Annotated in this window: 105 protein-coding genes, 5 pseudogenes and 1 riboswitch (2 of these 111 only partly in view); of the genes and pseudogenes, 31 read left to right on the top strand and 79 right to left on the bottom strand. The window is 44.7% G+C overall.

What is annotated here, in order from left to right:
* Nucleotides 1-600: the 5' portion of a dihydroorotate oxidase gene (locus SSV_RS01435; RefSeq protein WP_072073381.1), read on the bottom strand. The gene continues 339 nt to the left of window position 1, outside the view; 600 of the gene's 939 nt are visible here — the first part of the coding sequence; its start codon is at nt 598-600; the stop codon falls past the left edge of the window.
* 353 nt (nt 601-953) lie between these two features.
* Between SSV_RS01435 and gdhA the strand changes: the two genes are divergently transcribed.
* The 3 genes and pseudogenes from gdhA to SSV_RS01420 form a co-directional block, all read left to right on the top strand.
* Nucleotides 954-2300 (top strand): NADP-specific glutamate dehydrogenase, encoded by a 1347-nt coding sequence (gene gdhA / locus SSV_RS01430; protein ID WP_072073380.1) that lies wholly within the window; start codon nt 954-956, stop codon nt 2298-2300.
* Between the two features lie 31 nt (nt 2301-2331).
* Nucleotides 2332-2817 carry a GNAT family N-acetyltransferase gene (locus SSV_RS01425; protein ID WP_072073379.1) on the top strand — a complete coding sequence of 162 codons (486 nt, stop codon included), beginning with the start codon at nt 2332-2334 and terminating at the stop codon, nt 2815-2817.
* 18 nt (nt 2818-2835) lie between these two features.
* Nucleotides 2836-2982 (top strand): annotated as a pseudogene (locus SSV_RS01420) (NADP-specific glutamate dehydrogenase); the annotation flags it as partial.
* Nucleotides 2983-3032: 50 nt separating this feature from the next.
* Here the strand turns inward: SSV_RS01420 and SSV_RS01415 are convergent.
* From SSV_RS01415 to SSV_RS01400, 4 genes are all read right to left on the bottom strand, one after another.
* On the bottom strand, nt 3033-3401 hold the full coding sequence (locus SSV_RS01415) for an EXLDI protein (RefSeq protein ID WP_072073378.1): 369 nt from the start codon (nt 3399-3401) through the stop codon (nt 3033-3035).
* A gap of 62 nt (nt 3402-3463) precedes the next feature.
* Nucleotides 3464-4366, bottom strand: a complete 903-nt coding sequence (locus tag SSV_RS01410) for a DUF2268 domain-containing putative Zn-dependent protease (RefSeq protein WP_072073377.1) — start codon at nt 4364-4366, stop codon at nt 3464-3466.
* A gap of 173 nt (nt 4367-4539) precedes the next feature.
* Nucleotides 4540-5169, bottom strand: coding sequence for a DUF4352 domain-containing protein (locus SSV_RS01405; RefSeq protein WP_072073376.1), 630 nt, complete (start codon nt 5167-5169; stop codon nt 4540-4542).
* Nucleotides 5170-5190: 21 nt separating this feature from the next.
* A complete protein-coding gene (locus tag SSV_RS01400; RefSeq protein ID WP_072073375.1) occupies nt 5191-6054 on the bottom strand; it encodes a mechanosensitive ion channel family protein in 864 nt (287 codons plus the stop codon).
* Between the two features lie 143 nt (nt 6055-6197).
* Here SSV_RS01400 and sstT point away from each other — a divergent pair, with 143 nt between their 5' ends.
* A complete protein-coding gene (gene sstT / locus SSV_RS01395) occupies nt 6198-7415 on the top strand; it encodes a serine/threonine transporter SstT (RefSeq protein ID WP_072073374.1) in 1218 nt (405 codons plus the stop codon).
* Between the two features lie 65 nt (nt 7416-7480).
* Here the strand turns inward: sstT and SSV_RS01390 are convergent, their stop codons facing one another.
* The 7 genes from SSV_RS01390 to SSV_RS01360 all read right to left on the bottom strand — a co-directional run bounded on the left by SSV_RS01390 (nt 7481) and on the right by SSV_RS01360 (nt 14977).
* Nucleotides 7481-8818, bottom strand: coding sequence for an alanine/glycine:cation symporter family protein (locus SSV_RS01390; RefSeq protein WP_072073373.1), 1338 nt, complete (start codon nt 8816-8818; stop codon nt 7481-7483).
* 85 nt (nt 8819-8903) lie between these two features.
* Nucleotides 8904-8996: riboswitch (glycine riboswitch) on the bottom strand.
* A 166-nt stretch (nt 8997-9162) separates the two neighbouring features.
* The gene (gene trxA, locus SSV_RS01385) at nt 9163-9477 is read right to left on the bottom strand and encodes a thioredoxin (RefSeq protein WP_002898369.1); all 315 of its coding nucleotides are present in this window, start codon (nt 9475-9477) and stop codon (nt 9163-9165) included.
* Nucleotides 9478-9562: 85 nt separating this feature from the next.
* Nucleotides 9563-10981, bottom strand: coding sequence for a C69 family dipeptidase (locus tag SSV_RS01380; protein ID WP_072073372.1), 1419 nt, complete (start codon nt 10979-10981; stop codon nt 9563-9565).
* Nucleotides 10982-11081: 100 nt separating this feature from the next.
* Nucleotides 11082-11726 (bottom strand): GNAT family N-acetyltransferase, encoded by a 645-nt coding sequence (locus SSV_RS01375; RefSeq protein WP_072073371.1) that lies wholly within the window; start codon nt 11724-11726, stop codon nt 11082-11084.
* Between the two features lie 10 nt (nt 11727-11736).
* Complete coding sequence (locus tag SSV_RS01370) at nt 11737-14070, bottom strand: endonuclease MutS2 (RefSeq protein WP_072073370.1); 2334 nt, start codon at nt 14068-14070, stop codon at nt 11737-11739.
* Between the two features lie 54 nt (nt 14071-14124).
* Nucleotides 14125-14676: a CvpA family protein gene (locus SSV_RS01365; RefSeq protein WP_002903748.1), complete on the bottom strand. Its 552-nt coding sequence runs from the start codon at nt 14674-14676 to the stop codon at nt 14125-14127.
* A gap of 10 nt (nt 14677-14686) precedes the next feature.
* Nucleotides 14687-14977 carry a hypothetical protein gene (locus SSV_RS01360; protein ID WP_002896593.1) on the bottom strand — a complete coding sequence of 97 codons (291 nt, stop codon included), beginning with the start codon at nt 14975-14977 and terminating at the stop codon, nt 14687-14689.
* A gap of 188 nt (nt 14978-15165) precedes the next feature.
* Here SSV_RS01360 and rnhC point away from each other — a divergent pair, with 188 nt between their 5' ends.
* The 3 genes from rnhC to recD2 are packed head-to-tail and all read left to right on the top strand — an operon-like array spanning nt 15166 to nt 19115.
* Entirely contained in the window at nt 15166-16056 is an 891-nt protein-coding gene (gene rnhC, locus SSV_RS01355) for a ribonuclease HIII (RefSeq protein WP_072073369.1), read from the top strand.
* Between the two features lie 3 nt (nt 16057-16059).
* On the top strand, nt 16060-16689 hold the full coding sequence (gene lepB, locus SSV_RS01350) for a signal peptidase I (protein ID WP_072073368.1): 630 nt from the start codon (nt 16060-16062) through the stop codon (nt 16687-16689).
* 59 nt (nt 16690-16748) lie between these two features.
* Nucleotides 16749-19115, top strand: a complete 2367-nt coding sequence (gene recD2, locus SSV_RS01345) for an SF1B family DNA helicase RecD2 (RefSeq protein WP_072073367.1) — start codon at nt 16749-16751, stop codon at nt 19113-19115.
* A gap of 53 nt (nt 19116-19168) precedes the next feature.
* On the opposite strand, the gene SSV_RS01340 is transcribed toward recD2, so the two are convergent.
* The 5 genes from SSV_RS01340 to dinB all read right to left on the bottom strand — a co-directional run bounded on the left by SSV_RS01340 (nt 19169) and on the right by dinB (nt 24346).
* Complete coding sequence (locus SSV_RS01340; RefSeq protein WP_072073366.1) at nt 19169-19807, bottom strand: TetR/AcrR family transcriptional regulator; 639 nt, start codon at nt 19805-19807, stop codon at nt 19169-19171.
* Between the two features lie 75 nt (nt 19808-19882).
* Complete coding sequence (locus tag SSV_RS01335; protein WP_072073365.1) at nt 19883-20629, bottom strand: CPBP family intramembrane glutamic endopeptidase; 747 nt, start codon at nt 20627-20629, stop codon at nt 19883-19885.
* Nucleotides 20630-20674: 45 nt separating this feature from the next.
* Nucleotides 20675-21469, bottom strand: coding sequence for a CPBP family intramembrane glutamic endopeptidase (locus SSV_RS01330; protein WP_072073364.1), 795 nt, complete (start codon nt 21467-21469; stop codon nt 20675-20677).
* Between the two features lie 617 nt (nt 21470-22086).
* Complete coding sequence (locus SSV_RS01320) at nt 22087-23019, bottom strand: IS30 family transposase (protein WP_072073363.1); 933 nt, start codon at nt 23017-23019, stop codon at nt 22087-22089.
* A gap of 262 nt (nt 23020-23281) precedes the next feature.
* Nucleotides 23282-24346, bottom strand: coding sequence for a DNA polymerase IV (gene dinB / locus SSV_RS01315; RefSeq protein ID WP_072073362.1), 1065 nt, complete (start codon nt 24344-24346; stop codon nt 23282-23284).
* A gap of 369 nt (nt 24347-24715) precedes the next feature.
* Between dinB and pflB the strand changes: the two genes are divergently transcribed.
* The 5 genes from pflB (at nt 24716) to SSV_RS01290 (ending at nt 31034) form a co-directional block, all read left to right on the top strand.
* The gene (gene pflB, locus SSV_RS01310; protein ID WP_072073361.1) at nt 24716-27031 is read left to right on the top strand and encodes a formate C-acetyltransferase; all 2316 of its coding nucleotides are present in this window, start codon (nt 24716-24718) and stop codon (nt 27029-27031) included.
* Between the two features lie 160 nt (nt 27032-27191).
* Entirely contained in the window at nt 27192-27968 is a 777-nt protein-coding gene (locus tag SSV_RS01305; protein WP_002901514.1) for a threonine/serine exporter family protein, read from the top strand.
* 4 nt (nt 27969-27972) lie between these two features.
* Nucleotides 27973-28440, top strand: coding sequence for a threonine/serine exporter family protein (locus tag SSV_RS01300; protein ID WP_072073360.1), 468 nt, complete (start codon nt 27973-27975; stop codon nt 28438-28440).
* 144 nt (nt 28441-28584) lie between these two features.
* Entirely contained in the window at nt 28585-29763 is a 1179-nt protein-coding gene (locus SSV_RS01295) for a hydroxymethylglutaryl-CoA synthase (protein WP_072073359.1), read from the top strand.
* Entirely contained in the window at nt 29760-31034 is a 1275-nt protein-coding gene (locus tag SSV_RS01290) for a hydroxymethylglutaryl-CoA reductase, degradative (protein ID WP_072073358.1), read from the top strand. Before SSV_RS01295 ends, SSV_RS01290 begins: the two co-directional genes overlap by 4 nt.
* 40 nt (nt 31035-31074) lie before the next feature.
* On the opposite strand, the gene fni is transcribed toward SSV_RS01290, so the two are convergent.
* The 7 genes from fni to gla all read right to left on the bottom strand — a co-directional run bounded on the left by fni (nt 31075) and on the right by gla (nt 37834).
* Nucleotides 31075-32082 carry a type 2 isopentenyl-diphosphate Delta-isomerase gene (fni, locus tag SSV_RS01285; protein WP_072073357.1) on the bottom strand — a complete coding sequence of 336 codons (1008 nt, stop codon included), beginning with the start codon at nt 32080-32082 and terminating at the stop codon, nt 31075-31077.
* Nucleotides 32063-33082, bottom strand: a complete 1020-nt coding sequence (locus tag SSV_RS01280) for a phosphomevalonate kinase (protein ID WP_072073356.1) — start codon at nt 33080-33082, stop codon at nt 32063-32065. Before SSV_RS01280 ends, fni begins: the two co-directional genes overlap by 20 nt.
* On the bottom strand, nt 33072-34019 hold the full coding sequence (gene mvaD, locus SSV_RS01275; protein ID WP_072073355.1) for a diphosphomevalonate decarboxylase: 948 nt from the start codon (nt 34017-34019) through the stop codon (nt 33072-33074). Before mvaD ends, SSV_RS01280 begins: the two co-directional genes overlap by 11 nt.
* The gene (gene mvk, locus SSV_RS01270) at nt 34001-34879 is read right to left on the bottom strand and encodes a mevalonate kinase (protein ID WP_072073354.1); all 879 of its coding nucleotides are present in this window, start codon (nt 34877-34879) and stop codon (nt 34001-34003) included. The genes mvaD and mvk overlap by 19 nt, the downstream gene beginning before the upstream one ends.
* 150 nt (nt 34880-35029) lie before the next feature.
* Nucleotides 35030-35965 carry a serine hydrolase domain-containing protein gene (locus SSV_RS01265; RefSeq protein WP_072073353.1) on the bottom strand — a complete coding sequence of 312 codons (936 nt, stop codon included), beginning with the start codon at nt 35963-35965 and terminating at the stop codon, nt 35030-35032.
* Complete coding sequence (locus SSV_RS01260) at nt 35962-36696, bottom strand: CppA N-terminal domain-containing protein (protein ID WP_072073352.1); 735 nt, start codon at nt 36694-36696, stop codon at nt 35962-35964. Before SSV_RS01260 ends, SSV_RS01265 begins: the two co-directional genes overlap by 4 nt.
* Before the next feature lie 232 nt (nt 36697-36928).
* On the bottom strand, nt 36929-37834 hold the full coding sequence (gla, locus tag SSV_RS01255; protein WP_002910706.1) for an aquaglyceroporin Gla: 906 nt from the start codon (nt 37832-37834) through the stop codon (nt 36929-36931).
* Between the two features lie 104 nt (nt 37835-37938).
* Here gla and SSV_RS01250 point away from each other — a divergent pair, with 104 nt between their 5' ends.
* Entirely contained in the window at nt 37939-40221 is a 2283-nt protein-coding gene (locus SSV_RS01250) for a Xaa-Pro dipeptidyl-peptidase (RefSeq protein WP_072073351.1), read from the top strand.
* Between the two features lie 45 nt (nt 40222-40266).
* On the opposite strand, the gene SSV_RS01245 is transcribed toward SSV_RS01250, so the two are convergent.
* Nucleotides 40267-40680 (bottom strand): hypothetical protein, encoded by a 414-nt coding sequence (locus SSV_RS01245; protein ID WP_002919722.1) that lies wholly within the window; start codon nt 40678-40680, stop codon nt 40267-40269.
* 169 nt (nt 40681-40849) lie between these two features.
* Here SSV_RS01245 and SSV_RS01240 point away from each other — a divergent pair, with 169 nt between their 5' ends.
* A complete protein-coding gene (locus tag SSV_RS01240) occupies nt 40850-41149 on the top strand; it encodes a YbaB/EbfC family nucleoid-associated protein (RefSeq protein WP_032906355.1) in 300 nt (99 codons plus the stop codon).
* Nucleotides 41150-41266: 117 nt separating this feature from the next.
* Here SSV_RS01240 and SSV_RS01235 read toward each other — a convergent pair whose 3' ends face one another.
* Nucleotides 41267-43021 carry a glycerophosphoryl diester phosphodiesterase membrane domain-containing protein gene (locus SSV_RS01235; RefSeq protein ID WP_072073350.1) on the bottom strand — a complete coding sequence of 585 codons (1755 nt, stop codon included), beginning with the start codon at nt 43019-43021 and terminating at the stop codon, nt 41267-41269.
* 90 nt (nt 43022-43111) lie between these two features.
* Complete coding sequence (locus SSV_RS01230; protein WP_002896624.1) at nt 43112-43606, bottom strand: DUF536 domain-containing protein; 495 nt, start codon at nt 43604-43606, stop codon at nt 43112-43114.
* A gap of 301 nt (nt 43607-43907) precedes the next feature.
* Between SSV_RS01230 and SSV_RS01225 the strand changes: the two genes are divergently transcribed.
* Nucleotides 43908-45083 carry an aminoacetone oxidase gene (locus SSV_RS01225; protein ID WP_072073349.1) on the top strand — a complete coding sequence of 392 codons (1176 nt, stop codon included), beginning with the start codon at nt 43908-43910 and terminating at the stop codon, nt 45081-45083.
* A 108-nt stretch (nt 45084-45191) separates the two neighbouring features.
* On the opposite strand, the gene SSV_RS01220 is transcribed toward SSV_RS01225, so the two are convergent.
* The 7 genes from SSV_RS01220 to tsaB all read right to left on the bottom strand — a co-directional run bounded on the left by SSV_RS01220 (nt 45192) and on the right by tsaB (nt 50075).
* Nucleotides 45192-45932 (bottom strand): MerR family transcriptional regulator, encoded by a 741-nt coding sequence (locus tag SSV_RS01220; RefSeq protein WP_072073348.1) that lies wholly within the window; start codon nt 45930-45932, stop codon nt 45192-45194.
* A gap of 105 nt (nt 45933-46037) precedes the next feature.
* A complete protein-coding gene (locus SSV_RS01215; protein WP_072073347.1) occupies nt 46038-46784 on the bottom strand; it encodes a class I SAM-dependent methyltransferase in 747 nt (248 codons plus the stop codon).
* A gap of 122 nt (nt 46785-46906) precedes the next feature.
* Entirely contained in the window at nt 46907-47245 is a 339-nt protein-coding gene (locus SSV_RS01210) for an AzlD domain-containing protein (RefSeq protein ID WP_072073346.1), read from the bottom strand.
* The gene (locus tag SSV_RS01205) at nt 47235-47930 is read right to left on the bottom strand and encodes an AzlC family ABC transporter permease (RefSeq protein ID WP_072073345.1); all 696 of its coding nucleotides are present in this window, start codon (nt 47928-47930) and stop codon (nt 47235-47237) included. Before SSV_RS01205 ends, SSV_RS01210 begins: the two co-directional genes overlap by 11 nt.
* A gap of 9 nt (nt 47931-47939) precedes the next feature.
* The gene (tsaD, locus tag SSV_RS01200; protein WP_072073344.1) at nt 47940-48950 is read right to left on the bottom strand and encodes a tRNA (adenosine(37)-N6)-threonylcarbamoyltransferase complex transferase subunit TsaD; all 1011 of its coding nucleotides are present in this window, start codon (nt 48948-48950) and stop codon (nt 47940-47942) included.
* Nucleotides 48940-49392 (bottom strand): ribosomal protein S18-alanine N-acetyltransferase, encoded by a 453-nt coding sequence (gene rimI, locus SSV_RS01195; RefSeq protein ID WP_072073343.1) that lies wholly within the window; start codon nt 49390-49392, stop codon nt 48940-48942. Before rimI ends, tsaD begins: the two co-directional genes overlap by 11 nt.
* On the bottom strand, nt 49389-50075 hold the full coding sequence (gene tsaB, locus SSV_RS01190) for a tRNA (adenosine(37)-N6)-threonylcarbamoyltransferase complex dimerization subunit type 1 TsaB (protein WP_072073342.1): 687 nt from the start codon (nt 50073-50075) through the stop codon (nt 49389-49391). Before tsaB ends, rimI begins: the two co-directional genes overlap by 4 nt.
* A gap of 279 nt (nt 50076-50354) precedes the next feature.
* Here tsaB and SSV_RS01185 point away from each other — a divergent pair, with 279 nt between their 5' ends.
* Nucleotides 50355-50585, top strand: a complete 231-nt coding sequence (locus tag SSV_RS01185; protein WP_072073341.1) for a DNA-dependent RNA polymerase subunit epsilon — start codon at nt 50355-50357, stop codon at nt 50583-50585.
* A gap of 3 nt (nt 50586-50588) precedes the next feature.
* Nucleotides 50589-52271 carry a ribonuclease J1 gene (gene rnjA / locus SSV_RS01180; protein WP_002929089.1) on the top strand — a complete coding sequence of 561 codons (1683 nt, stop codon included), beginning with the start codon at nt 50589-50591 and terminating at the stop codon, nt 52269-52271.
* Between the two features lie 27 nt (nt 52272-52298).
* Here the strand turns inward: rnjA and SSV_RS01175 are convergent, their stop codons facing one another.
* From SSV_RS01175 to SSV_RS01075, 21 genes are all read right to left on the bottom strand, one after another.
* Nucleotides 52299-53045, bottom strand: a complete 747-nt coding sequence (locus SSV_RS01175) for a DNA alkylation repair protein (protein WP_072073340.1) — start codon at nt 53043-53045, stop codon at nt 52299-52301.
* 107 nt (nt 53046-53152) lie between these two features.
* On the bottom strand, nt 53153-53566 hold the full coding sequence (locus tag SSV_RS01170) for a hypothetical protein (protein ID WP_072073339.1): 414 nt from the start codon (nt 53564-53566) through the stop codon (nt 53153-53155).
* 104 nt (nt 53567-53670) lie between these two features.
* On the bottom strand, nt 53671-54090 hold the full coding sequence (locus SSV_RS01165) for a hypothetical protein (RefSeq protein ID WP_080983531.1): 420 nt from the start codon (nt 54088-54090) through the stop codon (nt 53671-53673).
* Nucleotides 54091-54171: 81 nt separating this feature from the next.
* Nucleotides 54172-54576 (bottom strand): GNAT family N-acetyltransferase, encoded by a 405-nt coding sequence (locus tag SSV_RS01160; RefSeq protein WP_072073338.1) that lies wholly within the window; start codon nt 54574-54576, stop codon nt 54172-54174.
* Between the two features lie 54 nt (nt 54577-54630).
* On the bottom strand, nt 54631-55977 hold the full coding sequence (gene glnA / locus SSV_RS01155) for a type I glutamate--ammonia ligase (protein WP_002896640.1): 1347 nt from the start codon (nt 55975-55977) through the stop codon (nt 54631-54633).
* A 31-nt stretch (nt 55978-56008) separates the two neighbouring features.
* Complete coding sequence (locus SSV_RS01150) at nt 56009-56374, bottom strand: MerR family transcriptional regulator (RefSeq protein ID WP_072073337.1); 366 nt, start codon at nt 56372-56374, stop codon at nt 56009-56011.
* An 80-nt stretch (nt 56375-56454) separates the two neighbouring features.
* On the bottom strand, nt 56455-56979 hold the full coding sequence (locus SSV_RS01145; protein ID WP_002898470.1) for an FUSC family protein: 525 nt from the start codon (nt 56977-56979) through the stop codon (nt 56455-56457).
* A 177-nt stretch (nt 56980-57156) separates the two neighbouring features.
* Entirely contained in the window at nt 57157-57822 is a 666-nt protein-coding gene (locus SSV_RS01140) for a COG3942 and LysM peptidoglycan-binding domain-containing protein (protein ID WP_072073336.1), read from the bottom strand.
* Between the two features lie 172 nt (nt 57823-57994).
* The gene (locus tag SSV_RS01135; protein WP_176693524.1) at nt 57995-62560 is read right to left on the bottom strand and encodes an antigen I/II family LPXTG-anchored adhesin; all 4566 of its coding nucleotides are present in this window, start codon (nt 62558-62560) and stop codon (nt 57995-57997) included.
* Nucleotides 62561-62853: 293 nt separating this feature from the next.
* Complete coding sequence (locus tag SSV_RS01130) at nt 62854-64050, bottom strand: phosphoglycerate kinase (RefSeq protein WP_002911168.1); 1197 nt, start codon at nt 64048-64050, stop codon at nt 62854-62856.
* Between the two features lie 244 nt (nt 64051-64294).
* Nucleotides 64295-64984, bottom strand: coding sequence for a VIT1/CCC1 transporter family protein (locus SSV_RS01125; protein ID WP_072073334.1), 690 nt, complete (start codon nt 64982-64984; stop codon nt 64295-64297).
* A 176-nt stretch (nt 64985-65160) separates the two neighbouring features.
* Nucleotides 65161-67662 (bottom strand): leucine--tRNA ligase, encoded by a 2502-nt coding sequence (leuS, locus tag SSV_RS01120; RefSeq protein ID WP_141640121.1) that lies wholly within the window; start codon nt 67660-67662, stop codon nt 65161-65163.
* A 159-nt stretch (nt 67663-67821) separates the two neighbouring features.
* The gene (locus SSV_RS01115; RefSeq protein ID WP_072073333.1) at nt 67822-68922 is read right to left on the bottom strand and encodes a glycerol dehydrogenase; all 1101 of its coding nucleotides are present in this window, start codon (nt 68920-68922) and stop codon (nt 67822-67824) included.
* Nucleotides 68923-68967: 45 nt separating this feature from the next.
* Entirely contained in the window at nt 68968-69636 is a 669-nt protein-coding gene (locus SSV_RS01110) for a fructose-6-phosphate aldolase (RefSeq protein ID WP_072073332.1), read from the bottom strand.
* A gap of 14 nt (nt 69637-69650) precedes the next feature.
* Nucleotides 69651-72092, bottom strand: a complete 2442-nt coding sequence (locus SSV_RS01105) for a glycyl radical protein (RefSeq protein WP_002896656.1) — start codon at nt 72090-72092, stop codon at nt 69651-69653.
* A gap of 168 nt (nt 72093-72260) precedes the next feature.
* Nucleotides 72261-73562 carry a PTS sugar transporter subunit IIC gene (locus SSV_RS01100; protein WP_072073331.1) on the bottom strand — a complete coding sequence of 434 codons (1302 nt, stop codon included), beginning with the start codon at nt 73560-73562 and terminating at the stop codon, nt 72261-72263.
* 17 nt (nt 73563-73579) lie between these two features.
* On the bottom strand, nt 73580-73891 hold the full coding sequence (locus SSV_RS01095) for a PTS sugar transporter subunit IIB (protein WP_072074895.1): 312 nt from the start codon (nt 73889-73891) through the stop codon (nt 73580-73582).
* Between the two features lie 20 nt (nt 73892-73911).
* Nucleotides 73912-74235 carry a PTS lactose/cellobiose transporter subunit IIA gene (locus tag SSV_RS01090; RefSeq protein ID WP_002907360.1) on the bottom strand — a complete coding sequence of 108 codons (324 nt, stop codon included), beginning with the start codon at nt 74233-74235 and terminating at the stop codon, nt 73912-73914.
* 329 nt (nt 74236-74564) lie between these two features.
* Entirely contained in the window at nt 74565-75056 is a 492-nt protein-coding gene (locus SSV_RS01085; protein ID WP_176693523.1) for a hypothetical protein, read from the bottom strand.
* Nucleotides 75057-75156: 100 nt separating this feature from the next.
* A complete protein-coding gene (locus tag SSV_RS01080; protein WP_072073329.1) occupies nt 75157-76128 on the bottom strand; it encodes a sugar-binding transcriptional regulator in 972 nt (323 codons plus the stop codon).
* Nucleotides 76129-76146: 18 nt separating this feature from the next.
* Nucleotides 76147-76890, bottom strand: coding sequence for a DeoR/GlpR family DNA-binding transcription regulator (locus SSV_RS01075; RefSeq protein WP_002907363.1), 744 nt, complete (start codon nt 76888-76890; stop codon nt 76147-76149).
* Between the two features lie 124 nt (nt 76891-77014).
* Here SSV_RS01075 and SSV_RS01070 point away from each other — a divergent pair, with 124 nt between their 5' ends.
* Nucleotides 77015-77791, top strand: a complete 777-nt coding sequence (locus SSV_RS01070) for a glycyl-radical enzyme activating protein (RefSeq protein WP_168955884.1) — start codon at nt 77015-77017, stop codon at nt 77789-77791.
* Nucleotides 77792-77862: 71 nt separating this feature from the next.
* Here the strand turns inward: SSV_RS01070 and SSV_RS11830 are convergent.
* A pseudogene (locus SSV_RS11830) lies at nt 77863-77958 on the bottom strand (glycosyltransferase family 2 protein); the annotation flags it as partial.
* 274 nt (nt 77959-78232) lie between these two features.
* Between SSV_RS11830 and SSV_RS01060 the strand changes: the two are divergent.
* Nucleotides 78233-79204 (top strand): nuclease-related domain-containing protein, encoded by a 972-nt coding sequence (locus tag SSV_RS01060; protein ID WP_072073326.1) that lies wholly within the window; start codon nt 78233-78235, stop codon nt 79202-79204.
* A 49-nt stretch (nt 79205-79253) separates the two neighbouring features.
* Here SSV_RS01060 and SSV_RS01055 read toward each other — a convergent pair whose 3' ends face one another.
* The 6 genes from SSV_RS01055 to SSV_RS01030 form a co-directional block, all read right to left on the bottom strand.
* Nucleotides 79254-80663 (bottom strand): LPXTG cell wall anchor domain-containing protein, encoded by a 1410-nt coding sequence (locus tag SSV_RS01055; RefSeq protein WP_072073325.1) that lies wholly within the window; start codon nt 80661-80663, stop codon nt 79254-79256.
* A gap of 118 nt (nt 80664-80781) precedes the next feature.
* Nucleotides 80782-81711 (bottom strand): aldo/keto reductase, encoded by a 930-nt coding sequence (locus tag SSV_RS01050; RefSeq protein ID WP_072073324.1) that lies wholly within the window; start codon nt 81709-81711, stop codon nt 80782-80784.
* A gap of 9 nt (nt 81712-81720) precedes the next feature.
* Nucleotides 81721-83499, bottom strand: coding sequence for a glycoside hydrolase family 35 protein (locus SSV_RS01045; protein ID WP_072073323.1), 1779 nt, complete (start codon nt 83497-83499; stop codon nt 81721-81723).
* Entirely contained in the window at nt 83500-84861 is a 1362-nt protein-coding gene (locus SSV_RS01040; RefSeq protein ID WP_072073322.1) for a PTS sugar transporter subunit IIC, read from the bottom strand.
* Between the two features lie 5 nt (nt 84862-84866).
* Entirely contained in the window at nt 84867-85184 is a 318-nt protein-coding gene (locus SSV_RS01035; RefSeq protein WP_004188920.1) for a PTS sugar transporter subunit IIA, read from the bottom strand.
* Nucleotides 85185-85192: 8 nt separating this feature from the next.
* Entirely contained in the window at nt 85193-85510 is a 318-nt protein-coding gene (locus SSV_RS01030; protein WP_004188921.1) for a PTS sugar transporter subunit IIB, read from the bottom strand.
* Nucleotides 85511-85714: 204 nt separating this feature from the next.
* Here SSV_RS01030 and SSV_RS01025 point away from each other — a divergent pair, with 204 nt between their 5' ends.
* Nucleotides 85715-86911 carry an ROK family protein gene (locus SSV_RS01025; RefSeq protein ID WP_072073321.1) on the top strand — a complete coding sequence of 399 codons (1197 nt, stop codon included), beginning with the start codon at nt 85715-85717 and terminating at the stop codon, nt 86909-86911.
* Between the two features lie 91 nt (nt 86912-87002).
* On the opposite strand, the gene SSV_RS01020 is transcribed toward SSV_RS01025, so the two are convergent.
* Together SSV_RS01020 and SSV_RS01015 are read right to left on the bottom strand one after the other, a co-directional pair.
* Nucleotides 87003-87899, bottom strand: coding sequence for a DUF7916 family protein (locus SSV_RS01020; RefSeq protein ID WP_072073320.1), 897 nt, complete (start codon nt 87897-87899; stop codon nt 87003-87005).
* A gap of 224 nt (nt 87900-88123) precedes the next feature.
* Nucleotides 88124-90016 (bottom strand): M13-type metalloendopeptidase, encoded by a 1893-nt coding sequence (locus SSV_RS01015; RefSeq protein ID WP_072073319.1) that lies wholly within the window; start codon nt 90014-90016, stop codon nt 88124-88126.
* Between the two features lie 149 nt (nt 90017-90165).
* On the opposite strand from SSV_RS01015, the gene SSV_RS01010 reads away from it, so the two are divergent.
* The 4 genes from SSV_RS01010 (at nt 90166) to tpx (ending at nt 93327) form a co-directional block, all read left to right on the top strand.
* Nucleotides 90166-90885 carry a metal ABC transporter ATP-binding protein gene (locus SSV_RS01010; RefSeq protein ID WP_304362487.1) on the top strand — a complete coding sequence of 240 codons (720 nt, stop codon included), beginning with the start codon at nt 90166-90168 and terminating at the stop codon, nt 90883-90885.
* A 1-nt stretch (nt 90886) separates the two neighbouring features.
* A complete protein-coding gene (locus SSV_RS01005) occupies nt 90887-91735 on the top strand; it encodes a metal ABC transporter permease (RefSeq protein WP_304362486.1) in 849 nt (282 codons plus the stop codon).
* A gap of 19 nt (nt 91736-91754) precedes the next feature.
* Nucleotides 91755-92684 (top strand): metal ABC transporter substrate-binding lipoprotein/adhesin SsaB, encoded by a 930-nt coding sequence (gene ssaB, locus SSV_RS01000; protein WP_072073316.1) that lies wholly within the window; start codon nt 91755-91757, stop codon nt 92682-92684.
* A 151-nt stretch (nt 92685-92835) separates the two neighbouring features.
* Nucleotides 92836-93327: a thiol peroxidase gene (tpx, locus tag SSV_RS00995; protein ID WP_002896683.1), complete on the top strand. Its 492-nt coding sequence runs from the start codon at nt 92836-92838 to the stop codon at nt 93325-93327.
* Nucleotides 93328-93347: 20 nt separating this feature from the next.
* On the opposite strand, the gene SSV_RS00990 is transcribed toward tpx, so the two are convergent.
* The 3 genes from SSV_RS00990 to SSV_RS00980 form a co-directional block, all read right to left on the bottom strand.
* A complete protein-coding gene (locus tag SSV_RS00990; RefSeq protein ID WP_072073314.1) occupies nt 93348-94445 on the bottom strand; it encodes a DUF3114 domain-containing protein in 1098 nt (365 codons plus the stop codon).
* Nucleotides 94446-94732: 287 nt separating this feature from the next.
* A complete protein-coding gene (locus tag SSV_RS00985) occupies nt 94733-96970 on the bottom strand; it encodes an SEC10/PgrA surface exclusion domain-containing protein (protein WP_072073313.1) in 2238 nt (745 codons plus the stop codon).
* A gap of 280 nt (nt 96971-97250) precedes the next feature.
* The gene (locus SSV_RS00980; protein WP_080983530.1) at nt 97251-100442 is read right to left on the bottom strand and encodes a GBS Bsp-like repeat-containing protein; all 3192 of its coding nucleotides are present in this window, start codon (nt 100440-100442) and stop codon (nt 97251-97253) included.
* A gap of 227 nt (nt 100443-100669) precedes the next feature.
* Between SSV_RS00980 and SSV_RS00965 the strand changes: the two genes are divergently transcribed.
* The 3 genes and pseudogenes from SSV_RS00965 to SSV_RS00955 all read left to right on the top strand — a co-directional run bounded on the left by SSV_RS00965 (nt 100670) and on the right by SSV_RS00955 (nt 102301).
* Nucleotides 100670-101317, top strand: coding sequence for a metal-dependent transcriptional regulator (locus SSV_RS00965; protein ID WP_072073312.1), 648 nt, complete (start codon nt 100670-100672; stop codon nt 101315-101317).
* A gap of 104 nt (nt 101318-101421) precedes the next feature.
* Nucleotides 101422-101883, top strand: a complete 462-nt coding sequence (locus tag SSV_RS00960; protein ID WP_072073311.1) for a MarR family winged helix-turn-helix transcriptional regulator — start codon at nt 101422-101424, stop codon at nt 101881-101883.
* Nucleotides 101876-102301, top strand: a pseudogene (locus SSV_RS00955) (EVE domain-containing protein). Before SSV_RS00960 ends, SSV_RS00955 begins: the two are co-directional and overlap by 8 nt.
* A gap of 112 nt (nt 102302-102413) precedes the next feature.
* On the opposite strand, the gene SSV_RS00950 reads toward SSV_RS00955, so the two are convergent.
* Nucleotides 102414-103028, bottom strand: coding sequence for a CPBP family intramembrane glutamic endopeptidase (locus SSV_RS00950; protein ID WP_072073310.1), 615 nt, complete (start codon nt 103026-103028; stop codon nt 102414-102416).
* 499 nt (nt 103029-103527) lie between these two features.
* On the opposite strand from SSV_RS00950, the pseudogene SSV_RS12385 reads away from it, so the two are divergent.
* Nucleotides 103528-103623, top strand: a pseudogene (locus tag SSV_RS12385) (DUF4037 domain-containing protein); the annotation flags it as partial.
* Nucleotides 103606-103740, top strand: a pseudogene (locus SSV_RS12050) (DUF4037 domain-containing protein); the annotation flags it as partial. The pseudogenes SSV_RS12385 and SSV_RS12050, both read left to right, overlap by 18 nt.
* 93 nt (nt 103741-103833) lie before the next feature.
* On the opposite strand, the gene dtd reads toward SSV_RS12050, so the two are convergent.
* The 6 genes from dtd to SSV_RS00915 all read right to left on the bottom strand — a co-directional run bounded on the left by dtd (nt 103834) and on the right by SSV_RS00915 (nt 109167).
* The gene (dtd, locus tag SSV_RS00935) at nt 103834-104277 is read right to left on the bottom strand and encodes a D-aminoacyl-tRNA deacylase (RefSeq protein WP_072073308.1); all 444 of its coding nucleotides are present in this window, start codon (nt 104275-104277) and stop codon (nt 103834-103836) included.
* A 68-nt stretch (nt 104278-104345) separates the two neighbouring features.
* The gene (locus tag SSV_RS00930) at nt 104346-106565 is read right to left on the bottom strand and encodes a RelA/SpoT family protein (RefSeq protein WP_049543311.1); all 2220 of its coding nucleotides are present in this window, start codon (nt 106563-106565) and stop codon (nt 104346-104348) included.
* A gap of 640 nt (nt 106566-107205) precedes the next feature.
* Entirely contained in the window at nt 107206-107607 is a 402-nt protein-coding gene (locus SSV_RS00925) for a DUF1310 family protein (RefSeq protein WP_072073307.1), read from the bottom strand.
* Between the two features lie 45 nt (nt 107608-107652).
* Nucleotides 107653-108045 (bottom strand): DUF1310 family protein, encoded by a 393-nt coding sequence (locus SSV_RS00920; protein ID WP_072073306.1) that lies wholly within the window; start codon nt 108043-108045, stop codon nt 107653-107655.
* Nucleotides 108046-108111: 66 nt separating this feature from the next.
* A complete protein-coding gene (locus SSV_RS12150; protein ID WP_255297029.1) occupies nt 108112-108240 on the bottom strand; it encodes a hypothetical protein in 129 nt (42 codons plus the stop codon).
* 267 nt (nt 108241-108507) lie between these two features.
* Entirely contained in the window at nt 108508-109167 is a 660-nt protein-coding gene (locus SSV_RS00915; protein WP_072073305.1) for a hypothetical protein, read from the bottom strand.
* 251 nt (nt 109168-109418) lie between these two features.
* Here SSV_RS00915 and SSV_RS00910 point away from each other — a divergent pair, with 251 nt between their 5' ends.
* On the top strand, nt 109419-111830 hold the full coding sequence (locus tag SSV_RS00910) for a bifunctional 2',3'-cyclic-nucleotide 2'-phosphodiesterase/3'-nucleotidase (RefSeq protein ID WP_072073304.1): 2412 nt from the start codon (nt 109419-109421) through the stop codon (nt 111828-111830).
* Nucleotides 111831-111873: 43 nt separating this feature from the next.
* On the opposite strand, the gene SSV_RS00905 is transcribed toward SSV_RS00910, so the two are convergent.
* The 5 genes from SSV_RS00905 to SSV_RS00885 form a co-directional block, all read right to left on the bottom strand.
* A complete protein-coding gene (locus SSV_RS00905) occupies nt 111874-112626 on the bottom strand; it encodes a 16S rRNA (uracil(1498)-N(3))-methyltransferase (protein ID WP_072073303.1) in 753 nt (250 codons plus the stop codon).
* Nucleotides 112627-113580, bottom strand: a complete 954-nt coding sequence (gene prmA, locus SSV_RS00900; protein WP_304362500.1) for a 50S ribosomal protein L11 methyltransferase — start codon at nt 113578-113580, stop codon at nt 112627-112629.
* Between the two features lie 143 nt (nt 113581-113723).
* A complete protein-coding gene (locus SSV_RS00895; RefSeq protein WP_072073301.1) occupies nt 113724-114194 on the bottom strand; it encodes a GNAT family N-acetyltransferase in 471 nt (156 codons plus the stop codon).
* Complete coding sequence (locus tag SSV_RS00890; RefSeq protein WP_072073300.1) at nt 114191-114643, bottom strand: NUDIX hydrolase; 453 nt, start codon at nt 114641-114643, stop codon at nt 114191-114193. The genes SSV_RS00895 and SSV_RS00890 overlap by 4 nt, the downstream gene beginning before the upstream one ends.
* A gap of 9 nt (nt 114644-114652) precedes the next feature.
* A complete protein-coding gene (locus tag SSV_RS00885) occupies nt 114653-115123 on the bottom strand; it encodes a DUF3013 family protein (protein WP_002907412.1) in 471 nt (156 codons plus the stop codon).
* A gap of 87 nt (nt 115124-115210) precedes the next feature.
* On the opposite strand from SSV_RS00885, the gene SSV_RS00880 reads away from it, so the two are divergent.
* Nucleotides 115211-115343 carry the 5' end (the start) of a replication-associated recombination protein A gene (locus SSV_RS00880; protein WP_072073299.1) on the top strand. The gene runs 1136 nt beyond the window's last position, so the window shows 133 of its 1269 coding nt (coding positions 1-133); the start codon lies at nt 115211-115213; its stop codon lies off the right edge, out of view.

Genomic DNA, 115343 nt, shown 5'->3' with positions numbered 1-115343 from the left:
AAGACCGTTTCCGATTGAGTTTACACAATTGACAAACTTGAGCGAATATTTGTTAAAAATCGCAGCGGCTTGATCAAAATGCACGATGTCAAAATAAGGAGGCAGCTTGATACCCAGCGGCTTGGTGAAATAAGCAAAAACTTCTGACAAGATCTTTTCCGTCGTTTCAAAGTCATAAGCAATCTGTGGCTTGCCAGGGACATTGGGGCAGGAGAGATTGAGCTCAGTAATGCCTCTAAAACCACTTGCCTGCACTTTTTGGAGAATGGCGTGGGTTTCTTCTGGCGACATACCGACCAAAGAGAGGAAGAAAGTGCGATTTGGTTCACTTTCCTGGAGTTCCAGCAGATAGTCAAGATAGTAGTCTAAGCCATTGTTTGGCAGACCCATGGAGTTGATAGACCCCAGCGGAACATCCTGATAGCGCGGTTCTGGGTTCCCCTGACGAAAGTCGAGCGTCGCCGTCTTTGTCACAAAGGTTCCTGCAGCAGAATCTTTGACTTCCGTCAGTTCCTCTTTTGTCATACAGGCAACCCCAGCTGCATTCATCAGGCAGTTGTCAAATGCAAAACCAGCAATCTGTGTAGATATCGAAACCATAGTAAAACGCTCCTTTTTCTTCTGAAGGCGAGTGCCTTTAGCTCATTTCCTCTATTATATCACCAAACTCCACTTTTTCGTTTTTTAAACCGGCAATTCCTGACTAATGTTCGGAAAACATCCAGTTCGATCAGTCGGCTTTCTGAAATATTTCAGAAAACAAATTGTGGAAATTTTTAGAAAATTCAACTTTTTTCTTTACAAGGTAAAAAAAGTCTGCTATAATGTTCCATGTAATAAAATATGACATTTAAAAGATGCCTGTTTTAAAGATTTAAATACATCCTCGTCACACAAGTTGCAAGCAGCTTCCGACAGGATGCTTTACTATTTTATTTAAAGGAGAATGACAGATGACAACTGCTAAAGAATATATCCAAAGCACTTTCGAGACCGTACAAGCCCGCAACGGACACGAGGCAGAATTCCTCCAAGCTGTTGAAGAGTTTCTCAATACTCTGGAGCCTGTTTTTGAAAAACACCCAGAATACATCGAAGAAAACATCCTAGCGCGTATTACTGAGCCTGAGCGCGTTATCAGCTTCCGTGTTCCTTGGGTAGACCGCGAAGGTAACGTACAAGTCAACCGCGGTTACCGCGTACAATTCAACTCAGCAGTTGGCCCTTATAAAGGCGGACTTCGTTTCCACCCAACTGTAAACCAAGGTATCTTGAAATTTCTCGGATTTGAGCAAATCTTTAAAAACGTCTTGACCGGCCTGCCAATCGGCGGTGGTAAAGGCGGATCTGACTTTGATCCAAAAGGGAAAACAGATGCTGAAGTGATGCGCTTCTGCCAAAGCTTTATGACAGAATTGCAAAAACACATCGGTCCATCTCTTGACGTTCCAGCTGGTGATATCGGTGTCGGCGGACGTGAAATCGGCTACCTCTATGGCCAATACAAACGCCTTAACCAATTCGATGCTGGTGTCTTGACTGGTAAACCTCTTGGATTTGGCGGCAGCTTGATCCGTCCAGAAGCAACAGGCTATGGCTTGGTTTACTACACAGAAGAAATGCTCAAGGCTAACGGCCAAAGCTTTGCTGGCAAGAAGGTGGTTATTTCTGGTTCTGGTAACGTAGCCCAATACGCTCTTCAAAAAGCAACTGAGCTTGGTGCAACTGTTATCTCTGTTTCTGACTCAAACGGTTATGTTATTGATGAAAACGGTATCGACTTTGACCTCTTGGCAGATGTTAAAAACAAGCGCCGTGCCCGCTTGACAGAATACGCCGCAGAAAAAGCAACTGCTACTTACCATGAAGGTTCTGTCTGGACTTACGCTGGTAACTATGATATTGCTCTGCCATGTGCGACTCAAAACGAAATCAATGGTGACGCAGCTAAACGCTTGGTAGCTCAAGGAGTTATCTGTGTATCTGAAGGTGCCAATATGCCGAGCGACCTGGATGCTATCGCTGTTTACAAAGAAAATGGTATCTTCTACGGACCTGCCAAAGCTGCCAATGCTGGAGGTGTTGCTGTATCCGCTCTGGAAATGAGTCAAAACAGCCTTCGCCTCTCATGGACTCGTGAAGAAGTTGATGGACGTTTGAAAGACATCATGACCAACATCTTCAACACAGCTAAGACTACCGCTGAAAAATATGGTCTTGGCAAAGACTACCTGGCTGGTGCTAACATCGCTGCCTTCGAAAACGTAGCAAATGCTATGATTGCGCAAGGTATTGTTTAACTAGTCGATACATCCTATCGGAGGACAAATCATGAACTTACGGCCAATGGAAGTGAGAGACAATCCAGCTGTTGCGCAGCTCATTCGAGTCAGCCTAGAAGAATTCGGGCTTGACAAACCAGGAACTGTCTACTTTGATTCTCATCTAGATCATTTGGCCGACTATTATCAACATCAAGAAAGGGCAGCTTACTTTGTTCTGGAAGATGAAGGACAGCTCGTTGGCTGTGGTGGCTTTGCACCTGTGTCTGATAAGATTGCCGAATTACAAAAACTGTATGTCACTAAAAACAGTCGTGGCAAAGGTTATTCCAGTCGGCTGATAAAGCAGATATTCCAAGAAGCCCGCCTAGCAGGTTATGAACAGCTTTATCTAGAAACCACTACTAAACTAGCTACGGCCGTAGCTGTCTATCAACACTATGGTTTTACATCATTGAAACAACCGCTTTCTAACGCTGCTGGCCACCCAGCTATGAATATCTGGATGATAAAATCTCTCTTACCAGATGAATAGATGCCAGTATACTCTGTCCGTCTCAAGGACATCCTGACCAACATCCTCAACACAGCTAAAACTACCGCTGAAACTTACGGACTTGGCAAAGACTACCTGGCTGGTGCTAATATCGCTGCCTTCGAAAACGTAGCAAATGCTATGATTGCGCAAGGTATTGTCTAAGCACTATCAAACTAGAATAAATCCGACTGCTTATAAAAGCAGCCGGATTTTTATATATCTAATTTTTCAAAAAATTTGCCTGATGCCTGCTTTTCTTTTAGCTTCTCTAACAGCTCATTCTCCAGGAAAGGACTTAGTTCGTCAAAATCTTGACAAACCTTAAAGACAGTTTCTCTGTCCAACTGGCCATAAGTTAGTTCATAATAGTCCTTATTATGATGCCAGTTCTGGTCATAGTTGACATCTGTCCGTTGATAGTAAACAATGTTTTGCTTCGGTGTCAGGTAAATCTTCTGCGTCAGAATGCTTTTCTGATCTTTGGAGAGCTTGCTGCGGCTGAAAATTTTAACACCTTGAAAAATCTTGCGCTCATGGATACCTTGATTTGTGACTTTTAATTCAATTCTTTTATAATGCATACTGATACCTCCAGAAATCACCTACATTATATCAGGTTCTGGTAGATTTTCAAGCAAAAGTGTCATTTCCAAAAGTCTTTAGTCGCCTCTAAAATCTCTGCCGTTGGTGTCACCGTAGCCTCAATAATGCTCCTGCCAGTCTTTTTTAGATAAGCTTGTATCAGATGATAGCCATAAGCATAGCCTGCAGCATAGGGCATTCCAACCGGTATTTGACCTTGAATCTCAGCGATTTCATCACCGTAGAGATAAGGAGCCATTTCCGCCATCCCCGTTAGCTGAAGCTGACTTGAGATGATGGTCTTAATCTCTTCTAACTGCTCGGAACTAGTTGAAGTGACCCAAGGTCCAATGAGCTCTTTGCCATAGAGTTCAGCAGCAAAAGACTCTGCCAATCCTTCACTGACTAACCAGTCTGCTAATGTCGTCTGCTGGTTCCATTTGATAAATTGGAAGCGGACATTATGATTGCACTCGTGGGCCAGCGCCGCCTGCACTCGTGGTAAAGTATAGTCATTTGGTAGCAGACTAAGCATGAGGTAGCCGGGAATTCCTCCATCTCCACTGTAACCCTTATTAAGCTGTAGCATAGATTTTTCTGGGTTGCCCAACAAAATAGTAAAATAGTAATCCTCAACCTCTAAGTCATAGCCAGCCTGCTCGAAAAAACCGATACTCCTCTTGATGGTATCTTGACAATTTTGCCAGAGTTGATCAGAGCTAAGAGCATCAATAGCCGGTCTATCCTTTTCTGACAGAGTGCTGGGTAGCTGATTCATAAAGCCAAGTAGGAACAAAGCATCAAATCCTCCGGGATACTTCGCTTTCAGAGGAATGTGTTGTGTTTGATATTTTGTTGCAAAAGGTGCTAAAATCTTAGCCCGAAAACAACCTTCTCTCTTTTCTAAAGACAGCTCGAGCATCTCTTGATAAACTTTATCAGAACGAATGATATTGACTTGCATGGTAATCTCCTTTTCTAATTTTCACCAGTATACACCCTCCTCTAAGGTCAGAATCAAGAAAAAGATTTGAAACTTTCGCCTCAAATCCTCTTTTATCTATACAGTTTGCTGCCTCCACTTTCAAATCTAGTGAGGAAAGTAGCAAAGGTGTTAATGTGATGGGATAATATTCCCTATTGCTCCTTCTTTTTCTCTTGCTTTGGCTTGTTTTTCTCCTTTTGCCACTTAGCATTTTCGTAGGTCACGGTATAAGTATCCTCATCGCCGCCTTCCCCGTCAAATACCAAGTCAAAGCGGATGGACTTGCCTGGCGCCAGATTGGTGCCGATTTGTGTATTGTCAAAGGTTGAGCCATCCAAAATATAGACATTTTCCTTCTTGTCATATAGTCCAAAGTCATAAGGACTGACCAGAATAGGCTTTTTAGAAGTATTTTCAACCGTGATAGTCGCAACGACAGCTACTCCTGTTGACTCATCGCTCATGACTCTCTTGCTGTCTTCCACTGCCGAATGAACTGTCACCTTAAGTCCACTGGAAAATTCAACTGTTTTTTCAAAAGCATGGCTGTTATAGGACTCTAAAGGCGAGTTATGGTAGCCTGTGAGGGACTTGAGATGGTCATTTTCCTCCATGAGGCCAATCGTAGTGATGACGAGGAGAATGCTGAGCAAGGCCAGAAGAAAGATGATAATACCAGACACCAGAGCTGCCCAAAAGAGCCCCTGCTTGTGGAGAGGACGTTTTAAACGGTAAACAAGATTGTCCTCACTGACAATCTCATGCTGAATTCGCTGATTCATATGGACCTTTCTAATCAATAATTACTCGCCTTTTGTAAGAGGCCCAAGCGTTGGGAGTTCAATCCCCTCTCGCAAAAGCGCTTCATGGTAAAGACGGTAGAAGATATGGTAAATAGCAATCTGCATACCTCCCTGCACTATCATGCTGATACGGAAGTTAAACTGACCATTTGAAGCCATCTGCGGACCCAAGATATTCGGTTCCTTGAGAATCTCTGGATGTTCTGGCACGGCTTCTTCATTGACCTTGGCAATGATGCGGTAAATCTCGTCCAAATCCGTCTGGGCATAAATAGGAATGTCAATCAAGACCCGCATATCTCCTCGAGACAGATTGCTGACAACCATGATATTGCGGTTTGGAACAAAATGAAGCGTTCCATCCGCGTCCCGTACCTGCGTCGTCCGAATCCCAACACTGATTACTGTTCCAGCGATGTTGATAGGACCGTTAGTCAGGCGAACATTGTCACCGACATCTAACTGTCGCTCGAGAAGGATAAAGAAGCCATTGACCAGATCCGACAGGAAGCCCTGGGCTCCCATCCCGATGGCCACCCCGGCAATCCCTGCACCAGCCAAAAGGCTGGAAACCGGCAGCCCCAAGATGGATAAAACCCAGTAAATCAAGAGGAAATACAAGACATAATTAAGCAGATTCTCAATCAGACGGGTAATGGTTTTCTGTCTGGCTACATCCTGCTTGGATAGCTTAAGAGAGGGGGCAATGATTTTGGTCACTGACAAATGCAGGATTTTCTTAATGATGTAAAATAAGATAAAAAGCAGAAGTAAAGAGACCAGCTTGGAAAAAAGGTTATCTGCAATCTTGCTCCAGTCAAACTGCTGGATATAGCGGGAAAAGACATTTCCGGTCTTAGACATAGGCTACCTCCAAAAAGATTACTACCATTATACCACAAAGACCAATCAGCGCAGACATAGAATGGTTAGTCCGACCTAGCGTTGCTTTCACCCCCTTTCTATCGTATAATGAAATAAGTATCTAAGACAAGAAAGGAACTTACATGCTCCATCGCTTCATCACCATTTGGAATAAAACCAATCTAATCAAGCGGATTTCCATCGGGATTGGCATTGGTGTCCTGCTGGCTATCATCTTCCCCCAAGCACAAGCCATAGGACTTCTGGGTCAAATCTTCGTTGGCAGCCTCAAGGCCATCGCTCCACTCCTAGTCTTTGCTCTGGTGGCAAACGCCCTGTCTCAGCAGCAGAAAGGGCAAAAGAGCAATATGAAGACAGTCATCTTACTCTACCTCCTAGGAACCTTTGCGGCGGCCTTGGTAGCGGTCCTAGTCAACTTCTTCTTTCCCATTAGTATAGAGTTGGCTTCGTCCTCCCAAAAGGTTTCTCCGCCAGATGGAATCGGACAAGTCCTCAGCAATCTTCTGCTTCAGCTGGTGGACAATCCCGTCAACGCCCTCATCACCGCTAACTACATTGGTATCCTGTCCTGGGCTGTCATCTTTGGAATTGCCATGCGGGAAGCCAGCCACCACAGCAAGGAACTGCTGCAAACCTTGGCAGATATTACTTCTAAGATTGTCGAGTGGATTATCAACCTAGCCCCTCTTGGGATTCTTGGTCTGGTCTACACGACCATTTCCGGCAAGGGCTTTCAGGCTCTAAAAAGCTATGGTATCCTGTTGCTGGCCTTGATAACCAGCATGCTGATTGTCGCTCTGATTATCAATCCTTTGATTACCTTTATCATGCTGCGGAAAAATCCCTATCCCTTGGTCTGGCGCTGTCTACGAGTCAGTGGCGTAACTGCCTTTTTCACGCGCAGCTCTTCGGCAAACATCCCCGTCAATATGAAACTCTGTCGGGATCTGGGGCTCAATCCAGAGACCTACTCGGTCTCTATTCCTCTGGGAGCCACTATCAACATGGCAGGAGCTGCCATCACTATCAACACCCTGACCTTGGCTGCTGTCAACACGCTGGGTATCCGGGTTGACTTTGGCACAGCTCTAGTTCTCAGTATTGTAGCGGCAATTTCTGCCTGCGGGGCTTCCGGCGTAGCTGGCGGTTCTCTCCTGCTCATTCCGGTCGCCTGCAGCCTCTTTGGGATTTCCAATGATTTGGCTATGCAGGTAGTCAGCGTCGGCTTCGTTATCGGTGTCATTCAGGACTCCTGCGAGACAGCCCTCAACTCTTCTACAGATGTTCTCTTTACAGCTGTGGCCGAGATGAGCAGCTGGCCAAAAGAAAAACGCTATTAATTTCGACAAAAAACCTCTAGACTTCCATCATTACGGAAAGCTAGAGGCTTTTTTATGTGCGAAGATTAGTTCTTTCGATGCTTGTCAAAGTATTTCTTTGTTTCACTGATAACAATAGGAGAGAGCGCCAGAAGAGCAATTAAGTTCGGCAAGGCCATGAGGGCATTGACAATATCTGCAATAATCCAGACAGCTTCCAATCCTACAAAACCACCGAGGACAATCATCAGGATAAAGAGCAGGCGATAAACGCGGATATAGCGAACCCCAAAGAGAAACTCAAAGCAGCGCTCACCATAGTAGTTCCAGCCCAAGATAGTCGTAAAGGCAAACAGGACCAGAAAGACTGAAAGCAGGACCGGACCAAAATTAGCAAAAACAGTCGCAAAGGCGGCCTGAGTCAGGGACACACCGTTGAGATTGCCATCCCAGACTCCTGTGATTAGAATCGTCAATCCTGTCAGACTACAGATAATCAGGGTGTCGATGAAGGTTCCGGTCATAGAAATCAAGCCCTGTTCTACCGGTTCCTTGGTCCGAGCTGCTGCCGCTGCAATGGGCGCTGATCCCAAACCAGATTCATTGGAGAAAACTCCACGCGCAACCCCATTTTGAATGGCCAGCTGAATGGTCGCACCGGCAAAGCCACCAACAGCAGCCGTCTGACTAAAAGCTGAGCTAAAGACCAGCTGGAGAGTTGGCAGCAATCGATCTAGATTGACCGCTAAGACAGTCACAGTCCCCAAGATATAAATCGCTGCCATAAAGGGCACAACCTTGGTCGACACTCGAGCAATAGACTGGATGCCACTGAAAATAACCAGAGCCACCAAAATAGCCAAGATAGAAGCTGTCACAGCTGGAGGCAGCTGAATGGTATTCTGCATGGCCTCTGTGATGGAATTGACCTGCGTAAAGGTCCCAATCCCCAAGAGAGCCACCAAGATACCAGCTATTGCAAAAAAGATAGCCAGCGGGCGCCATTTATCTCCCATCCCTAGTAAGATATAGTGCATGGGACCGCCCGCCATAGCACCATGAGCATCCTTGCGGCGGTACTTGATAGCTAAGAGGCCCTCGGCATACTTCGTCGCCATTCCAAAGAAAGCAGCCACCCACATCCAGAAGAGTGCCCCCGGTCCACCGGTTTTAATGGCCGTTGCCACTCCGATGATATTTCCCGTTCCCACAGTCGCAGCCAGAGCCGTACAGAGAGCCGCAAAGCTAGAGACATCGCCCTGATGCTCCTCGTCTGATACAAAGATTAGCCGAAAGGCACGCGGAAGTCGAAAAATCTGCAGCAAGCCCAGACGCAAACTAAGATAGATACCGGTACCAACTAGCAAAATGAGCAGGGGCGGACCCCAAACAAAAGAATCCAGACGATTCAATATTTCCAACATGATATAAGCTCCTTTTCACACCGAGAAAAAGAAAGAGCACATGCAAAACATGTACTCTGGATGTGCTGGAGTAGGGAAATCCCTACCTCTTCGCTCTGTCCTTTTACCTGAGAGTTTGAGCGGTTCTAAACCGCCTTGCCCCTTCGGTGCCATTCATGGTCTCTCCAGAGTTCCGTCCATTTCACAGTCAGAGGCGCCTACCTCTTTCTGAAAAACTTCGTTCGGTGTTGATTATTAATTTTCTATTATTCTAAAAGAACATTCGCCTTTTGTCAATATTTTATAAAAAAATTTAAGCATGTAAACGTTTTTTGATACAAAAAAGAAGCCCAGAGGCTTCTTGCTTAGCTTAATTCGGCGATAATAGCCTTGAGCTGGTCTTTGGTATGAACACCTGCGACTTGCTTCACGACTTGACCATCTTTCTTGAACAGAAGGGTCGGAATGGACATAATGCCAAATTCACGGGCAGTATTCGGATTTTCATCCACATCCATTTTAAGGATTTTCAATTCGTCCTCATGGACTTCCCCTGCCAACTGCTCCAAGATAGGTGCCTGCATACGGCATGGACCGCACCAAGTTGCCCAAAAGTCAATCAGAACCAATCCGTCTTTTGTTTCTTCTGCAAATGTTGCATCTGTAACTGCTGCTACCATAAATCTTCTCCTTTAAATAGCTTACTTTTGTTAACATTTTACACCAAAAACAAGAGAAAGAAAAATATTTGCTACGGATAGGACCTTAGTCACTCAGTGAGAAATGGTTGGTCATGAGATTGCTGGCATCCAAGAGTACTTTCTCCAAGAGCTGGTCTGTCGCTTCTTGCACCTTGTCGCTCATGACTTGATTTTCAGCTTCAAAGTCCACATCCTCGCCCTTGGCCAGAGCTCGGTCTACCCGACCAATCATTTCATGACCCCAAGCCATGGTCTTTTCCTGATAATCATCCAAGTCTCCGACATGACTGCTAAAATGAGCATCAGCTAGCCCAGCAATCAGTCGATTGGCCCAGTAGAAAGAATCTGTCGAAACCTTGTCCGTCGTGTTGGCAAAGTAGTCTGGTGTTGTCGAGACTTGAGTAAAGAAAGGAACGGCTGTATTGTAAGGCATAGAGCCGTAGGATAGCCATTGGATCCCAGTCGTTTCCTGCGGTTGATTAGGGCGCAGCTGCAAGATAGCTGTCTGACTGGTCCGATTGATCCCAATAGTCCGGAAGGCTCGTCTGCTGTGGTAATCTCCCTCTGCTCCATAAGGATCATAAGGCGAATCCTGATAGTGACTGCTCAGGACATACTTGACATCTTCGATCGTAATCTTGCGGTATGGCTTGCGGCACCATGGAATGAAGAAACTCCTTGGATCTTGCTCCACTTCTGGATTGAGAAAACGCTGGATATCCCAAGCTCGCGGCGTATTGTAATGGCGATCCTTATCCTTCTGGCTGCCAAAAGCATAGCGTGGATTGAAGCCCTCATCTGAGTAATTCAGATTGAGATGGTTTTCCTCGATAAAGTTTTTGAGATTTGGATGACAGAGGAAGTGCTCTGGATTGTCAAATTCAAAATAATCGCTGCCCAGCTGATTTGGATTGGTCACATAGACATCATCAGGCACGCGCCGCGCCATCCAATGGTGGCCGCCAATGGTCTCCAGCCACCAGATCTCATCAACATCAGAAATAGCAATTCCATTGGACTCATAAGTGCCGTATTCTTCTAGAATTTTCCCTAAGCGAAGAACTCCTTCTCGTGCCGTCTTGATATAGGGGAGAACCAGCGTAAGGATATCTTCCTCGCTGATACCTGACTCTACCAAAGGGTCAGCTCCCAGTACGCGGCTATTAGTCGTAATCGTTTCCGTTGCGCTGACAGCAACATTGTAGCTGTTAATTCCAGCTGCTCCCCAAATTCCATCCTTGGGAACTGCATCTGGCACTGCCGTATAGCGGACTGGATTGTCCGGCAGATCCATCTCGAAAGACGTCAAAACAGACTGATAATGGCGGGGCTGGTCTTGTGGCTCCACTACGACAAATTTCTTGGGCGTAAAGACCCCATTTTGTGAATCCTCTGTACGAGCCACAATGGTTGAACCGTCGTAACTGGCATTCTTGCCCACCAAAATAGTCGTGCAGGAATCTGATGCATGCTTTATTCTCATTATTTTCCCTCCGAAACACTTTATGCTGCTTACATTATAGCAAAAAGCAGGCCCTCATAAAAGAACCTGCTGTTATCTCTTCGCTGAAACTCCCAATGCCTTATTTGATTTTCAAGACATAGGTATGTTCTTTGTAAAGTTCATCAATCTCAAAATGCTCGAAATCTTCTTTCCTTGAGACAATATAATGCCCTTCTCTTTGATAATAGCCTAAGGAATTTCCCGACTTATCTGTCAGACAGATTGTCTGCTGTTTCCTATCAACACTGAAAGAAAACGATGTTTGACCTTTGGGGCGTCCGACAACTAAATAATCTTGACAAATCAGCTTGCCGCCCCACTTCTGATAGAGGTGATTTGCTTGTTCTCCGTCTCTGGTAAAGATGATCAAGGCCTCAACATTCTTTTCTTGCAGTTTCTCCCAAGCACTTTGAAAGAGTTGATTAGCTATCCCTTGATTCTGAAAATCAGGATGGACAGCCAGATTAGCAAAGTAGGCTATCTTTTCTCCCGGATAATACGGATAAGAATGACTTGCTTCTTCGGTGTAAATCCCAATATCTAGAAGCCCTACAACCTGATCATCTTCCACTGCTATGAGCTCAATCGAATCTTGGTAAGGCTCTTCAGTAAACTCATCCTTGCTGCGGCTCATATCATCAAAGAAAGGCGAAAAGAGATAACTCAAAGCCTTTGTATAAACCCAACTTTTCTCATAAGTCGAGTCATAGGTTTGTATTTTCATTTCTGGCCTCTTACTTAAAGATCACAATCGTCGCACCGCTCCCACCGGCATTTTGCGGGGCATAGCCGAAGGACTTGACGTGCTTGTTGCGGCGGAGGTATTTTGTCACCCCTTCGCGGATGACGCCGGTCCCAATACCGTGGATAATGTCCACCTGAGCCATGTTATTGAGGAGGGCCTGATCGATAAAGGCATCAAGCTCTTCCATGGCCTCTTCATAGCGTTTGCCCCGCAGATCCAGTCTGGCTTTTGGTCCAGCAGTATTGGCCCGCTTGACCACATTGACCTGCTTGCGCTTAGGCTGCTGCTCCTTTTCAGCTTTTAGTAAGTTGAATTCCTGCTCTTCTAGAGTCATCTTGATAAGACCGACCTGAGCTTCCCAACGGCCGTCCTTGAGCTGCTTGACCAAGGTTCCCCGCTGACCATAGCTGGTGACTAGGATATCATCTCCCACCTTGGGCGCCCGATTTTTCTTGGCTTGCTTGAGCACCTTATTCTTTGATAAATCAACCGTTTCTGGTGCTAACTTTTTAAGCTGAGTCTTGGCTTCAATAATCTCATGCGGTTTGAGACTGGACTTATCATGGAGATTTTTGAGAATGCTCTCACTCTCTGACAAAGCCAAATCAACGATTTCCTGGGCTTCCAACCGTGCCTTATTGAGCTCGGTTTCCTTTTCTCGGTTAAACTCATTATATAGCTTTTTGAGGGCTCGGTTAAATTTGAGATTTTCCTGCTCCACCTCGCGGATATTATCCAAGCGCTTGCGGCTTTCCAGTGTCTGCTCCTCTAAGCGATCAATGATCCGATTGACATCACTGTCTGTGTTGGTCTGCTCTTGGGCATGGCCAACGATAACTTCCGACAAGCCCAAACGCCGAGCGATTTCAAAGGCATTGGAGCGGCCAGGCACTCCCTGCATAAAACGATAGGTCGGCCTTAAACTATCTGTATCAAATTCCATGCTGGCATTTTCCACCCGGTCCGTCTCAATCCCATAGGCTTTGAGCTCAGGATAGTGGGTCGTCGCCATAGTTTTAATCTGCCTTAGCCGCAAATCTTCCAAGATAGCAATAGCCAGAGCTGCACCCTCCTGTGGGTCCGTCCCAGCTCCCAGCTCATCCAGCAGGACCAAACTCTCACTATCAACCTGCTCTAAAATAGAGACGATATTGGTCATGTGACTGGAGAAAGTTGACAGACTCTGCTCAATGGACTGCTCATCACCAATGTCTGCAGAAATCTGACTGAAAATTCCGACGCGGCTGCCCTTATCCGCCAGAATCGGCAGACCTGACTGGGCCATAATCTGTGCCAACCCCAAGGTCTTCAGCATGATGGTCTTACCACCCGTATTAGGCCCTGTAATGACAATCTCTGTCAAATCAGGCCCGAAATACAAGTCATTAGCCACTGCATTTTCAATCAGGGGATGACGGACACTAAGCAGTTGGATATCCTGCTCCTCCGACAGGTCTGGCACCACCGCTCCTGTCTCCTGCATGAAGCGGGCCTTGGAACGCACCAGGTCCAGATGTCCGATAATCCAAGCATTGTTGGCAATTTCAGCTGCATGGGGACGGAATAGGTCCGATAATTCCTGCAAAATCCGCTGAATTTCATAACGTTCGTCCGCCCGACTACTAGCAATTTCTTCGTTGAGATTGACAACTGCTCTAGGCTCGATATAGACGGTATTGCCGCTGGCAGAAATATCGTGAACCACACCAGCAATACGGTTGCGATAGGTATTTTTTACAGGCAGCACATTACGGCCATTCCGGCTAGCCACTACCTGATCCGCCAGCATCTCTCCCTTGTTTTTGAGAATCTCCTGCAAAATTTCCCGCACCTGGTTTTCATTTTCTTGAATTTTTCGGCGGATGCGGCTCAAACTTTCGCTGGCAAAGCTTTCAATAAAGCCGCCATCATTAACAGCCTGCAGACTTCCTTGCAGTTTAGGGAAAACAGCCAGGTTCTCAAACAGACGGTCCAGCTTTTCCAAGTGCACATTTTCCAAGTCCTCATAAAAGGACTTGAGCTCCTGAGTCACAGCCAAGACGCGCTTGAGGGCTAAAAACTCCTCGATATTCAAGTCGCTCTCCAGCTCCAACCGCTTAGTCAAGGCAGTAATATCCTGAGTCGCTGCCAGACTAAAGTGCGGATGCTGCACAAAAATCTGCTGCATATCTGTCATTTCCAGAAAAGCTGAAGCTACCGTCTCCTTCTTACTGGTCGGCAAAAGCAGGCCCAGCTCCAGCTGCCCCTGCTCAGTCAAAAGATAGGGAGCAAACAGTTCTTTAATCTTGCTAAATTCTAAGGTTTCTAAAATTTTTGTGTTCATAATTTTCTTTTCTAGTAAAAAAGAACCCAGCTAGCAGGCCAACTGAGTCGTCTTTTATCCGATAACTTGATTCACCCAGAGATCTTTGAGGATATTGGATGTGATAGGGGTATACTTGACAATAAAGCGAATCATGAAGCTGCTGTTAAGCCGCTCCTGAACCATCTCCATCGGCACCGTCGCTAAAATAGTCAGGCACATTCCCAAAACAAAAATAGAGATGCAAACAGCGATGGCTCCGCTGGTCACATTGTACCATTTGGTGTCCAGCTTATTGGGATAGGGAATCAGATTCGCAAAAATCCCAAAAAAGCGCCCAAGGATGTAGACAGCTGTAAAAATAATAAGATAGGCCAAACCAGCATAAAAAACCTGGTCCAACTGGAAGAGCTGGGAGCTAGGGAAAAAATAGGTCGAAGAGCCCTGAGTCGCACTGGCATAAGGCACCCAAAGACTGATAAACTTGGCCAAGCTCTTATAAAAAGCTCCAGCCACCAGCATGGAAACCATGGTCGCAGCGGCATAATAGCCCTGCAGAACAATGCCACGCGAGTAGCCAATATAAAAGCTCCAGGCCAATATTAGTAAAATAATAATAGAAAACATTATTGCTCCTCTATTTACCCGATTTTTCTCTCAAATCACTGAGCATTTTGTGACGAAAATCTTCCAGTTCTTTTTCCTTGTCGTCAAACTCAATCTCGCGGCTCAGCTGAGTAGATAGACTATTGACAGCCAGCAAAATCGCCAGGACTTCATCATCTGCCGCAGGCATCTGCTCTTTGATAGCCTTGTATTTTTCCTTTGCTACCCGTTCTACTTCTTCCATAAAGAGATTATCGTGTTCTGTTGTTAGAGTTAAGGTCTTGTTTCCAAATGTAAATTTATATCGATTCAAATTTGCCATAAAATCACCTCATTGTATTATATCAAAAAAGAAGCCCTTTGTCAGTTATTAAAACACTTGGAACAAGACTGGGACTTTCTTTTTCATCTTTTTTGACATAGCAAGCAGCGGTGCTCTCCTACAAAATTTTTGTAAGATTTTTAATCTTATGACTTTCGACTTTTCCTTTTTATGGTACAATAGGGGGTATGGAAAGTATCACCCTCAGTCCCAAACAGCAAGAAATTCAGGCTTTTGTTGAGAAATATCAGAGCCAGCTGGCTCCCAGCAAGAACCCGCATATTCAATATTTCTTTCGGCTGGATCAGGCGACGGTCAGTGTCTTTAGCTCCGGAAAAGTTCTTTTTCAAGGGGCAAAAGCTGCTCACTTCGCTGGCTTTTTTGGCCATCAACCAGAAAAAGCCAGTTCTAGTGCTGCTTCTCAGAATTTTGCCCTCATTGGGACAGATGAGGTTGGCAACGGCTCCTACTTTGGAGGTCTAGCCGTCGTAGCTTCTTTCGTCACTCCATACCAGCACGACTTTCTGAGAAAACTGGGTGTTGGTGATTCTAAAACCTTAAACGATAGCAAGATTCGCCAACTGGCACCTGTCTTGAAAGAAAAGATTGCCCACCAAGCTCTGCTCCTATCGCCAGAGAAGTACAACGAAGTCATCGCTTCTGGCTACAACGCCGTCTCTGTCAAGGTAGCCTTACATAATCAAGCTATTTACCTACTGCTGCAAAAAGGTCTAAATCCTGAAAAAATCGTCATCGATGCCTTTACCAGCCAGCAAAACTATAATAAATACCTAAAGCAGGAAAAAAACCATTTTCCAAATCCGGTAAGTCTGATTGAAAAGGCTGAAGGAAAGTTCCTAGCTGTTGCAGTCAGCTCTATTATCGCTCGTGACCTCTTTCTGGAAAATCTAGAAAATCTCAGTCAAGAGTTAGGCTATACCCTGCCTAGCGGGGCCGGAAGCAAGAGCGATCATGTTGCCAGCCAGATTCTTCAAGCCTATGGAATGGCCGGTCTGCAGCATTCTGCTAAACTCCACTTTAAAAATACTGAAAAAGCACAAAAACTTCTAGAAAGGTAACCTATGAAAAAATCAAATCCTGTCCTCTCATTTCTCAAAGAATGGGGCCTCTTTCTCTTCTTCATCTCTGTCATTATCCTGTCACGGCTCTTTCTCTGGTCCCCTGTAAAGGTAGATGGCCACTCTATGGACCCTACGCTAGCTAATGGGGAATACCTGCTTGTCCTCAAACATCAGTCTATTGACCGATTTGATATCGTTGTTGCCACTGAGACAGATGATAACGGTACAACCAAGGAGATTGTCAAGCGGGTCATCGGTATGCCGGGCGACACTATTCAGTATGAAAATGATACTCTTTACATCAACGGCAAAAAAACAGACGAACCTTACCTGACGGATTACATCAAGAAATTCAAAGAAGACAAGCTCCAATCCACTTATACTGGGGACGATTATGATGATAATGGTGAGTTTTTCAGAAAACTCGCTGCTCAGGCTCAAGCCTTCACTGTTGACAAAGATGGCAGTCCTGTCTTCACCATCAAACTTCTGGATGATGAATATCTGCTTCTGGGTGACGACCGGATTGTTTCAAAGGACAGCCGACAGGTTGGTGCTTTCAAAGCAAAACAAATCCAAGGCGAAGCCAAGTTCCGCTTCTGGCCTCTGCTGCCCTTTAAGACCTATTAAGCATACCGAACTCAGCTGAACTTCAGCTGAGTTCGTTTTAAAAGAAGAACCTATAAACTATGGAATTTTACTTTTCAGGAACGATTGAACGGATTATTTTTGAAAATCCCAGCAACTTTTTCCGTATCCTGCTCTTAGATATTGAGGATACAGATGCTGAAGATTTTGAAGATTTCGAAATCATTGTCACCGGCTCCATGGCAGATGTCATGGAAGGCGAAGACTACACCTTTTGGGGCAGTCTTGTCCAGCATCCCAAATATGGCCAGCAGCTGAAAATTTCCCGCTATGAGCGTGCCAAACCCAGCAGCAAAGGCCTAGTAAAATACTTCTCCAGCGACCATTTTAAGGGCATCGGGGTCAAGACTGCTCAAAAAATCGTCCAACTATACGGAGAAGATAGCGAGGACACCATTGACAAGATTTTAGCAGAGCCGGAAAAGCTGACCCAGATAAACGGCTTAGCAGCTAAGAACCGCGAGGCCTTTGTCGCCAAGCTAAGACTCAACTACGGAACTGAGATGGTACTAGTCAAGCTGGCAGCCTACGGCATTCCCAATAAGCTAGCTTTTCAAATCCAGGATACCTACAAGGAAGAAACGCTGGATATTGTCGAAAAATATCCCTATCAGCTGGTAGAGGATATTCAGGGGATTGGCTTTAAAATCGCTGACCATCTGGCAGAAGAACTGGGTATCCAAAGTGATGCCCCTGAGCGTTTTCGGGCTGGCCTTATCCACACCCTGCTGACCCAGTCCATGGAGCGGGGAGATACCTATGTCGAAGCTCGTGATTTACTAGAGCATACCATCGAGCTCTTAGAAAGCTCACGCCAAGTGGAGCTGGACCCTAGTCTAGTCGCTGATGAGCTGGCTCATCTGATTGAGGAAGATAAGGTCCAAAATGTAGAGACTAAGATTTTTGAAAACAGCCTATTTTTTGCTGAAGAAGGAATAAAAAGTAATCTGGTCCGTCTGCTGGAAAAAGGAGAGCAAGACTGCTTTGACGCAGATAACATTACTGCGGCTATCCAGCAAGTGGAGGAGAACTCCGGCATCTCCTATGACAGTATCCAAAAAGAAGCCATCCGTCAGGCTATCAATCAGAAAGTCTTTATCCTAACCGGCGGACCGGGAACTGGAAAAACTACCGTTATCAACTGTATCATCGCAGTCTACGCCCAACTTCGCGGTTTGGACCTGCGAAAGGTCAATGAACTACCGATTCTGCTAGCAGCTCCGACCGGACGTGCTGCTCGGCGCATGAATGAATTGACCGGTCTTCCTAGCGCCACTATCCACCGCCACTTGGGAATGACTGGAGATGATGATACCAGTCATTTGGATGATTATCTGGATGCTGATTTTATCATTGTGGATGAATTTTCCATGGTGGACACTTGGCTGGCTAATCAGCTGATCAGCAATATCTCCTCTCAGACCAAGCTCTTGATTGTTGGAGATGCGGACCAGCTGCCCTCTGTCAGTCCAGGTCAGGTACTGGCGGACTTGCTGCAGATACCGACTATTCCACAGACCAAGCTGGAAACCATCTATCGGCAGAGCGAAGAGTCTACAATCGTCACACTGGCCAGCCAGATTCAGAAGGGCATTTTACCAGCAGATTTTACAGAGAAAAAAGCGGACCGCTCATATTTTGAAGCTAGAAATGAGCATATCCCACCTATGATTGAAAAAATCGCTAGCGCTGCCATTCGCAGCGGTATCCCAGCTCAAGATGTTCAGGTATTAGCACCTATGTATCGGGGGCCAGCCGGCATCGACCAGATTAACAATCTCATGCAAAATCTCATCAATCCTGTCGAGAAAGATGAATTGACCTTTGAAACTCCCGACTGTCAGTATCGCCAAGGAGATAGGGTTATCCACTTGGTCAATGATGCTGAAAGCAATGTCTTCAACGGTGACTTAGGCTACATCAGCGACCTGCTGCTTGCTAAGTACACCGACTCCAAGCAGGACGAGCTGACCATTGACTTTGATGGCAATGAACTTGTTTATCAGCGCAGTGAATGGTACAAGATCCGCCTGGCCTACGCTATGAGCATCCACAAGTCTCAGGGCAGTGAATTTCCGGTGGTTATCTTGCCCATCACCCGCAGCAGCCACCGCATGCTCCAGCGCAATCTGGTCTACACTGCTATCACCCGCGCCAAGAGCAAGTTGATCTTACTTGGGGAAAAAGTAGCCTTTGACTATGCCGTCAAAAACACCGGTACCGCCCGCAAAACCTATCTGAGAGAGCGTTTTGAAGACCTTCAGTCCCCTCCAGAACTTGGCCACAGTCCTGTGGATAAAATGAAAACACCTGTGGAAAACTATGTCCTGACTGAAGAAAACTTCCAGAAAATTGACCCCCTAATCGGCCTGACCGAGGAAGATATCCACAGTATATTCAGCACATAAATAAAAAGGCTGGGACAGAATTAAATTTTTTAGTTCTGTCCTATCGCCTTTTTTTATGCCTTATTTTTCTGGCTAAAGAGCTGCAGGAGCTCGTCAGTAAAGATATCCAGACCGACCGAGGTCATCATAAACTGCAGAAAATGGAAGCGTTCTGGCAGTTTTTCAGGATCGCTTTCAAAAACGGTCCCATGCATCCAAAAATTCACCAGCAGCAGAAAAACTTCTGCAGCCTGGTCCGGATACTGGGTCTGAAGGGAGCCATCTGCCATCCCTTTTTTGATAATGTCACTGACCACAGGGGCGCCTATCCGCAGATTGTCCCGCATCATGGTCAAAATAAAGCCCGCGTCCTTCTCATACTCACCCACAATGCCGTCCGTAGCCCGGGCTGTCTGACTTTCCAGATTAGACTTGAGGATGGTCTGCAGCTGCTCTCTGCCAGTCAGATTTTCCGTAGCCTTGAGCCACTGCTTCATCTCTTCTTCCATCAGCTCCTGCCGGCTCCTAATCACCGCAAAGACAATCTCATCTTTTGACTTGAAATGATGATAGATAGCCCCCTTGGAGATGCCCGCCGTCTGAGCAATATCCTGCATACTGGTCTTTTCGGACCCCTTTTGGATAAAGAGCTGGGTTGCTGTATTTAAAATTTTTTCTCTCATGGCCTGGGATTTGTCTTTTCGCTGCGCCATTCTGTCCCCCTTTGTTTCTAGTATAGCTTTATTCTACCAAAAAAGCCGGAGAAATACAAAATCATAAAAATATCTTTAAGCCTTGTCTTGCTGATCCCTTTGATACCAAAGATAGATACTGTAAGCCGCCATCAAGATATAGCCTAGGAAAAAGAGGGGGTTTTCCGTTCCCTTGCCTACAAAGATGCCTTCACCAATAGTATTAATGAGCCCATGAAAGAGGACACAATAGAGGACAGACTGACTGACCTTGTAAAGAGCCGCCAGCCAGAAACGGGCGAGCAGGCAGGCGGCAGTAAAGACTAGAAAAGAAGTCCCTGCCTGACTGCTGCCGGGGGTAAAGAAGAGGGGCAGATGCCAGACAGCCCAGATTAACCCAGTTGCTACAGTTGCCAAAGGGAAGGGCAGGATCTTCTCCAGACTTGGCTGCAGGAAGCCCTGCCAACCAATCTCTTCATTGCCGCCTGTCAGAAGAGTCGTCATGAGAAAAATCAGGGCAATCCTGAGAAGGCTAAAACCAGGCAGGAGCGGGCTCCAAAAGACTATGGAAATGGTATAAAGAATTGTCAAAATCAAGAGATGGACCCAAGTCCTTTTTCGGGCCGATCCGATAGAAGCCAAGAGCTCCTTGAACGATTTTCCTAAGACTAGTTTGGCTCCAATGGCCGGGCCAAAAGCACCAGCGATGGTTAGGACCTGGGAAATAATAGGAATCCTCAGGAAAGCCGAAGCCAGCCAGGCAGACCAGCTGATGCCAAAAGTCCAGGCCAGAAAGGGCAGGATATGCCTTGTCTCTGGCTCTACATGTGTTTGTGTTTTCATATGATTACTCCTTTTTCTTTGGCAGAAGAGCGATTGCCAAGATTTTTAGCCTGCATCTTTCTGAACTCCTTTCCGGTTGCCCTTCCAATACCACCAGCCGACCAGCAGGGCGGTCATGATCAGATTAGCAGCCTGGAAGCTGAGATACCTTCCGCCATTTGTAGCACTGCCGACAATCGTCGCCTGAGCAAAGTTAATGCAGCCGTGAAAGACCATGCAGGCAAAGACAGAGGCCGTCTGCTTGTAGAGAACCGCCTGACAGAAACAGAGCAAGATACCAAAGGAGAGATAGAAGGGCAAAGAAACCTGACTTTGACTTGTTCCCTGAATCAGCCAGAGGGGCAGATGCCAGGCCACCCAGACCAGAGCCGTGATGACAGTTGCCAGAGGGAAGCAGAATTTTTTCTCCAGAGCCGGCTGCAGGAGGCCCCGCCAGCCCAGCTCTTCGTTCCCGCCTCCAAAAAAGGTGACATAGGTCCAGCCCAGAGGAAACATCAGAACGGCATTGAGCGGCGGTAATACAGGATTGGCGATAAAAAGGGTCAAAACCCGAACCAGACAGAAGGCCAGCATATAAATCCACCAGCCCTTAGCATGAGAAAAGATAAAGTCCAGCATCTTCTTAGGATGAGAAATTTTGAGGCTGATAAAAGTTCCCAAGGTCGGTCCGGAGCCAGCGATGAAAAAGAGAGCAAAGCCCAAAGGCTCAGCCACGCTGGTCAGCTTCAGGGCAGATAAAATATACAGAATCAGGCAGGCACCCCAGCTAATACCAAAGGTCCAAGCTAAGAAAGGCCAAATATGCTTGGGTTCTGGCCCAACATGTGTTTGTTTGTTCATACGATAACTCCTTATCAAATGTAGAATTGTGAAAAGTCATCCGAAAACTGGACAAAAGCATCCTTTACTCTCAGTCTTTCAGATGATTGCCTGTTTTGAAACTCAGATTTTTAAAATCCGCCTTCATCTTATCCTTGACCTGCTCGTTCAGCTCATAAAACACACCGTTAGACGGCCGGTCACAGTCAACGTAGAAGTTAGAATGATTTTCGTTCTTTTCTTCATGAGTTCCTCCTTATATATTAAGCAACATATAATTGACTTTTTTATTTTACTCATTTACTTTAACATATTCTTTTTTCCTCATCAACAGAAAACTGAAGGTCTGGAAAAATTTGCCGCAAGAGGAGAGAATAAGGTCTTTCAGTCTGCTTTTAAAAGTGATCTGGTCTAGAGTCACACTTAAAGAAAAACTAAAGTTTTCTATCAGCTGTCCTGTTGCTTCCAGCTCTTTTCTCTCCCCCTTGCACTTTCTAGTATAGCCTCCAAACTTCAGATATTTCTCAAGAAATTCTAAAATATTTCTAAAGTTTTTCACTAAAATAAAAAAGATTGGGACAAAAATGCCTCAGTCTAGCTTTATTATGTGATAAATTGCAATAAAAAGTGCAACAAATCTAAAATTCATCCATAAGTGCCTCAAATGCTGTTTTGTAACCTAAGCATTTTCTTGGACGGTGATTTATAGCAAGTAAAGCATTTACTAACGATTCATCAGTAATGTCGGTTAGATTAGTCCTCTTAGGAAAATATTCTCTAAGCAAACCATTTGAGTTTTCATTACTTCCTCTTTGCCAAGATGAATAAGCGTCCGCAAAGTAAAAGTCTATCCCTAAAGCTTCCACTTGAGGATAACAAGCAAATTCTTTTCCTCTGTCTGATGTAAATGTTTTTAAAAAGTTCTTAGGAAAAATCTTCAGAAGTGTTTCTATGGCTGAAAACATTGATCTAGCTGATCGGTCAGGTATTTTAAATGCAAGATAAAAACGTGTTTTTCGCTCTACAAATGTAGCCAAGCATCCTTTGCTTTTCCCTCTGGAAGAAAACATGGTATCTAATTCCCAATGACCGAAATTTTGCCTACTCTTCACTTCTTTAGGTCGTTTGGAAATAGGTTTACCAATAATGAATTTCCCTCTAGTCTCATGAGGTTCACGTGTTTTACCTTTTCGTCTTAACGTCTCTACACTAACTTCGAGTTGTCCATTATATATCCAATTATAAATCGTTTTAAACGATACGATTGGCTTATTTTCGTACTGATAACGCCCATGAATCTGCTCGGGTGACCAAGATGCTTTTAAATGACCTTCTATATCTTTCTTCATCTGTGAAGTACATGCAGTTTTCCTTCCCTTAAGTCTAGATAATTCCTCATATTGCCTTTGTGCTTCTTCGGCAGAATATTTATTTGGACACCGTTTGATTTCTCGGCTAATTGATGAACGGTGAAAACCTAACTTAGTTGCAATATAGGACAGATTAAAACCTGCTTCAAGATATGCTTCTATCTTTAGCTGATCAATTATGGTAATATGTAAGTAGCCCATAGGATCTCCTCGTGTCTGTTTGTGTGGTTACTTACAGTTTACACGATTTGAGAACCTATGGGTTTTTTGTTGCACTATATTTTACAATTTATCTTTTATAAACTCAGTATAACAGACACAGAAAACTGTATCCAGTATTTTTTCAAAAAAGATTATTTTTAGTTAATGAAAATCATCAGACAAATTAGAAACTCGTCACAAGCAACTCTCTCATACTAAAAAATATATCTAAAAAGCTCGGTAACGAACCAAGCCTTTATCTTTATTCAAACCCCGTCACTGTCAGTCCTAGCAGTCGGATACCTCGTGGTTGCTCTTCCAAGCTATCGTATATCTCATGCACAGTTCGCTCGATTTGCTCCTTGTCTCGAGTGGCTAGATTCAAACTTTTCCTTTTAGTCAAGGTGGAGAAATCAGCATAGCGGATTTTCAGAACGATGGTTCGTCCTTTCTTATCATGCTTAGTCAAGCTATTTTCTACTTTCTGAGCCAGCAGGGTCAGCTCTTTCTTGATATCCTCCTCACTATAGAGTAGTTTGGCATAGGTTCGCTCCTTCCCAATCGACTTACGGATGCGATTGGACTTGACTGGACTATTACTGATGCCACGCGCTTTACGATAAAGATCAAAACCAAAGCGACCAAACTTATCAATTAAAGTCATTTCCGGTATCTTGAGCAGATCTGCACCAGTATAAACTCCCATTTCATGCAGTTTTTCAACGCTTTTCTTGCCGACCCCATGAAACTTAGCAATATCCATAGGCGCCAGAAAGGCCTCAGCTTCCTCAGGTAGAATAACAGTCAGACCATGAGGTTTCTCATAGTCGCTGGCAATCTTGGCCAGAAACTTATTATAAGAAACGCCTGCCGAAGCTGTCAGATGGAGTTCATTCCAGATATCGTGCTGAATCAGCTTGGCTATTTTGACTGCGGATTTAATCCCAAGCTTGTTTTCCGTTACATCCAGATAAGCCTCGTCAATGCTCATGGGCTCAATCAAGTCCGTATAGCGTTTGAAAATCTCTCGGATTTGCAAGCCGACCGCCTGATATTTTTCGTAATTCCCCGAGATAAAAATGCCCTGGGGGCAACGCTCATAGGCTTCCTTGGAGCTCATAGCCGAATGAACTCCGAACTTTCTGGCCTCATAATTGCAGGTGGAGACGACACCACGCCCGCCAGTCAATCGGGGATCGCTGCCGATGATGACCGGATGCCCCTTTAACTTAGGATTATCCCGCTCTTCCACCGAAGCGAAAAAAGCGTCCATATCAATGTGGATAATCTTCCTAGATGTATCGTTAGTCAGTGGAAAAATCAGCATGCCTTCCTCCTTTCTCCTACCATCAATCTCAGCTTACAAGCTTTCACAAAGTCAGCCCATTTTGCTCAAATAAATCTGAAACAGTTTTTCGTTCTTGTAAAAAGTATTTTAAACGTAAGATTCTTCGTCAGCAATTTTTGTATGACATTTTAATTACTTTTATTATAACTTTTTTACCCATTTTTCCAAAATATTTGAAAAGAGTTATGTTTTTCAAATCTATAGTACACATCCGCGACTTTTTACTTTCTGTATTATAAAAGAAAGTCTTTCTTTCTGCCGAAAATGGTTTGTGAAACCGATTACCGTATGATATACTTTACTTATAAATGTAACAGTTTATGTTGCTAGAATAAAGAGGAAAATCAAATGGTTGTAAAAACAGTTGTTGAAGCTCAAGATATTTTTGACAAAGCTTGGGAAGGCTTCAAAGGTGAAGACTGGAAAGAGAAAGCAAGTGTTTCTCGCTTCGTTCAAGCTAACTACACACCTTATGATGGAGATGAAAGCTTCTTGGCAGGTCCTACTGAGCGCTCACTCCACATCAAGAAAATCGTAGAAGAAACGAAAGCTCACTACGAAGAAACTCGTTTCCCAATGGACACTCGTCCAGCATCTATCGCTGATATCGACGCTGGTTACATTGACAAGGACAACGAACTGATTTACGGTATCCAAAATGATGAACTCTTCAAATTGAACTTCATGCCAAAAGGTGGTATCCGCATGGCTGAAACTACTTTGAAAGAAAATGGATACGAACCAGATCCTGCTGTTCATGAAATCTTTACTAAATATGTTACAACGGTAAATGACGGTATCTTCCGTGCTTACACTTCTAACATCCGCCGTGCTCGTCACGCCCACACTGTAACTGGTCTCCCAGATGCTTACTCACGCGGACGTATCATCGGGGTTTACGCACGTCTTGCTCTTTATGGAGCTGACTACCTCATGGCTGAAAAAGTTCGCGACTGGAACGGTTTGACTGAGATTGACGAAGAAACAATCCGTCTGCGCGAAGAAATCAACCTGCAATACCAAGCACTTGGTGAAGTTGTAAAACTTGGTGACCTTTACGGAGTAGATGTTCGCCGTCCTGCTTTTGACGTTAAAGAAGCTATCCAATGGACTAACATCGCCTTCATGGCTGTCTGCCGTGTCATCAACGGTGCTGCTACTTCTCTTGGACGTGTGCCTATCGTTCTTGACATCTACGCAGAACGTGACTTGGCTCGCGGTACTTACACTGAATCAGAAATCCAAGAATTTGTTGATGATTTCGTTATGAAACTTCGTACAGTGAAGTTTGCTCGTACGAAAGCTTACGACCAACTTTACTCTGGTGACCCAACCTTCATCACTACTTCTATGGCAGGTATGGGTAACGACGGCCGTCACCGTGTTACAAAGATGGACTACCGTTTCCTTAACACACTTGACAACATTGGTAACTCTCCAGAGCCAAACTTGACTGTTCTCTGGACTGACAAACTTCCATACTCATTCCGTCGCTACTGTATGCATATGAGCCACAAACACTCTTCTATCCAATACGAAGGTGTAACAACAATGGCTAAAGACGGCTACGGTGAAATGAGCTGTATCTCATGTTGTGTATCTCCACTTGACCCTGAAAATGAAGAGCAACGCCACAACATCCAATACTTCGGTGCTCGTGTAAACGTGCTGAAAGCCCTTCTGACAGGTCTCAACGGCGGTTACGACGATGTTCATAAAGACTACAAGGTATTTGACATCGAGCCTATCCGTGACGAAGTTCTTGAGTTCGAATCAGTTAAGGCGAACTTTGAAAAATCTCTGGACTGGTTGACTGACACTTATGTAGACGCCTTGAACATCATCCACTACATGACTGACAAGTACAACTACGAAGCTGTTCAAATGGCCTTCTTGCCAACTTACCAACGTGCTAACATGGGATTCGGTATCTGTGGGTTTGCCAACACTGTTGATACCTTGTCTGCTATCAAGTACGCAACTGTTAAGCCAATCCGCGACGAAAATGGCTATATCTACGACTATGAAACAATCGGAGAATATCCACGTTGGGGTGAAGATGATCCTCGCTCAAACGAACTGGCTGAATGGTTGGTAGAAGCTTATACAACTCGTCTGCGCAGCCACAAACTTTACAAGAACGCTGAAGCAACAGTATCACTCTTGACTATCACATCTAACGTTGCTTACTCTAAACAAACCGGTAACTCTCCAGTCCACAAAGGAGTTTACCTCAACGAAGATGGTAGCGTAAACTTGTCTAAATTGGAGTTCTTCTCACCAGGTGCTAACCCATCTAACAAGGCAAAAGGTGGCTGGTTGCAAAACTTGAACTCTCTTGCTAGCTTGGACTTCAGTTACGCAGCTGACGGTATCTCATTGACAACTCAAGTATCACCTCGTGCGCTTGGTAAGACTCACGACGAACAAGTAGACAACTTGGTTACTATCCTGGATGGCTACTTCGAAAACGGTGGTCAGCACGTTAACTTGAACGTTATGGACTTGAAGGATGTTTACGACAAGATTATGTCTGGCGAAGACGTTATCGTTCGTATCTCAGGTTACTGTGTAAACACTAAGTACTTGACTCCAGAGCAAAAGACTGAATTGACGCAACGTGTCTTCCACGAAGTACTCTCTATGGACGATGCTTTGAGCTAATAAACGACTAAAGACTTACAAACCATTTGAAAGAAGATTGGGGATTTCCAATCTTCTTTTTTTGTATCTATGAGTCCAAATGACTGCTAACTTGATGATATTTTTAAGAGGCTTTATGGTATAATGGTTCTATTGCTATACTAGGAAAAGGACTGGGGAAATGACAGAGAAAGGTATCAGGGAAGAAGCCAAAGATTTCAATCTGGCAGTAGATGTTATCATGCTAGCCGGAACTCTGCTGCTGCAGAGCGGATCCGAGACCTATCGGGTAGAAGATACCATGATTCGTATCGCTCATTCGCAAGGGATAATCGACTGCAATGCCTTAGCAATGCCAGTGGCTATTTTCTTTTCGATTGAAAATACAAATGTCTCACGGATGAAGCGCAACCTCAAGACTAACTACAACATTGAGAAGGTCTGCGATGTCAATCAGGTCTCCCGTCAGTTGGTAACAGGAGAAATCAGCCTTCAGGAGGCTTTTGATGAGCTGAATCGCCTCAAAGTTAAGGAGCTGCCTTATAACAACAAGCAGCTGATTGCTGCGGCAACGCTCAGTGCTCCTTTCTTCTCCATCATGTTTGGTGGAAATTTCTACGATGCTTTGGGGGCTGCCATTGCTACCTTCTTTGGCTTTGCCTTCTCTTTGTATGTTGACAAGTATATCCGCATTCCTTTTGTGACAGCTTTTGCTGGAGCCTTTGTCTTCGGACTGCTGGCTCATATCTGGACACGCTATTCTGGTTTTAACTCCACAGATGATTTGATTATTGCGGGTTCTGTCATGCCTTTTGTGCCCGGCATTGCTCTGACCAACTCTGTGCGTGACATCATGACTAACCATATCAACTCTGGGATGAGCAAGCTCTTTGAATCGCTCCTCATCACTCTTGCTCTCGGTGCAGGTACCTCTGTCGCCCTCCTTATTATGAAATAAGCCTATGACAATCTTGACTTTCTTACTGCAAGCAGTTGCCAGCCTACTGGCCATTATTACTTTTTTAATCGTTTTAAATGTTCAGCGCAGTATGCTGATTCCCGGTGGAGTACTGGGCATGGCTATTTGGCTGCTCTATCTCCTGCTCAAAGGACCGACCAACGTCATCATAGCAACCTTTGTGGCTGCTATCATTGGTTCCTGTATCAGCCAAATTCTCAGCATTATCTACAAAACGCCTGCTGTTGTTTTTATTTTGGCCATTCTAGCGCCCTTGGTCCCAGGCTACATTTCCTATCGGACGACTGCTTTCTTTGTCACTGGTGACTACAGCCAGGCCATGATTCACGCCACTCTGGTCGTCATTCTGGCCTTGGTCATCTCAATTGGCATGGCCAGCGGCACTGTCGTACTCAAGCTCTATCACTATTTAAAAAAGCGCCAAACCAAACTCACAGCAAACAAACAGTAGAGCCATCTGCTGTTTTTATTTTGGAAAATACATCTTAAGCCTGATTTAGCTGAGATTAGATGTTTTTGTAAGAGTTTTATTCCTAAGTATGGTAAAATAGTCTTCGGAATATACTAGAATAAAAGGATTTAAAGAGGTCTTATAATGACAATCGGAATCGACAAAATCGGTTTTGCGACCAGTAATTATGTCTTAAAATTAAATGATTTAGCGGCAGCCCGTGGGACTGACCCTGAAAAGCTTAGCAAGGGGCTCTTACTCAAGGAACTAAGCATTGCTCCTCTGACTGAGGATATTGTTACCTTGGGAGCAGCGGCAGCAGAGCCCATCCTGACAACAGAGGACAAAGAAAAGATTGATATGGTCATCGTGGCTACTGAGTCAGGGATTGACCAGAGCAAGGCGGCAGCCGTTTTTGTCCACGGCCTTTTGGGTATCCAGCCTTTTGCCCGCAGCTTTGAAATTAAGGAAGCCTGCTATGGAGCTACTGCTGCACTGGACTATGCCAAGCTCCATATTGAAAAACATCCAGACAGCAAAGTTTTGGTGTTAGCTAGCGACATTGCCAAGTATGGCATTAACACACCTGGCGAACCAACTCAGGGAGCGGGAGCTATTTCTATGCTAATTAGCAGCAATCCTCGTATCCTCGCTTTCAATGATGATAACGTAGCTCAGACACGCGATGTCATGGATTTTTGGCGCCCAAATTACTCGACAACGCCTTATGTCAACGGGCTCTATTCAACCCAGCAATATCTGGATAGCTTAAAGACAACTTGGACGGAGTACCAAAAACGCCACAAGCTGGCTCTCAAAGATTTTGCGGCCTACTGCTTCCACCTGCCTTATCCAAAACTGGCCCTCAAAGGCCTTAATAAAATCATGGATAAAAGCCTGCCCCAAGAGCAGCAAGACCAGCTTAGAGAGAACTTTGAAGCCTCTATTCTCTACAGCCAAAAAGTTGGAAATATCTATACAGGCTCCCTCTTCCTAGGTCTTCTTTCTCTCTTAGAAAACTCTGACAACCTCAAGGTTGGCGATCGGATTGCTCTCTTCGGCTATGGCAGCGGAGCTGTCTCTGAAATCTTTAGTGCCAATTTGGTAGAGGGCTATGAAAAGCATCTATCCAAGACACGCCTAGAGGAATTAGACCAGCGTCAGGCTCTTTCCATTGCTGACTACGAGCGCATCTTTTTTGAAGAAGCTGAGCTGGATGCGAAAGGCAATGCCAGCTTCTCTGGCTATGAAAACCAAAGCTTTGCTCTGACTGAAATTGCAGAGCATCAGCGTAAGTACATCAAAGTTGAGAAATCATCATGAAAGTAAACTGGACTGGATTTTCCAAAAAAACTCCTGCTCAACGGCTGCAGATGCTGAAAGAAAAGGGACTATTACAAGATGAACATTGGCAGCTACTAGACAGTCAGCAGACTTTGACTCTGGAAACAGCCAATCAGATGAGCGAAAATGTAGTGGCCACTCTGGCCCTGCCCTACTCTCTGGTGCCAGACTTTCTGGTGGATGGCAAAAGCTATCAAGTTCCTTTTGTGACGGAAGAGCCATCTGTGGTGGCAGCAGCTAGCTTTGCCGCTAAGATTATCAAACGTTCAGGCGGATTTGAAACCGAGGTTCACAAACGCCAGATGATTGGGCAAATCGCCCTCTATCAGGTTGATGATACAGACCAAGCCATCACAGATGTTCTCAAAAAAAAGAAAGAGTTGCTAGAGCAGGCTAACCAAGCCTATCCATCGATTGTTGCTCGTGGTGGCGGTGCTAGAAATCTCTGGCTGGAGCAAAAGGATGACTTCCTCATTTTTTATCTATCTGTGGATACGCAGGAAGCCATGGGAGCCAATATGCTCAACACCATGCTGGAGGCCCTCACCCTTCCTCTGGAAGAGCTGACTGGCGGTAAGAGTCTGATGGCTATCCTGTCAAACTATGCAACAGATAGCTTGGTGACAGCCCGCTGTGTCATCGACTATCGCTTTCTCAGCCGCGATAAGGCTGAGGCGGAACTTCTTGCGGATAAGATGCAGCTGGCTAGCAAATTAGCCCAGGTTGATCCTTACCGAGCAGCTACCCACAATAAAGGCATCTTTAATGGAATTGATGCTTTGGTGCTGGCTACTGGAAATGACTGGAGAGCTGTAGAAGCTGGTGCCCATGCCTATGCCAGCCGAGAAGGAAGCTACCGCGGCCTCTCTACTTGGACGGCAGACCCAGACAAACGCCAGCTTCATGGTCAGATGACCCTGCCCATGCCCATTGCAACTAAGGGAGGTTCCATCGGCCTCAATCCCGCAGTAACAGCCAGCTTTGACTTTCTGGGGCAGCCTCAGGCTAAGGAATTGGCTTCCCTCATCGTATCGGCCGGATTGGCACAAAACTTCGCTGCCCTCAAAGCCCTAGTCAGCACTGGTATCCAAGCAGGACATATGAAATTGCAAGCCAAATCTTTAGCATTACAAGCTGGAGCCCAGGACGAAGAAATTGCTGCTGTAGTCCGTCGCTTAACAGCTAAGAAGACTTTCAACCTCGCTGCTGCTCAGGAAATTCTAGCTGATTTACGAAAACAGGACAAGTAAAAAGGCCATTGATGGCCTTTTTTGTATGTCTTTATGCTATTTATTTAATCTGTTCTTGAGCTTCTTTCAGCCGCCCATAGAGTAGATAGGGTACACTCTTTAATTCTTGCAAGTTTCGGCAGGACAGGGCGCACATGATGAGGCGCAGATCCGATTTCCAGCCCTCTACAATATCAATAACCTCTTCCACTGAGTGATTTTCCACCAAGTCCAGCATGGCGCGAGAGAAGCCAACCGCCTTGGCTCCTAAGACCAGAGCTTTGATTATGTCTAAAGGATGGCGGACACCTCCACTAGCCAAGAGTTCGACCCCATCACGCAATGGCTGAAGCGCCAACAGGCTCTGCAGAGTAGATTGTCCCCAATCATTGAGGTAGTCACGATTGCCACCCCTCTGATTTTCAATATAGGCAAAGCTAGTGCCACCACGGCCGGAAATATCAAAAGTCTGAATCCCCAAGGAGCGCGCTTCTTCAACAGTAGAGCGATCCATGCCAAAGCCAACTTCTTTAAGAATTAGGGGAAGATCCAGTCGCTGACTATAATCAGTCAAGTGCTGGCGCCAAGAACGAAACTCCCGCTCGCCCTCTGGCATCAGCAATTCCTGCATGAGATTGACATGGACCTGCAAAAAGAGGGGCTGCAAATCTGCTACTGCCTGCTGGGCGGCTTGATAAGACTTGTCCAAGCCAATATTGGTAGCCAGCAATAAATTAGGCCGACCAGCTGCCACCCGATAGGAAGGATCAGAAGGATTCTTCAAGGCCGCACTATAAGAGCCAGTCACAAAAAGAAGACCGCAACTTTCAGCTACCTGAGCCAGCTTTTCATTGATCTGGCCGCCTTTTTGGCTGCCGCCAGTCATGGCATTGATGTAAAAGGGAAACTCCCAATCACGACCAGCAAAGTGAGTAGATAGGTCTATCTCTGCCAAATCATACTTGGGCAGAGAACGGTGAACCAGTTCCATTTCATCAAAACTGTTGTAACCCGGACGCTGCTCTAAAGCATATTTGATATGGTCGTCCTTACGATTCTGGCTCATCATGGCCCATCCTTTCTCTGTATAATAGCTCAATGCCAGCTTCTTGCCAGGCTTGAATCAGTTGGTTGCTGGATGCGGCATCAAAGCTGAGAGCAATCCCGCAGTCGCCACCGCCGGCACCGCTGCTCTTAGCTACACAGTTCAGTCCTTCTGTTGCTTCCTTTAGGGCTTTCAACCTGTCTGTATAAATAGCTGGGCTGAGCCTTTCTAAGAGCTGACTAGCCTTTTCCAGACTAGACTGAATAACGGGCTGCTCTCCTGCTAATAAAGCTCTCTCCAAAGCATCAACCTGCGTCCTACTGCCTGTCAAAAAGGACTCTGAAATAGCTGACTTGACCTGATTGACCAAGTCCTTAGAGATAGCCGGTTGCTTGGTCCAGCCAACCAGAAAATCCATGGCTAAGCAAGGCTGAATGCTGCGAATTTCAAAGCCCCAATCCTCTGCTAACAGCTGAGGCAAATCAACTTCGTCCATGCGCTTGCGGACTAGCCTTCTATCAAAAGACCGGTAGTAAATCAGGTCTTCATAAGCAATGCAGGCTAGATCTCCCATGGAGCCATTGTCTCCGCGCTTTAGGAGGACGTAGGAAGCTAGTTTAAAGAGTAGCTCTGGCTCTAAGTCTAGCTCATAAAGTGCTGCCATGGCCTTGATGGTCAGAATAACCACACTACCGCTGGAGCCAATCCCAAACTTCTTACCGTACCTTTCCATCTTGCCACTAATCTTTAGAGAAAAAGGCTGAAGTTGGTAACCTAAGGCTAGCAAATAAGTGTTCATAACCCCTACCGTCTCCTGAATCAAGGCATAATCAGGATCTGGCTCTAGGCTAGTGCTGTGTTCAAACATATCTGATGTCAAGTGGTAGTCAGGCGTTGCCTGGATGTCTCCCGTCATATAGATAGGAATGGACTTGATAATGGCAGGCTGACCGGCTGTTAGCACTGCATATTCACCCGCCAGATAGAGCTTGCCGCAGGTTTGGACTCTTGCACTAGCTTTCATCTGACAAGTCCTTTGTTTTGGAGACGATAAGCCGGTAGTCCTTCTCAAATATAGCAACCAGATGGTCTAGGTCTTCCTCCAGGCAGAGTACCTTGACATTGGGCCCTGCGTCCATGGTAAAGTAGCAACGTTCGCCCTGCTCCCGCAGCTTTCTGACAGCATCCATAGCTTGGTAAGACTCCTCTGTCAGATAAGAAAAGGGCGGATAAGCTTTTTCTGTCGTAGCATGCATCCGAAGAGCATTTTCTTCCGTCAGCTGGCCCACCTTGGCAAAATCATTGTCCCGTAAATAACCCAGCATAGCCTGATAATCCAAGGCAGACTGGGTAATCCAATCTGGGAAAATCGTGGAAGTTTTAGCACAGAGCTCCATACCGTCACGGCTGGAAATGGGCTTTTTCTCATCGTGCAGAACTAGCATAATCATGGCTAATTTCAAATCTGTCTTGACTGGATAGACGGCCCCGCTGTCCTTATCCCAGGCCGCTAGCGGACCAAAGAAAGACCGAGCAGACGACCCTGAAGCAAACTTAGCCAGCTGAGCCAGCTCTTGCGTCTGATAGCCGGTCTGAAAATAAGCATTGCATGCCTTGACTAGGGCTGACAGACCGCTGGAACTGGACGACAGACCAGCTGCTGTTGGCATATTATTGCTGGTATCAACGCGGACAAAAGCATCTTCTGGAGAGCGGAAACGGTCAATAATCTTACTGATTTTGGCATGTTCTGTCGGGCTTTGCAGCTGACCGTCAATATAAAACTCATCTCCAGTCGCTGTATCCGGCAAAGGACTTAGTTGCGTCTCGGTATACATATTTTCCAGTGTCAGTGAGATACTGCTGGTAGACGGAATCATCTTTTCTGCATCTTTCTTCCCCCAATATTTGACAATTGCAATATTGGCATAGGATTTGACACTTACAGGCTTTCGATCCATGTGTTAATGGCCCCTTTCTCTCTCAATAAGGCGGCTAAGGCCTCCGCCTGACTTTTTTCTCCTACAAGAGCAATGACACAGCCACCCAGACCGCCGCCGCTCATTTTAGCTCCCAAAGCTCCGTTTTCAAGAGCTTCCGATACCAGCTCATCTGCTTTCTGGCAAGACACTCCTAGCTTGGCTAACTTCTCGTGAGCCTTGGTCATAGCTTGACCCATTGTCATAAGGTCCTTGATAGAAATAGCCTTCTCAAGAATTTTCGTTAAATTCCCCAATTCCTGCAACAAAGGCAGAGCCTTTTGACCCTGACTTTCTACAGCACGGATGGCTTCGCGGGTATGACCGTGAATGCCCGTATCTGCAATCACTAAAAAGGCATCCAGATCCAGCTCAATTTCACTGAAACCAAAGTTGCGAATGAACTTTATAGCTACATCGCTGAGGCAGGTCTTGGCATCAAGGCCGCTGGGATTCATATGGGCAATCATCTCCGCCCGATTGGCTAGAATCTCCAGTGTTTGGTCATCCAGTTCCTCCTCAAAGTAGTCAAAGACCGCCCGAATGGCCGCAATACTGACTGCGGCTGAAGAACCCATTCCCCTCTTCTCAGGGACCATGGACTCCACCTGACAGCGAATCTTAGCCCCTTGCCGACCGAGATGTTCTAGACAGGCAAAGACAGCCATAGATAGCGTATCCTCGGCGTAGAGGGTCCAGGCCCGCTCAGACGGAAAGACCTGACAGGTCACTTCAATACGATTAAGAGGCAGGGAAATGGCCGGATAGCCGTAGACCACCGAATGCTCTCCCATTAAAATAATTTTACTGTGTGCCTTGCCGACACCGATTTCTTTTGTCATATTCTTCTCTTGTCTGTAGATTCTCTCTATCTTATTTTAATATACTTTGGCAAAAAAAGCGATTTTTATTAAGAGAAAATCACTGGGGTTAGAGACCGATATTTATATAGGCAGATACGATAAAACTCCGGGGCTTGCAGCCGGAGTCTTTTAAAGTTCTATTCTTATCAGGTCCATCAGCTGGTTACGATCTAAGATCCATTGAGCCCGCTCGTCTTTTTCATAGGTCCGGTTGGACAGGAAAATAGCCGCCTTTTGTTCCTTACGATTATACATGATAAAGGTACCCGTGTAGCCAGTGTGATCCAGCCAGCTGCCCTCCAGATTCCAGGCTAGACTTCGTCTTTTGCCTGGCTCCTTGGAAAAATTCTGGGTCAGATTGGCCGCAAAATCATCCTGCAGATAATGTTCCAGAAATATTTCCAAATCCTTGAGAGTGGAAAATAAGCCAGCACTGCCAGCATGGACACCCAGCACACGCGCCTTGGGATCATGAACCTGACCATCCTGGACACCGCGAACGGTCGGCACAGCTCCTAAAACTGGTCCAAAACCAGTCTCAGACAAACCCCAAGGCTGGAAAATCTGACTTTGAAAAATCTGATCCAAGGCCTGACCGTGGATCTCTTCCAACATAAAGCCCAAGAGCAGAAAATTCACATCCGTATAGCGAAAGGTCTTATCTTCAAGCACCGTCAAATGATTAAGCGCTGCTTTCAACTCAGGAGCTGCCAGCTGATCACGATTGGGAATAAAGGGATCCAGCCCAGATGTGTGGGTCAAGAGCTGACGCAAGGTCACATCTTCTCGATGGAAGGCAGAATAGTAATGCTGCAAGGGCAAATCCAGCTCCAGCTTGCCCTGCTCATACAAAAAGGCTGCCAGAGTGCCAACTCCGACCACCTTGCTGACGCTAGCCAAGTCATAGACCAAACCCGCTTGAGTGGCCTTTTTTTCTTCCGGATTAGCTAGACCAAAGTAGAATTCCTGCCACCGGCCAGCTTGATACAAGGCCAGACTAGCACCGGGATAGATACCGTCTTTCAGCTGTTCTTGGATTTTACTGATGATTTTTTCTAGAGTCATGCTTCAAACCACAATTCAATCTTGCTAGAATCCTGACTCAGCAGGAACTTATCTGACTTGGGTACAAAGACCTCGCGTCCTTCAAAGAAAGGACGCAGCGCAGCGGTTTCTAAACGATTGACCTGAGCTTTGAGCATGGTCAAGTCCCAAGTTAGGGCATTGTCTGCCTGCAAGTCTTGTCCCTCTGCTTCTGTAAAGATCAGGAAATCCAGCGCATTTTCAATCTTGCTGTAAAATTCTTGGGCTGCATTGGCATCAGGCACACGAATTTCTACCGTCTCTATCTCAAATTGGCTAAGACCGATGAAGTCCTCTTGCATTTCAAATTCAGACACCGCCGTGACCTCTTGCAGATTTGCTCTATTCTCTTCTGCATGCAGGAGAACTAGGTCTCCTTCTGGCGACAGGGCTTCAAAAGCATAGCCTTTCTCTCCTTGATACAGCTTTGTCCAAGCAGGCTTTTGAGCCAATAGAGACTCGATTTCTTTAGCGTCTGCAACCTTGACAACGATTCTGGCTAATTTTTTAGGACCTTTGACTCGCCGCGACCGCATACTGGGCGATTCTTCCAGCTGCAGTTTCTCAGTCTTGGTCTGATCGCCCAATGATAGAAGAGCAGCTTCCTCTAAAAGGGCCTTCATGCCCAGCTGTTTTACGAAAAATTCTTGGTTTAAATGACGGTTATTTATCTTTAATACAGGGATAATTCTAATAATATGATTCGCGCTCATAATTCCTCCAAACCATTTTATTGTAATGGATTTTCATCTTTTTGACAAGAAATTATGCGCAAATAAACAATTTTTAAAACAAGAAGGCCTTGGATTTATTGGTAAACGGTCTGAGCAATGAACCTTAGAGATAGTGAAAAAATATAAAATTGCCAAACTTGTATTTTCCTCTTGACCTTCTCTAGCCTTCAAAAAAGAGCTGGGGAAATCCCCCAACTCTGATCTTATGTGCTTATCCATAGATTGTTTTAAACAAGAGGACCGCTGTGATACCTGCAAGAATTGGTGCCACAACTGGAACCCAAGAATACCACCATTTTGAATCACCCTTGTGTTTTCCCAAAACAGATTCTGGCAGGATGAAGTGGAGGATACGAGGTCCAAGGTCACGAGCTGGGTTCAGTCCTGGTCCAGTAGGGCCTCCCAGAGAGGTTACCAAAGCCATTACCAAGAAACCAAGTGCCAAGTGAGCGACTGAAAGGCTACCAACTTGGAATGGTGCAACTTGATCTTTAGCCTGAGATATTGCAGCAGCAATCTGTTCTTTAGGAACTGAAGTCCCTTGTGCTGCCATCTGAGCAGCTTGCGAATTGATAGTTGCTTCAGCTTTGCTCAACAATTCTGCTCCAAAGAAGTTCTTGGTCAAGCCCATAGCAGCAAAGAAAAGAACAAAAGAACCAACAAATTCATTGATAAAACCATTGAACAAGGCTGCTTTACGTGATTCAGGCGTGCCATGGTCTAGACTAGAGATGGTAGAGAAAGTACCCAAAATATTATTAGGATTTTCTGTTCCCAAATAGTAAGGGCGATGAGTCGCAACGACCAAGGCCTGTCCGAAAATAGCTCCTAAAAGCTGCGCTGCAATGTATGGCGCAACCTGTGCCCAAGGGAAATAACCGCTGACAGCCAGTCCCAAAGTAAAGGCAGGGTTGATATGGTTACCGGACACATTACCGAACATCAAAGCTGGAATCATAACCCCCATACCGTAACCGACAGCGATGACTAACCAACCGCTCTGATGTCCCTTAGTTCCTTTTAATTCAACGTTGGCAACAGCTCCGTTCCCCAAGACAATGAGAATAGCTGTTCCTAAAAATTCTGTGGCGTATTTAACGACCCATTCGAAATCCATTTAGTGATACTCCTTAAATATTTTTTAGACAAAGTCTATTTTATCAAGTATAATGGATAATGTAAAGGTCATTTTTAATAAAAATAAGAAAAAGAGGGAAGAATATGCGTTTTAATCAGTATAGTTATGCAAGAACGAAACGGGAAAATATGTTGATAGAATTAGCTGAATTAGGCTTTTTTTATGACAGCAATCGCTCTGACAAGGAAAATCTTGAAGATTTTCTCCGCACCAGCTTTTTCACTTATAAAAATACAGATTATCCCTTGAAATCCTGGGCTGCTGACAGCCAAACAGACCTACTGAGCTTTTTCCAGTCTGACAGAGAACTGACAGCTCCTATCTTTTACACTGTGGCCTTTCAGCTGCTTGAGTTCTCGCCCTTTATTGATTTTACAGATGTTGAGGCCGTTCGCAAAGAAACAGGATTTCCCATTACATTTGGAGACTTGTTGGAAAATCTCTACCAGCTGCTCAACACTCGGACAAAAAATGGCAACCTCTTAGTTGATAAGCTAGTCAGCGAGGGTTTGATTCCTGAGGACAATACCCACCACTACTTCAACGGCAAGAGTCTGGCAACTTTTACCAGTCATGATGCTATCCGTGAGGTAGTCTATGTGGAATCACGTGTGGATACTGATCGAGACGGCCGTCCAGACCTCATCAAGGTCAGCATTATCCGGCCACGCTATCAAGGACAAATTCCTGCAGTTATGACCGCTTCTCCTTATCATCAAGGAACCAATGACCCTGCCAGCGACAAGGCTCTCCATGATATGAATGTGGACTTAGCAAAAAAAGAACCCTATCAAATCACAGTCCAAGATCCTGAGCTCAAATTGCTCCAACTGGATTCGCTGGCTCCTGCTCAAGAAGTCTCTGAAGCCGAGGAAAGATTGGGTCATATAGGCACCTACACGCTCAATGATTACTTGCTGCCCCGCGGCTTTGCCAATCTCTATGTGTCTGGCGTAGGAACTAAAGACTCTGAAGGACTGATGACCAGCGGCGACTATCAGCAGATCGAGGCTTATAAGAACGTTATTGACTGGCTCAACGGCCGCTGCCGAGCCTTCACCGATCACACCCGCCAACGAGAAATCAAGGCCACTTGGTCCAACGGAAAAGTGGCTACGACCGGTATCTCCTATCTGGGCACCATGTCCAACGGACTGGCAACAACCGGTGTAGATGGGTTGGAAGTCATTATCGCTGAAGCCGGGATTTCTTCTTGGTACAACTATTACCGCGAAAACGGCCTTGTCACAAGTCCTGGCGGCTATCCAGGAGAGGATTTTGAATCTCTGACCGAACTGACCTACTCCCGTAACCTGAGGGCTGGTGACTACCTGCGCAACAACGACGCTTATCAGCGAAGCCTAGAGCAGCAGCGCAAAGACCTAGACCGACAAACCGGAGATTACAATCAATTTTGGCATGACCGCAACTACCTGCTCTATGCAGATAAGGTCAAGGCTGAAGTCGTCTTCACCCACGGCTCTCAAGACTGGAATGTCAAGCCTCTCCATGTCTATAATATGTTTCGAGCCTTACCGCCCCACATCAAAAAGCATCTTTTCTTCCATAACGGTGCCCATGTTTACATGAACAACTGGCAGTCCATCGACTTCCGTGAGTCTATCAATGCTCTGCTGAGCAAAAAACTGCTGGGTTGTGAATCAGACTTTGAGCTGCCAACAGTCATCTGGCAGGACAACAGCCAAGCTCAAAACTGGCTGACCTTGGAAGACTTCGGTGGACAAGAGCAGAAACTTCAGCTCCAACTAGGCCAAAACTGCCAATCTATCAAAAATCAATACCCAGAAGAAGACTACAATCGCTTTGCTAAAAATTACCAAAGCTTTAAGACTGAGCTCTTTGACGGCAAAGTCAACCAGATTACTCTGGACTGGACCTTGGAAAAGGACCTCTTTCTCAACGGAGCGAGCCAGCTCAATCTTCGCCTCAAATCCAGCACTGATAAGGGACTGATTTCTGCTCAATTACTGGACTTCGGACCAGCTAAGCGCCTCACACCGATTCCTACGCCTATTGAGCCTAGAGTCATGGATAACGGCCGCTACTATATGCTGGACAATCTGGTTGAACTTCCCCATACTGAAACGCCTCATCGCGTCATCACCAAAGGCTTCATCAACCTGCAAAATCGGACCAACCTACTGACTGTCGAAGAAGTCACTCCTGACCAATGGCTGGAATTTTCCTTTGAACTGCAACCAACCATCTATAAAATGAAAAAAGGCGACCAACTGCGCCTCGTCCTCTACACTACAGACTTTGAGCATACCTTTCGTGATAAGACTGACTATCAGCTGACGGTAGATTTGGAGCAGTCTAGTCTGGATTTGCCGATCATGAAATAACTTTAATAAAACCTAAAAGACGCTGAGATTCAGCGCCTTTTTCTTTTATCGTAGATTGAGATATTTCTCTGCATATTTTTTATAATCTGGCTTTTCCTTGCGGTTCATAGCAAAGAGCATACTGCCTGTGAGATAGTCATCGTCTGAATCAGGAATTAACATAATAGCAGTGTTTTTATCTTTCTCAGGAAAGACGATAGAAAATGTTCCGCCATTATCTTTCCGAGTCAGGCCATAATAACTCACCCCATTCTTAAAACCAACTGCATTTTGAGTATACTCATACTCTTCTTCGTTGACAATGATAGTCTTGTCTTTTATTTCAATGGTCTTTTGTTCACCGCTAGCATCCTGTACATTCCATTTTCCTTGAATTTTTGGGCTGCCGCTACAGCCAATTAGGATGAAGAGGGATGAGAGCACTACCAACAGTAAACCTTTTATCTTCTTGTTTTTCAAGTTGTCTTCTCCTAGATATATAGATTCATGACCATTCTACTATAAATGCTAAATCTTTGTCAAACCTCTTAGAAATCTTCTTCTTGCCACTTTTCCAAAAAATGATATAATTTGAAGAGTGAAGATTACCAAGGACTCAGCCCTTGCGAGAGAAAGGAAAGAAAATCTTATGATGAACATGCAAAGCATGATGAAGCAAGCACAAAAGCTTCAAAAACAAATGGAAAAAGGCCAAGCGGAACTGGCTGCAACAGAATTTACCGGCAAATCAGCCCAAGATTTAGTCGTTGCTAAACTGACAGGCGATAAAAAGGTGGTCAGCATTGACTTCAATCCAGCCGTTGTGGATCCTGAAGATTTGGAGACTCTGTCAGAGATGACTGCGCAAGCACTGAATCACGCGCTGGCTCAGATTGATGAGGCCACTCAGAAGAAAATGGGCGCTTTCGCAGGCAAATTGCCTTTTTAAGCAAGATAAATAACCTTACCTCTTGACTAAACATAAATCAAGAGATACTCGAACCAGCAAAAAAGACTGAAGAATCTCAGTCTTTTTTTGATTTATAGGCGTTTCCTCACTAATCCACTACACAAAATTAAGCAAATCTGCTGCCTTACTCATCAAAAGCAGGGCATAGTCGGGATTGTTCTGCAGTTCCTTGATAGAGCTCTGCACCAGCTCCAAATCATCGGTTATCATGCCATCAACACCCAAGCGGAAGGATTTGCCAATGCTGTCTGCATCATTGATGGTCCAGTCATAAAGCTTCTTATCCGTCGTCCATAGCTTATCGACAAAGTTTTCATCAAGAGTCGAGTACTCCATCGTATAGCCGGAAGCCTGTGTTCGTGGGAAAATAGTATTGTAGGGCAGGATAAAAAAAGTCGGTATACTCTCATCATACTGGACTGTCTTGTCAATAACCTGATAGTCCAAAGACTGAATCTGGTGGCCATAAACCTTGATATTGGCTCCGTATTGACTCAGAAAACGGTCCATCATATCGTCTGAGTCCAAGCTGCTGGTCTTGATTTCTATCAAGAGTCTCTGGCCCATTTGATTGGCTCGTTTGAGATAAGCATCAAAGCTGGAAATTTTGGCAGTGTGTCCATTTTCTGAAATATCTAAAGCCGTCAGCTCTTGCAGAGTCAGCTCTTGCGGTCTGGCATCAACGCCAGCCAAGGCTTTTAGATTGGCATCGTGCATCATGACAAACTGGCCATCCTTAGTCTCCTGAACATCCATTTCGATATAGTCTGGCTTGAGCAGGGCGGTTTTCTCTAGCGACTCAACCGTATTCTGAACACCATTTCCCTGCGAAACTCCACGATGCGAGATGGTCAGAGGGACGTTTTCCAAGGGCAGATTGAGATAGACAAAGCCTTCAAGGGCAAAGACAGAGCTAGTGACCAAAAGGATAAACCAGCGCATGATAGGCAGGCCTTTCCTGTAGCGGTACTCAGACAGTCTGCTGTCCGTCAGAAAAGCCACAAACTTAATCAGAAAGTAGGCTACCATAAAGTAATAAGCCATCTTGATGAGGCAGTAATTGACAACCGCTGCTATCAAGGCTATCTGATTGGACTGGCCATCCGCATACTGCTGCAACACTAAAATCGGAATGCTGCTTAAAAGAAAGAAGAGAAAACTCTTGGCCAGTATCCAAAAGAGCTGCCAAGTATAGCGAATCAAGTGCCCTTTGGTCTTCTCCAAACTATACCTAATCGCGTCTCGTAGGCGGAAATGCTCAAAAAAGAGCTTGGGCAGGGCAAACATTAGTCGGACAGCTATCAAAAAAAGCAGAAAACCTAAAGCATAGATTGATAATTTCATCCATAAGGCCGTCTTGAGATAGGTCACGATAAATTCTGGAATCAGAATTTTATTCAAGTAGTAGATTTTGAGAATTTGCCGCAGAAAGGGAAAGATAAAGCCCATATAAAGAGCGATAAAGAGAACCTTGCTGGGCCGGGCGTAGCGAATCAGCGAGCCGCTGTCTTTGAAACTTTTCTTAATGAACTGAAAGGCGCTTCGTTCTTCCTCGTCCAGAAGATTTCGGAGCCCCATAAATATCAGTCCAATCTGAAAATAAGCGACAAAGAGATTGGCTGCAAAAAGTGCTAGAAAGGCCAAGCCAACCCAGACATTTGAAGTCAGAACTTTAAAGGCATTCGTATAAGATAAGAAGAGGTAGCCTGTCTGCTTGAGCAGAGTCTCTGCTGCAAAGGAGTTGAAAGGCACCCAGGCCAGCTCCATGAGCATAAAGACTGTGAAAAAGAGCAACAGAATTTTATCAAGATTGCGATAGAGACGTAAAAGTCCCAGTCTTTGTGATTTCATTTTCCTCCTTTATGTTGTGAACAATACAAAACTTGCTAAAAAGCAATTCTTATTTAAAACAAGGTTGAGACAGATGTCCCAACCTTATTTTTATTTTCCAAATAAACGTGCCCAGAAGCCCTTGCTTTCCTGCTCCTGCACCTTTTCCTTGGCTTCATCCAACTCCAACAGCAAGGTTTCACGCTCATTCATAGCCTTAGCTGTCAGCTGCTGCTGCTGGTCCAGCTGCTTGTCCTTTTCAGCAATCTGGACATCCTTGATGCGTAGCTGCTCATCTTTCTTAGCCAGCTGGCTGTCCTTGGCCTTAAGCTGCTCATAGAGACGCACAATCTCAGCATTTTTTTCGTCCACCAAGATTTCCATCAGCTCGCGTTGCTTCACATCTTCGCTAACAGGTTCATCTTCAAAAATAGTTTTCTTATAAATCTCTTCCAGCTTAATCAAGCCGCTGCGGGTCACCACCGTGACTCCTTTTTCATTCTTTTCCGTATCTTCTGGCGGCAGTGCCTTGACACGATTGTTAATCGCCTGGCGGCTAACTCCAAGAATCTCGGCTAACTCGCTGACTGTCTTTTCAATTGCCATAATTTCCTCAAAAACTTTTTCTAGTTTGTAGATACCTAAATCTTATCATATCAAGCCTTAACTGTCAAATTTCACAATATTTTTTGAGCCTGACTCCTATCTTTTTAGCCCTTTTTTGTGATACAATGAGACAGATTAGTCTAGTAAAAGAAATGAAAAAATCGAATGAATTTAGAAGCCTAGAGATGTTCAGCTACAACCTTCCAAGAGGAACTGCAAGACAGCAAAAGCCTGCTCACCAAGGAAGCGCAAGATTTCTGACTAACTGACAAAAACCACTCTCTACGAAAGGAAAAGACCAATGAAGCATTTCGACACAATCATCATCGGCGGAGGACCGGCGGGCATGATGGCAGCCATTTCCAGTTCTTTCTACGGGCAGAAGACCCTGCTCCTCGAGAAAAATAAACGACTGGGTAAGAAATTAGCTGGTACAGGTGGCGGTCGCTGCAATGTGACCAATAATGGAGATTTGGATGACCTCCTGGCTGGTATTCCTGGTAACGGACGCTTTCTTTACAGCGTTTTTTCCCAGTTTGACAACCATGATATCATCAACTTCTTTACAGAGAACGGCGTCAAACTCAAGGTCGAAGACCACGGCCGTGTTTTCCCTGCGACAGACAAGTCCCGCACCATCATCGAAGCTTTGGAAAAGAAAATTGCAGAACTGGGTGGCACTGTCATCACCAATACCGAAATCGTCTCCGTCAAAAAAACTGATGAGCTTTTCACTGTCAGATCCAGCGACCAGACTTGGACCTGCCAGAAATTGATTGTGACGACTGGTGGAAAGTCCTACCCTTCAACAGGCTCGACAGGCTTCGGTCACGATATTGCCCGACACTTCAAGCACACGGTGACTGACCTGGAAGCTGCTGAAAGTCCTCTTCTGACTGACTTTCCTCACAAAGCACTTCAGGGGATTTCGCTGGACGATGTGACCCTCAGCTATGGCAAGCATGTCATCACCCACGACTTGCTCTTTACCCACTTTGGCCTATCAGGTCCGGCAGCTCTGCGCTTGTCTAGCTTTGTCAAGGGTGGCGAAAACATCTATCTGGATCTTCTGCCACAGATAAGTCAGCAGGATTTGGCGGACTTTTTAGAAGAACATCGGGAAAAATCGCTGAAGAACTGCCTGAAAATCCTCCTACCCGAGCGAATGGCAGACTTTTTTGCCCAACCCTTTCCCGAGAAAGTCAAACAAGTCAATCTCAGTGAAAAAGAGGTTCTCATCAAACAAATCAAAGAACTGCCCATCCCTGTCACTGGCAAAATGTCTCTAGCCAAGTCCTTTGTAACCAAGGGCGGCGTCAGCCTCAAAGAAATCAATCCCAAAACTCTGGAAAGCAAGCTCGTTCCCGGCCTCCACTTCGCTGGAGAGGTCCTAGACATCAATGCCCACACGGGCGGCTTCAACATCACCTCTGCCCTCTGCACCGGCTGGGTGGCAGGAAGCTTACATTATGAGTGATTGGGAAGATATTTTAAAGTAATTGAAAAAACTGGTCGAGGAACATTGCACTGCACCCTAAAAGTTAACTAACTTCTGGGGTGCAGTGCGGAACATCCTCGCCAGTTTTTATTCTGCATTCCTTCGTACATAAGCAGCAATCACATCTGATGTGTATTGGGCAGTGCCCGGTCCGAATTGATCGATATTTTTCTTGAATTCTGGATTGTGGACATAGCCCTGACCGATGTGGGCAAAGACTTGCAGTGAGCAGTCAAAGCCGTAAGTGCGAATGGCTTGTAAGAGACGCGCCGCCTGTTCCTGATTTTCTGCTGATTCAACTGGCAAGCCTTGCTGCATATTCTCTGCCAGACTTTGAAAAACTTGATTAAAGGCTGCGGCAGATTCTTCTTCCCGTCCATTTTGACGAGTTAGTGCTTCCGCCATGACTTCTTGACCGTATTCTTCGACAGCTTCTTGATGGTATTTTTGATTGTCTTCGTAGGTAAAGCCTGCGAATTTTTCGTTTATCGTCATCTTTCTTTCTCCTTTTTCTTCTTGAATGGTTTTTTGTAAGGTGGAAATCAAGGTATCCAAGCGGTCTCTTTCCTGCTGCAAATACTCTAACTGCCTAACCAGATGCGGCAATAAGGCCTGATCGTCCTGACTCAGCAGCTCTGCTATTTTCTCCAAAGAGAAACCCAGATACTTATAGTAAAGGATGACCTGCAACCGCTCTAAATCATCTTGGCTGTACGTCCGATAGCCATTTTCTGATTTGGCGGGTACTAAAAGTCCGATTTTGTCGTAATGATGCAGGGTTTTGACAGAGACTCCCGAAAGCTGCGCAGCTTCTTTGATATGGTACATGATAGACCTCCTTACCACTATAGTATAAGCCCTGACCAAAGGTCAGGGTCAAGCTTTTTTAGAAATTTTTTTAAACCACTTTAGAGTTTCTAAAGCGGCTAGCAGTTATTTACGAGAAACCATAGCAATAAAGCCCAGTTTTTCCTGATTTTTTTGGAACATCTTAAACATCTTCATAAATTGACTGTAGTTTTCTTTCTTAAGGGCATTGAAGCAGATTTTCAGTGTGCCTCCAAGTCCTTCGTCATAAATCATACCTCGAAGGCTCATCAAGGTCATTTCGCCGACAAAGGTGTCTACATGATCAAACGAGTGAGAGCGTGCCAGCTGAATCCAAGAACCTTCTGTCAGAGGCCCCACATTGACATTAATCGCACGCGACAGCTCTTCCCGGATATTCTCATCTTTTTGTTTGAGCATGACATCGTGGGTGAGGAGCACTCCGCCTGGCTTCAGCACCCGGTAGTACTCATCCATACATTTGTCCTTCCCCTTATCCGTCTGCATGGTCAGCATGGCTTCATTGATAACGATATCAAAAGAATTGTCATCATAAGGCAGCTTCATGGCATTAGCCTGCTCAAATGTGACGAGCTCACCAACACCAGCCTTGTCTCCATCAAGCCGCGCCTGATCCAGCGCAGCCTTATCCAAATCAACTGCAGTAATCTGGCAGCCATATCTTTTAGCCAGCTCAATCGTTGTGGTCCCCATATTGCAGGCAACCTCTAGAACTTTCTTTTCGTTGGAAAACTTCCCTTGTTCAATCAGCCAGTCTGTTGCCAGCTTGCCACCGGGACGAAGACGTTTCTTTCCTAATTTTGCTAAAAATTTATGACCTGCTTCTGCCATTTCCGAACCTCCATGATTTTGATTGGTTCCATTATAGCATAAAATATTATATTTTCAGACAATTCTTAGATTTTAGTAAAAAACAGACCGAATCGACCGATTCAATCTGTCTTGTATCTTCTTTACAAGCCAAGAAACCCAGCCAGATAGCGCAGCAAGGCCACCAAGACTACACCAAACACAACAGTTGCAATTAAGTTTTTATACTTAAAAGCCACATAGCTAGTTGGAAAAACAGCTATTAAATCCAGCCATTTAAAGCTTGGCAGCTGACCTGTTTTAGCATTGGTAACACTAGATAAGATCAGGGCAAAGATAATGGAAACTGGTAAATATCTGAGGAAACGCTCTACCATGGGCGGAAGCCCCTTGTACTTGACTAGGATAAAGGGCAAAACCCGCGGAACCCAAGTGACTAGAGCCGACAAAAGAATAACCAGCAAAATATACTTACTTATCATCCAGAATCACCCCCACTGTACAGCCTAGCAAGGTTGCAAAAAGCACCGCCAGTGAATTTTGAAGCAGCATAGTTAGGACTAAGTAGGCAAGACCCACCACACCTAAGACGAAAAAGAGCTTCTTTATTTTGACCCGTCGCAGCATGATTGTAAACTGAGAAGAGAAAATGCCAATAAACATGGCAACTAGGGCAAAGTCCAGACCAAAGCTCTCAGGATTGGGCAGAAGGGCACCGAGGGCTGTTCCTAAAATAGTACCCAAAATCCAAGAAGTATAACTCATGAAATTGTTACCCATCATCCAGCTAGCAGTGATTTCCTCTGTATGTGCCCGCTCTCCCATCAAGACTCCATAAGATTCATCCGTCAAAAAAGAGCCAATGACAATATTCTGCATCAAGCTAGACTTACGAAAAAGAGTTGATGCATGTAAGCCGAGCAGAAGATTTCGGATATTAATAAGAAATACAGTCAGTGCGATGGCTAAAACCGGCGCCTGCTGGGCAAATAAACCAATCATGGCAAACTGGGCACTGCCGGCATAAACCAGAATACTCATCAGCCCCATCTCCAAGGGATTCATATAGGGTGCCGCCATGATGCCGCAGGCTAGGCCAATCCCAATATAGCCCATAGCTGTTGGCACAGCTGCTTTTGCACCCTGTTTAAATGTCTGTCCGCGCATTCTTCTCCTTTACTCCATCATTTCAAATGCTAGGCTAGGTTTTGCATTCAGATCCAAACTGGCAAAATTCTTCTTATTCCACTCACTGACACTGGCATAGGCAATCATACCAGCATTGTCACCACAAAGGCGCAGAGGCGGAATAAGCACCTTAACATCCTGAATCTCAGCTGCCAAGCGTTCTCTCAGCCCTTGATTGGCCGCAACACCGCCCGCCACAACAAGAGTCTTAACTGGATATTTTTCCAGCGCTTTTTTAGTCTTGGCCATGAGAATATCCATGACCGCTGCCTGAAAGCTTGCTGACAGGTCTTGATTAGACAAGACCTCTCCTTTTTGCTGGGCATTGTGGTGCAGGTTGATAAAGGCCGACTTGAGGCCGGAAAAAGAAAATTCCAGATTATCTTCCTTGATCATGGCCCGCGGAAAATCATACATATCCCGTCCTTGATGAGCTAGCTGATCAATCTCCCGGCCTGCTGGATAGGTCAGCCCCATGACTCGACCGACCTTATCATAGGCTTCACCGACCGCATCATCACGAGTTTCTCCAACAATCTTATAATCACCAGCCTGACTAACATAGACCAACTCAGTATGACCCCCGCTGACTAAGAGAGCCAGCAAGGGAAATTCCAAGGGCTCCACGCTCTGGGCTGCCATCAGGTGCCCAGCCATATGATTGACCGGAATCAAGGGAATATCATGAGCCCAAGCAAAGGACTTGGCCGCTGCCAAGCCGACCAAAAGCGCCCCAACCAGACCAGGACCGTAGGTGACGGCTACTGCTGTGACTTGCTCCTCGCTAATCCCTGCTTCCGCCAAGGCCTCCTCAATGCAAACCGTAATAACCTCCACATGGTGACGGCTGGCCACTTCTGGTACCACTCCGCCAAAACGCTTGTGGCTCTCAATCTGGCTGGCAATGATATTGCTCAAAAGCTCAGTCTCATTCTTCAGAATCGCTACACTGGTCTCGTCACAAGACGTCTCAAAAGCCAAAATATATCTATCTTTCATGGATCTCTCTTTTCATGACAATCGCATCTTCCATCGGCGCATGGTAGTAGGCCTTCCGTCGTGCGATTTCTTCAAATTTTTCTTTTTTGTAAAATAGCAGAGCTGGCTTGTTTGACTCCCTCACTTCGAGGAAAATTTCTTTGTCTACTGGCAAAAAGTCAAACAAGGCTGTCGCGATTTTCTGCCCCTGATAGCTAGGCAATACAGCAATCTGAAGAACTTCTGCTTCAAAGTCTGTCTCCTGCCAGACTAAAAAGCTGACAAGCTGTTCCCCATCTTCTGCTAGCATACAACTGTTCACATCCGAGCGCAGAATCTCTTCCACTTGGCCTGCGGTCCAAGGACTGACCTCATAGGCTGCAAGTAAGAGCTGTTCCAGCTCTTCTGCCAGAACTGCCGCGTCCACAGCCGAGTTAGCGCTCCATTTTCTCAACTTAATCATAGGCGCTGAATGTAAGAATCACTGGATTCCTGATGGGTCTTGAGCCAATTTTCCTCGGCTTCTACCCGCTTGAGATAGTTAGGAACAAAATCATGAATGGACTGGGCTGGCAGGTCTAAACCGAGACGACCAATAGCTGCCGCGTCTGGCAAGGTCGGCTGAATGGCAGCCTGAGGAAGAGCCGCTTCAATCTGCTCCGTAAAAGCTGTCGTTTCTCCGACAAAGGTGACTGATTGGTTAGCAGCACCAGCTATTTCCAAAACCTCTACCAAAGGTAGATGGGCTTCCGGCCGTACAGCCTGACCAGACTGGTAAAAGCCAGCATAGACATTATTGCGGCGGGCATCCATGATGGGAATGACCAAGCCTTCTACCCGCTCTGGGACTAAAGCCAGCAGACTAGACACACCGACCAGCTCAATCTTGAGGGTATGCGCTAGAGTCTTGGCTGTCGCCACCGCAATTCTCAGACCTGTGTAGCTGCCTGGACCCTGAGCAACTACGATACGATCCAAATCTGTCGGTTTCATGTCCAGACTATTCATCAGAAAATCGATAGCTGGCATAAGGGTAATGCTATGATTTTTCTTGATATTGAGCGTCACCTGTCCCAAGACCTTCTTATCCTGCAAAAGGGACAAGGACAATGCTTTATTGGACGTATCCATCGCTAAAATGTTCATCATTCTTTTCCTTACTCGATTGTTTGCCTCTTATTATACTATAAAAGCAGCCACAAGCATAGACTCAGATTAGAAAAGCCCCCAATAAGTCAAGAAATTCCAGAAAAAGCTTTCAAGATTTTTCTGACTTCCAGCTTTTACTATTCCCTTATTTTATGTTATAATCATTATAATTGTAACGAATCAGGATTAATCTACTACTCAGAATTGAATAAAAGAGAACAGCTAATCAGCTGTTGTTTTCTGCAGGTTAATCATGAAAATATGAAAGGAAATGTAATGATTTACAAAGTTTTTTATCAGGAAACAAAAGAGCGCAGTCCGCGCCGTGAAAAAACACGTGCCCTTTATTTAGAGGTGGAAGCAGCAAATGAATTAGAAGGCCGCATTCAGGCTCGTAAGTTAGTCGAAGAAAATACCCCTTACAATATTGAATTTATTGAGCTCTTGTCTGACAAACACCTCAAATACGAAAAAGAGTCAGGCACTTTTGAATTGACGGAGTTCTAACCCATGGCATATACCTTAAAACCCAAAGAAGTTGGCGTTTTTGCGATTGGTGGGTTAGGCGAAATCGGTAAAAACACCTACGGGATTGAATACCAAAATGAAATCATCATAGTGGATGCCGGTATCAAGTTCCCAGAAGACGACCTGTTAGGGATTGACTATGTCATTCCCGACTACTCTTATATCGTGGAAAATATTGACCGCGTAAAAGCTGTCCTCATCACCCACGGGCACGAGGACCATATCGGCGGTATTCCTTTCCTGCTCAAGCAAGCCAATGTTCCTATCTATGCGGGTCCTTTGGCCTTGGCCCTCATTCGCGGCAAGCTAGAAGAGCATGGACTTTTGCGCGATGCCAAGCTCTATGAAATCAATCAAAACACAGAACTGCAGTTCAAGCATCTGAAAGCTACTTTCTTCCGGACAACCCACTCTATCCCTGAACCCTTGGGAATTGTCATTCATACGCCGCAGGGTAAGATTGTCTGTACCGGTGACTTCAAGTTTGACTTTACACCAGTCGGTGAGCCGGCAGACTTGCACCGTATGGCTGCTCTGGGCGAGGAAGGCGTTCTCTGCCTCCTATCTGACTCGACCAATGCTGAAGTTCCAACCTTTACCAATTCCGAAAAAGTGGTCGGACAGTCTATTATGAAGATTATCGAAGGCATTAATGGACGGATTATTTTCGCTTCCTTTGCCTCTAATATCTTCCGTCTTCAGCAAGCCGCAGATGCTGCTGTCAAGACCGGTCGTAAGATTGCGGTCTTTGGCCGCTCCATGGAAAAGGCTATTGTTAACGGGATTGAGCTGGGCTATATCAAGGTTCCCAAAGATACCTTCATCGAGCCAAATGAACTCAAGGACTATCCAGCTGGCGAAGTGCTGATTATGTGTACCGGAAGTCAGGGTGAGCCGATGGCAGCCCTGTCTCGGATTGCCAATGGTACCCACCGCCAGGTTCAGCTGCAGCCTGGAGATACGGTCATCTTCTCATCCAGTCCTATCCCTGGTAATACGACCAGCGTTAACAAGTTGATTAACATCATTTCCGAGGCTGGTGTAGAAGTGATTCACGGTAAGATTAACAACATCCACACCTCTGGACACGGTGGCCAGCAAGAGCAGAAACTCATGCTTCGCTTGATCAAGCCTAAATATTTCATGCCAGTCCATGGTGAATACCGTATGCAGAAAGTCCATGCAGGCCTAGCCGTTGATACTGGAGTACCAAAAGACAATATCTTCATCATGAGCAATGGTGATGTGCTTGCTCTGACAGCTGACTCAGCTCGTATTGCCGGCAGCTTCAACGCTCAGGATATTTATGTTGATGGGAACCGCATTGGTGAAATCGGAGCTGCTGTCCTGCGCGACCGTAAAGACCTGTCAGAGGACGGCGTTGTCCTGGCTGTCGCAACGGTTGACTTTGAGTCCAAGATGATTTTAGCCGGTCCAGATATTCTCAGCCGTGGCTTTATCTACATGCGCGAATCAGGCGACCTCATTCGCCAAAGCCAGCGCATCCTCTTCAATGCCATTCGCATTGCACTCAAGAATAAAGATGCTAGCGTCCAATCTGTCAGCGGCGCTATCGTCAACGCCTTGCGTCCTTTCCTCTACGAAAGTACCGAGCGCGAACCTATTATTATTCCGATGGTGCTTACACCAGATGAAGACAACTAAAAATAAGCTTTGCTAGATTAGCAAAGCTTATTTTTCTGCTTTATTTTTTGTTCGCGAAGCATGCTTGATAATCCAAGCGCAACTCGGATTCAGTTTTTCCTCTTGCCAAGTCCCAATCACCCTCTCAAACTTTTCAGGATCTTCTTTATATAAATCATTCAGATTATTAGCGACACTTTTTTGGATTGATTTATCTGTGTCATCCTTTAGATTTGTCAAAATAGCGGTAAATTCATCAAAATAATCTAAAACCACAGTCTGCTTCTTAGCCCAGGGCAGACGAATCCGCATACACTCGCTGGCTAATCTGCGGACGCGCATATTCTCATCTCGGCTCCACTCTAGCAGTAAATCCATCGTAGCTCTAGGATAATTAGCCAGCAAGGGCCGCATGGAAAATTCTCCAGTAAATCGCTTGGTTAATTCCTTACTGAAGGCTGCACTCAGCTCGAATTCCTGACTTCCGTAAAGTTCTACAAATTTGCCAATTGGCCACAACCAGTATCCTTCTGAAAACATGCCCAAGCCGCCCTTTAACTCTGGACCAAGTATCTGCTCAAAAACCTTCAGAGAATCAGCATAAGAAAACGGCAAGAATTCTTTGATACTCTTGGCCAACAGCTCTTGACGCTGAGTAAATTCCAAAGACTCTAAGTCGCTTTCAACTAGAGACATAAAATGCTGAGCATCAAATTTATCTGTGACTTCTTGCAAGCGACGGCTCAAATCCTTCGCATAAACCAAATCATAATAATCTTTAACCTTTTTTGCCATGATTTTTAAATCCCCTTAACAGACTTCTCACTGCTTCTCTGACTTCTGCTTCTTACTTTTTCTCTGCCAAATCTACATAGAAATTATCAAAGGATTTCAAATTACCATTACTCAAAAATCCTACCTCCTACATATAAATCATTTGCTAAAGACATTGAATTTGGAACTACCTCATTATCTTTTACTAAAAAAGTGACATTCCAAGAAGAATCCTCAATATGATTGAATCTCCCATATACATTAACAATTTCTCCAGCGCCCCACGGTGTTCCGTTGCCAATTTCTTCCCAATTCGTTTCCTCCCAATTAATCTCCACTGACTCAATTTTCGCGTTTTGTGACTTCACAAATTTTTTAATCTCTTCCTCTTGTGACTTTAAATAATCTAGCTGTTTCTCTTTTATGGATTGCAAATTAGCTTTGCCATCTGAAAACAAATTACTCTGTTTTAACATATGTAGACTACCTACTCCAATAACAAGGGCAATTAGTACCAACCAAATGATTTTATATTTCTTCATTCTCTTACTTCTAGACCTTAGAAGTTACATATGCTGTAATGCATGACCGCTGAAAGGGACATGTTAAATCTACATAGAAATTATAACAGATTTTTAAATTACTATCACTCAAAAATCTCTCCTCCTGCTCGTATCGGACTACCTTGCATGATAGAATCGATATCCGCTTTCCCATTTTCTACATCAACTAAAACACTCCAACTCGAGTCTTCGATATGGTTAAATCCTCCAAAAATTCTTATCACTTCTCCTCCTCCCCATGGAGTACCATTGCCTACTTCCTCCCAATTTGTCTGGTTCCAATCCACCTGAACAGATTCAATCTTAGGATTTTGTGACTTGATAAAATTCTTTATTTCATCTTGGTGCTTCTTCAAATAATCCAGCTGCTTTTCTTTTACCGTTTGCAAGTCTGGCTTTTTGGTTATAATTTTATTTAAGCTCTCTTGATTTCCAAGAAAAAAAGCTCCACCAATGATTCCTAGATTTACTAAAGCTATGGCTATTGTTTTCTGCCTTTTCATTTCTTATTCCTTTTAACAGTCATTACCATTATTATAGCACAAAAAAAGAAGCCAAATTGACTTCCATCTATTGAGACTAGCTCAGCTCAATCGTTTGATAAAATGATATTTGGTAATGCCCTTTTGCGGGACATCTGCTAGACTGGCGTAGATTTCATAGCCTTGCTTGATGTAAAAATCCTTGGCCTGATAAGATTTAGTGGACAAGGTAATGCTAGTTACTCCAGCTTCTGCAGCCTTTTCTTCTAATTCTGCCAGCAGACTGGCTCCCAAACCTTTTTTCTGATGTTCTTTATCCACCACCAAAGCCTTGATATGAATGTTTTCCAACACCTGTTGGGCATGGAGCAAGGCAATTAACTGGCCATCTTCCTCCCGCCTTAAATAATAATCTTGAGGTTCAAGTTTTTCAAACATATCTGGACCAAAATAGGCTTCATATTGCTCATCAAAAACTCGCTTAATAAAATCATGAAATTTTTCCATCTTTCTCCTCCTCCATGAAAAAGCAGGGGATATGCCAATCCTCCTGCTCTAAGTTTAGTATAAATCTAAATAGTTATCCACTTCCCATTGGGAGACAAAGGTTGCATAGCTAGCCCACTCGATACGCTTAGCTTCTAAGAAGCTCGTATAGATATGCTCGCCAAGTGCTGCTTTAACGACTTCGTCTTCTGTTAAGGCCTTCAAGGCATTGTGAAGAGTTGATGGCAAGTCTGTAATTCCAGCTTCCTTACGCTCCTCTGGAGTCATGATGTATATATTCTCTTCAATTGGGGCTGGAGCTTCGATTTTATTTTCGACACCGTGCAGGCCAACTTCCAAGAGAACTGCCATAGCGATATATGGATTGGCCATCGGATCAACCGAACGCAGCTCCAAGCGCGTACCCATACCACGAGAGGCTGGCACGCGCACCAACGGTGAACGATTGCGTCCTGCCCAGGCAATATAAACTGGTGCTTCATATCCAGGAACCAGACGTTTGTATGAGTTGACCGTTGGATTCATGATTGCTGTGTAGTTATAAGCATGGTTAATCAAACCACCCAAGAAATGGTAGGCTGTTTCTGACAGCTGCATACCTTTTGGATCTTCTGGATCGAAGAAGGCATTATTTCCGTCTTGATCAAAGAGGGACATGTTACAGTGCATACCAGATCCCGCAATGCCAAACTTAGGCTTAGCCATAAAGGTTGCATACAGACCGTGCTTACGAGCAATAGTTTTCACAACCAGCTTAAAAATCTGAATCTTATCACAAGCTCGAAGAACTTCATCATACTTAAAGTCAATCTCGTGCTGGCCGACTGCGACCTCATGGTGACTAGCTTCTACTTCAAAGCCCATCTTGGTCAGGACATTGACGATTTCCCGACGAGTATTGTCTGCCAAATCTGTCGGCGCCAAGTCAAAATAACCGCCCTTGTCATTTACTTCCAGCGTCGGATCGCCATTTTCATCCAGCTTAAAGAGGAAAAACTCTGGCTCTGGGCCAAGGTTAAAGGACTTGAATCCCAGCTCTTCCATATGCTTGAGGGCACGCTTGAGGTTGCTGCGAGGATCTCCTAGAAACGGTACATGATCCGTCGTATAAACATCACAAATCAGACCCGCTACACTGCCGTTTTCATCTCCCCAAGGAAAGACTGTCCAAGTATCCAGATCAGGATAAAGATACATATCTGATTCATTGATACGGACAAAACCTTCAATGGAAGAACCATCAAACATGGCTTTATTGGATAAGACCTTGTCAAGCTGTTCATCCGTGGCAGGAATTTCCACATTCTTCATAGTTCCTAAAATATCAGAGAACATAAGACGAATAAAGGTAACATTTTTCTCTTTTACTTCGCGACGGATATCAGCTGCTGTAATAGACATTAAATTTCTCCTTGTAATTCAAACAAAATAGCTATGGTCGACGCATCTGACCAAAGGTTGGCAGAGAAGAAGCAAAACGGCCTTGCTGCAAGATGTCATGATGCAGGGCACGGCGGACATCTTTGTCACTAATGGTCTTGCGGGACTTGGCTTCACGCTCAGCATATTTCCTCTTAATCGCAGCGATATTATGGCCTTCCGAAATATAATCTTTAATTTCTAAAAGACGGTCCATATCATTCAAAGAATACATCCGACGATTGCCCTCATTCCGAGCAGGGGTAATCAGATTCTGGTCTTCATAATAACGGATCTGACGGGCAGATAGGTCCGTCAGTTTCATAACACTGCCGATGGGAAAGACTGCCATGTTTCGGCGAAACTCTTTTTCCTTCATTCAAATTCCTCTCTACGCACTATTATAGGACGAAATAAATCTTATGTCAAGAAATAATGTCATATTTTCTTACACAGATTTTATTTTTTCTTTTCAAAGATGGTTCGCAGCCGATCTATATCAGAATTTACCAGAATCGCAACAAAGACTCCCATGAAGGTTTCAAAGATTCTGGCAAAGACATACAAGATGGTATCTTCCGGCCGAATGGATAGCGTAATAATAAGCATAGCAGATACTCCGCCAATGACTCCAGCCTTATTGTTCATGGCGACATTGGTCATGATTGTCAGCATGGTACAGACCGGCACCAAAAGGAGGGTAACCCAATACTGCTCCTTAAAGACACTATTGACAATGAAAAATAGCAGAGCGTAAAAACCACCGATGCTGTTTCCCAAGATTCGCGATGTTCCGAAGTGGACACTCTTATCAAAATCCTCACGAAGACTAAAGACTGCCGTCAAAGCACCGATTTGCAGGCCTTTCCAACCAAAAAGCCCAAAGAGCAATAGGATGATGAAAACAGCTAGACCGGTTTTAAAGGTACGCATGCCCAGACGAAATTTCGATTTATCAAACTTGTACTTATTGAAATAACTCATTAGTCTCCTTCCAGGAAATCCTCCCTCTCTTCATTTTAACATATTTCGCCTCAAAAAAACTCTTTCTGCTCAGGACTTTTCCCGCACAAAGAAAAAGCCCTATCAGCTACCGCATCAAGAGCTATCGACTATTTAAAAACTGAGACATTATCAGGCCCAGCCTCGTTTTTATTATCTTTAGTTTGGATAAATGTAGGTAACTCCACCCATAAATTCATTCGGATTAAAGTAGCCACGATAATTGTTAATCTGCTTTTGGCGATTGTAGTTCGCTTCCAAGACCTGGATAGAGCTGTCGCTTTGCACATCTGTCACATAAGCAACATGTCCGTATTCGCCACCATCCCAAACTGCAATAGCACCTGCTACTGGGACATTTCCTGTTGCATAACCCTGAGCACCAGCATTGATCGCCCAAGTATTAGCATTGCCCCACCAGTTGCTTGCCCAAGGAGCCATTTCTTTCACGCCCCAAGTACATTGGCCGATTGGGTAAGAATTGCCATAGTCAGTTGGCGTATTTAAGACAACATCTTCAGTATCAGATACCAAAGCAGCATCACTTGTCGCTTCATAAGCTGGAGCGCTGTAAGGATTGTATATCTGAGCCAAAGCAGTGCCATTTACTTGCAACACATCTCCTGGGTTAATCGTATCAAAAATTGTCTTTCCATTATTGGCAGCAAGTTCGTAAGGATTCATTCCATTGGCACTAGCAATGGCAAAAAAAGAGTCCCCTTGCTGGACAACATAAGAATCTGCATTGACAGCTTGAGCGCCGATTGTCGCCAAAAAAGCTGTAGAAGTTAAACCAAGAGTTGCTTTAGCAAATGCTTTTTTCATAACTGTTTTTCTCCGTATAATTTGATGATAAAAAAATCATACCTTATTTACATGTCAGTTTTTTTAGAGTTATATTTTTGTCATGTTACAAATGATTTAGACTTTTGCTACATGAGATTTTCCAGTATTTTTAAAGATAAAAAGGCTAGGGATTCCCTAGCCTCATCTAGTATCAGTCTTCTTTACCTTTCAATTTTCCTAGACCTAAAGCACCAATAATGGCTGCTAAACCTAGATATGGCAGATAGACTGCATCTTTGGCTCCCGTTTCTGGCAGAAGAGAAACAGGAATCTTTTTAGCTGCTGGAGTTTGATTGGCTCTTCTTGGATCGTTTACATCTGAAACAAGCAGATGCTGTGCCTTAGGAGTGACTGTTGTAACTGTATTTGAAGCATAGACCACACGATTGACGGTATTGATGTAGGTATTTTCAAAAGTACCCGCAGCAATACGCTTCATCTGTAGATAGGTTTCAGCCTGAAAAGCTGAATCCAGAGAAATGGTCTCTAAGAATTCTTCCTTGAAACGAATAGAAATCAAGCCTTTCTCAAGATCAATATTCGCAGCTGTATACTCAGTCAAGTCTGTACTAGCCTTTATCACCTTACCATCTTTGAGCGTGATGTCTACTTTGGCAAAGGTTTTGTAAGCACCCGTGTACTCATCGCCTCGTTGATCATAATCATCCACAAAGCTATAGTCTGTCAACTCTTCAGAGTGGTTAGCAGGGATTAAGCCGCCGATGAGACGGTAGTTAAAGTGCCGTCCCAAAGTCAGTTCCTTGCCATCCAAGTTTTCTGCACTTGTCGGATCAAGGCTTAGGGTAATATCTTTTTCAGGACTGATCTTAGGAACATTGTTGACGACTACGTCTGTCGCATAACCATTTCCAAAGTCAATTTGATAAGCCCGATTCTCGAATTTACCGCCTGTGCGGCCCACTCCTTCTTTGACAGTCATAGGGCTTGTTATCGTCAAGGACTTACCTGTTACGACATAGTGGTCATAAAAGGCTTGGGCATCGTCTGCTGCAAAGAGTTGGAAAGAACCTTTAACAGTGATATTCGCCTTTTGAAGGAGCTCTCGAACTGCTGCAGGGGCTTTTTCAAGGCTCTCGTAGTGGGTCACTGTCACACCTGCTACAGCCTTGCCATCCGCATCTACTAGCTTGACTAATTCCGGACGAAGTTCAAGTGCTTCTTCCGGATAGTCATCTACATAGTAGAAACCTTTTTGAATCGTGCTCTTAGATGACTTGTTACCCTTATACTGATCCAAATCCCAAGTCAGCTCGTAGTAATTGGTCGAACCAGCCAAGACTTCCTTACCATCAATCACCAATCCTGCCTTGTTTTTATTGACCTTGGTTGGCTTGATGTAATTATTGCTTGGATTGTCTGAATCATCAGGCTTGCCTGGCGTGGTCACGCGTACTACGTTTGAGCTGACACCATAGGCATCATTGACTGTCAGGGTGAAATTATTAGTATAGGTTGCGCCATCGTTGAGCACTCGGCCGACTACTGTTGGAAAGAGCGTAGCAACTTCTTTGGTCGTATCTGCGTTATAAGTAGCTAAGGTTGCTGCATTTGCTTTAAATGTCACTGTGTGGCTAGCCTTATCATAGCTGACGTCAAAACCTGCACTAGCAGCTTTTGTTGCTGCTAAGTCAACTTCATAACCACTTGGCAGTGGATCAGCAATGACAAAAGAAGTCGTCTCACTGCGTCCGGCTGGAAGAGCTTCTGTCTTTAAGGCAAACTGAACGACGGACTGCTTAGCCACTAGAGTCTTATCAATATTGGTGCCTTGGTCATTTTGAATCTCTTTATTAATCTGCGGTTGAGATTGCAAGAGATGATAATGATAATGCACAGTCGGAGCTACGGGCGCTGCTGGCTCTTTTTGATAAACAGGCTCTGCTGGTGAGGTTGGCAGCGGGCTATAAGTTGGTTCTACCGGCTTATTAGGCTCCGGTGTATCTGGAGTAGGAGTTGGCGCTTCCGGCTCCTTCTCATAAGTCGGTGCTGCCGGAGGGGTTGGCTCTTTTTCATAGGTCGGTTCTACCACTGCTGGCCGGACAGTTTTTTCTACTTCATAGCTTGGCTCAGAAGGCTTACTAGGCTCTGGTGTTTCCGGTGTACGTGTCGGTGGCGTCGGTTCTTTTTCATAAGTCGGTGCTGCCGGAGGTGTTGGAAGAGCCTTCGGTGTTGGTGTAGTTGGAGCTGGCTCCAAAGGCTTAAGCGCTTCTTCACTTGGCGCTGCAGGAGCTGTAGGAGCTACTGGCGCTTCCGGTTCTTCTACTGTGATGATTGGCAGATCAGTCGCTCGAACATCACCATTAATCGCAAACCAAATATTTGGTTTCTTAGGAGCTAGTTTGTCAGCCCTACGTGGATCAGTAGCCTCTGGCTGGCCTAACACTTCAGAAGAGGAAATCGTTCCAATCGTCATGCTGTTGGTTGTACCAGAAATTTCCACCGCTCCTGCCCCATACCATGAGTTAGGAGCATCTGTAGTGTCCCAGCCTGAGTCTGGCTGAGCATTCTTATACATGGTAAAGCGAGATCCGCCAACTCCTTTTTTGAAGTTTTCAGACTCAGTCGCATAGATTTGGCCGTTCTTTTCACCAACTGATGAACCCGAAATCTTGTTGAAAGTTCCGGTATAATCTTTGGCCATTTCGATAGAATTAGCTTCACGGTTGAGGGAAGCCACGGACATCAAAGCCTGATCAAAATTAATAGGTTGGCCTTTATCATCATAAAAGACAAATTCCGTCTTCACAAAGAGAGAGGTTGCATCTTCAAAATTTCCTGTATAAGCTGAAGCAAAAACTCCCATTGTCGGGTCTTTAAAAATACCTAACCAGGCCTTATCATTGCGGAATTGAGAACTTGGATCAAGGGTATAAGTATAGACAATTTTAGAAACTTTTTTCCCTCGATAATAAGTCCCCTGGAGATTTGTATAGGTTGCTGTAGCAGACTCACCACGACGCAACAAGACAGAAGACCATTCAGTTGGCCCTTTACCGCTTGTTACGTTAGAACTGTAGCCTGCATACTTGCCAACTGTACCAAAGCTTTCCTGCTGGTTGGTCTGATAGTTGGCATTTTGAATATCTGTTACTTTGAAGTTGTCCAGTTGGAAGAATTTCTTAGAAAACTCTGCAGTATTCTTTACAGCGGCTTCCATACCAGCATAGCTGACAAACTCACCAGTTGTAGTCAGTGACAAATTAGCATTAGGTTCTGATTTGAAAACCAGGCTTTGCGCAATTGGACGGCTCAAATGCCCGTCTTCAGTCTTCTTTGTTTCTGCAAGAGCCAGTCCAGCCTTAATCTTGGCCTGTTCAGCATCATATTTAGCCTTATCTTGCTGATACTTGGCTAATTTTGTGTTATAGACAGCCAAATCAGCATTATACTGGGCCAACTGAGCTTGATAGTTTGCTTGGGCTTGAGCATTACGCTTCTTGATTTCTTCATTTTCAGCTGCTATAGTGGCATTCTTAGCTTGATTCTCTGCTAGCTTTTGCTCATATTCTTTTTGAGCTGCTGCATTTTCAGCTTCAATTTGAGTCTTTTTCGCTTCATAAGCTGCTAAATCTGCTTCATATTGAGCTTTTTTATCTTGATTTTCCTTTTGGATACGGGCCAATTCTGCCTGATAATTTGCCTGAGCCGCTTGATATGCCGCTTCATTATCAGCATTGGTCTTTCGGACAGTTGCTAAATCTGTTTGATATTGGACAAGTGCTGCCTCGTAGGCCGCTTTTGCAGCCGCATTCCGCTGTTTAATAGCTTCATTATCAGCAGCAATCTTAGCATTTGCAGCTTGAGTATCCGCTAAAGCTTTTTCATACCGTGCCTTAGCCGCCGCATTCGCCTTCTGAACGCGATCCAGCTCACTTGCATAAGCCGCCAGAGCTGCATCATAATTAGCCTTTGTTTCCGCATTTAGTTTTTGAACACGAGTCAACTCTGAATCATAGGCCGCTTTAGCTGCTTGGTAGGCTGCCGCATTATCTGCGTTGGTCTTTTGAATCGTTGCTAAATCTGTTTTGTATTTACTAAGGGCAGCTTCATAATCTGCTTTCAGCTGAGCATTTTCTGCTGTAATCCGAGCTACTTCTGCCTGATGAGCAGCTAAATCTTTAGCGTATTGTTCCGCTGTCGCTTTGTTTTCTGCTGTAATCCGAGCTACTTCCGCCTCGTAGGCTGATACTTTTTCTTTGTACTCCTTGACCTTGGCATCAATCTCGGTTACCTGCGCTTGATAATCTGCTGCAATCTCCGCTTTTTTGTCTGCAGTTTCTTGAGCAGTCTGAGCTACTCCTTTGTCAAAAGCTGGGTCTTTGACTACTGTCAGGCCTGCTTCTTGAGCCTTTTTGACACTTTCATCTAAACCTGCTGTTGGAACAGTCACTGTCACACCGCCATCTGCCTGACCTGCTCGCGCCTGACTCTCTTGAGATGCCTGACTGGCTGGCCCTTGAGCTTGAGGCAGATTGGTCGCTGCATTTCCAGTACCTACTATTTCAGTATTGACAGGACTATTGGTATCAGATACTACTTCATCTGCTCTTGCTTGTATCGTTGACGTTAAAAAAGCCGCACCTAGAACAGCACCGCATAAAGTTTTAACAGCCTTGTTTTTCCGAAAACCAAAAACTTCTTTTTTCTTCATTTTTCTCCTCTCCCTGCAAACTTTTACAGTCTGCAGTTTTCCCAAACCCTCCGAAAATCAAAAAATAATTGAAACCTCCTATTGGAAGCTCCATTCTCATTTTGACTATCTGTAAGCATCAGAATACATACCTTTATCCTATCAAGTTTTCCCTTGTTTTGCAAGCATTTTTTCCTCAGTTTATTTACCTTTTTTGGACATTAATTGTATAATGTCTATTTATGATTTTCTCTTCCCTCTCCGTTCCACAGATTTTACGTAAAAAAGAAAGGACCAGTCTTTACTAGTCCTTCTCTTATTATAGTTTTATAGAATATTAAATATTCTAGGTTTACTGCTTATTTTTCAGTCAGTGCTGCAAGTCCTGGTAATACTTTACCTTCAAGGAGTTCCATTGATGCTCCACCACCAGTAGAAATCCATGAGAACTTGTCTGCACGGCCAAGGTTGATGGCTGCGGCAGCTGAGTCACCACCACCGATGATTGATTTTACGCCAGGTTGTTTCACGATAGCGTCCATAACACCGATTGTACCAGCTTGGAAGTCTGGGTTTTCAAATACACCCATAGGGCCATTCCAGACAACAGTTTTCGCACCAGTCAACGCTTCATCAAATTTAGCGATAGATTTAGGACCGATATCCAAACCAAGGAAGCCTGGATCCACTGCTTCACCTTCAGTGTCTTTCACTTCAGTGTAGTCAGCAAATGCGTTTGCTTCTTTAGAGTCAACTGGCAAGATCAATTTGCCGTTTGCCTTTTCAAGAAGAGCTTTTGCAACATCCAATTTGTCTTCTTCTACAAGTGAGTTACCGATTTCGATACCTTGTGCTTTGTAGAATGTGTATGTCATACCACCACCGATAAGGACTTTATCAGCTTTTTCAAGCAAGTTTTCGATAACACCGATCTTGTCAGATACTTTTGAACCACCAAGAATGGCTACGAATGGACGTTCTGGAGTTTCAACAGCTTCTTGGATGTAGGCAATTTCGTTTTCAAGAAGGAATCCAGCAACAGCTTTTTCAACGTTACCTGAGATACCTACGTTAGATGCGTGTGCACGGTGAGCTGTACCGAATGCATCATTTACAAAGATACCATCTCCAAGAGATGCCCAGTATTTACCAAGTTCTGGATCGTTTTTAGATTCTTTCTTGCCGTCAACATCTTCAAAACGAGTGTTTTCAACCAAAAGAACTTGTCCATCTTCAAGAGCATTGATAGCCGCTTCCAATTCAGCACCACGAGTGACACCTGGGAAAACAACATCTTGACCCAATTTAGCAGCCAAGTCTGCAGCTACTGGTGCAAGTGATTTACCTTCTTTGTCCGCTTCTTCTTTGACACGTCCAAGGTGAGAGAAGAGAATTGCGCGACCGCCTTGCTCAATGATGTATTTAATAGTTGGAAGAGCAGCAGTGATACGGTTGTCATTTGTAATCACTCCGTCTTTCAATGGTACGTTAAAGTCTACACGAACGAGGACTTTTTTACCTTTCAAATCAACGTCTTTAACAGTAAGTTTTGCCATGTTACAAAAACTCCTTTTCATATTTTATACGCAACTATTATATCATATTTTCCAAAAGTTTTCTTGATATAAGGAAAATTTTCACAAAAAAGAAGTGCCGCGCACTTCTTTCTCTCAAACTTTGGAATTAGAGAATGGGAAGAGGGGCTCTGAACTCATTCAGACAATCGTTAAAGCTGGATTTTTCTCTAGATTTGACAACTCAAAAAGCCAGTAAAATTACTGACTTCATTGATTTCCATTGTCAAATTGCAAAGACTTGCCCTACTGCATAGGTGACTGCCATGGTTAAAAGACCGATTACGAGGTTGCGAATCATGGCATTTTTGAGCGGTGCTTTGCCCAATCTTGCGCTGGTATAGCCTGTTCCCAAAAGGGCCAAGGCCACGATTAGAACGGTTGCCCAGATACGGACGCTGGCTGGAAGCAGGATAATGGTAATCATAGGAAAAAGCGCACCAACAGCAAAGGCTAAAAAGCTTGATACGGCAGCATGCCAGGGATTAGTGAACTCCTCAATCTCGATTCCATATTTTTCCTGCACCAAAGCCTCCAACGGATCCTGGAGAAAAGCCCGATTAGTCATGAGTTGGGCAGAAGTCTCACACTCGCCATTTTGAACATAGGCAGCATAGAGAGACTGCCTAGCGATCTCGGGATTCTTCTCTAAAAGCTCTCGCTCTCTGGCAACAGCAGCTTCCTCTGTATCCTTTTGAGTAGAAACAGAAACATACTCTCCACCAGCCATAGAAAAGGCACCCGCAAAGACTGCCGCTAAACCAGACAGAAAGATAATCCAGACATCGTCCGTCGCACTAGCCACCCCAATAACTACACCTGCTATGGAAATAATGCCGTCATTAGCTCCTAAAACCCCAGCCCGCAAGATATTCAGCCGACCGCTAAAATTTGTATCAATTTTATGTTCTTCCACTATTTAAATTTTCTCTTTCTTTTTATTTATAATGATTATAAATAAAACCTAGAACTAATACAAGAGAAAATCGAAAAATGAGAAAAGTTCTACTATTTAAGAGAAGAAAAGTATTGAAAAAAGAGCCGTTTTAAACGACTCCTCTCTAAATTCACTATAATGATGTAACAAACTAATTATTTCACCACAATATTAACTAGTTTATTTGGAACACTAATAACTTTTACAACTTCTTTGTCGGCAATTTCAGATTTAATTTTCTCATCTGCAAGGGCAATTCCCTGCAGTTCCTCACGGCTCAGGTCCTTAGCTACAACTAACTTAGCACGAACTTTACCCTTGATTTGAACTACGATTTCGACCTCTGCCTCAACCAGTTTGCTTTCGTCATAAGTTGGCCAGGCTACGTAGGAGATGCTCTGGTCTGTTTGAGCTACTGACTGCCAGAGTTCTTCAGCCAAGTGCGGTGCAAAAGGCGCCAGCAATTGAATGAAACCTTTAGCATATTCGACATAGAGTTTTTCTTCCTTGTTGGCTGCATTGACAAAGATCATGAGCTGGGCAATGGCAGTATTGAACTTGAGCTCCTCAATCTGCTCTGTGACAGACTTGACTGTTTCATGGTAGACCTTGTCCAAAGCTCCGCTAGTTTCAGAGACAAGCTCCTTAGAATTAAGAAGTCGATAAACCCGATCAAGGAACTTACGACTGCCTTCTAACCCTTCCTCGCTCCAAGCGATAGACGCATCCAGTGGCCCCATGAACATTTCATAGACACGCAATGTATCAGCGCCATACTGCTCCACTACATCATCTGGGTTGACTACATTCTTCAGAGACTTAGACATCTTAGCAGGCGCCTGCTCCAGCTCTTCTCCTGTTTCGATGTTGAAGAAAGAACCATCTCGTTTTTCCACCTTGTCTGTCGCCACTAAAGCACCACGGCTATCACGGTAGCTAGTCCCCAGAATCATTCCTTGGTTAAAGAGTTTTTGGAAAGGCTCTTTGGTCGGAACCACTCCGATATCATAGAGGAATTTGTGCCAGAAGCGAGCATAGAGGAGATGGAGCACAGCGTGCTCTGCACCACCGATGTAAATGTCAACTGGAAGCCAAGCCTTGAGCAGCTCTTCGTCTGCTAATTTCTCATTATTGTGCGGGTCAATGTAACGCAGGTAATACCAGCTGGAACCAGCCCATTGAGGCATGGTGTTGGTTTCGCGGCGTCCTTTGACCCCATCTTCCCGAGTCACTTCCAGCCAGTCAGTCAGATTGGCCAGAGGACTTTCACCGGTACCAGAGGGGCGGATATCTTTGGTTACAGGCAGGACAAGCGGCAGTTCATTTTCAGGAACAGCCGTTGAAGTCCCGTCTTCCCAATGAATGATTGGAATCGGCTCACCCCAGTAGCGCTGACGGCTAAAGAGCCAGTCGCGCAGACGATAGGTGACTTTTTCATTTCCGACACCTTCTGCTTCCAGCCAAGCAACCATCTTGTCGATAGCGGCAGCCTTGTCCAAGCCATCTAGGAAGCCCGAGTTAATATGCGGACCGTCTTCTGTGTAAGCAGCATCAGCAACATTGCCACCCTCTAGAACCGGAATAATCTCCAAGTTAAACTGCTTAGCAAACTCCCAGTCGCGCTCATCATGCGCAGGAACAGCCATGATAGCACCTGTTCCGTAGCTTGCAAGCACATAGTCGGCAATCCAGATGGGGATTTCCTTTCCGTTGACTGGATTGATGGCATATGCGCCTGTCCAGACACCAGTCTTATCCTTAGCCAAATCAGTCCGAGCAAGGTCAGATTTGAGACTGGCTGCATGTTTGTAGTCTGCAACTGCTTGAGCTTGTTCGGCACTTGTAATGGCATCAACGAGAGCATGCTCCGGAGCCAAAACAGCATAGGTCGCACCAAAAAGGGTATCCGGACGAGTCGTAAAGACGGTGAAGTCCTTGTCTGTGCCCTTAATCTTGAAGGTTACATTGGCACCGGTTGACTTGCCGATCCAGTTGCGCTGCATATCCTTGATAGATTCTGGCCAGTCCAATTCCTCCAAGTCATTGAGCAGACGTTCTGCATAGGCTGTGATTTTCAGCATCCACTGACGCATGGGTTTGCGGACAACTGGATAGCCACCGCGCTCAGATGTACCGTCTGGCAGAACTTCCTCATTGGCAATAGCCGTTCCCAGCTCTTCAACCCAGTTTACTGGTACCTCAGCTTCATAAGCCAAGCCTTTTTCGTAAAGCTTGGTAAAAATCCACTGGGTCCACTTGTAGTAATTAGGGTTAGTTGTATTAACCTCCCGATCCCAGTCATAGGAAAAGCCAAGAGCGTTGATTTGACGCTTGAAGTTGGCGATGTTTTCTGATGTAAAGTCAGCCGGGTCATTGCCTGTATCCATGGCGTATTGCTCAGCCGGCAGACCAAAGGCATCCCAGCCCATAGGATGCAGGACATTATAGCCCTGAGCCCGCTTGTAGCGGCTGAGGATATCTGTCGCCGTGTAGCCCTCCGGATGCCCTACATGGAGCCCCGCTCCTGATGGATAAGGAAACATATCCAGCGCATAAAAGTTAGGCTTGTCCTTATCCGTACCTGTCTTAAATGTATGGTGCTCTGCCCAGTATTTCTGCCACTTGGGCTCGATTTCTTTGTGATTATAATAAGCCATTCTTTTCTCCATTTTTTGTACTGTTTCTATTATACCATTTTCAAGGGATTTTGAAAGACGGAATTTCATGACTGCCAGACACATCAGACAAGGGAGCTCTCCACCAAAAAACAAGCCACGCTGTCAGCCCTATGGTTGAAAGGTGGCTTGTTTTGTATTTTACTTTTGTTTATCCAAATCCCTGACATATTGGTCGACTGCTAAGATGGCACCTGCAATGTCAGAAGCTGAAATCTCAAATGGCATCTGATGAATGGTTTCGCCCTCAATTGTCGCTTGCTGACCAACTTTGAGCAAATCTTCATAGCTGGCATTTTCTAAATGCATTTCTTTCAGAGTTGTCGGCATACCAATCTTTTGATAGAAGCGAATATATTTTTCCAATTCTTCTTTAGGTCTGTTTTCTAAGAAGAGCTGGGTCAAGGTTCCATAGGCAACTTTTTCGCCGTGGGTCAGGTGATGAATATCGCCTGTGAGAGCTGTAAAGCCGTTGTGGATAGCATGGGCTGCTGCTAAACCTCCGCTCTCAAAGCCGACGCCGCTGAGAAGGGTATTGGCTTCAATAATATTTTCCAGAGCTGGAGTCACGACTTTCGCTTCGCAGGCCGCGATAGCCTGCAGGCCATCTGCAAACAGTGTTTCTTCACACTTCTTCGCAATCGCTACACCAGCCAAACTCTGTCTTTGTCCCAGCATGGTAGTGCCATTTTTCTGCTGGACAGCACGCGCCTCTACCCAAGTCGCTAAACCATCTGCAATCCCAGAAGCCAGAAGCCGTTTTGGCGCTCCAGCAATCACTTTCGTATCCACCAAGACTAGTTCGGGGTTTTTACTATAGAAAATGTACTTTTTAAAGGCTCCATCTTCTGTATAGATAACAGAAAGTGCTGAAGTTGGGGCATCTGTAGAGGCAATGGTTGGCGCAATGACCACAGGACGTCCTAGTATGTCTGCAATCGCCTTCGCACTGTCAATGGTTTTTCCACCGCCTAAACCAATAACCAAGTCTGCTCCGTCTTTTTCAGCCAGAGCAACGACCCGATCAATTTCAGCATCAGAAGCTTCTCCATTAAAAGCGACATGCAGCACATGAAAGCCATAACGTGTAAGGTAGTCATTGAATTTCTCCCCAACAATCTGGTAAACCACATCATCACAAAGCAAGACTGGATGGCTTCCTAATTGAAGAATCTGTTTCGCATTTTCAAACAGAGCATTTTCTCCCTGAATATAACGAGACGGACTTGCAAAAATTTTCATAGAGCACCTCTTTCTTTTTTATAGATAGAGCATTATATATGCCTGTTAAATGTGTTCCTGATTGTGAATTGCTGACCAGTCTGCAGCAAAGTCATCCACTGCCTTAGCGATAGACGGCATGGCAAAGGCTGCTGCAAAGATATCTGGTCCTGCTGTAATGGCTTGGGCTCCATCAGCAAAAGCACGATTGATTTGGTCAACATTCTTAAAGGAAGCTGCCAATATTTTGCTGGCGGAATGATCCCGCTCAATAGCCTGAGCAAGCTGGCTGATGACAGCATCTGAATCGATATTGAGATTTTCCATGCGGTTATAGTAAGGAGCAAGGTAGTCAGCCCCCGCTTCAATGGCTAATAGCCCTTGAAAGGTCGTATAAATGGCTGTCGCTGTAATCTTGTAACCCTCTGCTTTGAGAGTTTTGATAGCTGCCAGCCCAGCCGGTGTGACCGGAACTTTAATGTAGACAGCATCGCCGCATTTTTTTCGAATTCCAGCAGCATCTTTCAGGATGCCCTCATAATCCTTGGCAACAACCTGCACATGGATAGATGGACCTTCTCCTATGATTTCCCGAACGGCACGAATCCGTTCGAAGAAATCTATTTTTCCTTCTTTTTTTGCGATGGTCGGATTAGAAGTCACTCCCGCCAAAGGGAGGACTTCCGACCATTTTTTTATCTCCTCTAAATTTAAGGTATCAAGCATGAATTCCATAAATTGGACCTCTTTTACAATGTGTGCTCCGTACGTCCGATAATATCATCTTGCGTCGCCTTGGAAAGCACATTGAAGAAAGCAGAGTAGCCTGCAACGCGAACAATCAAATCGCGGTGTTTTTCAGGATGCTTCTGAGCATCAATCAAGGTTTCCCTAGAAACGACATTGTATTGGATATGATAGCCATGCAGACGGTTAAAGAATGTACGAAGCAAGGCAATAAGTTTCACTTTATCTTCTTCCTTAGACAGGGTCTGAGGGTTGACTTTTTGATTGAGCAGAACGCCTCCTACGATTTCATCTGTCGGCAATTTGGAAACAGATTTTAATACAGAGGTCGGGCCGTTCTTGTCCATATTGTGGGATGGAGAGCAGCCTTCAGCGAGCGGTGTTCCGGCATTGCGGCCATCTGGTGTCGCCAAGGTACCGCGACCTTGACCTACATTGGCTGAAATAGAAGATGTTCCAGAGTAGCGGATACCGCCAATTGGACCACGGCCATAACGGGTATTTGGATATTTAGCGATTTCATCCACATAAATATCGTAAGCATCTGTCACTAGCTTATCTGCGTAATCATCATCATTACCATATTTTGGTGCATCATGAATCAGCATCTCTTGAATTTCTTTACCACGCTCACCTGCATAGTCTGTTTCAAGTGCATGCCAGAGTTCAGCCGGAGTCAGCCTGCCTTCTTCAAAGACCAGCTTCTTGATGGCCGCCAATGAGTCTGATAGATTGGCAATACCGACTTGAAGACCAGAAATATAGTCATAGACAGCTCCGCCTTCTTTCAAATGCTTACCGCGTCCGATACAGTCATCTGTCAAAGCTGAGCAGAGGATATCCGGTACTTCTCTTTCGAGAGACAGGTCGATAGAATTTTCCACGATGACACTCATGCGGGTCAAATGACGCAAGGTCTTGTCCCAAGCCGTTTGCAGCTCAGCAAAGCTCTTCATATCTTTAAAATGACCGAAGCTTGGCGCAAAGCGCTTGCCAGATGCTGGATCAATACCATCGTTCATAGTGATGAGGAGCACCTTAGGGAAGTTCATGTAGCTCATGCCTGTACAACGGTAGCCCCATTTACCAGGCACAGCAGTTTCCACACAGCCGATAGCACTGTAGTCATATGCATCTTCTTCCAAAACGCCTTTAGCGATAAAGGACGGGATGATGATTTCATCATTATTGAAGGCCGGCATACCGAAGCCAAGCTTCATGACTTCAATACACTCATTCATAAAGCGAGCATCTAGGCCTGCATGATAGCGAACGGTCAGATTCGGCTGAGGAAGATGAGTTTGAGCTACAGATTTCAAGACAAGGTAGGAAAGTGGGTTGACTGCATCTCTCTTATCTCTCGTTTGGCCCCCGATTGTCACATTTTGATAAAGGGGACTGCCCGCAGATGAGAATGTGTGGGCCTGGCTGCGCACTTTATTAATGGTAATCGTCTTAATCCAGAGATTGGTTAAGCGTTCCACAATACTAGCCTCTGTCTCACGACCAGCTTCCAAATCTGCCTTGACATAAGGATACATGTACTGGTCAAAGCGTCCATAAGAGAGTGAATGTCCGTTGGACTCAATCTGAAGGATACACTGGATAAACCAAACAGACTGAACAGCTTCAGCAAAGGTTGATGCTGGCTCGTACGGCACTTTAGAACAAATTCTAGCGATTTCTAAGAGCTCCTGACGGCGCTTAGGCTCTGCTTTTTCAGCCAGCTGATTGGCCAAGGCCACAAAACGCTCCGCATAAGCTTTCACAGCATCTACTACGATGAAAATGGAATCATAGAAGTGGTATTTGTCAATACTAGCCGGATCGGTCAAATCCAAAGCTTCCTTAGCTGCGCGAGCTTTTTCTTCAAAACCTTTCAGCCCATAAGCCAAGAGTTTTTGATAGTTGACCGCCAAGTGGGCGTCCCCAGAGTTCATCTTTCCTTCCATACCAAAGAAGCCAGTTTCCATATAAACCTGAACTTCTTCTGGAAGTAGAGCCCCTGCTCGAGCACGGAGGTTATTGTTTTCCCAGAAAGGAGCGATGCTGCGGAGCTGCTCTTTGGTTTCCTCTGTGATATAGAAGACGTCTCCATCCCGCTTCTCAAAAAGATCTAGTTCATTGAGTACAAACTCTAAAGTATACTCTGGGAAAATAGGCGCATCTTTATTAGATGAAGCCTGATTACCGACAATCATCGTTTCATCTTCGATATAAAGCGTCATATTTTCCAAAATCTCTTTGAGCATGTAAGCACGTTTCAACACATTTGGTTTTTCCTTATGCTTATCATAGGCCTTAGTAGCTAGGACAGCACGCTCCGCGTCAATATAGGGTTTTTTATTTAAAACATCTTCCCTATATTTATTCATCCGCTCTGTTAAGCTGCCAAAATAATCTGTTTTTATTGTTGTTTTTTCTACTTCTTTTACTTGGATCATTTGACTACGACCTTTCTTATGAAATTTAATTTATTTCTTTCGTAACTATTGTAACACGCAAAATTCTAGAATTCAATCATTTATAGGCGATTACTAAATTAAAGATTTTTTGCACATTTGTGCCATCTGAACCAAGAAACTTTTGTGTTTTCATCCAACAAAATCAGATTATTCTTCATTTTCCAATTCGTTATTGTAGGCAATCTTATCCTGAAACTTCACAAATGGGAAATAGACAAAGGCGGACATGGCTAGGATGACAATTTGAATAACTGCCCCTTGCCAGCCAGCGACCATAAAGCCAGAAATGATAGCCGGTGTACTCCAAGGCAAAGTCACACCCGCGAATGGCTGCATAAAGCCAACCGCAATCGCCATGTAGACAATCAAAGCAGCCAAAACCGGAACCAAAACAAAAGGCAGAAACATGACCGGATTCATCACAATCGGAAAACCAAAGACAACTGGCTCATTGACATTAAAGATTGCTGGGAAAGCAGCAACTTTTCCTAGAGCCTTATACTGCTTGGACTTGGCGGCAAAGAGCATGGCCACGACCACTCCAAAAGTGATACCTGAGCCCGATAAGATAAGAAAGCTATCCAAAAATTGCTGGGTCACAATATGAGCGCCTTGACTGACAGACAGCTTATCTGCAGCAAGTAAGGCCTTATTGGCATCTAGATTTGACAGCAGCAAGGCTGTTACGACACCATTGACAACGGACTGCCCATGAACGCCAAACCACCATAAGAAAGAAATGAAGAAAGCAATACCGATAGCTCCATACAGAGAGCCCGTCAGACCTTGCAGAGGCACCTGAATGACATCGTAAATCATCTCAATAAAGGTACCGCCACCAGTCGCTATCTTAGCAATAATATAAACAACCATCGACAGCAAGAAAATAACGAAAGCTGGAATCATGGCTTCAAACTGCTTGGCAATCGCTTGAGGAACCTGCTCTGGCATTTTGATAACAATATGCTTTTGAATGAAAATCGTATAGATACTGCCAACTGCCAGACCAATGAGAATGGCCCCAATGATTCCTTGACCGCCAAACCAGACCTTGGCAATCGCATCTGCAATCGCCTCACCCTTTTCTGGTATGTAGGAGGATTTCAAAAGGATAAAGAAAGAAGAAAGAGACAGCACTCCTGCCGGCAGAGGCTCTACACCGCTGTTCTTGGCATAAGAATAACCAATTGAAAAACAAGAAATCAGCCCCATAATGGCAAAGGTCCCTGAATAAACCTGCATAAACGGTTCTGTCCAGTCAGCCCCAAACACACCAGCAATGGCTTGATTTAGACCTTCAAACGGTAATTGCCCTAAAATCAAGAATAGACTTCCCACAACTGTAAGAGGCAAAATTGCCAACATACCATCTTTTAAGGCGATAATCCCGCGCATATTGACAAACTTCATAATCGGCGCAATGATTTTTTGAGTATCCACTTTAGACATAACGAAGCTCCTTGATTTTAATGTTTATCCAACAAACTCAAAGCGAGGTTTAGCACTTTTTTACCATCTAGCATACCGTAATCAGCCATCGGAATAACTGCAATCGGAGTATGGCAGCTGTCGCAAATAGCTGTAGATTTGTCTAGTGTATAGGCTACCTGCGGGCCCAATAAAGCGACATCCAGATCCGCTGCATAATCAGCCAGCTTAGCCTGAGAGTATGCTTCAATCTCAGCTTCCAGCCCTTTTTCAGCTGCAGCTATCTTCATATTGTTGACCAACATTCCTGTTGAAAAACCTGCCGCGCAAAACAAACCAATCTTGACCATCTTTTCATCCTCCTGATGATTCATTTTTTCCCTTGTAATTCTCTTCTCAAGTCGATGATTTCTTTGATGAGGTTAATCTCTGTAATGCTAGTCATCAAATGATCCTGAGAATGAACAAACAGCGCTGTGATCTCTGTTTTCGTTCCTCCAGCTTCCTGAGCTAGGAACTTGGTCTGCAAGTTATGGGCCTCTAACAGCGCCTTATCTGCAAGCTCAATCTGCTCATCGCATTCTGAAAACTTACCATCTTTAGCTAGTGATAAAGCTTGATAAATATGCTGCTTAGCATCACCAGCGTCTAAGATAAGGCCCATGATAATTTGATCTGCTACAATCATTTCCATATGTTACAACCGCTCCTATCTTTATGATTAACAAAAACTTGTTCTTTTGTTTGAAAGTGAATTGTTTTTGTTTGTAACTAGAATGTATCACCTTTATCTCAGTCCGTCAATATATTATAGAACAAATTAGCTTATTTAATTTTTTTAGCACATTTGTGCAAAAAGACTCCTCCACAAAAAAACAACTCCTATACAGCTGTATTTATCTGCGAATCAAAGGCACTCTATTAGATACGAACGATAAGCAGATTCGACACAAAAAAAGAAGCAGCGGCTATTTGCTTCTACTTCCTCATATATAATATTTTAAGAAACCGAAACTTATTTTTTTATGCGGCTTTCTCAATTTCCTTTGCTATTTTACTTTTCCGCAATTTCCTCTGGAGGATGTATTTCAATAAAACAGCAGGATTCAGACTGTAGGATAATTGCAATTTAAAATAATTCATCCACTCGATGACTGCAAAAAACCAAATTGCTACTGAGATTATAAATGTGGGAAATCCACTGTAATTTAAAATAATTATCAGAGCTCCCACACCCAGTAAAATAAGGTCTAAGAATTTTAGTATCCTGTAAATTTTGCCTGCATATATTTCAGCAAATCCTGGATTGGAAATCCTTTTTATCAAAATCCACCAGAAAACAGTGCCCTGTATCAGAATAAAACTCAGTACAAACAAGGAGAATAAAATAGAAATCAAAGCTCCAGTAGTAAGAATCCATTTTTTGAGCAGGAAAAAATTCATCCAAAATACTAGCACAGCGACTAGCTCCCCTGTGGCTAAACTAGTCAATTTTTGTTTCATCGGCTTTTTCAAATCAACAATCCACCTCCATATATAAGTGCTAGTTTACTATAAAAAATAGAATCCCTGAATTCCGTCTTGGAAATCTATTGCACCTGAAATTCTACTACCATCAAGAAGTGAGGAAGCTGCTATCTCCATCTAGTTCTAGCATTTTTAAAATCGTCGCTTCATCTGTGACCAAGTGATTGACATAGCCAGCTCGCAACACCGCTAAGATAGCAGCAGATTTTTGACTGCCATAAGCAAAGGCTAGACTAAGCGGCACTTTTTTCAAATTTTCCAAAGAGATGGCAATCGTTCGATTTTGCAAAGGCTGGTAGACCATGTCCCCTTTTTTATTAAAGAAGCGACAGCAGATTTCTCCGACTGCGGCCTGGCTCTCTAGAGCAAGAAAATCCTCTGGGGTCAGCATGTCCAACCATTGACGATTTCTCGTGTCAACCTGCCCGCCAATACCAACCACAGCCACATCCAGCTCCTGCCAGCTGCTTTTCAGATCTTCAAAGTATTTAGACGCCAATATTCCATTTGTCAGTTGCTCATTCTCCTGAATAATTGTGGAATTCATAAAACGGCAGTCCCCATGGTATTTTCCAGCCATGCTATAGATGAGGGTGTTCACATGGTAGCGTGCATGGATATGACTCGGTCCACCTGCCAAAGGAAAGAAATGGACATTTGTCAAATGCTTGCTGCTGGAGTGCTCTACTAAAAGGCTCAAGCTCTTTCCCCAAGAAAATCCCACTTTATCATTGTCTTTAATCAGGCTGCGTAGCATACCCGCAGCAGCTTGAGCCAACCTCTCTTCCAAGTCTGCTGGAGATTCATCTACTAAGTTACTGACAATTTCGATTCCCTTGAGCCCGTATTTTTCTTTTACATAGTTTTCCAAATGGAACAAGCGAGTGTCAAAGTCTTCAATCTCAATCTTTACAATGCCCTCTTTTTTCGCTTCTGCCAGCATTCGGCTGATGGTGGTGCGATAAATCCCCGTCTCAGCCGCAATGTCAGACTGGCTTCTTTCTTCGATATAGTAGAGATAAGCAATTTTTGCCAATAGTTTCTTTCTTTCATTTTTCATCTTATCTCCTTCTCTCTGCTAGATTAGAGTCAGCTTAATATCGGCAGCTTTCAAGCGTTCAACAGCCTCTTTAGGAATCGCCTTGTCAGTCACCACTTGGGCAATCTGCTTGAAGCCAAATCTCTTAACCGTTCCTTTTCTGGTGAACTTGCTTGAGTCCGTCAAGACAATCATCCGGTCAGATGCCTCTGACATATACTGTACAACCTCACTCCGCATCAGATCCTTGCCGGTAAAGCCTAGATTTTCATCATAGCCATCTGTTCCGACAAAGGCATGTTCTACATGGAAAAAGCGAATCATTTCCTTGAGAAGAGGCCCTACTGTCACCTGCGAATCTTTCTGAAATTCTCCGCCCAGCAAGATAATTTTACAAGAATCAGTTTGTTTTATATAATCTGCAATAAAATAAGAATTGGTAATAATCTTGACATTCTTCTTCGTTCGGCAGATTTCCTCAGCTAGTAAAGCACAGGTCGATCCAGATTCAATCATAATGGTTTCATTATCCTGAACGATTTTTGCTGCTTCCTGGGCAATTCGGCGCTTGGTATCATAATGAAAGGAAAGTCTGACATTCAGATCATCGCCGCTATTTAAAACAGCATAGCCATGCTCTCTGCGTAGCAGACCTTTGGTTTCCAGCTTATCCAAGTCTTTGCGAATCGTTACTTTGGACACTTTTAAGCGGTCAGATAAAGTATTGACATCGATTCGTTCAAATTCAGATACTAATTTCACAATTTCATCTAAACGTTCCATTCTATCACCTCTGCTATTATTGTAACAAAAGACACCTTAAAAATAAAATAAAAAATACTTTCATTCGTAATTGTTTTTCTTTCTAAAATAAGTTATAATGATTGTATCCAAAGGAGGCCTGAGTATGGAAACAACAAAAGGAATTATTTTCAACATCCAACATTTCAGTATTCATGATGGACCAGGGATTCGTACAACGGTTTTCCTCAAGGGCTGTCCTCTGCGCTGCCCTTGGTGCTCCAATCCAGAATCACAGCAATTCAGACCCGAGCCTATGCTGGATGCTACTACCAAAAAAAGCATCACTATGGGGGAGGAAAGAAGTGTCGAGGAGATTATCAACGAAGTCCTAAAGGACAGAGATTTTTATGAAGAATCTGGTGGCGGCCTAACCTTATCTGGCGGAGAGATTTTCGCCCAGTTTGAATTTGCCAAGGCCATTCTCAAAGCAGCTAAGGAAAAAGGGATTCATACTGCTATCGAAACAACTGCCTTTGTAGAACACGAAAAATTCGTGGATCTCATCCAATACGTTGATTTTATCTATACAGACCTGAAGCATTATAACTCTGTCAACCACCGCAAGGTGACTGGAGTAAAAAACGAATTGATTGTTCAGAATATCCACTACGCCTTCACTCATCAAAAGACGATTGTTCTGCGCATTCCAGTCATTCCAGATTTTAATGACTCTTTAGAAGATGCGGAGAAGTTTGCGACCCTGTTTAATGAACTATCTATCGATCAAGTCCAGCTGCTGCCTTTCCATCAATTTGGCGAAAATAAATACAAATTACTCGGCCGAAAGTATGCCATGGAAGACGTCAAGGCCTTACACCCCGAAGACTTATTTGAATACCAAGATGTCTTTTTGAAGCATGACATTAATTGTTATTTTTAGTCTTTAATTTTCAAACACTAAAAAAACAAGCCACGCTTTCAGCCCTGCGGTTGAAAGGTGGCTTGTTTTGTTTATTCTCCAAACAGTTTGAGTTTGCTTTCAATTTCCTGATAGACCAAGCTGGATTGCATGCCGACAGCTGCAGCGCTGTCGCGACAATACTGGAGTCTGCTAAATACTGCTCAACATTGTAAACAGGGATGATAACACTGATTAATTCCTGAGACATGATAACTCCTATTCTTTTCCTGTCTTTTTATTATACATGATTTTTTAGGTTTGTGAGGTGTTTTTGAAAAATAAGTTTTTAAAGGATAGTTTCCGTTTTTTTTAGACACATTTCAATTTATTGTTCAGTTATTTTGTTTTTACACTTATAAAAATCTTTCGTTCTTTATTTTGTGCTATACTCGAATTAGGGATTTTAAGGGAGATTAGGAAATGTTTGGATTCTTTTTTGTCGCATTCGTGGCTGTCTTTGGCATCGTCTTTTTTATCAGTTATAAGCTACTTGAAGACCGAGAAGATATGGACTCGGATTGGTCGTCCAGCCAAAGCCAAGAGCCGGACTATTTCCAGCAAACCCAGACTGCCCCTTGGGAACTCAAATACAACAAGGGAAAACAGGGAGAGTACCAGCTTGGTCAGGTCTTGAACCAGCTCCATGGCTATAAAAAAATCTTGTATAATCTCTACATCTTCAAAGAAGATGGCACGACCACTGAGATTGATGCCCTGCTGATTCATCCATCTGGGATTTACATTTTTGAATCAAAAAACTACAAGGGCTGGATCTTCGGCTCAGAAAATCAGCAATACTGGACTCAGGTTCTTTCCCGAGGCCGTGGAAAATCTTACAAACATTCTTTTTTCAATCCCATTATTCAAAATAAAGTCCATCTCAAATGGCTCAGCTACTATCTCAACCAATACACGCCAAATCTATATTCTTATATCGTCTTTGGCAATGACTGTCAGCTCAAGGAAATCCATCTACACAGTGACAGGCATAAGGTTATTAAGACCTGGCAAGTGATTGGGGCAATTGACCGGAAGGCCTGCCAAAGTCCAGTCTACCTGTCGCCCGAGCAGATTGACGACCTCTATCGTATGCTCCTGCCCTTGACCAAGCGAAAGCAGGTCGTCAAAGAGCGCCATATTAACAGCATTGCTCAGAATAAACAACGTAGAGAAGCAGAAAAGATCTGTCCTCGCTGCCAGCATGGATTGGTGCTCCGTACAGCAGCCAAAGGTTCTAAGGTCGGTCAGCAATTTTGGGGCTGCTCCAATTTCCCAAGATGCCGCTTTACTCAAAAATACCAAGAGCCTGTCTGCAGTCCGCCCGCTGCGCAAGCACCTAATTTTGGACAGCCTGTCGTGCAAAACCTAACTCAAACACAAAGCAACAGCTAGAAACTGCTGTTGCTTTTTTGTAGATTATTTTTTTCTCTAGCTTGCAAAGCTAAGATTTTTTCTTCAAGCCAAGGAAGCCAGCACCCAGTCCTAAGAGCCCGATTCCAAGCAAATTAGTCAATAGACTGCTTTGGCTGCCAGTCTTAGGCAATTGTTTGGAAGAAGCTTGCTCAAGAGTTAGCTCTTGAGACGCTGCTTGAGGGTCCGTCTTGCCGCTTGCTTTGTAGGTCAGATTTTCCACCTGGCTACTCTTTAGATCAGGCCTTGCAGGGTTTAGCTGCTGGGCTTGATTTTGAGAGGCCTGCTCCATATCGGCCAACGGCACGATACTCTTCATGAACTCATCTTGTGAAATCGCCCTTTCTTCGACTGCATCTTGAATACCAGTGAGGCTGACAAAATAGTAACGAGCCCAATCCTTGGTCAGTCTCTGAATACCAGCCAGACCAGCTCCTGGATACCAGAGCGGCTTACTCACTTCTTCAGCAAATTTCCAGTCACCGCCAACTTGAATACCAAGCTTGGCATCTGGGTCAGATTTTTCAGAAATACGCGCTTCGACAGAAACCAGAACAGCCCGAATGGTCTGAGGATTCGGAATATCACGAGCCTGTTCAGAACCCCAGTGGGCAACCCTATCCTGCTTAGGTAATACCTCAATAGCTGTTCCCCCGCCAGCCAAGGCTTCCTGCCGCGCATCTCCTACGTAGCTGGACATATTCCCCTTGAATTGAGCAACCCATTGAACTCCTTGAGGGTGATCCACAATTTTCTCCCAGACATTGGAGTCCTTCCGGAGCACGAAAGCCTGCATGTTACGAATATCCGCCCAAGCATTGCTGGCCTTATTGTCCGTCATTTCCATCACAACGCCCCAAGGATCAAATTCATTCATCCATTTGCCGCGTTCCTTGTCAAAGACAGCCTGTGCTTCTTCGTCGGTCATCCCTTCGCCTTTATAAGCTAGGTAGTACCAATCAGCCGCTGGGTCATAAGTCGGACGACCGCCTAACACGACGGCTCCGCCATTAAATTGGCCGGGGCCACCATTAGGACCGCGCTTTTGACGCTCCCCATTTTCTTCAACGACATTTTCCTCCGACCAAACCCAGACATCCCCTTGATTGGCCCCCATCTGAGCAATGGCGCGCTGCTTCTGCTCATCGGACATGACCTGACTAGCTGGCAACTCGCTAGCAGCTGATTCGGCCTGACTTGCAGGAGCTGCTTGGGGTTCAGCCACAGCTGGATTTTCAGCCTCAGGACTTGCTTGTGCTGCTGGAGAAGTCGGCGTTTCAACTACTGCGGCAGGGGCAGGCGCAACATCTTCTGCTTCAACTCTTGAGACAGCTGTAAAAGCTGCTAAGGACAAGAGGGAAGCACATAGCAGCAAGCCGCTCCCATACTTGGCAGCAGAAGCGGATTTTGCTAGGGCTTGCCAAGAAAACTTATTATTCATATCATTCTCCTTTCATAAGGCACAGAATCTAGCTTAATCAATAAAACAAGCAGACTGATTCACTGCTCTTAGCCTTCATTGATTCTGAATAACAAATAATCTCCCTGCAAAAACAAGCTCAGGGCAGAGGATTCCCCGCGCTCTTGTATATCTTATACCAGTCAGCCCGAGAGAGCTCAATATCAAAAGCAGCCACCATTGAGCGAATTCGCTGCGGATTCATGGTGCCAACAATCGGCTGCATCTGAGCCGGATGACGCAAAATCCAGGCGAGAACTAAGGCTTCAAAAGAAACTTGATAGTCTGACGCAAAGGCAAGCAAAGTTTCTGTAAGCTGAGCATATTTAGGATGCTCCATAAAGAGTCCCTGGTTCAAGTCGACCTGAAATGGTGACCAAGGCTGAATCGTGATATGATGCAATCGACAATAGTCCAGCACACTACCATCCCGAACGATTGCCAAAGGATTGAGCATATTGGCATTGAGCCCAGCATCCAGCATCGGAGTATGGGCTGGACCAAACTGCAGTTGGTTGGCAATCAAGGGCTGCTCTACACTCTTCTGCAGCAGCTCGATTTGATAAGGATTTTGATTGCTGACTCCGAAATAGCGGACCTTCCCAGCTTGGTGTAGCTGTGAGAAAGCCTCAGCCACCTCTTCCGGCTCCATAAGAGCATCTGGCCGGTGTAGGAGGAGCACATCCAGATAGTCTGTCTGCAAGCGCTCCAAACTGCCTTCAACCGAACTGATGATATAATCCTTAGAAAAGTCAAAATGGTAGTTGGTGTGAACATCCCGCAGTCCGCACTTAGACTGGATGAGAACTCGGTCCCGGGGGATCTTAGCCGTACGAAGAGCCTTCGCAAACTTGGCTTCAGATTGCCCACCAGCATAAACATCTGAGTGGTCAAAGAAATTAATTCCCACTTCTACCGCTGTTTCAAGAACGGAAACGACCTCTTCGGGATCGTGCTCTGCCAATCGCATGCAGCCCAAAACCAGCTGACTGGCTTCTTTCAGTTCATTCCCGACTGTCATATATTTCATCGCAGCACCTCATTTCTTATAGACTGGATGGTCAAGCAAGGTCAACTCTTCAATCTTAACATTTTCAGTTTCAAAGACGATAAATTCATTCTTCTCCTTAAGCAAGCCAGACGGCACATAGAGATAGTGAATCGGTCCTTCATTCCAGTAGCGGCCAAGGTTGAAGCCGTTGACCGAAATACAGCCCTTCCCGTACTTAGAGCAGTCGATGAAGGTATCAGCGATATCATCCAACTCCGCTTCAAAGCGATAGAAGGTCGGTGCTTTGACTCTTTCCGGTGGAGCTGAGTAGCAGTCTAGCTTGGCCAGCATTTCCTGGTCAAACTTGAGCGCATAATGCTTCCAGCCCTTACGAAACTGATGGTTAATCATGATACCACCCTTGACTCCCTTGGATTGACTGGGTGCGCCCAGCTTGTAACCATAGTTGACCCGCCCCATATTTTCCACTAGCACATCAATCTGAATCCGCTCGGTATCAGCCGAGAAGAGCATCTCATCACCGATTTCTTCCCGATACTGGGTAGCTAGGTGCTCCTGATTGACATAGAAATGACAGCGGTCATGAGTCTCCAAGGCCTTGAGCCTTTCCTCATGGTATTGATTTTTGATATCAGAACGGTAGAGGATATAGCCATGATTCTGCCCAATCTGCTCCATAGGCTGCGGATAATCCAGCAGAATTTCCTCTGTGATGTCCGCTGCAACATCCAGCAGATTTGCAGTACCAAGCAGCGGAAAACTGCCATAGGTCTTGGCCTGCCGGCTAATAGGCTCCATCTGCTCAAGCTCTGGGAAGACCTCGTGGGTCACCCGCTGAACAGCGTAGTATTTCTCGGTCGGCTGCCCCCACTCAGTAATGGGTGCATCAAAATCATAGGAGGTAATCTGTGGCAAATCCTTGGTTTTGCGGGCTGAACAGCCACTGATAAATCCAAAATTGGTCCCGCCCCTCAGTAGGAAAAGGTTCATGCTGCCCAGCTGCAGCATTTCTTTGACATCCTGGGCCAAATCTTCTGCTTCCCGCCGAACGATTTCCTCGCTCCAGCGGCTGAACCAGCCATCCCAAAACTCGGTACACATAAGCGGCCATTTTTTGCCATAGCGCTCCATGAAAGCTCGCAGATTATCTGTATTTTCCTTGGGTTGAGAGCCGAAATTCCCCGTTACAAAAATATCATCCTCAATCAAGGTTCCAGACTCCAAAGCCTCTATCCATGTCCCATCAGAAGTAAAGAGGGGAACCGTAACTCCTCGAACCTTCATCATCTGCGCAATGCTACGCATGTAGGCCTTGTCCTCGGCGTAAGAACCGTATTCATTTTCCACCTGCATCATGAGGATAGGTCCGCCTTGATCACTCTGATAGGGCAGAAGCTTGGGAAAGAGCCAGTCATAGAAATGACTGACCTTTTCCAGAAAAAGCGGATGATTGACCCGCAGGCGCATCGAAGGATATCTCAAGAGCCAAGCCGGCAGGCCGCCAAAGTCAAACTCTGCACAGATGTAAGGCGTCGGACGGACAATGAGATAAAGCCCCATCTCCTCAACCAACTTGAAGTATGCTTCAAAATCCAGCATGCCCTCTGCCTGAAACTGACCTTCCTGAGGTTCATGCAATGCCCAAGGAATATAGGTTTCTACCGTATTAAAGCCTAGAGCTTTGAGATTGTAAAGGGTATCTCGCCACTGGTCTGGATGAAGCCGGAAATACTGAATAGCTCCCGATAAAATCTTAAAAGGTTTGCCATCCAGGTAAAATTCTTCTTTAATTTCAAATTTTGCCATCTATCCAAGCTCCTCCTGTTTATCTGCCATCTTGACAAAGGGCAGATATATAGCGGTCGAAATAGCGATATTAACCAGCGAAAGAATAATTGCCCGCCAGTCGAAGGCTGTCGCAAAGAAACCGTAGAGAATCGGCGGCATTACCCAAGTAACGTTTTGAGTAACCGGCGCAACCAAGCCCATAGAGGTTGCAAAGTAGGCTACTGTTACCATGACCATTGGCGTCAGGACATAAGGAATGAACATAATCGGATTCAAAACGATTGGCAGACCGTACATGACCGGCTCACCGATGTTGAAGACCATTGGGAAAATTCCCAACTTAGCCACTTCGCGATAGTGCTTGTTCCGAGATTGCCAGAGAATGGCAATGGCAACCCCAATCGCATCAAACCAGACAAAAGCACCGAAAGAATTATCCGTCCACATGTAAGGAATCGCATGCCCAGCCTGATAAGCTTCTAGATTAGCCAGCATGGTCACACCAAAGAGACTGGCCATAACTGGCGCCAGCACATTACCGCCGTGCAGGCCGAAGAACCAGAAAATCTTATTGAGAAAGACAATGAGCAGTACAGCCCAGAAGCTTTGAGACAAGCTGAGAAGCGGCGCCTGAAGAATCTTGTAAATCCAGTCAATCAACAGCTCGCCTGTCACCAGATTAAAGAGATAGGTCGCAATCCCCACGACATACATGGCAATCGCAGCCGGAATGATAGACAGGAACGGCTTCATGATAGCTGGCGGAACGGAATCTGGAAGCTTGATAGTCCAGTTACGATTCATGACCTTACAGAAGATGATGGCTGACACAAAACCAATCAGAATGGCAGTAAAATAGCCACGCGCACTGATCTGGTCTCCTGGAATGACACTGTTAATCGTCACAGACAGGTCACTGCCGTCAAGTTTTAGCTCTGGAAGTTTTGAAATTGCCTTGCTCAGCCCCGGTGTTTTGCCAGCCAACTCAAAGGTTTTAGTAACTGAGCCACCAATGGTAATGATATAGGAGGCCACAGCTACCAGACCGGCAGACACTTTATCAGTATTATAAATCTTTGCGATATTGACCCCGAAGGTAAAGAGGAACAAGAGGGTAACGATAGGAATACTGCCCTTAAATACCAGCCAGTTAATATCAATCAGCCACTGGAAGGTAGAGGAAATCCAGGTCCAGCCGAACTGTCCTGGCAAGTCAGATAGAAAGGCATTGACCATGAGGGCGAAAGAGCCCGTCATAATCACAGGTAAGGTCCCGATAAAGGAATCCCGCAGGGCAACCAGAAATTTTTGGTTGCCGATTTTATTGGCAATAGGCATGAGACGCGCTTGCCATTTATCAACCAAACTACTCATCTGCATTTCTCCTATTCATCAAATTTTTTATGCAAATCAACAATCTCCTTTGCCAAATCAACAAAGGCGATACTGGTCATGAGATGATCCTGCCCATGCACCATAAATAAACTAAGTTCTGTCTTTTCTCCTTGCGCCTCCTTGCTCAGCATTTCAGCTTGAGCATGATGGGCTTGTAGCAGGGCCTTCTGAGCCTGACTCAGCCTCTCCTGAGCTCTCTCAAAATCCTGTTTTTTAGCTGCTGCGATGGCTTCGATAGCACAAGACTTGGCCTCTCCGCCATACATAATGAGGGTCATAGCGACCTCTAAAGAATCTTTATTTTCCATAGGAGTACCTACTTCATGAGCGACTCTGCCAGATCCAGGACCTTATCCCCTTTCATCATTCCGTAGTCCGTCATAGGGATAACATCGACCGGAATGCCTTTTGAAGCTAGTTTTTCCTGTAAATCCTCCAGCAGATAGCGGACCTGAGGCCCCAGCAAAAGGACATCAACCTTTTTCTCGCTTAGATAGTCTTCTGCTTCTGATACTGGCACCGCAAATATCGTCGCAGCTAAGCCGCGCTCCTCTGCAGCTTTCTGCATTTTATTGACCATGAGACTGGTGCTCATCCCAGCCGCACAGACTAACATAATTTGTTTTGTTTCCATCGGCATCCTCCTTTATGAATCTAACCTAGCCTGCAACGATGCTTACCATTTATTTTTAATATATAAACAAAAACCCAAAAAAAGAATATTTTCAACCATGTTATTAATATTCTATAAATATTATAACTATTTTTCTGTACTATGTCAACGCTTACATTTGAGATTTCTAGCTTTTTTTGATAGTATAGCAGCAGAGGAAACAAGATGACACGAACTAGAAAACAAAACGAGCTAAGGGCAACTGTCCTGGATCAGCTCTATGCCAAACGACCGATTTCTCGGATTGATATTTCAAAAGAAACTCAAATTACACCAGCCACGACTGGCAGTATCATCAATGAACTGATCAAGGAAGGCTTGGTTCTGGAGCTGGGTGAGCTCAATGACGAGAGCGTAGGCCGCAAGAAAACCCTGCTAGATATTGCGCCTCGTAGCCGCTACTATCTGGGCTTTGAGATTTCTGAAAAACAGCTGGCCATAGTCATCGCTGACAATACCGGTGAGATTGCAGAAAGCAGCATTCGGACTTATCAGGTCGAGGTGACAGGCGGCCCGTCTGACCAGGAAATTATCCGGCTGATTCAAGATTTTCTGAAAAAGAACAGCCAATACCCCATCTCAGCGATTGCCCTCGGACTGCCGGGGCATGTGAATCTCTCAGAGAGTGATTTTATCATTTCTAAAAATCCCCACTGGGGACAGATTAACCTGCGGACTATTCAAGAGGCCTTTGACCTCCCTGTCTACTTTGCCAATAAGTCCCACTGTTTGACACTGGCTGAACGCCTCTTTAGCTATCATCCGACAGACAGTAATTTTATCGTCTATCATGTCGCCAGAGGTATTCATTGCTCTTACATGTACAAGGGCAGCATTTACAGCCAGGATAATTATCTTATCGGGGAGGTGGGGCATACCGTCATCAATCCTGAAGGCGAGCGCTGTCCTTGCGGCAAGCACGGCTGCCTGCAGGTTTATGCCAGTGAGAGCGCTCTTATTGATAAAGCAGCTATCCTGTATCGGGCTTCCCAGACCTCGCTCTTAAAGACCCTTGTAGAGGATGCTAATGACATTGATTTGACAAGTCTGATGACCGCCTATCGCTTAGGAGACTTGGGCAGCATTGAGTTGATTCATACTGCCTGCCGCTATCTGGCCATTTCCATTTCCAACCTCTGCCAGCTTATTGATAGCGAAAGGATTTATCTGGACGGCCAAATATTCTCCTATCCGGTTATTGCCGAGCAGGTTCTGGCTCAGTTAGAGCAGGAAGTACCTCTCTTTCCAAAACAAAAACAAGCAGAGATTGTTATTATCCCCTACTCTAAATACAGCATTGCCCGCTCTGCAGTCAGTCTCTGTGTCTATCATGAATTTTTGGATAAAAAAGGAAACCTATAAAGTCCGAGACAAGAATCTCGGTCTTTCTTTTATAAAAAAAATAGAGACAGGCCTTCTAGGAGCTTCCCCCCTAAAAGCCTGTCTCATTTTACTATCTATTAATCGAACGCGAAATCATGGAAATGGTGTGGCGCTGCCCTCTGAGAGCCTTACTCATGGCAAAGATATTTTCCACCGGAGCCAGACAGCCGTAGCCGGAATCTCCGATATGCTGGATATCTACACCACAGATTTTGTTGCGGATGGCCATTTGCTTGACAATATCCTCATCAGCACTCTCTTGGCTGGTACCGATAGCACTCATAACCAGAGCCCCCTTTTGATGGGCCAGGCGGACAATCTGCTTCAAGTCCTGCTCATCAAAGCCAGGCACACTGCCGACTGCCGGTGCTAGGACAATATCAACGCCTGCTTCGATAAATTGAGCGATTGCTTCCAGATCTGCTACCGGCTCATCCACACCTGAAGCATGCATTTTACCTGCAATCAGGAGGCCTGAAAAATTCTCCTTGACCACTCGAATGGTGTCAATAATGGCTTGATTGGTGACACCAGTCCCCGGATTACCCGTCAGGCAGATAAAGTCAACGCCCAACTCTTCTGCTCGCTGAATGGTTGCTAGACTAGCCTGACGCCCCTCATCTATGATTAGGCGTTCTCCTGCCATCTGGGCCTGACTATCCACCGGCTCCAGATTGATACCGATAGGACGGCCCACCAAGCGGTGCAGCTCCTCAACAAAATCTTCCTTGGCATCCAGACCAGCTACAAAAGGCTGGAAGATATCAATCCCATTCAGCAGAATCAAGTCAGCACCAAAAGACCGAGCGATCTCTGCATTGGTCACATCACCGATATAAGATTCTTTAAAAGCTACGTTTTCAGACAGGATAACGCGGCCCTCACTGGCCTTGATGCTCTGTTTCAGCTCCAGCGCAGTCATACTTAAAATTTCTGAAGCATTTGAACTAATGAATCGTTTTACCATAAGAACATCTCTTTTCTTTATTATTCATTAATAAACACTTTGAAATCTATTCTATTTGAGATTTTTGTTTGTTTTTTGTTATCAAATATAGTATAGCACAAGCTAATAAAAATGTAAACGCTTTATATTTTCTTTGATAAAATAGTCTACTTTCAAAACCAAAAGCAGACTATTTATAACTCGATTAGTTCCTATTTGATTATCCTAAGCATTTTATCTCGGCATCACCAGATGACCACCCGCTCTTCTGGACTCCGCCACATGCCATCTCCCTCTTGAACATCAAAGGTTGTAAAGAAGTCGTCAAAGTTAGGCAGCTGTATATTGGTCCGAAGCTTGGCTGGAGCATGGACATCGACGCTTGCCAAAAGCTTCATATACTCTTCGCGTCCCTTCATTCGCCAAATGCGGGCAAAGTTGGTAAAGAATTCCTCAGCAGAGAAATCCGCTTCTTTCTTGGCTGCTTCTAGGGCTGCTGCAATACCGCCCAGATCTGCCACATTTTCTGAAACAGTCAGCTTGCCATTGACCTTAGCACCATAGAAATCCTGCCCTTCGAACTGGTCAATGACCTTTTGAGTCCGTTCGGTAAAGGCTTGGTAGTCATGCTCCGTCCACCAATTATTAAGACTGCCATTTTCATCAAAGGAAGCTCCATTGGTATCAAAAGCATGAGAAATCTCATGGGCAATGACCGCTCCGATACCACCGTAATTGGCTGACGAGGACTGGTGCAAGTCATAGAAAGGCGCCTGCAGGATAGCCGCTGGAAAGACAATCAGGTTTTTCTGCGGATTATAGTAGGCATTGACCATATGGGCTGGCATTCCCCATTCCTTGTAATCCACCGGTTGATTCCACTTGCTCCAGCTGTAAGCAATATCAATCTGACTCAGCTTCTGAGCATTTTCAAAGAGAGTCAGCTTTTCATCCACAATCTTGCGAGAGTAGCGCTCGGGCAACTCGTCAGGATAGCCAATATAAGGCTTGATGACATTGAGTTTGACTATAGCCTTGTCCCGAGTTTCTAGTGTCAGCCAGTCATTCTGGGCCAGGCGATTTTTGTAAACTTCAATCATCGTTGCCACTTTCTGCTCCACATCAGCCTTGGCTTCTGGAGAGAACTTCTGACCGGCATACCAGAGACCAACAGATTGATTAAAGGGACCTTGGGCCAGGTAAAAGGCTGCTTTTTTCTTGTCCTGAGCCTGAGGGGTCCCTGATAGAGCACGGTGATAAGCTCCTGCCAAGACACGGATATCATCCGTTAGATAAGGCGTCGTATTGCGGACTGCAGAGAGAATCAACAAAGCATGGAGTTTATCCCAGTTAGCGGCTGTATAGATATCCTTAGCTGCCTGCCAAAAACGCTCTTCTGGCACAATGACTTGGTCGGGTTCTTGACCGATTAACTTGGTGAAAATATCCGCCAAAGACAACTCCGGTACCAAGGCTTTGAAATCTTCCCACTTATAAGGATGATAGAGCTTAGCATACTCAGAGCTTTCTTCACTAGACAGAACATACTGAGCAAAAACAGCATCCAGCTCCAAGACTTTATCTAAAAGATCCTTAATTTCCTCTTCTGCAAAGTCAAATTTTGCCAGTAAATCTTCCTGAGTCTTGCGCCATTTTGCAAGCAGGTCTTCCTTCTGCGGATGGTCCTCCGCATAGTAGGTCGTGTCTGGCAAAATCGTTCCCGGTCCGTCTGCCCAGAGGACATTGATACGGGCGTCCATAAAGTCAGGTGCCACACCAAAAGGAAAATAAGTCGGCTTACCAGCCAGCTCAAAATCTGCAATCTTAGAAGCATAGTCTTCAAAAGATGTTAGGTTGCGAATTTCATCAATGTAAGCACGCGCAGGCTCAATACCAGCCGCTTCCCGTTTATCATAATCCGCTGCCAAGCGATGGTAAGCAACAAAGTTCTGCAGAATGGCATCTTCTGGCACTCCATCTCCAGCCAGCCATTTGTCGGTCGTAGCGAGCATAAGTTCCTCAATCTCATCTGCCAAATCCATGAAGCCGCCCGTCACTGGCTTATCATCAGGAATAACCGCCGTCTTGGCCCACTCACCATTAACCGCATCATAGAAATCATCTTGTAGTCGTGTCATCTTCTTCTCACTTTCATGCTTTTGATATAACCTTATCAAAATCCACTTCTTTTTTCAAATATTTCTTATATTAATTTTATAAAATTTATAAAAATTAACTTGACTTAATTTTTGTTTTAATGTATATTAATCTTGTAGAGGTGTATGAGATGATTACGATTAAAGATTTGACTGTCAGCTATCAGGATATGCTGGCTCTTGAGCCCCTTTCATTAACCATTAAGGAGCCAACCATTACTGGGATTATTGGTCCTAACGGAGCTGGAAAATCCACCCTGCTCAAGGGTATGCTAGGGATTATCGACCACCAAGGCCAGACTCTGCTGGATCAAAAGCCACTGCAGAACTCTCTCCAACGGGTTGCCTATGTGGAACAAAAGATTAATATTGATTATCATTTTCCTATCAAAGTCAAAGAGTGTGTCTCTTTGGGGCTTTACCCTCAACTTAAACTTTTTCAGGGGCTAAAGAGTTCCCATTGGAACAAGGTGGCTGAGGCCTTGAAAATTGTCGGTTTAGAAGACTTGGCAGAGCGTCAAATTAGCCAGCTGTCTGGCGGGCAATTCCAGCGAGTCTTGATTGCTCGCTGCTTGGTTCAAGAGGCGGATTGTATCTTTTTGGACGAACCCTTCGTCGGGATTGACTCTGTCAGTGAAGAGATTATCATGTCTACACTGCGCAGTCTCAAAGCCGCAGGCAAGATCATCCTGATTGTCCATCATGACCTGAGCAAGGTTGTTGATTATTTCGACCAAGTTATCCTGCTCAATCGTAAGCTGATTGCCTTTGGTCCTACCGAGACCAGCTTTACCAAGGACAATATGAAAAAGACTTACGGCTCCCAGCTCTTTATGAATGGAGGTGCCTAGAATGATTTTAGAATTTTTCCAAGGGCTGCGGGACTTTCACTTTCTGCAAAATGCCCTCATCACAGCAATCGTCATTGGGATTGTTGCTGGGGCTGTCGGCTGCTTTATCATTCTGCGCGGCATGTCGCTCATGGGGGACGCTATCTCTCATGCGGTTCTGCCCGGTGTGGCTCTCTCCTATATTTTAGGGGTTAATTTCTTTATCGGAGCCATCACTTTCGGACTTTTGGCATCGATTATTATCACTTACATCAAGGGCAATTCCATTATCAAAAGCGATACGGCCATTGGGATTACCTTTTCATCCTTCCTAGCTCTGGGTGTGATCCTGATTGGCGTAGCCAATAGCTCCACCGACCTCTTTCATATTCTCTTCGGGAATATCTTGGCTGTTCAGGATATTGATATGTGGATTAGTATTGGAGTCGGAATAGCTGTGCTCTTAATCATCACCCTCTTTTTCAAACAGCTATTGATTACTTCCTTTGATCCCCTGCTGGCTCAAGCAATGGGCATGCCGGTCAGCTTCTACCACTATCTGCTGATGATTCTCTTGACCTTGGTCTCTGTGACAGCTATGCAGAGCGTGGGAACCATTCTGATTGTCGCTCTCTTGATAACGCCGGCAGCAACGGCCTACCTCTATGCCAACAGTCTGAAAACTATGATTCTGCTGTCCTCGGGTTTGGGAGCTCTGGCTTCTGTGCTGGGACTCTTTATCGGCTATAGCTTTAATGTCGCTGCAGGATCCAGCATTGTCCTGACCTCGGCCCTCATCTTTCTCATCTCTTTCTTTATTGCCCCTAAGCAACGCTATTTAAAACTTAAAAACCAACCTAAACTAAAATAAAATTTAATGGAGGAATCCCATGAAAAAATTAGGTTTTTTATCCCTGCTTTTGCTAGCAGTCTGCACTCTCTTTGCCTGCTCCGATCAGAAGAACGCGTCCAGTGACTCGTCCAAGCTCAAGGTTGTTGCGACCAACTCAATTATCGCTGATATTACCAAAAATATAGCTGGCGATAAGATTGATCTGCACAGCATTGTACCAGTCGGCAAAGATCCCCATGAATATGAGCCCCTGCCTGAAGATGTCAAAAAGACTTCTCAAGCGGATCTCATCTTCTACAACGGTATCAATCTGGAAACTGGCGGTAATGCTTGGTTTACCAAGTTGGTCAAAAATGCCAATAAGGAAGAAAACAAGGACTACTATGCTGTCAGTGATGGCGTTGACGTCATTTACCTTGAAGGTCAAAGTGAAAAGGGTAAGGAAGACCCCCATGCTTGGCTCAACTTAGAAAACGGTATTATCTATGCGCAAAACATTGCCAAACGTTTGATTGAAAAAGACCCTGACAATAAGGCTACTTACGAGAAAAATCTTAAAGCCTATGTGGAAAAGCTAACCGCTTTGGATAAGGAGGCCAAGGAGAAATTCAACAATATCCCAGAAGAAAAGAAAATGATTGTGACCAGCGAAGGCTGCTTCAAGTACTTCTCTAAGGCCTACAACGTGCCGTCGGCCTACATCTGGGAAATCAACACCGAGGAAGAAGGAACTCCAGATCAAATCAAAAGCTTAGTTGAAAAACTACGCAAGACCAAAGTGTCGTCTCTCTTTGTCGAATCAAGTGTAGACGACCGTCCGATGAAGACCGTTTCTAAGGACACCAACATCCCGATCCACGCTAAAATCTTCACAGACTCAATCGCTGAAAAGGGAGAAGAAGGAGACAGCTACTATAGCATGATGAAATACAATCTGGATAAAATTTCTGAAGGATTGGCCAAATAATAATAAAAGGTTAGGAAGACAAAATCCTAACCTCTTTATTTTTGGAGAAGGAGCGTCACATGGAGTCGCTCTCAAATTTCCGGTCAAATTATTCGAAAAAAATTACTATTCGATGTACAATGAAGCTATCAAACATGAATGGAGACTTCCTATGACAACTTTTCTCGGAAATCCTGTAACCTTTACTGGAAAGCAACTGCAAGTCGGCGACACCGCCCACGATTTTAGCCTGACAGCAACTGACCTTTCAAAGAAAACTCTGGCTGACTTTGCTGGCAAAAAGAAAGTCCTGAGCATCATCCCATCTATCGATACTGGTGTCTGTTCGACTCAGACTCGTCGTTTCAATCAAGAACTCTCTGACTTGGACAATACCGTTGTTATCACGGTTTCAGTTGATTTGCCTTTTGCTCAAGGCAAGTGGTGTGCTGCTGAAGGCATTGAGAATGCTGTCATGCTCTCTGACTACTTCGACCATTCTTTCGGCCGTGACTATGCTGTCCTCATCAATGAATGGCACCTTTTAGCCCGCGCAGTTCTAGTTCTGGACGAAAACAACACTGTGACCTACGCTGAATATGTCGACAATATTAACACCGAGCCTGACTTCGAAGCAGCTATCGCCGCAGTTAAGAGCTTGTAAGAGATAAAAATACGGATTTGCTAGTCCGTATTTTTTTGTAAGAAAAACTTTTGCCAAAACTGACGGAAGCAAGCCCAGGAACGCAAGAGAAAGGATGGTCGATTCAGCAATTTCTTGAACCGAACAATCTCTGCCTTTACCTGTTTATAAGCACTCCGCCCCTTTCGAGCATAAGGGCTCTTAGCCGAACGATAGCCCAGCGGACCACGATTATTCTGAGGTGACTTGAACTTGCGGCCGCTATTTTCAATGGCAAGCCTGCGAAAGCGAGGATCCCAGACTGCAGGTGTTTTGACGTCATAGCGAGTATGAGAAGCCTGATTGACCGGCCGATTGCGCTCACCATAGTTAAAGCTGGCGCCATTCACAATACCATTTTGGCTAGCCCCCTCTGGATCGATAATATTGAGAAAACGGCCTGTCTGATCCAGAATAAACTCTGTATGAAAATCAATCAGGATTTTTATATTGGCCTGACTTGCTTGACCATCCGGATAGATAGCTTGACTAGACATCTTATCAATATAGGCTTTATTATGCAAGCGAGAGGATTCTTGAAAGTTATAAGGCAGCGCTGGAAAAGCCTTTAGATAGGAGGCCAAGGCTTCTGCATCTGTCATACCAGTCTGACGGTAGTGATCTCTGACCCACTGGGCCTGCTGGCAGGAAATGACATAGCGAAATTGATGCAACTGACGCTTAAGCTTTTGATTGCCATCCCTTTGGCTAAAATCATCTGCCGGAAAAGCTTGGCGCAAGGTCCTTGAAAAAATCTTCCAAAAGCGATCATGTGGTGTTAGGTTTGGAGCAATCCGAGCCAGTAAAAGATCTGTCTCTGCCTTGTTTCCGCTCAGCTCCTCAGGCATATTAACAAGATTCATAGCCAAAACCAGCAGCTCCTGAGCTCCTAACCTGCTGATTTGAGTCTCCTCAGCCTGCCAGAGCTCTTGAAAGAAGGGACTGCCAAAAAGTTGAGCCTCCTGCAAGTAATCTTCTTCTGACACTGTTTTTCCTTGCCCGTTATTTAACCCTGCAAAAACTTGTTCTAGTGCTGTCTGAGACCAACCGATTGATTGCAATTGCTGAAAGAGCTGCTCTTTCCCTTCTTTCCGATACATGGCTCCCCTCCTTTCTTGTAGCTATAATAGTTCAAAACTGTCGAGATTATAATAAAAATTCTAATATACATGAAACAATTAGATTTTATCACAAACTCACATGATAGCAAAGAACAAAATATGAATCCTTGGAGTACTAACAATAAATATGTTCTTAAGAAATCACTCAATAAATAAAGAGAAGACCAAACTGGTCCTCTCTCAGTATGAGTTTTGTTTAAATGAGCTGTTCCAACTTTTCACTATTGGACAATTCATCTAGAATTTGTTTTTATCGATAAATGCTCTTAAGCTTTACGGCGTTTTGCAAAAGCCAGTCCCAACATAGAGAGCAATCCCATACCTACTAGCGCTAGAGATGATTCAGCAGAACCTGTTTTTGGAAGAGCTGCCGGAGCCTGATAGGTCTGAACTGGTTTCTTTCCCTTCTTCACTCCCGTTGTAGTGACTTTCAGAACCTTTCGCTCATTCTTAGAAACGAGGTTGGTTGGGTCGTCTGTTTCAAGGGCTGCAAGAGCTGCTTTCAAAGCTTCAAGTTTGGCATTTTCAACTCTATATGTTTCTTCCTTACTTGCCAAGTTTGCTTTGGCATCATTGAGAGCTGCTTCTGCTGCTTTTAGAAGAGCAGGGGCATTTTGCAAGCGAGTAACATAGTCTTTGGCAGCTTGAACAGCGCTTTGAGCCTCTGCCAGAGCTGTAGCCGCAGCAGTTGCCTTTTCTTGAGCGTTTGCTGTAGCTGCTTTCAAAGCTTCAAGTTTGGCATTAGCTTCCTCAGCTGTTTTTTGCGCACTTGCTTGGGCTGATTCTTTTTCTTTCAAGCTTGCTTGAGCTTTAGCTAAAACTGCAAGCTTAGCCTTGGTTTCTTCAGAAGCCGAATTCTTGCTATTTTCGAGTTCAGCTTGGTAAGTACGTTCCGCCTTGGCCAACTTGTCCTTAGCAGTTTTCACAACCTCACGCAGTAATGGGGCTGTCTCCTGCTTGTTCTGAGCATTTGTCAACGTACGTTGAGCAGCGTCCAACTTAGCTTGTGAAACCGCCAAGTCTTTACGAGCAGCATCTGCCTCTTGATTATTGGCATTTGGATTGATTAAGGCTGGTGTTATTTTGGAAGGATCTTCGACATCCCAAGAGTTATCTCTCCCCAAAATAACGAATTGAATTCGGTTAAATTTACCATTGTTGCTAAAACCAACTCCCATATATGCCACTTTTTCCTGTCCTATTTTATATCCAACTACTTTTTGAGCCCAAATTAGCGATGTTCCAGATATAGAGCTTTCCTTTATATCAAACAATTGAAATTTAACATTCTCATAAACTACTTTTTTTAGATAATCAACAGACACATTCTCTTGATTATCTAGAACAGGATAATAATCAAGCTGAGGAAAACCAAATCTATTGTATCCAAACTTATCAAGTCCAAATTTAGCAATTACTTTATCGGTACTTACTACACGAAAAGTTAAAATCTGTCCCGTCTCCCTTTTATTAAAATCTAATGTTTGCTCACGACCAGCCTGGCTTAGAGCTGATGCATAATCAATAGTATTTTGAGTTAATACTGCGGGGGCTGTACCTGCTTGCTTACGGATTTGATTAATTAAATCTTGTGCATAGTAGTTAATTTCCATTAGAACATCATTTGGAATGGCATTGATATTGACCATGCGTTGAGCATCTTTTGGATTACTAATGTAATTATTAATTAATTTTAATTTTGTAACTTCTTCTTTAAAGATTGTTTGTGCTTCAAGTGATTGTTTAATATAATCGCTTTTAAGTGCATTTATATAGGCTTGTGATAGGGTAAAAGTATTGTGAACCTGATCTTGAGACGAAAGTTTCGCTTCTTTTTCTTTGATTTCTGCTTGGGCTGCTTTGATATCAGCCTGGGCTTGATCAATCACTGCTTGGCGTTTGGCATCTTCCGCTTCAGCTGTCTTCAACTGGTCTTGGTAAGAATCTAGGTTCTTTTGCGCCTTGTCAAGCTCCTCCTTTGCCTTCGTTACCTTTTCACTTACCAGTTTACTGTCCACATCTTTTTGAGCTGCATTCACAGCATCCTGAGCAGCTTGAGTCTCGGTTTGTGCCTTAGCTGCTTGAGCTTGAGCATCCTGAGCTACAGTCGCCTGTGTGTTTTCTGCTTTTTTAGCTGTATCAAGAGCTGCTTGGGCTTGCTTGGCTACGTTTTCTGCTGGAGCAACTTTCTTCTCAGCTTCTGTCACAGCTGCCTGAGCTTCCGCAATTTTTTGTGCACTTGTATCAGCATTATCTTTCTTAGCAGTTTCAACCTTAGTCTCAGCTGCTGTAACCTGTTCTTTGGCTTGGTCAACAGACGCTTTCGCTTGATTAACCTGCTCAATTTGCTGTTTAACAGCTTCTGGACTTGCAGATAGAGCCTTATCTTGGTTTGCAGGTGCATTTGCATCCACTGGAGTTGTATCTGCAGCTACAGTGTGAGCAAAGCCAGTACTAGCAAGAACTGCTGCACCTAGAATGACATGTTTTTGGATTTTTTTCATGGTTTCCCTCCTTATATGTTAATAGTATAATTTGAAAGACTTTATTTGTCAAACTATTTACATGTTTTTATTAGAACTTTTATCGCAAATATGTCCAAAAAATAGAATCTCATCTCAATCGCTTCTAAAAAACCTGTGTGTCCTGCCATTCACCCTATAATAAACTTGCCTATTGCTGACTTTGTCAATGATAAACTCTTGAACGAGTACAAGTATACTAGTTATAGAATGCAGAAAACCGCCCGTCAAGCAACGAGCGGTCTTCTTATTCAGGAATTTCTTATCCTTTGATGGCAATAAAGGGTGATCCTTCTGTATTATCCGTCGGATCTACACTCTTGACTCCAAAGAGATAGTCTACTGGATACCAGCCATTATTAGCTGCATTATAAGGGTCACGGACATAGGTTTTTCCATTGTCATAGCCTTTGAGAACCAGCTCATGAGTCACTGGATAATGGGCAAAGATGCTAGTACCAACAGCACCTAGGACATGATGCCCCTGTGAAAGCAATTCTTTAACTGCAGAAGCTGTAAACAGGGTCTCAGTCGTCAGATCCCAGTGCTGGGCAGCTCGGACAATACCACGGCTGCTGGTGCCAAATCCATCCTTATTAAATTCATTGGTATGGTTATATAGGTAATCCGCAACAGTTGTCGGAAGCACTTCTGTTCCAGTAATCCCAGAAATAACCATGGCTAGCGTTGTCGGCACGCATCCTGTCGCATCCATGCTGTAAGGACCATACTTCCTGCCACCCCAGCGACCATCACGCTGTGAGTAGTAAGGATTATTGTAAACTGCTTTGGAGACCTGGGTCGTAGTAGCATCAACAGCGATGAGCTGACCATTGTCCTGTTTATAGTAAAGATGAATCTTGTACTCGCCAGTAGAAAGCTTATGGTCGCTAGCTCGGACTGTGATCTTATAGGTGCCATTCGCCTGCTTTTGAGCTAAATACCACTTGACATCATCCTGATCCTTATCTGTGGACCAAGTTGGCAGATAGACTGCTTGAATTCCACCTGGATTGGAGACATTTGTCACAACCACATCAAAAGTTCCTGTTCGCGCATTATTGTTTTGGATATTGATTTTTCCAGTCGCACGGATATTTTCAGGTGCTACAGAAACCATCAGCTTCTCGCCACCCGCACCTTGCATCTGGCCATCCTCGTTCAGATAGTAAAGATGAACCTTGTACTCACCTACTGAAAACTTATGATCCTGAGCTCGGACATGTTTTTTATAGGTGCCGTCAGCTTGGCGCTCAGCGATATACCACTGCACGTCGTCTTGGTCATCCTTGCTGGACCATGTTGGCAGGTAGACCGCCTTCAGGCCATCTGGGGCGACAATATCGGACACGATAATATCAAATTCACCTGTCTGCGGATTGTTGTTCTGAATGATAATCTTACCTTGAGGCTGCGCGCGAGTAACCACCGTCTTTGCTGAGCCTGCACCCTGCAGCTGACCTGCATCATTCACGAAATAGAGGTGAACATTATACTCGCCCAAGGAGTTCTTATGATTGCGGTAGCTGACATGCTTGAAATAGGTCCCATCAGCGCGCCTTTCAGCTATGTACCACTGCACATCATCTTGGTCGTTGGCAGCTGACCATGTCGGCAAGTAAACGGACTTCAGACCATCCGGGGCAACAATGTCGGACACGACAATATCAAATTCGCCTGTCTGCGGATTGTTGTTCTGAATGATAATCTTACCTTGAGGCTGCGCGCGAGTAACCACCGTCTTTGCTGAGCCTGCACCCTGCAGCTGACCTGCATCATTCACGAAATAGAGGTGAACATTATACTCGCCCAAGGAGTTCTTATGATTGCGGTAGCTGACATGCTTGAAATAGGTCCCATCAGCTCGTCTTTCAGCGGTGTACCACTGCACGTCGTCTTGGTCGTTAGCGGTGGACCAGGTTGGAAGACTAACAGACTTCAGACCATATGGAGCAACAATGTCGGACACAACAATATCAAATTCGCCTGTCTGCGGATTGTTGTTCTGAATGGTAATCTTGCCTTTTGGTTGCGCGCGATCAACCACCGTCTTAGCTGAGCCTGCACCCTGCAGCTGGCCTGCATCATTCACAAAATAGAGGTGAACATTATACTCACCTAGAGAGTTCTTATGATTGCGGTAACTGACATGCTTGAAATAGGTCCCATCAGCGCGCCTTTCAGCTATGTACCACTGCACATCGTCTTGGTCGTTAGCAGCTGACCATGTCGGCAAGTAAACGGACTTCAGACCATCTGGGGCAATAATATCAGAAACGACAATATCAAATTCGCCTGTCTGCGGATTGTTGTTCTGAATGGTGATTTTTCCCTGTGGCTGGGCGCGAGTAACCACTGTCTTAGCCGAACCTGCACCCTGCAGCTGACCTGCATCATTCACGAAATAGAGGTGAACATTGTACTCGCCCAGAGAGTTCTTGTGGTTGCGGTAGCTGACATGTTTGAAATAGGTCCCATCAGCGCGCCTTTCAGCTATGTACCACTGCACATCGTCTTGGTCGTTAGCAGCTGACCATGTCGGCAAGTAAACGGACTTCAGACCATCTGGGGCAATAATATCAGAAACGACAATATCAAATTCACCTGTCTGCGGATTGTTGTTCTGAATGGTAATCTTACCTTGAGGCTGGGCGCGAGTAACCACTGTCTTAGCCGAACCTGCACCCTGCAGCTGACCTGCATCATTCACGAAATAGAGGTGAACATTATACTCGCCCAAGGAGTTCTTATGATTGCGGTAGCTGACATGCTTGAAATAGGTCCCATCGGCCCGCCGTTCAGCGGTGTACCACTGCACATCGTCCTGGTCATCCTTGCTGGACCAAGTCGGTAGGTAGACCGCCTTCAGGCCATCCGGTGCGACAATATCGGACACGACAATATCAAATTCACCAGTCTGTGAATTGTTGTTCTGAATGGTAATCTTTCCTTGTGGCTTTTTGACTTCTGCTGCTGCCAAGGGGCGCTCTGTAGCAGAAGCTGCTTGCGCTGGCTGATTAGAAGCATCACTTTTTTCTGAGTTCTCAGCCACAGCAGGTTGATTTTCTGTCGAAGCTACAATATCACTTTTCGGATGGGCATTTTCTACAGAATCTGAAGAAGTAGACTGAGAACTGGTATCAGAAGACGTAGGTATCTGACCAGCGTCAGGACTAACAGCCGCCGGTGCTGGTGCAGCCTTATCCATACTTGACAGACTGGTTTCTGTTACAGTCGGAGTTGCAGCTGTGCTAGCTTGGTCCTCCACAGCCTGGCTGACAACGCCACTGTCAGCCGTCTGACTAGGTGTCAGCTGTTCTGCCTGCACTGCTCCACTTCCAAGAAAGGCCAGACCAGTCGCAATCGCTACTGAGACTGCTCCTAGACTGCATTTGCGAATGCCAAAACGAGTAAACTTCTCTGCCCGTGACGCCATCATTTGTCTTTTTTTCATAATAGGATTCTCCTTTTGCAAAAAAGTAAAAAGCAAGCCAATTTTCTGCAAACCAGCTAAAGAATTTTTACTTTTTATTTTTTAAATCGTACGCTTTGATTATATAATAATCGCAAAACGATTACAAGCGAATGAAGAAAATCTAAACATCAAAGAAAGGCTTAGACACTGTATTCTTACAGCGATTTTTGTTATACTAATGATAGAAAGTTCAGCGAGGATGCAAGATGACCCCAAATAAAGAAGACTATCACAAGTGTATCTATGAGATTGGCAGCCGCCACAAAAAAATCACCAATAAAGAAATCGCCCAGCTCATGCAGGTTTCACCTCCGGCTGTGACGGAAATGATGAAAAAAATGCTGGCGGAAGAACTTCTGATCAAGGATAAAAAAGCCGGCTACTTGCTGACTGATTTGGGGCTAAGGCTAGTTTCTGACCTCTATCGCAAGCACCGGCTGATTGAGGTCTTTCTGGTCAACCATCTCGACTACTCGACTGATGAAATCCATGAGGAAGCCGAAGTCCTAGAGCACACTGTTTCTGAGCGCTTCGTTGAGCGTCTGGATGCCATGCTCCAGTATCCCAAGACCTGTCCTCACGGGGGCACCATTCCAGCCAAGGGAGAGCTTCTGGACGAAGAAAACCAACTGACTCTGGAAGAGGCTTCTGCCCCTGGCGACTATATCATCAAACGCGTACACGATGACTTTGACTTGCTTAAATACTTGGAAAAATACAACCTGCAAATCGGCCAAACCATCACCTTCATCCAATACGATTCTTTCGCTCAGGTCTATCTTCTCAAGACAGAAACCCAAGAAATCCAAATCAATCCTATGATTGCCCAACAGATTTATGTAGAAAAACTATAAACGGAACCCAGTTCGGACTTTTTAGTCTAAACTGGGTTTTTATTGACAAAAATAAGTTGTCAGAATATAATAAGTGTACTTATAAAAATTCAGAGGGAAAGCTAATGGAAAAATCGCAGTTTAACTCCATCTACAAGGATGAATACAAAAAATCAACCGGTCTGCTCTTTATCCGTACCTATCACAAGTGGCATGGGCTGATAAAAAACAAACTGAGAACGATTGATTTGACCCATCCCCAGTTTGTCGTTCTGACCACTCTTGTAGCGCTTCTGCGTCAGCAAGAATGGGTTAGTCAGACCGATATTGCCCGATTTTCTGACATGGATGTTATGACCGTATCCCAAATCATCCGCCTCTTGGTCAAGAAAGAATTGATCATGCGGGAAGTCCATCCCAAGGACAGCCGTGCCAACATCATACTTCTAACGGATAGGGGGCTGCAAAGGGTCAACCAAGCCCTTCCTCTGGTAGAAGGCATTGATCAGGCGTTCTTTGGAAAATTAGAAAATAATACAGAAACATTAAACCAACTCTTAATAGAACTGGAGGCAGAAAATGACTAGATTTTGGATTGGTGTCGTATCAAAAGAACATGTACTAAGAGGTGTAGAAGGTTGATTTTGCCAAGTCTGCCATGGAAAGAAAGCACCATTGAACCGAATGAAAAAGGGGGACTATCTTTTGTACTACAGCCCCAAGTATCAACTGAACGGTCAGGAAAAGCTGCAGGCCTTTACAGCAGTTGGCAAGATTCTAGATGACACTGCCTACCAAGTAGAGATGTTTGAAGGCTTTTTCCCATTTCGGCGAGATGTCAGCTACTACCAGCCTGTCAAAGACTGCCCCATTGAGCAAGTCCGATAACATCCTCAGTGGCCCCAGTATGCTTCTCGGCTAAGATACGGACATTTCGAAGTTTCGAAAGACTTCTTCCTTTATGTTTTTGAGCAAATGAAACTGGACAGCCCTGCAAATCAGTAGAAGCAGCTTCGTTTGACTTACACCTAGACCTTGCTTACCTGCTCATCAAATCGAAAGTTCCGATTCTCAAGGAAATCGGAACTTTTTGATTTGAAGTAAGAACCTTGATTTATTAAATCAGCATAAAAGCAAATAAACTACTCGTAATCACATTTACTAAAGCATGTATAATCCAGCTAGCTAAAATGGAGCCATCAGATTTCTTTTCATTGACAAAGCCCATATAAGCCGCGATGCCACCCGTACACAAAATGATGAGCAGGGTTTGCTGCCAAGAGAGCCCTGTTATAAACATTAAGCCATGGAGCAGACCAAAAAGAGCAGCTTGTATGGTGTTGGCTACCACAAAGGATAAGCGACTAGCCAATCTCTTTAAAAGAAAACCTCTGAATAGCAGTTCTTCCGACAGAGAAGTTTGAAAAATACCATAAATCAGAACAGCTGGCAAGGCTTGGAAGCCTAGGCCTGAGAAATTCGAAGTCGCTGTATCCAGATTTTTTACAGCAGGATATACTAGCAAAAACGAAAGAAGCAAGAAAGATAGCGAACCCAACAAAATCCACAGCCAGATTTTCCGGCTGCCAGCATCTTTTAGTGTTTTTAAGCCAAGCCATTCTAAAAATGGACTTTTTCTTCTAGCACTTATCAACCACCAAACAAAAGGAAGAAAAGCAAACAAAGCAATTTGAATCAGAGCATTCAGCATCTGTTGAACTAGATTTTCCATGATAAGAGACTCCTTTCTTTTCTTTAATATGATTATACAAGACAAACTTCAAGAATTTATAAAGTAATTCTAAAATATTTCTAAAGAATGAAAGAAATTATAAACATAAATAAATCAAGGATTATTGCTACTTTCACTTACTTGCTATGCTTCTCATTTTTGGACTAAACGATGTCAAAAAACATTAAAAGCCTATCTCAAAAATCTAAGAAAGGTTGCAGATAAAAATAAGGCGATGAGTTTAAAAAATAGAAAACTGACAATGCGTTAAAGGAAGGGAGAAACTCCTAAAATTTTATCATACGAAGTCAAATTTTCAGCCTATCTATCCCAGATAATTTTCTTTTTAGTCAAATACTTCCAGCTCCCGCTCATCCACTTTCTACCCCTCGGGGTCTCAATTTTGCAGGCTTAGTGCCATGCCAAAAGCTGTTTTTCCCTTCTTGCCAACCCGCTTACATTTTGCTACAATGATGTCAAAAATCAGTAAGGAAAAATTATGCCACAACAACTCTTTAAAGAATTTGCCCAGCTAGATCAAGTGGAAGCTATTGTTCTCGGTGGCTCTCGTGCTGGACAGCATTTTGAAGAAAATATACATGCTTATTTTAAAAAGCTCTACACTGAGCCCGCTGAAGCGATAAAGCTTATCAATCAGCTAGTGACGACCATCAAAGAAGCCATTCCTCAAGAAATTATTGGTGATTTTTAGTAATGTTGTCGGAAACTATACATTCATCACTGCAGAAACTGAAAAAATTAGGAGTTTGAACATTAGTGTTCAAGCTCCTTTTCATGCTTCTTATCAGCGATTCTTCGTATCCAAGATAATGGTCACTGGACCATCATTAACTAGTTCTATCTGCATGTCTGCGCCAAAAACACCCGTCTGAGTCGGCACCTCTTGCTGCAAGGCAAGATTGAAGGCATCATAAAAATTGCTGGCCATCTCTGGCGGAGCAGCCTTGACAAAGGCTGGCCGATTACCCTTTTTGGTATCTGCATGCAGAGTGAACTGGGAAATCGACAAAATCTCTCCGGAAATGTCCTTGATAGACAGGTTCATCTTGCCCTCAGCATCGGAAAAAATCCGCATATTGACAATCTTCCTGACTGCATAATCCATATCTTCCTGACTATCGTCAGGGCCTACGCCTACTAGTAGCAAGAGACCTTGTCCAATACTGCTGTGCAGCTGCTGGTCAATGCTGACCTGAGCACGTTTCACGCGCTGAATCACTATTTTCATATCTTTTCCTTTGATTTAAGCAAGTCACCAAGGGTAACTTACAGCTCGATAATGATTTCCGAAATAGATCAGCCATTGGTCCGCTTGACCGAGTAGACCTCCGGCACGCTCTTGATCTTATCCACCACCGTCGTCAGCATGGACAGATTAGCAATACCAAAAGAAACGTGGATATTAGCAAATTTCATATCCTTGGTCGGCTGAGCATTAACTGTTGAAATATTTTTGGTGGTATTAGACAGAACTTGCAACACATCGTTGAGGAGACCAGACCGGTTGAGACCGTAAATATCAATGTGAGCCGTGTACTCTTTGGTCGTGTTGTTGTCTTCCCATTCCACATCAATCAGCCGCTGCTCGTAATTTTCCTGGGCCTTGAGATTCATGCAGTCCTGCCGGTGAATGGCTACACCACGTCCTTTGGTAATATAGCCGACAATATCATCGCCCGGTACAGGGTTACAGCACTTGGCAATCCGGATGAGGAGACCAGATGCCCCCTGAATGACCACACCGCCTTCGTGCTTGACCTTGAGGGTATCTTTTTTGTTTTCGACCTTGACCTCGCCGCCCTTGACCAATTCCTCCGCTTCTGCTCTGGCCTTGGCCCGTTCTTCCTCACGGCGCTCTTTTTCTGTCAGACGGTTGAAAATGCTAATGGCACCAATTTCACCGAAGCCAATGGCTGCAAAAAGCGCTTCTTCGGTCTTGTAGCTAGTCTTTTGCAGGACTTCTTCCATGTGCTTCTTGTCCATGTACTTATTAGCTACATAGCCATGCTCCTGAAATTGAGCCTGCAAGAGCTCCCGCCCTTTGGAGATAGACAGCTCCTTGTCTTGATTTTTAAAGAACTGACGGATTTTATTTCTAGCCTTGCTGGTCTTGACAATATTGAGCCAGTCACGGCTCGGTCCGAAGGAGTTAGCGTTGGTGATGATTTCCACCTGATCACCTGTCCTAAGCTTGGTTGTCAGAGGCACCATGCGGCCATTGACCTTGGCTCCCGTGGCTTTCTCTCCAACCTTAGTGTGGATCTCATAGGCAAAGTCAATCGGGCCCGAGTCCTTAGGCAGAGAGCGCACTGCTCCATCTGGTGTGAAGACGTAGATTTCCTCAGCCAGATAGCTCTCCTTGACCGAGTCAACGAAGTCCTTGGCATCGTTAGACTGGTCCTGCAGCTCCATCAGCTCCTTGATCCAGTTCATCCCGATGGCTGATTCTCTGCTGTCTACCTGTCCCTTGACGCCTTTCTTGTAAGCCCAATGAGCCGCAACCCCATACTCAGCGACCTCATGCATTTCCTTGGTCCGAATCTGAAACTCAATCGGACCTTTGGGTCCATAAACGGTCGTATGGATAGACTGGTAACCATTGGCCTTGCGGTTGGCAATGTAATCCTTGAACCGCCCCGGCATCGGCCGCCAAAGCTCATGAATGTAGCCCAGCATGGCATAAACATCACTCTGGGTATCCAAGATACAGCGAATGGCAATCAGATCATAAATCTCGTCAAAACGCTTCTTCTTGTCCTGCATCTTGCGATAGATCGAGTAGATATGCTTGGGCCGGCCATAAATCTTACCGTGCAGATTGCGCTCGCCAGCATAGGTCTCAATTTTTTGAACCACCTCTTCTACCAGAGCTTCACGCTCCCGACGCTTCTCCTTCATCATGTGGGAAATTTTGTAAAATTCCACTTCATTGAGATAACGGAAGGACAAATCTTCCAGCTCCCACTTGACACTGGAAATCCCCAGGCGGTGAGCCAAGGGTGCGTAGATTTCCATTGTCTCTCGAGAAATCCGCTCCTGCTTATCCTTGCGCAGATGCTTGAGTGTCCGCATATTGTGGAGACGGTCTGCCAGCTTGACCAAAATAACCCGGATATCCTCTGACATGGCCATCAGCATCTTACGGTGATTTTCTGCCAGCTGCTCCTCGTGGGATTTGTACTTGACCTTACCCAGCTTGGTAACGCCATCGACAATCACACGCACATCCGTCCCAAACTCTCTTTCCAAATCATCCAGCGTCGCACGGGTATCCTCTACCACATCATGCAGAAAACCGCAGGCAACCGTTACTGCATCTAGCTTGAGTGTGGCCAAAATCCCTGCCACCTGAATAGGATGCACAATATAAGGCTCACCTGACCTGCGAAACTGCCCACTGTGACAGTCAATCGCATAAATCAAAGCCTTCTGTATAAAAGCCACATCCTCTGCAGCCAGATATTTTCTCGTAAGGGCCAATACCTGATCGCCCGTCAAATTCACTTCTTTTGGCATCTCGTCTCTCCAATTCCTGCCTACTATTTTATCACTTTTAGCCCGATATGAAAACCTAGAAGACGGTTCATATAAAAACCCGCCTTAAACGGCGGGTTGTGGTAAAATGTAACACTATCAGACGATATCTTTCTGTTAAAAAACGAAGAGGCTAATCTTTCTGATTCAGTGATTCCTTATATCTCTGAGAACCTTTACCGTACCATTCTTTAACAGAGTATCCTGATAGTTGTCGGTAATCTTCTAAGTATTTTTGAAGATAGTAACCTTGGAAATTGTCAATCCCTAAAGCTATTGAAAACAATAAGAATGGGAGACCTAAAAGTGGTATAAACAAATCAATCACAGAGTTAAGTATACTATTTTGACGAATCATATATTCACTAGGGAAAAACATTCTTAAAAAGAATAGCAATATAATAATCAACCAAGCATATTTTTGTGAAAAGGAAACAAATTGATTAAGAATATTTACAAGAGGATTAGAATGTTGTCGCCGGACATATAATACCTTGATGTTAGTATGATTTTATGCTTTTGCTTCATGAGACACTCCTACGACTATTATAATTTAGTATGTGGTATAGGTTTTGCAATTCCAATTAAAGCAAGAGGTTTTCGCTATAACTAGAATACTGAATCACTTGTCATCACTTTCCAACAACGCCCGCAAACCCGCTGATTCAGTCATACCAACCGTACGAATTTTCCCATTCTCACCATCCATTTGAAGACCAGTCTTCCCAACCATACTTATACTATCATTAATGATAATATGAAACATAATTCCCCCCATCGGATTATGCTTAATGGAGCTATCATCAATTTTATAAGAGCGAATCTTCCCTTTGTCTGTTAACGCATTTGGATCTTTTCTTTTTAAATCTTCTTCAATCAGCTTCCGCACTTCCTCACTGTGAACAATCCTGAACATTTCATTTTGAAATTCTTGGTTTTTGTGAGCCAGGTAGAGACCTACTCCAATGCAAACAGCCATAAACAAGCTAACAACTGATAAGATAATTTTATGTTTTTTCTTCATATATTCACCTCTAAATAAAGAAATCTCCTTATGAGTCTTTGGCCATCACTCCTCTAGCAACTTCTGAAGTCCTTTTGACCTATCCATACCAACAATTCGTATGCCCTCATTCTCCCCATATTTTCTAAGCCCAGTTGACCCAACAATATCAGGGTCATCATTAATGACAATATCAAACATAATGCCTCCCATTGGATTGTAACGAATGCTTCTATCATCAATTTTATAGGATTGAATTTTCCTCCTATCCGTTAAAGCATGAGAATCTAATTTTTTTAATTTCTTTTCTATTAGATTCTTCACTTCCTCACTATGGACAATTCTGAACATTTCATTCTGAAATTCTTGATTTTTGTGAGATAGGTAGAGACCTCCCCCTAACAATATCAATACACTTAGGCCAATAAGCCCCATAATTCTATTTCTTCTCTTAGACATATAAACACTCCTCAATCTTTGTCAGTTTCATTATATAATATATTTTCCCAAAAGCAAAAACCCGCCTTAAACGGGCGGGTTGTGGTGAAGAAAGTGATGAACTTCTTCCTTGATAAATTGACAATAAGCGTAGACAAGGTAGCAAGTAGATGTCACACCTAAAAGGGCGACAAACAACTCAAATAAGGCAGACATAGTCATGACGAACCTCCTCTCCTTATCAAGCAAAATGCAGATACGCTTCCCAGCTTAGGCAGTCTGATTTTTTCCGTTTTTATTTTCCTTTCCGACTTACCCAAGTGAGCTCATCACTATTATACCAAAATACGAAAGCGGATACAAGGCAGTGAGACAGTTGCTCCTAATAATGATTTTATCAAAGCAGATAACATGCTAAATTTGAAGCATCTAAAGTAGGAATGACACTGTTAACAAATTTTTTATCCATCATTTTATCTCCTTTTAATTTGATACGGTTTCTCTAAATGAATAAGCATTATCGTAATTCACAGTTACTGAATAATAGTAATAATCGTCGTTTCGGTTTGAGCTTCCAAAACCTAAAATTGCCTGCTCTCTTTCATTTTTGTGAAAATACTGATTGATAGTTTGATTTTGAACCGAATAATCAATATCAAACGCCCCGTTGTTGCCATTATAACTTTTGGATTTCATAGATAAAGAAGATAGAAAAGACTGATTAATTGTTAACTTTTGGAATAAGAATCCATCAAAAGGCCATAATTCTTTCGCTTTCTCCTCATCAGAAAAGACAAAATCGCTGTCTATATAATCAACTCTTATTGTTTCTTCTGGCTTTTCAGTAATATCATCAGAAGCCCGTGTCTTGGTCAGCACTCCAGAAATTGTGTGATTGCTACTATCCCCTTGTAAAGTTATTTCGATAAGATAAGTCCCCCGTTTGATATACACTTGCTCTACTTTAAACCCATCCGGAAATTGCTTAAACAAATCAAATAGATTTTCAGTAGGATAGACGCGACTCACTTCAGCTACCTGATTCTCAATCCAATCTCGGCTGCTCCTCTTTTCTCCACATCCTATTAATCCTATCATCACTCCCCCTAAAAGTAATATTTTGAGAAAAATTCTCTTTTTCATGATATTCTCCTTGATTATTATGCTTAACAAAGTAACTTATTTCAGTCACTGTATAGTGTACCATAATTTTTTTGAACTCTATTTTATTCTACCTCCATCCAATCATTCACTTATCCGCTGATATCTTCATTCAGTATTTTCAAACCAATATTAGAAAGTATGAAAGCTCTAAACTGGAAATTCCTTCTTGATGATAGCGTTTTAATATAGTATAATATAAGTCTGAAATTCATTTTAACAAAGGAGATATTATGTCTAAATCATCCCTTCAAAAAACGGTTGTGCTTTTGAGCGCAGCGGCTCTTGCGGCAGCTGTAAATGCTGTTCAGGCTGATGAGAATGCTCCAGCAGTCACTGCTAATCCTGCTCCAGTAGAAAGCAGCGCAGCGGAAGCAAAACCAACGACTGCTACAAGTCCAACTGAGACTACTGCGACACCAGAGAGCACGGAGCCTAGCTCTGCTATTTCCCCAGAAAATGCCAGCGGAAACGCTGATGCTCTGATGGCTATGGCTCGCAATGTCGCGGCTACTGAGGATACTAAGCCCGTGGAGGGACAGACTGTCGATGTTCGTATCTTGGCAACGACCGACCTCCATACCAACTTGGTCAACTACGACTACTATCAGGACAAGCCAGTAGAGACCTTGGGACTGGCTAAGACTGCCGTGCTAATCGAGAAGGCCAAGAAAGAAAATCCAAACGTCCTCTTGGTTGACAATGGCGATACCATCCAAGGAACGCCGCTTGGAACTTACAAGGCCATTGTGGATCCTGTGGAGAAGGGCGAGCAGCACCCTATGTACGCTGCCCTACAGGCTCTGGGCTTTGAAGCTGGTACGCTAGGAAACCATGAATTTAACTACGGTCTGGACTATCTGAACCGCGTGATTGAGACAGCTGGCATGCCTCTTGTCAATGCCAATGTGCTGGATCCAGCGACTGGTAAATTCATTTATCAGCCTTACAAAATCATCGAAAAGACCTTTACGGATACTCAGGGCCGTTTGACGACTGTCAAGATTGGTGTGACTGGGATTGTCCCGCCGCAAATCCTCAACTGGGATAAGGCAAACCTAGAAGGAAAAGTGGTCGTTCGCGACTCCGTTGAGGCTATTCGAGACATCATTCCTGAGATGCGCAAGGCCGGTGCAGACATCACTTTGGTGCTTTCTCACTCTGGTATCGGAGATGACAAGTATGAAAAAGGGGAGGAAAATGAAGGCTATCAAATCGCCAGCCTGCCAGGTGTGGATGCTGTTGTAACGGGACACTCCCACGCCGAATTTCCAAGCGGAAACGGAACTGGCTTCTACGAAAAATATCCTGGTGTAGACGGTGTCAACGGTAAAATCAACGGCACTCCAGTAACCATGGCTGGAAAATACGGCGACCATCTAGGCGTCATCGACCTCAAGCTAGACTATACTGACGGCAAATGGAAAGTCACTGACAGCAAAGGCTCTATCCGCAAGGTAGATACCAAGTCTAATGTAGCAGATCAGCGCGTCATTGACATTGCCCAAGAATCCCACCAAGGGACTATTAACTATGTCCGCCAGCAAGTCGGCACCACGACTGCACCGATTACCAGCTACTTTGCTCTGGTCAAAGACGATCCATCCGTGCAAATCGTTAACAATGCCCAGCTTTGGTATGCTAAGCAAGAGCTGGCTGGCACGCCTGAAGCCAACCTTCCTATCCTGTCTGCAGCAGCTCCTTTCAAGGCAGGAACCCGCGGGGATGCAACGGCCTACACAGACATTCCAGCTGGTCCTATTGCTATCAAGAACGTAGCAGACCTCTATCTCTACGATAATGTCACTGCTATCCTCAAGGTCAACGGTGCCCAGCTCAAAGAATGGTTGGAAATGTCAGCTGGCCAATTCAACACCATTGACCCAAATAATAGCCAACCGCAAAATCTGGTCAATACTAACTACCGGACTTATAACTTTGATGTTATTGACGGTGTTACCTATGAGTTTGACATTACTCAGCCGAACAAATACGACCGCGAAGGGAAACTGGCAAACCCAAATGCCAGCCGGGTCCGCAACCTCAAATATCAAGGCAATGAGATTGATCCCAATCAGGAATTTATCGTCGTGACCAACAACTACCGGTCTAACGGTAATTTCCCTGGTGTTCGAGAAGCCAGCCTCAACCGTCTGCTCAATCTGGAAAACCGCCAAGCTATCATCAACTATATCTTGGCTGTCAAAAATATCAATCCAAGTGCAGATCAGAACTGGCATTTCGCTGATACCATCAAGGGACTGGATCTGCGCTTCCTGACAGCTGATAAGGCCAAGAACTTGATTGGTACAGACGGAGACATCGTCTATCTAGCAGCTTCTGCCCAAGAAGGATTCGGTGAATACAAATTCGTCTACGTCGCACCGAAAACAGAATCAGTGCCTATTGAGCAGCCAAGCCGTCCGACTATCGCAGTCGAAGCAGCCAATCTGCAGTATAGAAGAGTAGACTTCCCAGTCTTGACTGCTGTTGACCCAAGCATAAACAAGCAAGCGTCCCACAGACAAGCAGAAGCAGAAAGCCTCCCAGCAACCGGAGAAAAGGCGTCCTCACTTGGAGTATTGGGACTTGTCATGACCGGACTTGCAGGAATCTTCGCCTTTAAAAAACGTGAAAGACAATAATGATTAAAAAATCAGCAGCCAAGATGGTTGCTGATTTTGCTTTTTAAAGACTGTCATTTCTCAATTCCAACAAAACACTGACTGCCGTCAAGGCATAAAGCGGAGCTGTTTCAGCCCGCAGGATACGTGGACCTAGACCTGCTGATACAGCACCTGCTTGGCCAAAGGCTGCTATTTCCTCTGGCGATAGACCGCCCTCCGGTCCGAAGATAAAGAGAACTTTTGCGCCAGCTTCCAAGCCCGACAGAGCTCGGACTAGAGCTGCAGATTCTCCTTCTTTGGCCGATTCCTCATAGGCCACGATGATGCGATCAAAGTCTGACAAAGTGGCCAGAAAATCTGCCTTTTTATCAAAGAGCCGAACCTCAGGAATCAGATTGCGCTTGCTCTGCTCTGCTGCTCCCTGAGCAATTTTCTCTAGCTTTTTGCTCTTTTTGGCTAGCTTTTTGCCATCCCACTTAGCCACCGACCAGTCCGCTGGGAAAGCCCAGATAGCACTGGCCCCTAGCTCCGTTGCCTTTTGAGTGATAAATTCCAACTTATCACCCTTGGGAAAGCCTGAAGCAATGGTCACTTGAACCGGCAGCTCGGTATTGTCTGCTAGCTCCTCCAAGATTTCCAAGCTCTGTTGACTGGGGTCCAACACCCGAGCCAGTCGCTTCATGCCATCATCAAAGACTAGTGTAACTTGGTCGCCCTCTTTGAGCCGCATGACTGAAAACATATGTTTGGCCGTGTCCTTATCCGTGACCACCAGAGGAGACTTAGGACTTCCTTTTATAAAATACTGTTGCATCTAACCACCTATCACGCCTGAAATGTCCTGCGTTTTCTTAAAGACGCAGGCATTCCATTCGCCCTGAATCATATGCGTTTCTAGGAAAAACCCTGCTGCTTCTGCTGACTCGCGCACCATTTCCCACTTCTCAGAAATGATCCCACTCATAATCAGATAGCCCTCATCCTTGACCAGACGGTAGGCATCCTCTGTTAGATGGATGAGAATATCGGCCAAGATATTAGCAACAATGATATCCGCCTCGATTTCTACGCCTCGGAGAAGATCGCCCGGCGCCACATGAATGTTCTCCATGTCAGGATTGAGCTCAATATTTTCCTGAGCCACGCGCACTGCCACCTCGTCCAAGTCATAGGCGTAGATGTCCTTAGCACCCAAGAGAGAGCTAGCAATGGACAGAACGCCGCTGCCTGTACCCACATCCAGCACCGTTTCTCCGCCCCGCAGGACCTGCTCCAGCGCAAAGAGGCTCATCTTGGTTGTCGGATGAGTACCTGTCCCAAAGGCCATGCCAGGATCCAGCTTGATGATCTTCTCACCAGCTGTCGACTCATACTCCGTCCATGAGGGTACAATGGTCAAGTCATGAGTAATCCGAGCCGGCTCAAAGTATTTCTTCCAGTTGTCCGCCCAATCTTCCTCAGCCAGTTCCTGCCGAGTCAGCTCAATATCACCCGTCTCCAATCCGAAGCCATCCAGCTCAGCCAGTCGCTCATTGGCCTGGGCTGCAATAGCCTCTATATCCACCGAATCCGGATAGTAGCCCGTAATCCGGACCCGCTCGCTCTGCTCAACTTCTGGAAAAAGCTCACCATACTGGTCAACCTGCCCCAGATAATCTGCGCTGTCATCAATGGCCACACCCTGACTGCCCAGCTCAATCAGAATATTAGAGGCTGCTTCCTCCGCCTCACGCTTCACTTCAATCGTTAATTCCTGCCAAGTGTCCATCATTAAAATACCAAGCCCGTAAAACACAAAGCCAAAATAGGAAATTCTCTGACGATGCTTTCGTCTAAGAGAACTTTATCTTTTTGCCACAGTATTTAGGGCGGGTTCAGTTTAGAAATCCAACTGAACAATCCTTTCTTTGTTTATTTCATTGTCTTCGTCATGTAAACCATATCCATGCCCTCTTTTTCGGGCTCAGTATGAGTCTGTCGGTAGCCATTTTTCTCATAGAAAGCTACCATGCCTTTATCCTGGAAAACCGTACACAAATCCCATTTCGTAATGGTGGAGAATGTCTCCTCAATCAGACCAAGCCCCTCAGAGCCATATCCTTTATTCTGGTGCTCTGGCAAAATCGCCACTGTCCCAATCCAGCCTGCTGTCTGTTCGTCATTTGTATTCAATCGAATAAAGCCCAGAATCTTCTCGTCGTCTTTGACAAAATAATAAAAACTATTGGGCCGCTCGACCAGCTTCCAGCGAATCCGCTCTCGCTCCTCCAGATAGGGGTCGTATTGATCCTGATATTTCTCATGAACAGCCTTAAAACTCGCTCGCTGAATGGCAATAATGGTATCTAAATCCTCAGCTCCTGCCCGCTCAATATAAATCATGCTCGCACCTCCAAATAATCTCTCAACCTGTCCTGCAGCTGCGGAATAACCTTTTTATCTGATAAGAACTGGCTCACATCCATCATCTGATAAGCCTGTCCCTCATCGCCAAAGGCGATACTGGCAAATTCTTCCTGAGTGATAGTTCCCACCATAAAAATAGAGGTTTTGTCTGGAGCAAGCATTCCTTGATATTCCTTAGCCCAGAGAATATCCGCTTCTTCAAGCTTCAAACCAAGCTCTTCAAAAACCTCCCTTTGTACGCATTCAAAAGGTGTCTCTTCGTCCTCACGGCCACCGCCCGGCAACTCCCACATATTGGGCCAAGGAATGGTTGAAATATCGTCTCGCAAGATAGTCAGTAGCTTATCATTACAGAGCAAGGCAATCTTGCAGCCAGAAAACTCCATCTGTTTGTGCAGCAAATCTAGTCCTTCTTCATCTGTCATCAGCGCCTCCTAATACCTCGGATATGAATAAAATTCTGTCTCAGCCAAGTCAGCTCTGCCATTTTCAAAAGCCTCAGCATTCCAAGCCATCTCAAACTCTGCCGCCTCTGAATCTGCTAAAAAGTCCATGAGCGCATCAAGGCCAGACTCAGCTGTTTGGGTTAGGAAATCCACGAAATAAGCTAGAAACTCCCGTGACAGCCCTTTCTTCGGCTCATAGGGAAGAACCGCCAGATAATCCTCGGCCTCAAAACGAGACTTGACCGGATTATAGAAAAGCACGGCTTCCTCAAAGTAAATATCTTCAGCCGAGGCATTGCCCTCAGCATCAACCGTCTCAATCCCACCTGGATTTTGAACCTCAAGGAGAAAGGCCACTTCCACTGCGTGATTCTTCTTGTCCCAGTTTATTTCATAATCAAAAGGAAAGCTCTTCCCCATTTCCTCGTCCAATATCTCCAAAAAACCGTACTTAGCCATGATTTCCTCTTTTCATTGTGATAAAATATTACTATCTACAATAGTAACACAAAAAGCCAAGAAAAACACTTGCAGAAAGGAAATCTTATGCCAGAAAACCTAGCCCTGCGCATGCGGCCGACTGACATTGATCAGATCATCGGCCAGCAACATCTGGTCGGACCTGGAAAAATCATCCGTCGCATGGTTGAAGCCAACCGCCTGTCCTCGATGATTCTCT

Origin of the sequence: Streptococcus sanguinis (genome assembly GCF_001078705.1) — a bacterium.
Classification (GTDB): domain Bacteria; phylum Bacillota; class Bacilli; order Lactobacillales; family Streptococcaceae; genus Streptococcus; species Streptococcus sanguinis_D.
Note: the sequence above shows the minus strand (reverse complement) of the source record. Positions and strands in the feature narration are given on the sequence as shown.

What these genes read in the sequence shown, in the direction of transcription:
- gdhA (WP_072073380.1), top strand. Translation starts at nt 954, where the DNA reads ATGACAACTGCTAAAGAATATATCCAAAGCACTTTCGAGACCGTACAA.
- SSV_RS01425 (WP_072073379.1), top strand. Translation starts at nt 2,332, where the DNA reads ATGAACTTACGGCCAATGGAAGTGAGAGACAATCCAGCTGTTGCGCAG.
- SSV_RS01415 (WP_072073378.1), bottom strand. Translation starts at nt 3,401, where the DNA reads ATGCATTATAAAAGAATTGAATTAAAAGTCACAAATCAAGGTATCCAT.
- SSV_RS01410 (WP_072073377.1), bottom strand. Translation starts at nt 4,366, where the DNA reads ATGCAAGTCAATATCATTCGTTCTGATAAAGTTTATCAAGAGATGCTC.
- SSV_RS01405 (WP_072073376.1), bottom strand. Translation starts at nt 5,169, where the DNA reads ATGAATCAGCGAATTCAGCATGAGATTGTCAGTGAGGACAATCTTGTT.
- SSV_RS01400 (WP_072073375.1), bottom strand. Translation starts at nt 6,054, where the DNA reads ATGTCTAAGACCGGAAATGTCTTTTCCCGCTATATCCAGCAGTTTGAC.
- sstT (WP_072073374.1), top strand. Translation starts at nt 6,198, where the DNA reads ATGCTCCATCGCTTCATCACCATTTGGAATAAAACCAATCTAATCAAG.
- SSV_RS01390 (WP_072073373.1), bottom strand. Translation starts at nt 8,818, where the DNA reads ATGTTGGAAATATTGAATCGTCTGGATTCTTTTGTTTGGGGTCCGCCC.
- trxA (WP_002898369.1), bottom strand. Translation starts at nt 9,477, where the DNA reads ATGGTAGCAGCAGTTACAGATGCAACATTTGCAGAAGAAACAAAAGAC.
- SSV_RS01380 (WP_072073372.1), bottom strand. Translation starts at nt 10,981, where the DNA reads ATGAGAATAAAGCATGCATCAGATTCCTGCACGACTATTTTGGTGGGC.
- SSV_RS01375 (WP_072073371.1), bottom strand. Translation starts at nt 11,726, where the DNA reads ATGAAAATACAAACCTATGACTCGACTTATGAGAAAAGTTGGGTTTAT.
- SSV_RS01370 (WP_072073370.1), bottom strand. Translation starts at nt 14,070, where the DNA reads ATGAACACAAAAATTTTAGAAACCTTAGAATTTAGCAAGATTAAAGAA.
- SSV_RS01365 (WP_002903748.1), bottom strand. Translation starts at nt 14,676, where the DNA reads ATGTTTTCTATTATTATTTTACTAATATTGGCCTGGAGCTTTTATATT.
- SSV_RS01360 (WP_002896593.1), bottom strand. Translation starts at nt 14,977, where the DNA reads ATGGCAAATTTGAATCGATATAAATTTACATTTGGAAACAAGACCTTA.
- rnhC (WP_072073369.1), top strand. Translation starts at nt 15,166, where the DNA reads ATGGAAAGTATCACCCTCAGTCCCAAACAGCAAGAAATTCAGGCTTTT.
- lepB (WP_072073368.1), top strand. Translation starts at nt 16,060, where the DNA reads ATGAAAAAATCAAATCCTGTCCTCTCATTTCTCAAAGAATGGGGCCTC.
- recD2 (WP_072073367.1), top strand. Translation starts at nt 16,749, where the DNA reads ATGGAATTTTACTTTTCAGGAACGATTGAACGGATTATTTTTGAAAAT.
- SSV_RS01340 (WP_072073366.1), bottom strand. Translation starts at nt 19,807, where the DNA reads ATGGCGCAGCGAAAAGACAAATCCCAGGCCATGAGAGAAAAAATTTTA.
- SSV_RS01335 (WP_072073365.1), bottom strand. Translation starts at nt 20,629, where the DNA reads ATGAAAACACAAACACATGTAGAGCCAGAGACAAGGCATATCCTGCCC.
- SSV_RS01330 (WP_072073364.1), bottom strand. Translation starts at nt 21,469, where the DNA reads ATGAACAAACAAACACATGTTGGGCCAGAACCCAAGCATATTTGGCCT.
- SSV_RS01320 (WP_072073363.1), bottom strand. Translation starts at nt 23,019, where the DNA reads ATGGGCTACTTACATATTACCATAATTGATCAGCTAAAGATAGAAGCA.
- dinB (WP_072073362.1), bottom strand. Translation starts at nt 24,346, where the DNA reads ATGCTGATTTTTCCACTGACTAACGATACATCTAGGAAGATTATCCAC.
- pflB (WP_072073361.1), top strand. Translation starts at nt 24,716, where the DNA reads ATGGTTGTAAAAACAGTTGTTGAAGCTCAAGATATTTTTGACAAAGCT.
- SSV_RS01305 (WP_002901514.1), top strand. Translation starts at nt 27,192, where the DNA reads ATGACAGAGAAAGGTATCAGGGAAGAAGCCAAAGATTTCAATCTGGCA.
- SSV_RS01300 (WP_072073360.1), top strand. Translation starts at nt 27,973, where the DNA reads ATGACAATCTTGACTTTCTTACTGCAAGCAGTTGCCAGCCTACTGGCC.
- SSV_RS01295 (WP_072073359.1), top strand. Translation starts at nt 28,585, where the DNA reads ATGACAATCGGAATCGACAAAATCGGTTTTGCGACCAGTAATTATGTC.
- SSV_RS01290 (WP_072073358.1), top strand. Translation starts at nt 29,760, where the DNA reads ATGAAAGTAAACTGGACTGGATTTTCCAAAAAAACTCCTGCTCAACGG.
- fni (WP_072073357.1), bottom strand. Translation starts at nt 32,082, where the DNA reads ATGATGAGCCAGAATCGTAAGGACGACCATATCAAATATGCTTTAGAG.
- SSV_RS01280 (WP_072073356.1), bottom strand. Translation starts at nt 33,082, where the DNA reads ATGAAAGCTAGTGCAAGAGTCCAAACCTGCGGCAAGCTCTATCTGGCG.
- mvaD (WP_072073355.1), bottom strand. Translation starts at nt 34,019, where the DNA reads ATGGATCGAAAGCCTGTAAGTGTCAAATCCTATGCCAATATTGCAATT.
- mvk (WP_072073354.1), bottom strand. Translation starts at nt 34,879, where the DNA reads ATGACAAAAGAAATCGGTGTCGGCAAGGCACACAGTAAAATTATTTTA.
- SSV_RS01265 (WP_072073353.1), bottom strand. Translation starts at nt 35,965, where the DNA reads ATGACTCTAGAAAAAATCATCAGTAAAATCCAAGAACAGCTGAAAGAC.
- SSV_RS01260 (WP_072073352.1), bottom strand. Translation starts at nt 36,696, where the DNA reads ATGAGCGCGAATCATATTATTAGAATTATCCCTGTATTAAAGATAAAT.
- gla (WP_002910706.1), bottom strand. Translation starts at nt 37,834, where the DNA reads ATGGATTTCGAATGGGTCGTTAAATACGCCACAGAATTTTTAGGAACA.
- SSV_RS01250 (WP_072073351.1), top strand. Translation starts at nt 37,939, where the DNA reads ATGCGTTTTAATCAGTATAGTTATGCAAGAACGAAACGGGAAAATATG.
- SSV_RS01240 (WP_032906355.1), top strand. Translation starts at nt 40,850, where the DNA reads ATGATGAACATGCAAAGCATGATGAAGCAAGCACAAAAGCTTCAAAAA.
- SSV_RS01235 (WP_072073350.1), bottom strand. Translation starts at nt 43,021, where the DNA reads ATGAAATCACAAAGACTGGGACTTTTACGTCTCTATCGCAATCTTGAT.
- SSV_RS01230 (WP_002896624.1), bottom strand. Translation starts at nt 43,606, where the DNA reads ATGGCAATTGAAAAGACAGTCAGCGAGTTAGCCGAGATTCTTGGAGTT.
- SSV_RS01225 (WP_072073349.1), top strand. Translation starts at nt 43,908, where the DNA reads ATGAAGCATTTCGACACAATCATCATCGGCGGAGGACCGGCGGGCATG.
- SSV_RS01220 (WP_072073348.1), bottom strand. Translation starts at nt 45,932, where the DNA reads ATGTACCATATCAAAGAAGCTGCGCAGCTTTCGGGAGTCTCTGTCAAA.
- SSV_RS01215 (WP_072073347.1), bottom strand. Translation starts at nt 46,784, where the DNA reads ATGGCAGAAGCAGGTCATAAATTTTTAGCAAAATTAGGAAAGAAACGT.
- SSV_RS01210 (WP_072073346.1), bottom strand. Translation starts at nt 47,245, where the DNA reads ATGATAAGTAAGTATATTTTGCTGGTTATTCTTTTGTCGGCTCTAGTC.
- SSV_RS01205 (WP_072073345.1), bottom strand. Translation starts at nt 47,930, where the DNA reads ATGCGCGGACAGACATTTAAACAGGGTGCAAAAGCAGCTGTGCCAACA.
- tsaD (WP_072073344.1), bottom strand. Translation starts at nt 48,950, where the DNA reads ATGAAAGATAGATATATTTTGGCTTTTGAGACGTCTTGTGACGAGACC.
- rimI (WP_072073343.1), bottom strand. Translation starts at nt 49,392, where the DNA reads ATGATTAAGTTGAGAAAATGGAGCGCTAACTCGGCTGTGGACGCGGCA.
- tsaB (WP_072073342.1), bottom strand. Translation starts at nt 50,075, where the DNA reads ATGAACATTTTAGCGATGGATACGTCCAATAAAGCATTGTCCTTGTCC.
- SSV_RS01185 (WP_072073341.1), top strand. Translation starts at nt 50,355, where the DNA reads ATGATTTACAAAGTTTTTTATCAGGAAACAAAAGAGCGCAGTCCGCGC.
- rnjA (WP_002929089.1), top strand. Translation starts at nt 50,589, where the DNA reads ATGGCATATACCTTAAAACCCAAAGAAGTTGGCGTTTTTGCGATTGGT.
- SSV_RS01175 (WP_072073340.1), bottom strand. Translation starts at nt 53,045, where the DNA reads ATGGCAAAAAAGGTTAAAGATTATTATGATTTGGTTTATGCGAAGGAT.
- SSV_RS01170 (WP_072073339.1), bottom strand. Translation starts at nt 53,566, where the DNA reads ATGAAGAAATATAAAATCATTTGGTTGGTACTAATTGCCCTTGTTATT.
- SSV_RS01165 (WP_080983531.1), bottom strand. Translation starts at nt 54,090, where the DNA reads ATGAAAAGGCAGAAAACAATAGCCATAGCTTTAGTAAATCTAGGAATC.
- SSV_RS01160 (WP_072073338.1), bottom strand. Translation starts at nt 54,576, where the DNA reads ATGGAAAAATTTCATGATTTTATTAAGCGAGTTTTTGATGAGCAATAT.
- glnA (WP_002896640.1), bottom strand. Translation starts at nt 55,977, where the DNA reads ATGTCTATTACAGCAGCTGATATCCGTCGCGAAGTAAAAGAGAAAAAT.
- SSV_RS01150 (WP_072073337.1), bottom strand. Translation starts at nt 56,374, where the DNA reads ATGAAGGAAAAAGAGTTTCGCCGAAACATGGCAGTCTTTCCCATCGGC.
- SSV_RS01145 (WP_002898470.1), bottom strand. Translation starts at nt 56,979, where the DNA reads ATGAGTTATTTCAATAAGTACAAGTTTGATAAATCGAAATTTCGTCTG.
- SSV_RS01140 (WP_072073336.1), bottom strand. Translation starts at nt 57,822, where the DNA reads ATGAAAAAAGCATTTGCTAAAGCAACTCTTGGTTTAACTTCTACAGCT.
- SSV_RS01130 (WP_002911168.1), bottom strand. Translation starts at nt 64,050, where the DNA reads ATGGCAAAACTTACTGTTAAAGACGTTGATTTGAAAGGTAAAAAAGTC.
- leuS (WP_141640121.1), bottom strand. Translation starts at nt 67,662, where the DNA reads ATGGCTTATTATAATCACAAAGAAATCGAGCCCAAGTGGCAGAAATAC.
- SSV_RS01115 (WP_072073333.1), bottom strand. Translation starts at nt 68,922, where the DNA reads ATGAAAATTTTTGCAAGTCCGTCTCGTTATATTCAGGGAGAAAATGCT.
- SSV_RS01110 (WP_072073332.1), bottom strand. Translation starts at nt 69,636, where the DNA reads ATGGAATTCATGCTTGATACCTTAAATTTAGAGGAGATAAAAAAATGG.
- SSV_RS01105 (WP_002896656.1), bottom strand. Translation starts at nt 72,092, where the DNA reads ATGATCCAAGTAAAAGAAGTAGAAAAAACAACAATAAAAACAGATTAT.
- SSV_RS01100 (WP_072073331.1), bottom strand. Translation starts at nt 73,562, where the DNA reads ATGTCTAAAGTGGATACTCAAAAAATCATTGCGCCGATTATGAAGTTT.
- SSV_RS01095 (WP_072074895.1), bottom strand. Translation starts at nt 73,891, where the DNA reads ATGGTCAAGATTGGTTTGTTTTGCGCGGCAGGTTTTTCAACAGGAATG.
- SSV_RS01090 (WP_002907360.1), bottom strand. Translation starts at nt 74,235, where the DNA reads ATGGAAATGATTGTAGCAGATCAAATTATCATGGGCCTTATCTTAGAC.
- SSV_RS01080 (WP_072073329.1), bottom strand. Translation starts at nt 76,128, where the DNA reads ATGAAAAATGAAAGAAAGAAACTATTGGCAAAAATTGCTTATCTCTAC.
- SSV_RS01075 (WP_002907363.1), bottom strand. Translation starts at nt 76,890, where the DNA reads ATGGAACGTTTAGATGAAATTGTGAAATTAGTATCTGAATTTGAACGA.
- SSV_RS01070 (WP_168955884.1), top strand. Translation starts at nt 77,015, where the DNA reads ATGGAAACAACAAAAGGAATTATTTTCAACATCCAACATTTCAGTATT.
- SSV_RS01060 (WP_072073326.1), top strand. Translation starts at nt 78,233, where the DNA reads ATGTTTGGATTCTTTTTTGTCGCATTCGTGGCTGTCTTTGGCATCGTC.
- SSV_RS01055 (WP_072073325.1), bottom strand. Translation starts at nt 80,663, where the DNA reads ATGAATAATAAGTTTTCTTGGCAAGCCCTAGCAAAATCCGCTTCTGCT.
- SSV_RS01050 (WP_072073324.1), bottom strand. Translation starts at nt 81,711, where the DNA reads ATGAAATATATGACAGTCGGGAATGAACTGAAAGAAGCCAGTCAGCTG.
- SSV_RS01045 (WP_072073323.1), bottom strand. Translation starts at nt 83,499, where the DNA reads ATGGCAAAATTTGAAATTAAAGAAGAATTTTACCTGGATGGCAAACCT.
- SSV_RS01040 (WP_072073322.1), bottom strand. Translation starts at nt 84,861, where the DNA reads ATGCAGATGAGTAGTTTGGTTGATAAATGGCAAGCGCGTCTCATGCCT.
- SSV_RS01035 (WP_004188920.1), bottom strand. Translation starts at nt 85,184, where the DNA reads ATGGAAAATAAAGATTCTTTAGAGGTCGCTATGACCCTCATTATGTAT.
- SSV_RS01030 (WP_004188921.1), bottom strand. Translation starts at nt 85,510, where the DNA reads ATGGAAACAAAACAAATTATGTTAGTCTGTGCGGCTGGGATGAGCACC.
- SSV_RS01025 (WP_072073321.1), top strand. Translation starts at nt 85,715, where the DNA reads ATGACACGAACTAGAAAACAAAACGAGCTAAGGGCAACTGTCCTGGAT.
- SSV_RS01020 (WP_072073320.1), bottom strand. Translation starts at nt 87,899, where the DNA reads ATGGTAAAACGATTCATTAGTTCAAATGCTTCAGAAATTTTAAGTATG.
- SSV_RS01015 (WP_072073319.1), bottom strand. Translation starts at nt 90,016, where the DNA reads ATGACACGACTACAAGATGATTTCTATGATGCGGTTAATGGTGAGTGG.
- SSV_RS01010 (WP_304362487.1), top strand. Translation starts at nt 90,166, where the DNA reads ATGATTACGATTAAAGATTTGACTGTCAGCTATCAGGATATGCTGGCT.
- SSV_RS01005 (WP_304362486.1), top strand. Translation starts at nt 90,887, where the DNA reads ATGATTTTAGAATTTTTCCAAGGGCTGCGGGACTTTCACTTTCTGCAA.
- ssaB (WP_072073316.1), top strand. Translation starts at nt 91,755, where the DNA reads ATGAAAAAATTAGGTTTTTTATCCCTGCTTTTGCTAGCAGTCTGCACT.
- tpx (WP_002896683.1), top strand. Translation starts at nt 92,836, where the DNA reads ATGACAACTTTTCTCGGAAATCCTGTAACCTTTACTGGAAAGCAACTG.
- SSV_RS00990 (WP_072073314.1), bottom strand. Translation starts at nt 94,445, where the DNA reads ATGTATCGGAAAGAAGGGAAAGAGCAGCTCTTTCAGCAATTGCAATCA.
- SSV_RS00985 (WP_072073313.1), bottom strand. Translation starts at nt 96,970, where the DNA reads ATGAAAAAAATCCAAAAACATGTCATTCTAGGTGCAGCAGTTCTTGCT.
- SSV_RS00980 (WP_080983530.1), bottom strand. Translation starts at nt 100,442, where the DNA reads ATGAAAAAAAGACAAATGATGGCGTCACGGGCAGAGAAGTTTACTCGT.
- SSV_RS00965 (WP_072073312.1), top strand. Translation starts at nt 100,670, where the DNA reads ATGACCCCAAATAAAGAAGACTATCACAAGTGTATCTATGAGATTGGC.
- SSV_RS00960 (WP_072073311.1), top strand. Translation starts at nt 101,422, where the DNA reads ATGGAAAAATCGCAGTTTAACTCCATCTACAAGGATGAATACAAAAAA.
- SSV_RS00950 (WP_072073310.1), bottom strand. Translation starts at nt 103,028, where the DNA reads ATGGAAAATCTAGTTCAACAGATGCTGAATGCTCTGATTCAAATTGCT.
- dtd (WP_072073308.1), bottom strand. Translation starts at nt 104,277, where the DNA reads ATGAAAATAGTGATTCAGCGCGTGAAACGTGCTCAGGTCAGCATTGAC.
- SSV_RS00930 (WP_049543311.1), bottom strand. Translation starts at nt 106,565, where the DNA reads ATGCCAAAAGAAGTGAATTTGACGGGCGATCAGGTATTGGCCCTTACG.
- SSV_RS00925 (WP_072073307.1), bottom strand. Translation starts at nt 107,607, where the DNA reads ATGAAGAAAAAACATAAAATTATCTTATCAGTTGTTAGCTTGTTTATG.
- SSV_RS00920 (WP_072073306.1), bottom strand. Translation starts at nt 108,045, where the DNA reads ATGTCTAAGAGAAGAAATAGAATTATGGGGCTTATTGGCCTAAGTGTA.
- SSV_RS12150 (WP_255297029.1), bottom strand. Translation starts at nt 108,240, where the DNA reads ATGTCTGCCTTATTTGAGTTGTTTGTCGCCCTTTTAGGTGTGACATCT.
- SSV_RS00915 (WP_072073305.1), bottom strand. Translation starts at nt 109,167, where the DNA reads ATGAAAAAGAGAATTTTTCTCAAAATATTACTTTTAGGGGGAGTGATG.
- SSV_RS00910 (WP_072073304.1), top strand. Translation starts at nt 109,419, where the DNA reads ATGTCTAAATCATCCCTTCAAAAAACGGTTGTGCTTTTGAGCGCAGCG.
- SSV_RS00905 (WP_072073303.1), bottom strand. Translation starts at nt 112,626, where the DNA reads ATGCAACAGTATTTTATAAAAGGAAGTCCTAAGTCTCCTCTGGTGGTC.
- prmA (WP_304362500.1), bottom strand. Translation starts at nt 113,580, where the DNA reads ATGGACACTTGGCAGGAATTAACGATTGAAGTGAAGCGTGAGGCGGAG.
- SSV_RS00895 (WP_072073301.1), bottom strand. Translation starts at nt 114,194, where the DNA reads ATGATTTATATTGAGCGGGCAGGAGCTGAGGATTTAGATACCATTATT.
- SSV_RS00890 (WP_072073300.1), bottom strand. Translation starts at nt 114,643, where the DNA reads ATGACAGATGAAGAAGGACTAGATTTGCTGCACAAACAGATGGAGTTT.
- SSV_RS00885 (WP_002907412.1), bottom strand. Translation starts at nt 115,123, where the DNA reads ATGGCTAAGTACGGTTTTTTGGAGATATTGGACGAGGAAATGGGGAAG.